This is a genomic window from Chitinophaga sp. CF118, from assembly GCF_900112615.1.
GTDB lineage: Bacteria > Bacteroidota > Bacteroidia > Chitinophagales > Chitinophagaceae > Chitinophaga.
The window spans coordinates 1-115343 of sequence record NZ_FOMK01000005.1 but is presented as its reverse complement, the minus strand read 5'-3'; the positions used below and the strand labels follow the sequence as shown (position 1 = coordinate 115343).

At 41.0% G+C, this 115343-nt stretch carries 105 protein-coding genes (1 of these 105 running past the window's edge); 28 read left to right on the top strand and 77 right to left on the bottom strand.

The features are described from left to right. The 5 genes from BM176_RS20705 to BM176_RS20685 all read right to left on the bottom strand — a co-directional run. Positions 1 to 140, bottom strand: partial view of a 3-oxoacyl-ACP synthase III family protein gene (locus tag BM176_RS20705; protein WP_090106246.1) — the 5' end (the start) only. It extends 883 nt beyond the left edge of the window; 140 of the gene's 1023 nt are visible here — the first part of the coding sequence; it begins with the start codon at positions 138 to 140; the stop codon falls past the left edge of the window. Beyond that, entirely contained in the window at positions 133 to 375 is a 243-nt protein-coding gene (locus BM176_RS20700; protein WP_177230472.1) for an acyl carrier protein, read from the bottom strand. The genes BM176_RS20705 and BM176_RS20700 overlap by 8 nt, the downstream gene beginning before the upstream one ends. Positions 376 to 519: 144 nt before the next feature. Then, positions 520 to 1563 (bottom strand): aldo/keto reductase, encoded by a 1044-nt coding sequence (locus BM176_RS20695; protein ID WP_090106516.1) that lies wholly within the window; start codon positions 1561 to 1563, stop codon positions 520 to 522. A gap of 95 nt (positions 1564 to 1658) precedes the next feature. Further along, a complete protein-coding gene (locus BM176_RS20690; protein WP_143097870.1) occupies positions 1659 to 1949 on the bottom strand; it encodes a hypothetical protein in 291 nt (96 codons plus the stop codon). A gap of 127 nt (positions 1950 to 2076) precedes the next feature. Next, a complete protein-coding gene (locus BM176_RS20685) occupies positions 2077 to 3072 on the bottom strand; it encodes an AraC family transcriptional regulator (RefSeq protein WP_090106243.1) in 996 nt (331 codons plus the stop codon). A 131-nt stretch (positions 3073 to 3203) separates the two neighbouring features. Between BM176_RS20685 and BM176_RS20680 the strand changes: the two genes are divergently transcribed. Then, positions 3204 to 3599, top strand: a complete 396-nt coding sequence (locus tag BM176_RS20680) for a nuclear transport factor 2 family protein (protein ID WP_090106242.1) — start codon at positions 3204 to 3206, stop codon at positions 3597 to 3599. A gap of 217 nt (positions 3600 to 3816) precedes the next feature. Continuing rightward, positions 3817 to 4116 carry a hypothetical protein gene (locus tag BM176_RS20675; protein WP_090106241.1) on the top strand — a complete coding sequence of 100 codons (300 nt, stop codon included), beginning with the start codon at positions 3817 to 3819 and terminating at the stop codon, positions 4114 to 4116. 114 nt (positions 4117 to 4230) lie between these two features. Here the strand turns inward: BM176_RS20675 and BM176_RS20670 are convergent, their stop codons facing one another. From BM176_RS20670 to BM176_RS20555, 22 genes are all read right to left on the bottom strand, one after another. Next, entirely contained in the window at positions 4231 to 6135 is a 1905-nt protein-coding gene (locus BM176_RS20670) for an ABC-F family ATP-binding cassette domain-containing protein (protein WP_090106240.1), read from the bottom strand. A 542-nt stretch (positions 6136 to 6677) separates the two neighbouring features. Then, positions 6678 to 8252: a hypothetical protein gene (locus BM176_RS20660; protein ID WP_090106238.1), complete on the bottom strand. Its 1575-nt coding sequence runs from the start codon at positions 8250 to 8252 to the stop codon at positions 6678 to 6680. Between the two features lie 100 nt (positions 8253 to 8352). Next, positions 8353 to 9291 carry a GDP-L-fucose synthase gene (locus BM176_RS20655; protein ID WP_090106237.1) on the bottom strand — a complete coding sequence of 313 codons (939 nt, stop codon included), beginning with the start codon at positions 9289 to 9291 and terminating at the stop codon, positions 8353 to 8355. A 6-nt stretch (positions 9292 to 9297) separates the two neighbouring features. After that, positions 9298 to 10410, bottom strand: a complete 1113-nt coding sequence (gene gmd / locus BM176_RS20650) for a GDP-mannose 4,6-dehydratase (protein ID WP_090106236.1) — start codon at positions 10408 to 10410, stop codon at positions 9298 to 9300. Positions 10411 to 10425: 15 nt separating this feature from the next. Continuing rightward, complete coding sequence (locus tag BM176_RS20645; protein ID WP_090106235.1) at positions 10426 to 11379, bottom strand: NAD-dependent epimerase/dehydratase family protein; 954 nt, start codon at positions 11377 to 11379, stop codon at positions 10426 to 10428. Next, positions 11372 to 12202 carry a glycosyltransferase family 2 protein gene (locus BM176_RS20640; protein WP_090106234.1) on the bottom strand — a complete coding sequence of 277 codons (831 nt, stop codon included), beginning with the start codon at positions 12200 to 12202 and terminating at the stop codon, positions 11372 to 11374. The genes BM176_RS20645 and BM176_RS20640 overlap by 8 nt, the downstream gene beginning before the upstream one ends. A gap of 78 nt (positions 12203 to 12280) precedes the next feature. Beyond that, positions 12281 to 13120 (bottom strand): glycosyltransferase family 2 protein, encoded by an 840-nt coding sequence (locus BM176_RS20635; protein ID WP_090106233.1) that lies wholly within the window; start codon positions 13118 to 13120, stop codon positions 12281 to 12283. A gap of 27 nt (positions 13121 to 13147) precedes the next feature. Further along, on the bottom strand, positions 13148 to 14035 hold the full coding sequence (locus tag BM176_RS20630; RefSeq protein WP_218162253.1) for a glycosyltransferase family 2 protein: 888 nt from the start codon (positions 14033 to 14035) through the stop codon (positions 13148 to 13150). 14 nt (positions 14036 to 14049) lie between these two features. Next, a complete protein-coding gene (locus BM176_RS20625) occupies positions 14050 to 14826 on the bottom strand; it encodes an alpha-1,2-fucosyltransferase (RefSeq protein WP_177230471.1) in 777 nt (258 codons plus the stop codon). A gap of 108 nt (positions 14827 to 14934) precedes the next feature. Further along, a complete protein-coding gene (locus BM176_RS20620) occupies positions 14935 to 16080 on the bottom strand; it encodes an EpsG family protein (RefSeq protein WP_177230470.1) in 1146 nt (381 codons plus the stop codon). Between the two features lie 113 nt (positions 16081 to 16193). Further along, complete coding sequence (locus BM176_RS20615) at positions 16194 to 17438, bottom strand: glycosyltransferase family 4 protein (RefSeq protein WP_090106229.1); 1245 nt, start codon at positions 17436 to 17438, stop codon at positions 16194 to 16196. Positions 17439 to 17467: 29 nt separating this feature from the next. After that, positions 17468 to 18490 (bottom strand): glycosyltransferase family 2 protein, encoded by a 1023-nt coding sequence (locus BM176_RS20610; RefSeq protein WP_090106228.1) that lies wholly within the window; start codon positions 18488 to 18490, stop codon positions 17468 to 17470. Positions 18491 to 18494: 4 nt separating this feature from the next. After that, a complete protein-coding gene (locus BM176_RS20605; RefSeq protein ID WP_090106227.1) occupies positions 18495 to 19442 on the bottom strand; it encodes a hypothetical protein in 948 nt (315 codons plus the stop codon). Further along, on the bottom strand, positions 19426 to 20715 hold the full coding sequence (locus BM176_RS20600) for a lipopolysaccharide biosynthesis protein (RefSeq protein WP_090106226.1): 1290 nt from the start codon (positions 20713 to 20715) through the stop codon (positions 19426 to 19428). The genes BM176_RS20605 and BM176_RS20600 overlap by 17 nt, the downstream gene beginning before the upstream one ends. Positions 20716 to 20782: 67 nt before the next feature. Further along, positions 20783 to 21868: a GumC domain-containing protein gene (locus BM176_RS20595; protein ID WP_090106225.1), complete on the bottom strand. Its 1086-nt coding sequence runs from the start codon at positions 21866 to 21868 to the stop codon at positions 20783 to 20785. Positions 21869 to 21914: 46 nt separating this feature from the next. Then, positions 21915 to 24428, bottom strand: a complete 2514-nt coding sequence (locus tag BM176_RS20590; protein WP_090106224.1) for an SLBB domain-containing protein — start codon at positions 24426 to 24428, stop codon at positions 21915 to 21917. A gap of 341 nt (positions 24429 to 24769) precedes the next feature. Then, a complete protein-coding gene (locus tag BM176_RS20585; RefSeq protein WP_255373553.1) occupies positions 24770 to 26044 on the bottom strand; it encodes a sterol desaturase family protein in 1275 nt (424 codons plus the stop codon). A gap of 47 nt (positions 26045 to 26091) precedes the next feature. After that, the gene (locus tag BM176_RS20580; protein WP_090106222.1) at positions 26092 to 27159 is read right to left on the bottom strand and encodes an AAA family ATPase; all 1068 of its coding nucleotides are present in this window, start codon (positions 27157 to 27159) and stop codon (positions 26092 to 26094) included. A 768-nt stretch (positions 27160 to 27927) separates the two neighbouring features. Continuing rightward, the gene (locus BM176_RS20570; RefSeq protein ID WP_090106220.1) at positions 27928 to 28542 is read right to left on the bottom strand and encodes a DinB family protein; all 615 of its coding nucleotides are present in this window, start codon (positions 28540 to 28542) and stop codon (positions 27928 to 27930) included. Between the two features lie 548 nt (positions 28543 to 29090). Next, the gene (locus BM176_RS20565; protein WP_090106219.1) at positions 29091 to 30173 is read right to left on the bottom strand and encodes a PA0069 family radical SAM protein; all 1083 of its coding nucleotides are present in this window, start codon (positions 30171 to 30173) and stop codon (positions 29091 to 29093) included. A 59-nt stretch (positions 30174 to 30232) separates the two neighbouring features. Then, positions 30233 to 32014 carry a MutS-related protein gene (locus BM176_RS20560; RefSeq protein ID WP_090106218.1) on the bottom strand — a complete coding sequence of 594 codons (1782 nt, stop codon included), beginning with the start codon at positions 32012 to 32014 and terminating at the stop codon, positions 30233 to 30235. 83 nt (positions 32015 to 32097) lie between these two features. Further along, the gene (locus BM176_RS20555; RefSeq protein WP_090106217.1) at positions 32098 to 33528 is read right to left on the bottom strand and encodes a glycoside hydrolase family 125 protein; all 1431 of its coding nucleotides are present in this window, start codon (positions 33526 to 33528) and stop codon (positions 32098 to 32100) included. Positions 33529 to 33702: 174 nt separating this feature from the next. On the opposite strand from BM176_RS20555, the gene BM176_RS20550 reads away from it, so the two are divergent. From BM176_RS20550 to BM176_RS20540, 3 genes are all read left to right on the top strand, one after another. Beyond that, a complete protein-coding gene (locus BM176_RS20550) occupies positions 33703 to 37005 on the top strand; it encodes a methylmalonyl-CoA mutase family protein (protein WP_090106515.1) in 3303 nt (1100 codons plus the stop codon). Between the two features lie 572 nt (positions 37006 to 37577). Continuing rightward, complete coding sequence (gene ligA / locus BM176_RS20545; protein WP_090106216.1) at positions 37578 to 39683, top strand: NAD-dependent DNA ligase LigA; 2106 nt, start codon at positions 37578 to 37580, stop codon at positions 39681 to 39683. Positions 39684 to 39688: 5 nt separating this feature from the next. Beyond that, positions 39689 to 40126 carry a nucleoside deaminase gene (locus BM176_RS20540; protein WP_090106215.1) on the top strand — a complete coding sequence of 146 codons (438 nt, stop codon included), beginning with the start codon at positions 39689 to 39691 and terminating at the stop codon, positions 40124 to 40126. A gap of 346 nt (positions 40127 to 40472) precedes the next feature. Here the strand turns inward: BM176_RS20540 and BM176_RS20535 are convergent, their stop codons facing one another. The 3 genes from BM176_RS20535 to BM176_RS32775 all read right to left on the bottom strand — a co-directional run bounded on the left by BM176_RS20535 (position 40473) and on the right by BM176_RS32775 (position 42617). Next, positions 40473 to 41399, bottom strand: coding sequence for an SPFH domain-containing protein (locus BM176_RS20535; protein WP_090106214.1), 927 nt, complete (start codon positions 41397 to 41399; stop codon positions 40473 to 40475). Between the two features lie 143 nt (positions 41400 to 41542). Continuing rightward, complete coding sequence (locus tag BM176_RS20530; RefSeq protein ID WP_090106213.1) at positions 41543 to 41752, bottom strand: hypothetical protein; 210 nt, start codon at positions 41750 to 41752, stop codon at positions 41543 to 41545. A 160-nt stretch (positions 41753 to 41912) separates the two neighbouring features. Continuing rightward, entirely contained in the window at positions 41913 to 42617 is a 705-nt protein-coding gene (locus tag BM176_RS32775; protein ID WP_090106212.1) for a LuxR C-terminal-related transcriptional regulator, read from the bottom strand. A 290-nt stretch (positions 42618 to 42907) separates the two neighbouring features. Here BM176_RS32775 and BM176_RS20520 point away from each other — a divergent pair, with 290 nt between their 5' ends. After that, positions 42908 to 43513, top strand: a complete 606-nt coding sequence (locus BM176_RS20520; protein ID WP_090106211.1) for a superoxide dismutase — start codon at positions 42908 to 42910, stop codon at positions 43511 to 43513. A gap of 80 nt (positions 43514 to 43593) precedes the next feature. On the opposite strand, the gene BM176_RS20515 is transcribed toward BM176_RS20520, so the two are convergent. The 23 genes from BM176_RS20515 to BM176_RS20400 form a co-directional block, all read right to left on the bottom strand. Then, positions 43594 to 44382 carry a 3-keto-disaccharide hydrolase gene (locus BM176_RS20515; RefSeq protein ID WP_090106210.1) on the bottom strand — a complete coding sequence of 263 codons (789 nt, stop codon included), beginning with the start codon at positions 44380 to 44382 and terminating at the stop codon, positions 43594 to 43596. Between the two features lie 11 nt (positions 44383 to 44393). Then, complete coding sequence (locus tag BM176_RS20510; protein WP_090106209.1) at positions 44394 to 45776, bottom strand: Gfo/Idh/MocA family protein; 1383 nt, start codon at positions 45774 to 45776, stop codon at positions 44394 to 44396. A gap of 354 nt (positions 45777 to 46130) precedes the next feature. After that, complete coding sequence (locus BM176_RS20500) at positions 46131 to 47798, bottom strand: S41 family peptidase (protein ID WP_090106207.1); 1668 nt, start codon at positions 47796 to 47798, stop codon at positions 46131 to 46133. 150 nt (positions 47799 to 47948) lie between these two features. Further along, positions 47949 to 48167, bottom strand: a complete 219-nt coding sequence (gene yidD, locus BM176_RS20495; protein ID WP_090106206.1) for a membrane protein insertion efficiency factor YidD — start codon at positions 48165 to 48167, stop codon at positions 47949 to 47951. 35 nt (positions 48168 to 48202) lie between these two features. Next, a complete protein-coding gene (locus tag BM176_RS20490; protein WP_255373571.1) occupies positions 48203 to 48616 on the bottom strand; it encodes a ribonuclease P protein component in 414 nt (137 codons plus the stop codon). A gap of 101 nt (positions 48617 to 48717) precedes the next feature. Beyond that, entirely contained in the window at positions 48718 to 48873 is a 156-nt protein-coding gene (rpmH, locus tag BM176_RS20485; RefSeq protein WP_012788729.1) for a 50S ribosomal protein L34, read from the bottom strand. 243 nt (positions 48874 to 49116) lie between these two features. Next, the gene (locus tag BM176_RS20480; protein WP_090106204.1) at positions 49117 to 49626 is read right to left on the bottom strand and encodes an OmpH/Skp family outer membrane protein; all 510 of its coding nucleotides are present in this window, start codon (positions 49624 to 49626) and stop codon (positions 49117 to 49119) included. Between the two features lie 62 nt (positions 49627 to 49688). Continuing rightward, the gene (locus BM176_RS20475; protein ID WP_090106203.1) at positions 49689 to 50204 is read right to left on the bottom strand and encodes an OmpH/Skp family outer membrane protein; all 516 of its coding nucleotides are present in this window, start codon (positions 50202 to 50204) and stop codon (positions 49689 to 49691) included. An 80-nt stretch (positions 50205 to 50284) separates the two neighbouring features. After that, a complete protein-coding gene (locus BM176_RS20470) occupies positions 50285 to 53011 on the bottom strand; it encodes a BamA/OMP85 family outer membrane protein (protein WP_090106202.1) in 2727 nt (908 codons plus the stop codon). Then, on the bottom strand, positions 52992 to 53753 hold the full coding sequence (locus BM176_RS20465) for an isoprenyl transferase (protein ID WP_090106201.1): 762 nt from the start codon (positions 53751 to 53753) through the stop codon (positions 52992 to 52994). The genes BM176_RS20470 and BM176_RS20465 overlap by 20 nt, the downstream gene beginning before the upstream one ends. Before the next feature lie 231 nt (positions 53754 to 53984). After that, positions 53985 to 54851, bottom strand: a complete 867-nt coding sequence (locus tag BM176_RS20460) for a type IX secretion system protein PorG (RefSeq protein ID WP_090106200.1) — start codon at positions 54849 to 54851, stop codon at positions 53985 to 53987. A 178-nt stretch (positions 54852 to 55029) separates the two neighbouring features. Next, positions 55030 to 55917, bottom strand: coding sequence for an NAD kinase (locus tag BM176_RS20455; RefSeq protein WP_090106199.1), 888 nt, complete (start codon positions 55915 to 55917; stop codon positions 55030 to 55032). Between the two features lie 18 nt (positions 55918 to 55935). Then, entirely contained in the window at positions 55936 to 57372 is a 1437-nt protein-coding gene (locus BM176_RS20450; RefSeq protein ID WP_177230468.1) for a BamA/TamA family outer membrane protein, read from the bottom strand. A gap of 83 nt (positions 57373 to 57455) precedes the next feature. Next, the gene (locus BM176_RS20445) at positions 57456 to 58118 is read right to left on the bottom strand and encodes a CBS domain-containing protein (protein WP_090106197.1); all 663 of its coding nucleotides are present in this window, start codon (positions 58116 to 58118) and stop codon (positions 57456 to 57458) included. A gap of 190 nt (positions 58119 to 58308) precedes the next feature. After that, the gene (locus tag BM176_RS20440; RefSeq protein ID WP_090106196.1) at positions 58309 to 59073 is read right to left on the bottom strand and encodes an alpha/beta fold hydrolase; all 765 of its coding nucleotides are present in this window, start codon (positions 59071 to 59073) and stop codon (positions 58309 to 58311) included. Between the two features lie 71 nt (positions 59074 to 59144). Next, positions 59145 to 59687: a CvpA family protein gene (locus BM176_RS20435; protein ID WP_090106195.1), complete on the bottom strand. Its 543-nt coding sequence runs from the start codon at positions 59685 to 59687 to the stop codon at positions 59145 to 59147. A 50-nt stretch (positions 59688 to 59737) separates the two neighbouring features. Further along, positions 59738 to 60190: a GatB/YqeY domain-containing protein gene (locus BM176_RS20430; RefSeq protein ID WP_090106194.1), complete on the bottom strand. Its 453-nt coding sequence runs from the start codon at positions 60188 to 60190 to the stop codon at positions 59738 to 59740. A gap of 33 nt (positions 60191 to 60223) precedes the next feature. Further along, positions 60224 to 60574 carry a gliding motility protein GldC gene (gene gldC, locus BM176_RS20425; RefSeq protein ID WP_090106193.1) on the bottom strand — a complete coding sequence of 117 codons (351 nt, stop codon included), beginning with the start codon at positions 60572 to 60574 and terminating at the stop codon, positions 60224 to 60226. A gap of 86 nt (positions 60575 to 60660) precedes the next feature. Then, positions 60661 to 61752: a glycosyltransferase family 4 protein gene (locus BM176_RS20420; RefSeq protein ID WP_090106192.1), complete on the bottom strand. Its 1092-nt coding sequence runs from the start codon at positions 61750 to 61752 to the stop codon at positions 60661 to 60663. A 165-nt stretch (positions 61753 to 61917) separates the two neighbouring features. After that, positions 61918 to 62340, bottom strand: a complete 423-nt coding sequence (locus tag BM176_RS20415) for a hypothetical protein (RefSeq protein ID WP_090106191.1) — start codon at positions 62338 to 62340, stop codon at positions 61918 to 61920. A 56-nt stretch (positions 62341 to 62396) separates the two neighbouring features. Then, a complete protein-coding gene (locus tag BM176_RS20410) occupies positions 62397 to 63506 on the bottom strand; it encodes an ABC transporter permease (protein WP_090106190.1) in 1110 nt (369 codons plus the stop codon). A gap of 3 nt (positions 63507 to 63509) precedes the next feature. Next, the gene (locus tag BM176_RS20405) at positions 63510 to 64652 is read right to left on the bottom strand and encodes a glycosyltransferase (protein ID WP_090106189.1); all 1143 of its coding nucleotides are present in this window, start codon (positions 64650 to 64652) and stop codon (positions 63510 to 63512) included. A 28-nt stretch (positions 64653 to 64680) separates the two neighbouring features. Next, on the bottom strand, positions 64681 to 65511 hold the full coding sequence (locus BM176_RS20400; protein ID WP_090106188.1) for an alpha/beta fold hydrolase: 831 nt from the start codon (positions 65509 to 65511) through the stop codon (positions 64681 to 64683). Between the two features lie 44 nt (positions 65512 to 65555). On the opposite strand from BM176_RS20400, the gene BM176_RS20395 reads away from it, so the two are divergent. The 5 genes from BM176_RS20395 (at position 65556) to BM176_RS20375 (ending at position 73667) form a co-directional block, all read left to right on the top strand. After that, complete coding sequence (locus BM176_RS20395; RefSeq protein ID WP_090106187.1) at positions 65556 to 67349, top strand: acyl-CoA dehydrogenase family protein; 1794 nt, start codon at positions 65556 to 65558, stop codon at positions 67347 to 67349. An 82-nt stretch (positions 67350 to 67431) separates the two neighbouring features. Continuing rightward, entirely contained in the window at positions 67432 to 69168 is a 1737-nt protein-coding gene (locus tag BM176_RS20390) for an N-acetylmuramoyl-L-alanine amidase (RefSeq protein ID WP_090106186.1), read from the top strand. Between the two features lie 296 nt (positions 69169 to 69464). After that, positions 69465 to 71906, top strand: a complete 2442-nt coding sequence (locus BM176_RS20385; protein ID WP_218162252.1) for a TonB-dependent receptor — start codon at positions 69465 to 69467, stop codon at positions 71904 to 71906. 293 nt (positions 71907 to 72199) lie between these two features. Continuing rightward, positions 72200 to 72547 carry a carboxymuconolactone decarboxylase family protein gene (locus BM176_RS20380; protein WP_090106185.1) on the top strand — a complete coding sequence of 116 codons (348 nt, stop codon included), beginning with the start codon at positions 72200 to 72202 and terminating at the stop codon, positions 72545 to 72547. 85 nt (positions 72548 to 72632) lie between these two features. Then, the gene (locus BM176_RS20375) at positions 72633 to 73667 is read left to right on the top strand and encodes a 2-oxoacid:ferredoxin oxidoreductase subunit beta (protein WP_090106184.1); all 1035 of its coding nucleotides are present in this window, start codon (positions 72633 to 72635) and stop codon (positions 73665 to 73667) included. 273 nt (positions 73668 to 73940) lie between these two features. Here the strand turns inward: BM176_RS20375 and BM176_RS20370 are convergent, their stop codons facing one another. Then, entirely contained in the window at positions 73941 to 74579 is a 639-nt protein-coding gene (locus tag BM176_RS20370; protein WP_090106183.1) for a LysE family translocator, read from the bottom strand. Positions 74580 to 74683: 104 nt separating this feature from the next. Then, positions 74684 to 76216: a GH3 family acyl-acid amido synthetase gene (locus BM176_RS20365; protein ID WP_090106182.1), complete on the bottom strand. Its 1533-nt coding sequence runs from the start codon at positions 76214 to 76216 to the stop codon at positions 74684 to 74686. 165 nt (positions 76217 to 76381) lie between these two features. Here BM176_RS20365 and BM176_RS20360 point away from each other — a divergent pair, with 165 nt between their 5' ends. Continuing rightward, positions 76382 to 77155 carry an inositol monophosphatase family protein gene (locus tag BM176_RS20360; RefSeq protein ID WP_177230467.1) on the top strand — a complete coding sequence of 258 codons (774 nt, stop codon included), beginning with the start codon at positions 76382 to 76384 and terminating at the stop codon, positions 77153 to 77155. 16 nt (positions 77156 to 77171) lie between these two features. Further along, on the top strand, positions 77172 to 78215 hold the full coding sequence (gene thiL, locus BM176_RS20355; protein WP_177230466.1) for a thiamine-phosphate kinase: 1044 nt from the start codon (positions 77172 to 77174) through the stop codon (positions 78213 to 78215). Between the two features lie 127 nt (positions 78216 to 78342). Here thiL and BM176_RS20350 read toward each other — a convergent pair whose 3' ends face one another. The 15 genes from BM176_RS20350 to BM176_RS20280 form a co-directional block, all read right to left on the bottom strand. Next, positions 78343 to 80019 (bottom strand): ArnT family glycosyltransferase, encoded by a 1677-nt coding sequence (locus BM176_RS20350; protein WP_090106180.1) that lies wholly within the window; start codon positions 80017 to 80019, stop codon positions 78343 to 78345. A gap of 235 nt (positions 80020 to 80254) precedes the next feature. Next, positions 80255 to 81358, bottom strand: a complete 1104-nt coding sequence (gene nagA / locus BM176_RS20345) for an N-acetylglucosamine-6-phosphate deacetylase (protein WP_090106179.1) — start codon at positions 81356 to 81358, stop codon at positions 80255 to 80257. Positions 81359 to 81424: 66 nt separating this feature from the next. After that, on the bottom strand, positions 81425 to 81808 hold the full coding sequence (locus BM176_RS20340) for an SMU1112c/YaeR family gloxylase I-like metalloprotein (RefSeq protein ID WP_090106178.1): 384 nt from the start codon (positions 81806 to 81808) through the stop codon (positions 81425 to 81427). Beyond that, complete coding sequence (locus BM176_RS20335) at positions 81808 to 82602, bottom strand: amidohydrolase (protein WP_090106177.1); 795 nt, start codon at positions 82600 to 82602, stop codon at positions 81808 to 81810. Before BM176_RS20335 ends, BM176_RS20340 begins: the two co-directional genes overlap by 1 nt. Positions 82603 to 82671: 69 nt before the next feature. Next, a complete protein-coding gene (locus tag BM176_RS20330) occupies positions 82672 to 83136 on the bottom strand; it encodes a regulatory protein RecX (protein ID WP_090106176.1) in 465 nt (154 codons plus the stop codon). Positions 83137 to 83363: 227 nt separating this feature from the next. Further along, a complete protein-coding gene (locus BM176_RS20325) occupies positions 83364 to 85715 on the bottom strand; it encodes an ATP-dependent helicase (protein ID WP_090106175.1) in 2352 nt (783 codons plus the stop codon). 81 nt (positions 85716 to 85796) lie between these two features. Beyond that, a complete protein-coding gene (locus tag BM176_RS20320; protein ID WP_090106174.1) occupies positions 85797 to 86297 on the bottom strand; it encodes an RNA polymerase sigma factor in 501 nt (166 codons plus the stop codon). Between the two features lie 642 nt (positions 86298 to 86939). Continuing rightward, on the bottom strand, positions 86940 to 87398 hold the full coding sequence (gene rpiB, locus BM176_RS20315) for a ribose 5-phosphate isomerase B (protein ID WP_090106173.1): 459 nt from the start codon (positions 87396 to 87398) through the stop codon (positions 86940 to 86942). A gap of 26 nt (positions 87399 to 87424) precedes the next feature. Then, positions 87425 to 88282, bottom strand: coding sequence for a twin-arginine translocase subunit TatC (gene tatC / locus BM176_RS20310; protein ID WP_090106172.1), 858 nt, complete (start codon positions 88280 to 88282; stop codon positions 87425 to 87427). A 665-nt stretch (positions 88283 to 88947) separates the two neighbouring features. Further along, positions 88948 to 90216, bottom strand: a complete 1269-nt coding sequence (locus BM176_RS20305) for a hemolysin family protein (protein ID WP_090106171.1) — start codon at positions 90214 to 90216, stop codon at positions 88948 to 88950. 86 nt (positions 90217 to 90302) lie between these two features. After that, positions 90303 to 90863 (bottom strand): guanylate kinase, encoded by a 561-nt coding sequence (gmk, locus tag BM176_RS20300; RefSeq protein WP_090106170.1) that lies wholly within the window; start codon positions 90861 to 90863, stop codon positions 90303 to 90305. Between the two features lie 79 nt (positions 90864 to 90942). After that, positions 90943 to 92250: a UDP-N-acetylglucosamine 1-carboxyvinyltransferase gene (gene murA / locus BM176_RS20295; protein WP_090106169.1), complete on the bottom strand. Its 1308-nt coding sequence runs from the start codon at positions 92248 to 92250 to the stop codon at positions 90943 to 90945. Then, a complete protein-coding gene (locus BM176_RS20290; protein ID WP_090106168.1) occupies positions 92247 to 92981 on the bottom strand; it encodes a DUF4290 domain-containing protein in 735 nt (244 codons plus the stop codon). Before BM176_RS20290 ends, murA begins: the two co-directional genes overlap by 4 nt. 263 nt (positions 92982 to 93244) lie before the next feature. Beyond that, the gene (locus BM176_RS20285; RefSeq protein WP_090106512.1) at positions 93245 to 94171 is read right to left on the bottom strand and encodes a tryptophan 2,3-dioxygenase family protein; all 927 of its coding nucleotides are present in this window, start codon (positions 94169 to 94171) and stop codon (positions 93245 to 93247) included. Between the two features lie 95 nt (positions 94172 to 94266). Then, entirely contained in the window at positions 94267 to 94734 is a 468-nt protein-coding gene (locus BM176_RS20280; RefSeq protein ID WP_012788686.1) for an Lrp/AsnC ligand binding domain-containing protein, read from the bottom strand. Positions 94735 to 95448: 714 nt separating this feature from the next. Here BM176_RS20280 and trmB point away from each other — a divergent pair. The 7 genes from trmB (at position 95449) to BM176_RS20250 (ending at position 100178) form a co-directional block, all read left to right on the top strand. Next, positions 95449 to 96156: a tRNA (guanosine(46)-N7)-methyltransferase TrmB gene (gene trmB, locus BM176_RS20275; protein WP_090106167.1), complete on the top strand. Its 708-nt coding sequence runs from the start codon at positions 95449 to 95451 to the stop codon at positions 96154 to 96156. Next, positions 96128 to 96322: a DUF5522 domain-containing protein gene (locus tag BM176_RS20270; RefSeq protein ID WP_090106166.1), complete on the top strand. Its 195-nt coding sequence runs from the start codon at positions 96128 to 96130 to the stop codon at positions 96320 to 96322. The genes trmB and BM176_RS20270 overlap by 29 nt, the downstream gene beginning before the upstream one ends. After that, a complete protein-coding gene (locus BM176_RS32770; RefSeq protein WP_218162264.1) occupies positions 96258 to 96428 on the top strand; it encodes an MGMT family protein in 171 nt (56 codons plus the stop codon). Before BM176_RS20270 ends, BM176_RS32770 begins: the two co-directional genes overlap by 65 nt. Positions 96429 to 96546: 118 nt before the next feature. Beyond that, positions 96547 to 96990: an IPExxxVDY family protein gene (locus BM176_RS20265; RefSeq protein WP_090106165.1), complete on the top strand. Its 444-nt coding sequence runs from the start codon at positions 96547 to 96549 to the stop codon at positions 96988 to 96990. Between the two features lie 79 nt (positions 96991 to 97069). After that, on the top strand, positions 97070 to 97300 hold the full coding sequence (locus BM176_RS20260; RefSeq protein ID WP_090106164.1) for a 4a-hydroxytetrahydrobiopterin dehydratase: 231 nt from the start codon (positions 97070 to 97072) through the stop codon (positions 97298 to 97300). Positions 97301 to 97450: 150 nt separating this feature from the next. Beyond that, a complete protein-coding gene (locus BM176_RS20255) occupies positions 97451 to 99397 on the top strand; it encodes a histidine kinase (protein WP_090106163.1) in 1947 nt (648 codons plus the stop codon). Positions 99398 to 99422: 25 nt separating this feature from the next. Beyond that, a complete protein-coding gene (locus BM176_RS20250; RefSeq protein WP_090106162.1) occupies positions 99423 to 100178 on the top strand; it encodes a LytR/AlgR family response regulator transcription factor in 756 nt (251 codons plus the stop codon). 31 nt (positions 100179 to 100209) lie between these two features. On the opposite strand, the gene rho is transcribed toward BM176_RS20250, so the two are convergent. Next, positions 100210 to 101889 carry a transcription termination factor Rho gene (gene rho, locus BM176_RS20245; protein WP_369823748.1) on the bottom strand — a complete coding sequence of 560 codons (1680 nt, stop codon included), beginning with the start codon at positions 101887 to 101889 and terminating at the stop codon, positions 100210 to 100212. Between the two features lie 504 nt (positions 101890 to 102393). Here rho and asnS point away from each other — a divergent pair. From asnS to BM176_RS20230, 3 genes are all read left to right on the top strand, one after another. After that, positions 102394 to 103833 (top strand): asparagine--tRNA ligase, encoded by a 1440-nt coding sequence (gene asnS, locus BM176_RS20240; protein ID WP_090106160.1) that lies wholly within the window; start codon positions 102394 to 102396, stop codon positions 103831 to 103833. 182 nt (positions 103834 to 104015) lie between these two features. Continuing rightward, positions 104016 to 104540, top strand: a complete 525-nt coding sequence (locus BM176_RS20235; RefSeq protein WP_090106159.1) for an ExbD/TolR family protein — start codon at positions 104016 to 104018, stop codon at positions 104538 to 104540. Between the two features lie 46 nt (positions 104541 to 104586). Then, positions 104587 to 105543, top strand: a complete 957-nt coding sequence (locus tag BM176_RS20230) for an isopenicillin N synthase family dioxygenase (RefSeq protein WP_090106158.1) — start codon at positions 104587 to 104589, stop codon at positions 105541 to 105543. A 60-nt stretch (positions 105544 to 105603) separates the two neighbouring features. Here the strand turns inward: BM176_RS20230 and BM176_RS20225 are convergent, their stop codons facing one another. Beyond that, a complete protein-coding gene (locus tag BM176_RS20225; protein WP_090106157.1) occupies positions 105604 to 106623 on the bottom strand; it encodes an alpha/beta hydrolase in 1020 nt (339 codons plus the stop codon). A gap of 234 nt (positions 106624 to 106857) precedes the next feature. Between BM176_RS20225 and chrA the strand changes: the two genes are divergently transcribed. Next, on the top strand, positions 106858 to 108012 hold the full coding sequence (gene chrA, locus BM176_RS20220; protein WP_255373552.1) for a chromate efflux transporter: 1155 nt from the start codon (positions 106858 to 106860) through the stop codon (positions 108010 to 108012). 2 nt (positions 108013 to 108014) lie between these two features. Here chrA and BM176_RS20215 read toward each other — a convergent pair whose 3' ends face one another. Then, positions 108015 to 108452 (bottom strand): hypothetical protein, encoded by a 438-nt coding sequence (locus BM176_RS20215; RefSeq protein ID WP_143097868.1) that lies wholly within the window; start codon positions 108450 to 108452, stop codon positions 108015 to 108017. Between the two features lie 46 nt (positions 108453 to 108498). Next, positions 108499 to 109275, bottom strand: coding sequence for a non-homologous end joining protein Ku (locus tag BM176_RS20210; RefSeq protein ID WP_090106154.1), 777 nt, complete (start codon positions 109273 to 109275; stop codon positions 108499 to 108501). Positions 109276 to 109363: 88 nt separating this feature from the next. On the opposite strand from BM176_RS20210, the gene BM176_RS20205 reads away from it, so the two are divergent. After that, entirely contained in the window at positions 109364 to 109711 is a 348-nt protein-coding gene (locus tag BM176_RS20205) for a hypothetical protein (protein WP_090106511.1), read from the top strand. Between the two features lie 201 nt (positions 109712 to 109912). Here the strand turns inward: BM176_RS20205 and BM176_RS20200 are convergent, their stop codons facing one another. Then, positions 109913 to 110554 (bottom strand): YciE/YciF ferroxidase family protein, encoded by a 642-nt coding sequence (locus tag BM176_RS20200; protein ID WP_090106153.1) that lies wholly within the window; start codon positions 110552 to 110554, stop codon positions 109913 to 109915. A 31-nt stretch (positions 110555 to 110585) separates the two neighbouring features. Beyond that, positions 110586 to 110873 (bottom strand): hypothetical protein, encoded by a 288-nt coding sequence (locus BM176_RS20195; protein ID WP_143097867.1) that lies wholly within the window; start codon positions 110871 to 110873, stop codon positions 110586 to 110588. Positions 110874 to 111239: 366 nt separating this feature from the next. On the opposite strand from BM176_RS20195, the gene BM176_RS20190 reads away from it, so the two are divergent. From BM176_RS20190 to BM176_RS20180, 3 genes are read left to right on the top strand one after another with little or no spacing between them, the layout of a single operon-like run. Beyond that, positions 111240 to 112679 carry a sensor histidine kinase gene (locus BM176_RS20190; RefSeq protein WP_090106151.1) on the top strand — a complete coding sequence of 480 codons (1440 nt, stop codon included), beginning with the start codon at positions 111240 to 111242 and terminating at the stop codon, positions 112677 to 112679. Then, the gene (locus tag BM176_RS20185; protein WP_090106150.1) at positions 112666 to 113130 is read left to right on the top strand and encodes a response regulator; all 465 of its coding nucleotides are present in this window, start codon (positions 112666 to 112668) and stop codon (positions 113128 to 113130) included. The genes BM176_RS20190 and BM176_RS20185 overlap by 14 nt, the downstream gene beginning before the upstream one ends. Beyond that, a complete protein-coding gene (locus tag BM176_RS20180) occupies positions 113127 to 114566 on the top strand; it encodes a hybrid sensor histidine kinase/response regulator (RefSeq protein ID WP_090106149.1) in 1440 nt (479 codons plus the stop codon). The genes BM176_RS20185 and BM176_RS20180 overlap by 4 nt, the downstream gene beginning before the upstream one ends. Before the next feature lie 76 nt (positions 114567 to 114642). On the opposite strand, the gene BM176_RS20175 is transcribed toward BM176_RS20180, so the two are convergent. Beyond that, positions 114643 to 115164, bottom strand: coding sequence for a low affinity iron permease family protein (locus BM176_RS20175; RefSeq protein ID WP_090106148.1), 522 nt, complete (start codon positions 115162 to 115164; stop codon positions 114643 to 114645). Positions 115165 to 115343: the final 179 nt, after the last annotated feature.

Here is a 115343-nt window from a genome sequence, read left to right as displayed (position 1 = left end):
GCGTAGTATCGTTTTTCAATGCCTGTTTTAGCACTTATTTTATCTACAGACCATTCCGGATGTTCTGCATTTATTCTCTCATTATCTATTAAAATTTCAGGTAAAAAGTAGGTTGTGTCTATTATATAGGCACTATGCATGTGCAATTTTTTTCTCAATAAGGTGGTATACATCAGCAACCCGGGAACAACGATTTAAATCATCTTCCTCAATATCTACATTATACCTGTACTTAATTTCTGCAAGGAGTGATATAGCCGTTAGAGAATCCCAGGAGGAAAAGGATTTAAACTCAGACTCCATCGTCATTCCTGTTGCTTCGTTATCAACATATTGTTCCTTAAATTCTTCCAGAAATTTTTGAATATTAATCATATAATAGCTAATGTTTTTGTGTGGCTGTAATCGATACATTAATGAAAAAACTATGCCATTAATATCAGTGAAATCATATACACAAATTGCTATATATGGAAAAAGACTGTCACCGTATCTATAACAACGGTGACAGCCTTTTTGTTATTGTGGATAAAGCTTTGGGGCGGCATTTAACATCGGGAATTCCCGCTGATGCCAATAAGGATATACCGGGGGCACTTCACTAACCGCATCCAGTCTTTTCACCTGTTCTAATGTTAGGTTCCACCCTACAGATGCCAGGTTCAACTTTAACTGTTCTTCATTTCTCGCACCAATTATAATATTTGATACTGTTGGACGCTGTAATAACCAATTCAGGGATACTTGTGCAACGGTCTTCCCCGTTTCAGCGGCTACCTCTTCCAGTACATCAATAATATTATAGAAGACTTCGTTTGAAACAGCGGACTCCGGAATAGGACTGCCGCCCTGTGCAACCCTTGCATTTTCCGGCAAAGGTTGATCACGCTTATACTTACCACTTAAGCGACCTGCGGCTAAAGGACTCCATACAATCGTTCCTACATGCTGGTCAATAGCCAGCGGCATTAACTCCCATTCAAAATCACGGTTCAGCAAAGAATAATACGCCTGATGGGCGATGTATTTCGCCCATCCATATCTTTCAGAAACAGATAATGACTTCATCAGGTGCCAGCCGGAGAAATTGGAACATGCTATATATCGCACCTTTCCGCTTTGTACCAGGTTGTTTAATGCACTTAATGTTTCTTCTACAGGTGTATTAGCATCAAAACCATGCAGATGATAAACATCAATATGATCCGTATTTAACCTCTTCAAGCTCTCTTCGCAAGACTTGACCAGGTTGAACCGGGAAGATCCATAATCATTAATCCCATCCCCTAAAGGGAAAGTAGCCTTTGTAGAAATTAACACCTTATTCCGGATCCCGGCCAGTGCTTTACCCAATATTTCTTCCGATGCTCCTGCCGAATAAACGTTCGCCGTATCAAACAGGTTAACACCTGCATCCAGACAAAGATTTACCAATCGTTTGGCCTCATCTGCCTGGGTAGCACCCCATGCCTTGAAGAACTCATTGCCACCACCAAAAGTAGCAGTTCCAAAGCTTAAAACAGGTACTCTTAATCCTGATCCTCCTAGTTGTCTGTACTCCATTTCAATTGTTTTATATATTATAAATATGGCCTGCATATGGTCTATAAAAAAAGCCGGTCTATTGACCGACTTCCTTTAAATATCTTCCATGCAGACTATTCCTCATCATCTTCTTCCTCTTCCTCAAACTCATCTTCTTCCAGCCATTCCATGTAAGAGTAGTACCATTCTTCCAGCTTTTCCAGCAGTATGGCCTTTTTCTCAGGAGCATCCTTGAAGAAAACATCCACATTATCTACCTCATGAACGATGTCTATGTATGCTTTCTCCTCGTCTTCTTCCACACGTTTAGCAAAGAAACGGGGTTCTTCCGTGTGAAATATATATTCATTATCGGGATCCGTAACAGGATCATCTGCGATCATAAACTTGGGTAACTTTGCCATAGTAATTAATTTGTATGAGTGATAGATCCGTTTGTTAACGGCAAAACAAAAATATTGATAAATCAACAATAGCACAAATACTGTTTTATGACTAAAAACAGTATCCCCCCAGTCCGGCATGTTAATACTAATTGTCCTTTTTAAAGCTAACCGGTGTTCTGCCGGTCCATCTTTTAAAAGCCCGGGTAAATGCACTCAACTCATTATATCCCAACATCCATGATACTTCTTTCACAGGATATTCTCCTGATTCCAGGTAATGAAGTGCGAGTGATTTTTTTACTTCGTCGGCCACTTCCTGGTATTTAATACCTTCATCTTTCAATTTTCTTTGCAAAGTGCGCGGGCTCACATTGAAATTGGCTGCTATATCCTCTAACGAACGCACTCCCAGATAGGCATTTACCAACAGATAATTATAGATTCTTGCCTGTAATGTATCCTCTTTGCTGATAGTACTATTTACCTTTTCCAATAAAACACGCTGCATTTCATAATCTGCAGTTAACAATGTTTCTTCCAGGTATTTGTTGTCAAACACAATACTATACTCTCCGATCTTCTTCATTGGCCGGCAACGTAATATCCTTTCATATTCGTTGGGTTCTGATATCGTATAAGGCAACCTGACTGCCAACGGTTTTATTTTCTGCAACAACAATCCATCCAGTTCATGTACTACAAATACCATGAACAATTCCATCGTTTGTCTGAAAGAAAAAAGAGATGTGTCAGTCGTTCCAGGAATAAACCGGATTGCAAAATTCTTTTGCTTGTATTCAATTTCTATGTGGAAAAGATCCGTTATAAGATATGCCAGTTTTGCAGCCTGCGAAATAGCATCTCCAACGGTATTGCTGCTCTTGATTATTTCACCCACTACTCCCAGAGCTGTAAGTTGTAGAGATTCCCCAAAGTGTAGCCCAAACAATGGATCATTTCCCTCATGGCATGCATTTAACCATAAATCATTTAACTGTTTCGGACTCACAGCAACCGGCCGGTCTTTCTTTAATGCAGTCAGATCAATACCTGCATGCATACAAAGCTGTTGTGGACTGATGTCCCGCTGTGCAGCATATGCCAGCATATTCAGTATAAAGCGATTTTGTTGGTGTTCCATATTACGAAGTTATTCTTCCGGATCTTACCTGCAATAACAGTGTCGTTAAATGGTAATTGATTGTCGTATAAAGGTAACAAAGTGGAGGCTCCCCGATAATAACTTTGTGAAAACAATTAAAGCCAAATAACATGGAAAATCAAGCATCAAAAATCGTTAATGAATTCTTAACAGCTGTACAAAAAGGAGATAACCAGGTATTAGGTGCGTTACTACATCCGGCAATAGAATGGGATCAACCCGGGCAAAACCGGTTTTCAGGTATTAAAAAGACAGTAATGGAAGTATTTCAGATGGTAGGAGGAATGTTCGAAGTTTCGGCCAATACCCTGGCATTAACCGCTGTAAAAGTCATTGCTGTTAACGGTAATAGTGTAGCCTGCCTGATCCATTGGGAAGCCACGAATCCTGCAGGAAAAGTATTAAATGTAGATAACATAGACGTATACACGGTAGAAAATAATCAGATCGTAAAAGCTAAGATTTATTCAGCAGACGTATTACAGGAAGATAATTTCTGGGGCTGAGAATAAATGTAAAGTCTGAGAATTGCTAATGATCAATAAACCGTGATAACCAGCTGAAGTATAATAAAGATTTACTCTAAACTCTTATCCTTAAAGATTAAGTATATGCTTCCTGTTGCGGGCATTCAAATATCAACATTTAATTAGCTGGCATCAAAATTGGATATAAGACATATACAGGCCATATTGGCTATACAACTTTAAAATATAATTGTTTATGAACTCACAAAAACTCCGTGCAGGTTTCTTTGTTGCTGCAATCACAGTTTCTGCCGTACTTGTTGGCCACAATGGTATGGCACAGGGTATTGACAGCACTGCTAAAAAAATAGGCAATAAAACAGCTTCAGTGGCTGTAAAAGGTGCGTCAAAAATAACCGACAAAACATATAAAGGTAAAGAGGGTCCGGGTGGCCAGACCGTTTATATTGACAAACATGATAAGAAATATTATGTTGACGAAAAAGGTAAGAAGATCTACCTGAAAGCGTCAGAAATACATGATAAAAAAGACTAAGTGCATAAATAAGAAATGCCCCTTATGTGATGTTACATAAGGGGCATTTCTTATTTAAATTAAAGAGTTATTTATAACCGTCGCTTTGCTCTAGCTTATATTAATTTATCCGGTTTATTCGCCTTCACTTAGTTCAAGCCAGCGCATTCCCTTTTCATCCAGCAATTTGATCACCTCGCCTACTCTGCGGGATAATGGCTCCAGTTGATCATACGGAATGGTTCCGCCTGCTAATTGGCTATCTATACCTTTCTTTTCGGTTTCAAGATCCGCTATCTCTTTTTCCAGTAATTCAAGTTCCCTCTTTTCCTTAAAAGACATTTTCCGAACCTTTTCAGCAACAGGAGCAACCATAACCTTTTCCTGCACGGGTGCCTGTTTTTCAACAGGGTTTCTGCTCTCTTCTTTTTCCCTTTCACCTCTTTCTTTATCCCATTCCCTGTATTGGGAATAGTTGCCCGGGAAATCCCTTACTTCACCGGCCCCTTCAAATACAAACAGGTGATCCACTATTTTATCCATAAAATAACGGTCATGGCTCACAATGATCACACAGCCAGGGTAACTTTGAAGAAAATCTTCCAGGATACCAAGGGTAGGCAGATCAAGGTCATTGGTTGGTTCATCCAGTACCAGGAAATTTGGATTACGGAAGAGGATGCTTAACAGGTGCAATCTCCTTTTTTCCCCACCACTCAGTTTAGAGATATAGGTATACTGTTTTTCAGGAGTGAACAGGAAAAGCTCCAGAAACTGGGCTGCGCTAACCTTGCTACCATCTGCCAGCGGGAAGTTTTCGGCAATGTTCTTTACGAACTCTATTACCCGCATATCCTCTTTCACGATCAAACCACGCTGGTCATAGTTACCAAATACAATGGTTTCTCCCACATTGATTTTACCGGAATCAGCCTGTTCCAGTCCCAGTAACATATTTACAAAAGTGGATTTACCCACCCCATTTTTACCTACGATACCTACACGTTCTCCTTTTTTAAAGGTATACTCAAATCCTTTTAGGATCACCAGCTCGCCATAGGCTTTATATACCTTCTTCAGTTCCAGTATTTTACCTCCCAGGCGCGTCATTTTCATGTTCAGTTCCAGTTGCTGGGTTTCCAGCCTGGCGGTAGCCTTTTCCTTTACATCATAGAAAGCGTCCTGTCTTGATTTTGACTTGGTAGTACGTGCTTTAGGCTGCTTACGCATCCATTCCAACTCTTTCCGGTACGTATTACGGGCTTTTTCTACGCTGGCTTTATCCATTTCGTCGCGGGTAGACTTCTTCTCCAGGTAGTTTTCGTAGTCGCCTTTATATATGAACAGCTTCTGCTGATCTATTTCCATGATTTCGTTACAAACGCTGTCCAGGAAATAACGGTCGTGCGTTACCAGCAACAGGGTCACATTTTCCTGATCCAGGTAATTCTCCAGCCATTCGATCATGGATACATCCAGGTGGTTGGTAGGCTCATCCATGATAAGGAGGGTATGCCTATGTTCGAATCCTATATCAATCAATACTTTAGCTAATGCAACACGTTTTTGCTGTCCGCCAGAGAGGGTGCTTACCTCCTGATCCAGGTGGTGAATGTTCAGTTTGCCCAGGATTTGCTTCACTTTGGTATCGAAATGCCAGGCATTTAGCTCATCCATACGCTCAATCGCCTCTGTAAATCTATCAATATCAGGCTCTTCTTCATCACTCAGCAGTTCGTATTCTTTAATCGCCTTGAGGATCGGGTGATCCTGGGCAAAGATATTCTCAAGGATGGTCTCCCCTGGTTTAAAAACTGATTGCTGCTCCAGCATTACTACTGTTACCCCTTTGTGGATCCAGACAGTACCTGAATCGGGAGATTCTTGTCCGCAAAGAATACGCAACAGGGTTGATTTACCGTGGCCATTCAATGCCACCAGGGCTATTTTATCCCCTTCTTCAATGTGAAAAGAAATATCCTTGAACAGCGGCCCTGCGCCGTAACTTTTTGTGAGTCCTTCTACCGTAACATAATGCATTGCGCGAAGTTAATAAAATGTGGGGATGGGAGGACATGGGTTATAAAAAGAGAGTGTAAAATTAATAAAGCACTTGAGAATCGTTTAATGAAGCATTACGCCTAAATAAAAAGGCTGTATCATACTTTGGATACAGCCTCTCAAATACTTTTCAATTGTGGAGATCAGATAAATTCAGATATTTCATTCTGCGTCGGGAAAGGAATCAGTATGTTCCTGATACTGGAACTTCTTGATATTTTCTCATTTTCATCTTTCATTTTCCTTTCGTGGGTAAGGAATTGTTTTAGCAGCTGAAACATGATAATAATAGTGAACATTATCATGCCATGTTGTGCAATAACTGGCATAAGAGGGAAGTAGGATTCTAATGCTACTAAAACAAATTTAATGTTTTAAAGCTTCCGGCTTCCCCACCTGTTCGTGTTAAAATTATATAACGTCACGAGGCCACACGATTTAATAACGTATTGATCTTGCTCCTCAATCCGGCTTCACTCTCAGTTATAACACCTACTTAACTACAACGAAAGAGTGATAGTTTAGAAATCATAATATAGCTGCCGGAAGCTGCTACGCAGGCCCACCTGGAAAATAAATTCATTATTTTTCCACGCACTATTCTTCTCCTGACGAACGGTGACAGAACATTCCAAACGAAGATTATATTTAGGGTTAAGTAAATAAGCGACTGTACCTTGCAAATTCGTCAGGTTAGTTTTCAAGCCCTGACCAACATGGTTACCAAAATCTTCGGCTCTTGTATAATACGATTCAAAAATATTTTTACCATAATTAATACCTGCAGAATCCAGTCCATATTGAGCAATAGTTATCTGTCCGCGCAGAAACAGCCGTTTGTACTGGTAATCGGCAATACTTAGCCATTCAACAAAATTAGCGCCCTGAGGGTGTGCTAGTGGCTGATTATAGTGCCCGTAATTATTTAATGTTGTACGCTGGGAATAGGTATAAGGTCTGGCAGCATTTCCTTCTGTTAAGAAATTAAGATGCTTTATTTTGAAGATGTTATTAGAGCGGAAACCCAACTGTCCGCCAAATTTATTTGCCCACCAACCAGTGCCACTGGTTATTTCCTTAAACACAAATTCATCCAGTATAAACTGTCCATACAGGGTACTATTGGCAGACGGGGCATATTTAAGATTAAGACCCAGCAACGCATTATCAGGAGAGCCTACAGAGAACTCTACAGGACGCAGAAATACGATGGGATTGATATAACTGGCATCAAAACCTCGTTTTCCTGAAGAATCTGAATCCTGCCAGATCACGGCTTCAAATAAACCTATTGATACCTTCTTACTGACATTCCAGTCAAGATAGTTAAATACCCCCCATTTCTTACGGTAACCGTTATCGTAAGAAGCTGCGGGATACTTCATATCTATAAATTGCGCCCACATAGTTGTATATTGAATACGTCCTACATTTGCTATAATCTTTAAGAAAGGATAGTTAAATGACGCATCTGATAAAAGCATGGAACGGTAACCATCTCCGATAAAATTCTTATCATACCCTAACTGGAAGTCAAAATATTTACCTGCCTTATAAGTAAGCAAGGCTGAAGAGTAGGCAAAATCAAAGGCTTTCCCATTGGAGTAACTCTTCCATGCACCCTGACCGGGTACTATACTATTTTCACGACCGTAAGCATCAATATATCCTGGAAACTTCCCCTGATTCTCATAAAATTCCGCCCGGAAGGTGAGATTCTTCCCTATCGTACCACCGGCAATTACTCCACGGGTATTAAGCCAGGTACCATTATTTACACTACTATGTCCCAGCTGAAGGTCCGGTAATATACTAGCATAGAACGTATAATCATCCTCGTTTACCTCCAGCAAATGTTCACGGAATAGCTTACGGTATAACCAGCTTTGTTTGCGGGTTGTATCTCCCTGTGGGAGATCGAATGTGGGTTGAATATTGTAGTCCCGCTGGGAAGAGTGATAACCGCTGGTATCCGCAGTACCATGATAAAAGCCCAGCGAATATTGCCTGCCTGCACTTTGCGCATTCGCAGACAAATTAACGGCCAGGCAACAGAATAGTAGCATGGCCGAAGGGGTAATACATTTCTTGAACATAAGTTTGAATTTGCTTGCCTGATGCAAATATATTTTCTTTCTGTTAAAAAATGTCTTTCTGAAGATTAAAACGTGCTTATAAAAAATTTCAGATTGCTTTTTAGATACTTAACGTCTTTTTTGATTTTAGATCCTCATAAACATCCTCTATTCCTTTCTTCAGTTCTGTTCTTGCCTTCCATCCAAGATTATTCAGTTTAGTAACATCCATCAATTTCCTGGGCGTACCGTCTGGCTTTGATGTGTCAAAAACCAGGTTACCTTCATAACCTACTATTTCCTTTATCAGCAGCGCAAGATCTTTTATACTGATATCTTCTCCTATACCGATGTTTACCAGCCCTTCATCATTATAATTTTGCATGAGATAAAAGCAGGCGTCTGCCATATCATCCGCATGCAGGAATTCTCTCAGCGGACTACCGGTACCCCATATTACCACTTCCGGAGACCGATTCACCTTTGCCTCATGGAACTTACGTAACAGTGCCGGCAATACGTGTGAATTATTCAGATCATAGTTATCATTAGGTCCATATAAGTTAGTAGGCATCACTGAAATGAAATTACATCCATACTGAGCTCTGTAGGCATCACACATTTTAATACCTGCTATTTTCGCGATAGCATAAGGCTCGTTGGTGGGTTCGAGCAGACCGGTAAGCAGGTATTCTTCCTTCAATGGCTGAGGTGCCATCTTAGGATATATACAAGAAGAGCCCAAGAACATCAGTTTGGTAACGTCATTCATATAGGCATAGTGGATGACATTATTTTGAATCATCAGGTTTTCATAGATAAATTCCCCCCTATAGGTATTATTGGCAACAATTCCACCAACTTTTGCTGCTGCAAGAAATACATAATCAGGTTTTTCCTTCTCAAAGAAAGTACTTGTTGCTTCCTGGCTACGGAGGTCCAATTCCTTTGATGTTCTGGTAATGATATTATTGAAACCATCTTTTTGCAGACGCCTTACAATGGCAGAACCTACCATTCCACGATGACCTGCTACATATATTTTGTCCTGCTGTTGCATTTGTTATTATTCAAATTGATTTAACACCTTATATCCTGCTTCTTTTAATAATTTTTCACGACGGAACAATTCAAGATCGGCAGCTACCATTTCCTTTACCAGCGCAGGTAAGTCATACTTCGGTTTCCAGCCAAGTTTAGTTTGAGCTTTGGAAGGATCCCCTATCAGAAGCTCTACTTCAGTAGGACGGAAATAGCGAGGATCAATAACTACTACTTCCTGACCAGGTTTACAATCTGTGACATGAGCTGCAACACTTCTGATAATTCCTCTTTCATCTATACCACTACCTTTGAACTCCAATTCAATACCTGCTTCAGCAAAGGCCATTCTGATAAAATCTCGTACAGTCGTAGTTATACCCGTAGCAATTACAAAATCTTCCGCTTTCTCCTGTTGCAGAATCAGCCACATCGCTTCCACATAATCCTTTGCATGTCCCCAGTCTCGTTTGGCATCCAGGTTACCCATAAACAGTTTATCCTGCATACCTAACGCTATTTTTGCGACCCCACGAGTAATCTTGCGCGTCACAAAAGTTTCTCCGCGTAACGGACTTTCATGATTAAATAAGATCCCGTTACAAGCAAACATATTATACGCCTCTCTGTAATTAACCGTAATCCAGTATGCATACATTTTTGCCACTGCATATGGAGAACGCGGATAGAAAGGCGTGGCTTCCGATTGTGGAACTTCCTGCACCAAACCATATAACTCTGATGTAGAAGCCTGGTAAATTTTAGTTTTTTCAATAAGGCCCAATAAACGCACTGCTTCAAGTATCCTCAGCGTTCCAATACCATCCGCATTTGCTGTGTACTCCGGGATTTCAAAACTAACCTGTACATGGCTCATCGCACCGAGATTGAAAATCTCATCAGGCTGAACCTGCTGAATAATGCGGATAAGGTTGGTCGAATCCGTCAGATCTCCGTAATGAAGTTTGAAATTTACCTGCTGTTCATGAGGATCCTGGTACAAATGATCAATACGGTCCGTATTAAAAAGAGAACTACGGCGTTTAATGCCATGTACCTCGTACCCTTTCTTTAATAATAATTCAGTCAGATATGCACCATCTTGACCAGTTATACCTGTAATAAGTGCCTTTTTCATTCTATATCATCTTGTTTAGGAAATCGTATCAATTGTTCTTTCTAATCCTTCTCTTAATGTGTAAGGAGCTTTAAAACCAATATTTATGATTTTACTTGCAGAAAACTGGGTTGTTGAACAAAACTTCTTTATTCTTACACTACTAACCGGAAACTTCCTACCCGATAATTTAGCCAAAATATCAAATGCTATGCCCCCAAGATAACCGATAAAATAAGGAATTTTAATTCCTGATTTATGTCTCCCAATCTTATCGTATACAACATTTATAAGTTCAACTGTTGAAAGGTCTGGTTTATCAGCATAGTTAAAAACATGATATCCCTTGTTTCCTTGGTCTACCCAGTATTTAATAAACGTAACTATATTCCTGACATAAGACATTGACTTCTTATTTTTCCCATCGCCTATCATCAAGAATCTACCTGTTTTAATTTGTTTTAACAGATTATATACATTCCCCCGGTTCTTCTCTCCAAAAACGACTGTAGGTCTAAGGATCATAACAGTACGTTTCTCTGGCTGTCTGCTATGCCATTCTCTCAATATTTCCTCTGCAGCCCATTTACTTTTTCCATAATGATTAAATGGATCTGCGGGACTATCCTCATCAGGTTCATCCTTATCTAATCCATAAATCGCTACAGAACTTGTAAAAATAATATTATTGATGTTCATTTCATCCATTATTTCCAACACATTCCTCGTTCCCTCTACATTAACATCATAGTATAAAGAAGTCGGTGTAACATTATCTGTATGTTCAGCCGCCAATAAAATTACAATATCCGTATCCTTGGGTATTTTTCTCAACGATTCCTTATTGCGAACATCCGCTAACACCGTAAGCTCTTTAAATGTTTCGCTTTCCTTCTTATCCAGATTGGATATTATATAGTCTGTTTTAAATTTCTCGATAAGTTCCGTTCCAATAAATCCAGAACCGCCGATGAATGTAATTTTATTCATTAGAATGTAGCTTAGTCAAAACAACCTTGTTAATTTTACGTCGTTCCATATCAAATATCCAGCCCCACTTATTGAAGTATTTAATCATATTTACTATATGAATCCGCAATAAATTGGGATTTGTATATGATTCTCCCGCGTGCTGATGTATTATAGAAACTGATGGATAAAATATGGTCCTAGCCACTTTATGTATTCGCCTAGTAAGATCAATATCCTCCGGATACATAAAAAATCGTTCATCAAACAATCCCGCCTTCTTTAAAACATCCACTCTCAACATCATAAAACAACCTGAAAGATAAGGCACATCCATTATGCGGTCATAATTAGTGAACTTAAGCTGAAATCGGTCAAAACGTTTCTTAACCAGATTATTTGGTATAAAACGTTTAAAAATAAGGTCAAAGGGAGTAGGTAAAAGTTTGCATACATACTGTACAGAGCCATCCGGATAAAATACCTTTGGCATTACATGGCCTATATCAGAGTTTGCATCCATAAACCGAAGTAACTCCTCTAACACCACTGCTTCAAAAACAATATCAGGATTCAATACCAAATGATATTTAATACCTGCCGCCATTGTTTTTCTAATACCAATATTATGGGCTGCGCCATAACCAAGATTACCGTTATTAAATATATAGTTCACCTTTTCATCAATCAGATGATTATAGGCCGCTGTCTCCTTCGGTGAATTATCAATCAGGAATATCTTTATTCTAAGCGAACTCTTTAAAAGGCAATCAACCAGATTACGGATAAGCGTTTCATCAGTATTATAAAGGACAATAGAACAACTTAACTGGTAATCAATCATAAACTTTACTTTATTAAATCAAACTCATAAATACAATAATTTATTCAGAATTCTGCCACTCGAACCTGACTTATGTAGTTAATTAAATTTTAAAAATCCTGAAATACGTCCTCTAAATGCAAGCATCCTTTTATTCGCCATCTTTAAGTCTCCCTTCAACATTTCCCCAATACTCAGAAAAAACTGATAACCGCATGATGTAATGAAAATTAAAAGAAATTGTATCAAAGGATTTTTTCTGAATGTAGCACCATAACCAAGAGCATAATAGTAGGTCTTCTCAGCAGACATAGCATTTACACCCGGTTCAGGATGCCATATATCTATATCCGGAACAAAATATACCGTCTTTTCCCTCTTCAACAGCTGCATAATATAATCCAATTCCTCTCCAACACCGTATTGCGATCCTACACCAAATCTTTCATCAAAAAATAATTCTTTATCTCTTGTAAAACAAGTTATTGCGGAATAATTCAAGTGAAAATTGAATTTATTCAATTTCAGGAACTTATCAGACCAGTTCCTCATCACGTTCTTTTTATGTTTCCTATCATAAATACGGCCATATACAACATCTGCATTTGGATACTTTTTAAACTCTCTTATAGCACTCGATATTGTATCAGTGTAATACAAACAATCATCGTCAGGAAAGGTCACTAAATCAGCTTTCGCCAGTTTAAGCCCATAATTTTTGCTATAAGCAATTCCTTTTATGCTTACCTTCTTATGCAAAAGAATCAATTTTCCTGCAAATTGTTCAATTATCGAGGATAAATCGATCAAATCATTCTGATCAACAACAATAATCTCAACACGCTTAAGATCATAATCTTGTTGTGTAAGACTTGTCAATAGATCTTCTAATTCCTTCTGACGGCCGTATGTAGGTATTACAAGGCTTATATCAAACATCTTTCTGAAATTAATTGGCTGATGACATCATATTTTACCACTAAAAATTTTCATAATTGTTAATCCAATATTCTTCTTAACAGATCTTTTTAATAAAGAAAAGAAAAGCATATCACCACAATGTTTTGTCAACAGATAAGCACACTCCAACAATAATGCATCTTCAAACAAAGACCGGCTCTTTAATGCGGCCAACTCGATCAGGGATCTATGAAGTTCATTCTTGTACTGTTTTACAAATATTCTTCTCAATACTTTCACCTCCGCATTCATCTTCTTTAGTTTTCTGAAAGTAAAAGAATCCTCATGCAGTCTATAGCTAAAAATAAACTCATCAATATTACCTAAACGACCTCCTTTGTTAAAAAAATCCTGCCATAAAGAATAATCCTCTGCCTCCTGGAACCTTTTACCATAATGCATATTATTCGCCTGCCAGAACTTCTTTTTAAACATCACAGAACCATGCGCGAATGGAGGACATATTGATAAACAGGCAATTATCGCATTTGGATCAACCGGCACAATACAAGTATCTACAATTTTATCTTCTTTATCAATAATCAAATAATGACCTCCAACAATCTCAACATCATTATCAAGAAAGTACTTTACCTGTTTTTCAAATCTCAGCGGCATAGCAAGATCATCTGCATCCATCCTTGCTATGTAATCGCCTTCTGCCATTGCAATTGCTTCATTCAAAGAATAGACCAGCCCTTTATTCTCTCTCTCAATAACCAGGATCCTTCCATCCTGTTCAGCATACGCATTAATGATATCACTGCTATTGTCAGTAGATCCATCATTAACTATTATTAATTCAAAATTAGTGTAACTCTGATTCAGAATTGAGCGGATCGCTGCATCCAGATATTCACCACCATTAAATACAGGCAAAATTACACTAACCAAGTTATTCGTCGTTTTCATATCTTCATCCAGGTGTCTGGTATGATATCACTATCATCCTTATGATTAAACCATTTTTTGGGTGCAATAACCAATTTGCCAGGATTATTATTCAGCCATGCGCCCCACCAACTGAATGTACTGTTAGCAATTATATTGTATTTACATTTACTCATTAGCATAATGTCCATAAATGCGGCATCTGCATTGTTATCCACAAAATGAGCTGTTCCCTTACTGAAAACCAGATGTTCTTTCGCCCAGGGTAGGTCATCCGAAAAAATATAATAAAAGGGTGCCTCCATTCTCTCTTCTACCAGAGCGATCGCTTTCTGATAATAGTCTATATCACAGGTTCCATGAAATTTATTAGTAACCGCATTTGTTACATAATCCCCTCTCCTTATGTGAATACTAACCGCATCGGCATTCAGAATGCTATTCAATATTTGTTTATTATGACCATCCCACTCATCTTTTGCAGTAAATTCTCTTCTGATGACATCACCATACTGTTTAAAATATTTTTCTGATTGCCAGTAACCATCTAAGTATACTGGTCTGGAATTTCCTGCCAGTAAAGAATCGACATTCCCATTTTCCATGAAATGCGACGACTTTATTCTCCAAACTTTTTCCTGTATTCCAATAAGAAGCTTATTCATAATATGGCCATGCAAATCTAGTTTTACCGCTTTCAGCTCACTGGCCTCTACAAAATCCTGAACAACATTAAAATGATGCAGCTCATAATTACGAGAAGTCGTTAACCGTCCGGATTCTAATTCAGACATATCCAATTTTAAAGGCACATTCCATTGCAAAGATAACCTTCTGCCAAAAGCATATTGAAACATTTGGTTTCCCAACCCTCCTGTAATTTTTATTACTACCATCTTTAGTTATTGTATAACAACTTTATAATTCAAATAATCAACCACATTATATATGAATAAGTTTCTCACAGAATTATCCAGATATGAATTTGCATAATTACCTGCTGCATCAGTAAAATATAAGAGATATGATATATTCGAATAAATCAAAAAAGATATAAAAACAAAATGCAGTACCATATATTCATTCTTCTTCCAATTATTAAACCCGGAAAATTTCAAATAGGCCATTCCAATAAATGGGAAATAAGAATAAATATACCGCATGAAATTATGTGCATTGCTCTTATTTATCAGCAGTATGCAGAAAGCCACCACCTGTACAATAAGAAAAGTCTTATCCCTTTCATTCTTTTTTTTGTAGTAATGCCAGGCCAAGAGACCTATTAATATAGCATAGATAAAGAATGTGATAAGCAATCTTATACTCGAAGGCACATTGTAATCTTCATAAGTGAGCAACTTGTCTGTAATTGCTGCCGGAAATATTGGCACATTGTTAACAATCAGCGCGATAAACTTATTCAAATCTATAAAAGAAGCTAAAAAACAGAATATAAATATTATTTTCAGATGCCTACGGATAAACTTACTGTTCACGCTCCAGTATATTGGTAGTAATATTATAGAGGAAATATGTACAAGAATAGCAATTACAACAAACAAACTTCCCTTTCCTTTTTTCATTATGGCTCTTGCCACTGCATATCCGAATATAGCAGCAGATGAACATTGCTTGATAGATTCCGTTGTTCTTCCAAAATAGATCACACCAACCAAAGCAATTGCGACTGCAAATACCATTCTCCTCTTTTCATCGATGTCACATATATCCAGTAAAATATAATAAGTAATAAAAGAAAAATAATAAGTAATTGTTACCCAGAAAAGAGGTAGCATCTGCGGGTTTTCCGGGAATGTTTTGGCTAGAAGGAAATTAATACTCTGAAAGAGTGGATTCACCTCTCCCTCGAGAAAAATAGCGAATACAAAATCTCTAAAAGATCCAACATTGGCGAAACTCTGATATACAAAATAATACCTGTTAATATCTGTCTCTTCCTGGCTAATAGACTTCGTTGTATAAGATATTAACCCAACGCTGAGAGCTATCAATAATAAGAAGAACTTCACGACTCCTCCATTAAGCATGAACCTGGCTATTACGCATAATATTGCTGCTATTGATAAAAATGGATTAATGCACCATATTATTAATATCAAGATTACCAAAAATATTTGCGCTTTATAATTAATAGCCAACATTATTGCGTATACAATTGCATAAATAAATCTTCATATTTACCTGTAATTTTCTCCCAGGTAAATGATTCAAGAAAGCCGCTATACCCTTTTTCTGCCATTTCCTTTCTAAGCTGCTTATTCATCCATAATGTTTCAAGTAAAGTTGCCGAATCTCGGATATTTACATAACTCATCCCATCTCTTCCTATGGAAGTTGGTAAAATCATCCCTCCGCCTGTCCATTGAATTATTTCACTTGCATTACCCACATCAGCAGTCAGAAAAGGTGTTTTGCCTGCCATAGATTCAAATAATACAATAGGGGAACACTCTATCATAGAAGGAAAAAGAAACAGATCTGCAGATTTAAATGCAGCAACAACATCACGCCTTTCCAGTTCAATTACAGTTACTGATTTACGACGTAATCTATTACGGTAATTAAGATAGTTGCTTAAAAGTGCCATAATTTTATAATACCGGATTCCCCTTGGCCGAAAGTTACTCACTCCGGAAACAAGGAGTTTTATAAAATTCGCTACCCCGGCATATATAGAGTGTTGGTGCATATCATTTCCGGCAAGTACAAGTACAGCATCTTTTATTCTAGCTTTATTGAATATCCTCATAGATTCCAACTGCCCCTTTGCCCCAGTAAAAGCACCAACCTGAAGTATCATAAACTGATGCTCTTTTATACCCAATTGTTTTCTTATGTCTTCTTCCTCAGAATTCTCAAATTCTTCAGTTGCTGCGCCATTGGGTATAATAATATAATTATCTACACTGTTATTCCTTGCAAAATTTATGTCCCTATATTTATCTGAAAGGAAAACGTTCACATCGTAACTCCGCAACCACTCACCCATTTTCTCATAATAACTTTCATACAATGGGTTATTAAGACCAGAAAAACCAGTAGGTACAAACACTTTCTTTCCCTTTATCTTTTTTATAAGAGGTAAAGCAAGATCTGTTGCCCACTGTTGAGCTGCAAAGTTTACAACAATATCAAAATCTGCATTTAACAGATACTGTCTATATGATTCAATATCTCCATTATATCCAAGAACACTGTTACCATCAATATTAAATCCCTGCACATTGACCCCATTAATTATATTGCTCTTCCTGTTACTATTACCAGAAGTCGCAATCGTTAATTCATGACCTCTTTTTACCAACCTTTCCGATAATTGCATCACTACTTCCTGCATTCCACTGCGTGCTGGTAAATATGATTCAACAGTAAACAAGATTTTCATACTACAGGATATTTTGAATTTACATTGATTCAATATTTAAAACGAGAAAAGCGATGCCCTATTCCTCTTAGAACCAAATAAGAAAAATGAAACATCCCTCTGGCATGAAATAATGGCGATTTTATAAACAAGCCTATATTCCTTAAGCTTTTATTATTGTAAATAAGCTTAGCCCACTCCACCCTGACAGCCCTGATAAATAATCGATCAGGATACACCTGCCTATCTTTATTCTGTAATATTAATAACAATAACCACCTCTCTATCTCATTCAGATTATATCCTTTATTAGTCAATACTTTGCAATATAGGGCATAATGCATTTCTATATTTGATTCCGGATTCTGCAGTTCAAACCGTCCCAACAGCTCACGGATAACCTTTTTATGTCCGCTTTTACCCTTTTCCGCTTGAGTACTGCTAACATTCTGCTGATGCAGGCGATATTTGATAATATTCTTATCAAGGATAATCACTTTATTATCCGTAATTATCCTTTGAATCAGATCATAATCTTCTGCCGGTTCATATCCTTCCCTATATTTATATTTCCTTAGGGTATCTGTTCTAATAACTAACGTTGAATTAATAAATGGATTTAAAAAAAATACTAATACAGATAACCATTCATGATCACCGGAAAACATATTTTGGGTCGAAATCATCCGACCCTCTCCATTAATAAAATCTGCCTTCCCAAAACAGGCTACATAATCCGCATGCTGTTCCAGAAATGTTAATGGTGCACTCAATCTTTCCGGATACGCAATATCATCACAATCAAGAATAGCAAAATATGTTCCCCTTGCTTCTTCTATACCCCTGTTCCTGGTTTTATATAGTCCACAGTTAGATTCATTCTTTAGTATTCTTATTCGTGGATCGCTTATAGCTTCTATTATAGACAGGCTATTATCTGTAGAACCATCATCTATTATAAGCAATTCAAAATTTGGATACGACTGATTCAAAATACTGACAACAGCATCAGATACATACTTTTCACCATTATACATAGCCATAAATACTGTAACAAGCGGTTGTGCTGTCATAAAATCAAGATTCTCTTTTTTTAAATGTTAGGACTAATTCCTGATGTACCGAATTAGTTGCAATATCATCATATAGATCTATATCAATTTCATTTCCCTTTTCCCACTCATCTAATAGGAATTCAATACTTACATTGCCAGAAGGATTATCAATTTCACTTTGCACCCGGTTGCATGGATTATTCACAATTCTCGGATATCGGTAAGTGACCCCCTTTTTTTTCATATAAAATTGCAACCCACACTGCAATTCTCTTTCCAGGGAATTGGGAGCATTAAACGATATACTTTTAATTAGGGATAATATTTCTGCAAGAGAAAATATATTTCCATCCACAGATAACGGATATTTCCAATCATATTCTCCATCAGCCCAATTCCACAAAAATAAATCCTTCCCTGTTGGTTCTAGCACAGGAACTTTTTGTACATGCTGATTAGCATAGCTGTAATTAATATTCTCTCCTAATCGTATAGACGGAATATATTTTTTGGTATCAAAGTTCTCCCAATCCTTTAAGTTCATCTGCCTGATAAAAACAATATCATCTACAAGAAAGAAAACATTTTTCGTATCAAGTAGTGATAAAAGATCTACTAGATTAGTCCGGAAATTATTTTCCCGGATGAACGTAACAGGCAAATTCCTCTCCTTCAGTATATCATTTAATTGTTCATATGATTCCAACTGCCCTACTCCATCTGCAGAATACAATACAAATATGGGGCATGGATTTTCAACATATTTAAAATAGCTTTTGATCAAAGCATGTAACTGTATAGCTCTGTTCTTTGAGAAAACAACACAGGATATCCCCTCAGCTTTCTCGCCATAATTTGAAATCATCCCTTCCAGTACTGATATATAATCACCCATACTTTTCTGTCCTTCTCTAGACAAAAGTTTGACACCCAATATTCTCTCAAATAGAAGTTTAATTGCTTTTTTCATTCTTGAGACTTGATAAATACATGTTACGGTAATATATATTTAAAATGGCCCAGATAATATTGCTTATAAGATAAGCATATGCGCACCCTATAATCCCCATCTTTCGCACCAATATATAGTTAAGTATAATATTACTAATGCCACTTATAATGATATTCTGTACCAGACACCTGATCTTCTTTAAATAGACAAGAACATTCCCAGCTAATTGTGAAATGAAATAAAAATAATACGCAATGATCAGGAACGGGATCAGTTGAACGGCCATATAATAATCCTTATTTGATATGACCATTGGTAGTAAATAGGGGACTAATAACGCAATTGGCAGAAAGATCAGAAATACCAATCCAGCTATTTTCATTAACTTTTCACTGTAATCATTTTCCGCATACTTTTTAAAAATGTAGGGGAGATAAGCATATGTAATTGGAGTAATGATTAATGGATCAACAAACGAAGAAAACTTAAATGCCAACGCATAAATACCTAACTCAGTAGTATTAAGCGCATTCAGTACAATCCATCGATCTGCTCCATTTATCAACCACTGACATAAAGAAGAAAGGATAAAAGCAAGACCTATTTTTGTATATCCGGAAAACACCTTTAAGTCAATATTAAACTTAAAGTCAATCTTATCTTTAATTACAAAAAAACCAAATACCACGGATGCGAAAAGCACTATAATGTTTCCAAGGAGAATACCATTATATCCCATATTTCCTTTAACAACAAACAATATATTCAGACCAGCATTCACAACTCCCGTAATAATTGAGAAGTACACAAATAACTTAGATCTTCCTGCTAGTCTTAAATAATTAAAGAAATTAGTTTGATAGAATGTAATATATGCTATGGCAGAAGAAAGAATAACACTTAGCATACTTGCCAGAGCCACTTTCGTGAAATATTCACTTGCAAAATGGAATATTACGCCTCCAATCGCACAGATAATTAAGCCAAAAAGAGCATACCCAAAAAAAATAACAGAAAAAAACCTCTTTCTTTCCTCTCCTTTTATCTTATAAAATTCAACGAAAATAAGTTGCGACAATCCTAAAGAACAAAATATGGTAAGTATATTAGTAAAGGTCAGGTACAAATCCAATATACCATATTCAGATGGAGACAGGTAAGAAGTATATACAGGAACTAAAAAAAAATTGATCCCTTTAACTAAGAAGGCTCCTATCGTATAATAAAATGAATCACGGAAAATTCTTTTAGAAAATAATTCTGCTATTCTATTTTTGACATTAAAACTCACAGTGGTAATTTAAAATTGATAGGCTTTCTTATTGTCTGTTTCTCACTACAAAGAATGTTTAAAATTCTCACCTCATAATTTCTCCGTAAATTTTTTTGCCAAGCAAAACTATAATACACCCCATTCCCCCCAATAAACCACCAAAAAAGAGGCCCTTCAACCATCCGATTTTTTTCCATTTTAAAGGCAGGATTGGTCGATCTATTATTTGTATCAAAGGAGTTTCCTGGGCCATAGACATCCTGCTTATTTCAAGATTTTTGATAACCTCAGCATAAACAGTCTGTAATAGCACTTTATCTCTAAGCATCACTTCTGCTCCAACCGAAGCCACTTTCTTTGCAGGATTCAGATTTAAATCCTGGGCAACCGCAGTAGAATAAACTTTTCGATTCAACAATCTTTCCAATGAATCGGCCTTTGCCTGCAAAATATCTACATTAGCCTTTGACCTTTTAGTTTTTGTTGCCACATAAAATTCTGTGGCTTCCAATACAAGCCTTTCAATAAATGCCTTCGCGAAAAGTTCATTTGCAGAACCACAACTGACAGATATAAAACTCGATTTTTTATCCGGTTTGGCTACTAAAAGGTCATTCTTTGCAATTCCCTCATATATTATATTTAAAATACTATCTTGTAAAAGAGAAAACTTACTTCTATCAGTAGTTGCGGGGAAATTTATATTTTTTAATTCGGGATTCTTTATCCATCCTTTCCTGAAATTATTTGTTGAAATGTACAATTCAGCCAGACTCATACTTTGATTTCCAACCAAAACAGGAGACAATAAAGTCTTTTCAACCATTAATCTGGATTTCAAAAAAGACAATATATTATCCCCGGAAAATACCCCTACTCCTCCACCGCCCCCTCCTCCAAGATCAATTCCAAATTGATTGGCAATTCCAGCATAGCTTCCTAGGGAACTACTTTTGCTATCTTCTAAGACAAAAGTTAATTCACCGGTATAAATAGGTTTCTGAAAAGTAGAATATACATATCCCAAACTGGCACCCACAATACCTAATATCACAATAATCAGCCACTTACTCAACAAATAATTTATCCACTCCCTTATTGTCAGTATCAAATCCCGAACAGATACTTCATCCTTGTCTTTAGCATTAATATTATCACTTGATTTTTCCATAAAATCGTCTCTTTTAACGAAGATCTCACCAGATTTGTTACTTTAATTATTTAGTTGAATTTATAATTGTTACTATCACCAATGCCACAGAAGCCAACGCACTCGCCAACCCTACAGCTTCTCCACTGCTTAAACCCGCTTTCGGCTTCTTTGCGGGCACGTATATTTCTGCTCCTGGTTTTACTTTTGGGTAACTGTTGAAAAATAGTGCTCTCTTTGTACTTCTTACCTCACCATTAGAATACACAATATAACTTCTTCGTTTCAACGCCAATCCTGTAAATCCACCAGCCCCTCTTACATAATCACGGAAAGTATAGTTCTTGTCAAACCGTACTTTTTTAGGAAAATACACCTCTCCAAACATCTGTACTGTCTGCTGTTTCTTAGGTACCTTTATAATATCTCCTTCTTCAAGTAGTAAGTCATACTTAGAACCTGGATGGTTCAGAATCTGATCCATCTGTATACCCAGTAACTGCATTTTCCTTTCTATTGTACTACGCAATCTTTCAATATCAGTACTGTCTTTCAGTTTATTATAAAAGACTTCCAGTTTATTTAAAAGCAAGGTACTATCTGCCTTTCCTGAAAACGTTCTACGCAACAATACAGCTCCTTCCGAATATGCTTCAGGACGGATACCACCAGCTCTACGAATAATATCTGAAATACGTTCTTGTTTTGTATTTATCGCATAAAATCCCGGATACACAACTTCTCCATCTATCAGAACATTCGCCTGGTCATTATAAGAAGGGGATTTACGGATCATCACTTCATCAAAAGGCTTTAAAACAAACGATGCTGCCGCAGAATTATCTGACAGATCTGCATTAATATTAAACTGATTTATAATAGCCATTCGTGCATCCGAAGAATCATAAATGCCATCAGTATGGATACGCCGTGATATTTCCACATGTTTCAGACTAGCTGCGTCTTTTAACCCTCCAGCAAGCAGGATCAAATCTTCCAGATGCATACTATCTCCGAAATTAAAGTAGCCAGGCTGAATAACTTCCCCGTCAATCTTTACCTGATATTGCTCACGTATCAGTAATTTGGAAAATATGATCACACTATCTTCACGTTGCAACGCAATTTTCTGATTACCATTAATAACATCCAGTACATTAAAGCTGATAATCGAAGGTGTGAAATCGGCTTGCAAACGACGAATAACACCTCTAGACATAACTGCTATTTCCTGTACGCCATCCGCTTTTTTAATCAGATCCCCCACCATCATCCCTTCCTCCAACGCATAATCTCCCGGATGAAAAATAGCTCCAGAAATAGTAACCCTATTAGTGTAACGGCTTAGAATAGAATCTATATAAAACTTATCCCCGGATTTTAATTTGAAAGAGGCTACTTGGTCTGATGGTATATTCACTACTTCGCGCTCTTTATTATTCACCCTTAGCGCTTTTATGATATCTTTAAAGGAATTATCGGTATAACCACCTGCAAAGTCCAAGATATTCTGCAGTGTTTCGTTCTCCTTGGCTTCAAAAATAGCAGGTCGCTTTATTTCACCCGCCAGTTCTACTCTAATTTTGTAAGCATCCACCTTCACAATATCCTGATCCTGCAATACAATATTATTTGACAGATCCCCCTGTATCAGGAAATCATATAAGTCAAAAGTGGCAACCACTTGCCCATTCCGCACTACCTTAATACTACGAAAAGAGCCATTCTCATTTGGTCCGCCGGAAACATAAAGAGCATTTGCTACAGTTGCCAGTGACGGAAGTGTGTACGTACCTGGTCGTACAATCTCCCCAATCAATAATACCCGAATACTCCGGATGTTTCCAAGAGATACCTGTACAGAGGTATTCCCCGATTTAATGCCGCTATAAATAGTTGATAATTGCTTAGTGATGCGATTGCGAGCTTCATCCATCGTAAGACCATTCACATATACGGGGCCTAAATTGGGAATTCGCACATACCCTTCAGGGGTTACTTTCAGCGTATGTTGAACTTCCGAATAACCATATACATCAATAACCAGCTCATCCTGGGCCGCAATACGGTAATTAGGAGGCGTCGCCATCCGTAAATTGGGTTCAAATGTAAGATTCTGATTACTGAACAGCTCAGTACCAAAGATCCTACGTCGTTTCAGTTCCTTTTCAAATGCTTCCTTATCCTTGAAACGCTTGTATTTTTCCTGATAGTAATAAATGGTGTCTTCCTTGGTATAATCCTCATTGTATACTCTGTCACTGGAATCCGAACTCTGAGAATATTTATTATTGGAAGAATTACTCAATTCCTTATCAAGATTTAGCTGCGTAATGCGATCCTTCAATTTTGCCACCTCAGTATCTGAAATGCCCCTTTGAGCTGCATATTGATCAATCTGAGAGTAAGAAACATTATTCTTCTTCATTTGCGCAACCATCTGACGGATCTGATCATCAGATAAATCATCTACTTTTATCTGACTTATCTGGGTATTAGACTTGGAAGGAGAAATTTGCGCCTTAACTCCATAGCCAACAACCAACAATAACAACTGCAACAATAATATTTTCTTCAACATGAATTATCTGATAATAAACTATTCGGATTAAAAAATATTATTTACCACCTTATTTTACCACGGGTCAGTCCAATCCGGAGGAAATCAGATGCAAATCTATTAAAAATAACATATAAATATTAACTGGATGGAAATCAGCGCTATAATTCTCTTTTGATCTCAATTTGTGGCCTCTAAAATCTCTTTCCTCCTTTTCTATTCCCTCATTATCTTTCTCTTGTATATAATACTGGCATTCATTCTATTACCTCCCTTCTTTCACTTGACCGCAATTAAAAAAAGGTACTGCTCTTTTAAACAGTACCTTTTTAGTAAATAAAATATTTTTGTTAATAGTTAATTCAACCGTACAACAATCGCAAATACCTCCTCTCAATAGTACTCCTACATAGAAAAAATGGCAACTGAACCACAGCAAAGGCCGACAACAAAAACGAATACGGCCAACAATAGTACAAGGCAATAAACACCACCAGCAACCGGGCATATTCCAGATAAAATACCCAGCGTCGTTGCTCCAGAATGGCGCCGGTATTGATTAAGGTCAGTAATATCACCAATGTGATACATACTTGTACAAAAGCGGGAACATAATTCTCCAGCAGCAGGAAAAAGAAGAGCACGGTAATGATCGCTCCTACCTGCCATACCACATAATGCTGTAGCCTGCCGGTGGCTCCACCTTGGCGATTCCTGGATAAAAATCTTTTCTCCAGCCTGGGGCGGATAGTGGGATCTATATAATCAGGCTTTCCAAAGATGACTTTCCATCTGGCCTGGAAGCCCTTGGTTTGCCTTACGGTATATAAGATCTCAAGGATAAAATGGAAATGCTGCCAGAGAAAGCTATAACTGTCCAATGGTTTTGTCAATCCATATTCCGGCTCTTCGTCTTCTGCTGTAAATGTGCCAAACAGCTTGTCCCAGATTATGAACACATCGCCATAGTTCTGGTCCAGGTATTTCTCATTGGAAGCATGATGAACTCTATGATGAGATGGTGTTACAAAGATATATTCAAGGATGCCCAGCTTACCGATGGTTCTTGTATGAATAAAAAACGGATAAAGACCATGTACCAGTTGCACACTGATTATCATGGCTGCAGGAAAACCGATCACGGGCAAAACTGACCAGAAAGCCATCCTGAAGAATGCCTGAAAAACAGTGATCCGTCCGGATACAGTATAATTAAAGTCCTCACTCTGATGATGTACCACATGCGCGGCCCATAAAAGATTAACCTCATGGGCCAGGCGATGGTACCAATACCAGATAAAATCAGTTAAGATCAAAAGAGTAAACCACAGTAGCACACCTGACTTAATATCAAAGATGGCAAAGTGTTGATGCAGATAATCATAGATAAAGTAAAAAATCCCAACAGTAAACGTGTCCAGCAACCGTTCAGCAATACCTATATTAATATTGCTGATAGTATTACTGAAACCAAAATAGTTCTTACCTGTTTTGCGTGCAACCAGGTATTCAATGCCCATTAACCCCAAAAACAGGGGAATGGCCCATGCCATGTGATTTAAATGCACTATAATAAATTTCGAATTACGGGTAATAGCTTCATGCCAATGCAGGCAACAAAGCAATAATCGAAACAATATTACACATTTTATTCAATAGTCCACAATTTAAGTAGACTAATTAATCAGGAACGCACCGCAGCCCTGAAACCAATTGGAATTTCCTGTTTTTCAAAGGACGGTTCATGCTGATTCATCACTTCTGCGATCGTCATAGGATGTTGAATAACTGTATTAAAGCCTTGTTTTCCAGAAAGAAACTGGGCCTTGGGGACAGACAACTTCCCAAATTCATATTTGGCAATCAGCCTTCCTTTACGTAACAACGCACTGTCTACCTGCGAAAGATCACTGTTGAAAGTACATACTACCTGCACATTCATACAGTCGGCCAATAACCCATCAGACAGATTCAGAAGATTGGATACAGATGAATTACCTGTCGTTTTCCGGTCCATGATAATGTTCTCAGCATCTTCAATAATCAGAATAGTGTTGGGATTATCGATTAACAGGTCAATAAAATCAGGTTGCATAATATTCCCCGCTACAGCAGGAGACAAGAACAACACTCGCTTTTTCAATCGTCCTATCAGGTAACGCAAATAAGTTGTTTTACCAGATCCGGGAATACCATGCAATAACACAATACCCTTATCATCATTGGTATTCAGTCTTTTGTAAATCAACTGATCTATGGCGATAAAGTCATCTTCATAATAAAGCGCCAGGTCCAGTTTTGTTTTTTTAAACTCCATACTTTTCAGAACCAGCCCCTTCTCTCCCATCGTGATGAGATTAATCTCATACTGCTTACGCTTCTGCCTTTCCCGGTATTTGCGTACAAGGATAGTCACTTCTTTAATAAAGGCATCCACCTGTCCATTATGCAGCATTTCACAGTAATCTTCTCCAAATTCAGCAATACATCCGTTCTTCAGCACTACTAATGCGAGATCATGTTTGTATTCCTTATCCTTATGGGCAATCTCTTCCCGCAGGTAAATGGCCTCTATATTATCTGCATAAGCTGCTTTAAATGCAGTCAGCGCTTTTTCTCCGTTAATAGTATATATGAAACTAATGTTAGGTAGTGCATTAAAATAATACAGGTAAAATGCTTTGCTGTCCAGCAATCCATTCCCAAAGATATTATCCCCTGATATCACCTTTTGCTGTAAAATATTATCCATGTTCGTTTTAATAAATAATCAATGTTTGTTATAAAAGTTACCATCACCAGATCCGCAGCAACGGCTGGCAATGATAACCGGGGTATTTGCAAACTAAGACAAAAACAATTCGTTCTTAAAATTAATTCAGCAGGGCAGGAATACCCCGCTAGGTTAATACTAATTGTACCTACTACTCAATATTTTTATTTCCGGGATACTGCATAAAAAAACCCAGCCTGACCAGACCGGGTTATATAACGCTAACGAATATATTACGTTAGTGCATACCCTGTCCTTCTAGTAATGAAATGATCAATACTATTACAGCCACTTCAGTATCTGTTTGTCCGTGCCTTGTCATTCAGTTCCAATGAAAAAAAAAGCCCCGGAAACTCGTTCCGGGGCTCGTTATATATAAAAGTTCTTATTTCATATAAAACTATAACATGCCCCGAACCGGCTACCCCAACCCTTTGCAAAGGGTGCTGGTGCTGTGTTCATATTTGATTTTAATATTAGCATGTTATAAATTGATTTGTTAAGGGCACAAAGATAAAATGATTATTGCTGATTTAACAAATATTTTGTAATTATTTTTTGTGTACCCCGCCTTAGGGAAACAATATGGGGCTGATTAAAAAAGTCCTCCCTATCTGGTAGGTGATAACGTTGCTTCCACTTTTACGTGGTTCCCAACGTCTACATTTTACTTTTTGATCAGCCCCATCACATAACATTATATCACAGAGGCATTAACAACAAAGGATATAAAAATGGTCGACCCGCTTATATTAGTACCATACTTTCAGTTGCTGTATCAGCCATCTTTTCCTGTTCCTTCTCTGCTTCTGTTCCTGCATATTCATTTGCAAGCCTTTGCATCTGACGAATATGCCTTTCAATATGTTTGGTCAGAAAATAGATATATTGATAGATATCCAGTTTGCCCAAATGATTCACAGACATATTGGTAAACACCAAACGTCCTTCCCCATTTTTAAGTAAACTGAGATTATACATACACTGAGCAAATTGTTGCTTCAGCAATATCCTTATATCACGCAGATCCTGCAATCCGCTGGGTTCAAGATGTTCTGGTCTTATCCATCCGAAAGAACGGCTGCCTATCACATCGATCTTACTGAATTTATCGTGATAATCGGCAGGAATAATTACCGTATTACTGGTATTTTTCCGCTCCAATGCACGACGAGTGCTCTTGTTTACGATCAACAACAGGAAATAATTGGTCAGGCTGATATGTTCCAGCACTTCACGGATATTCCATTGTCCGGCATCCGGTTTAAAGTGCAACAGATCAGGTTCTTTTTCAAACCAGGTATCCAACTCCCTGAAGTTGGTTAGCAAAGCCTCTCTTACTACTTGAATTACGTTTCTCATGGTCTGTCTGTTTGGGGTTATGTCCTTACCTGATCCACTTTCTGTACGGGTAGCACATAACAGTATTATAGAATTATTATTGCCATCTTTTATGATCCGGGTTTGTTAAATAAAAAACCCGGCTCCTTGTCACGGGCCGGGTTTGTATCACATAAGTTAATTATGTTGCTACATACCATACCCATTAGGCTTTTTAAAGGCAAAGCCATCCTTTCGCACTATCACCGCCGGTTTTACCAGGTAGTGTGTACACATTACAGTTATCGAACTTCTATCTTGCTCAATCATCATTTTGGCTCTTACAAAGCAAAAGGTCCCGCAACTCCTGCGGGACCTTTGTTTTATCATTTGATAACTTTTATCGTTAGCATTTGGTGCAACATACCCGCAATTCGCTCCTGACCTGCTTTTGCTTACAGGACATCGCTGAAATAGTATATTTTGGATTGCGTTTCATTTCTTTTTATTGCTATTGCAAAGATATTTTTTATTTTTTTTATTTACACATATTTCTTAATAAATTTTTTCTATTTGCGTATAGTCCGCAATTAGAATAATCGTAATTGCACCTGTGGACGTTGAAACAATTCCGTATTAAATTCAAAACGCTCCAGGTTCAATCCATTTTTCTTTACATGTACCTTAAACTGTTGCCGGATCAGGTCTGCAATGTTCCCCTCCCCTCTCATTCTACGCCCTGAAACACTATCATTCACCTGTCCCCCATGCATACTCTCTATAAGATGCCATACTTTATCTGCACGATCAGGGAAGTTCTTATACAGCCAGTCATTAAAGATTATTTTCACTGCATCATTCAGCCTTACCACAGTGTAACCCGCAAATTTAGCTCCGTGGGCTGCAGCCGCTTCCAGCAATCCAGGCATCTCATGATCATTTAATCCCGGTATCATAGGTGCAGTCATCACCCCTACAGGAATCCCCAATTCACTCAATTCCTTTACAATCTTAAACCGCTGTTGTGCGGTAGTAGTGCGAGGTTCCATCTTCAACCGCAGGTCTTCCTGCTGTGTGGTAACGGACACATATACACAAACCAGGTTTTGCTGCGCCAATTGCTGCAGTATATATTTATCCCGTAATACCAGTGAATTCTTTGTGATGATCCCTACGGGCTGTTTATATTCCAAGGCTATTTCAAGCAACTGCCGGGTAATGAACATTTTCCGCTCCAGCGGCTGGTAACAATCCGTATTGCCGGATAGCGAGATGGGCTTGGGTACCCAATTTTTATTATCGAGAAATTTACGCAATAGCTCTGGTGCATTCCGCTTTACAACAATTTTACGCTCAAAATCCAGTCCGGCACTCATTCCCCAGAACTGGTGTGCATTCCTCGCATAACAGTAAATACAACCATGCTCACAGCCCTGATAAGGATTCATTGAATACCACATGCCTACATCCGGACTGTCTACTTTATTCACCAGCGTTTTCGCATGCTCCTCTATCACCTGTGTAGGTACATCTGCCTGCCACCATTCATCAATGCCCTCCGCATGTTCCTGCGCATATTCCTCTTTAAGGTATCTGTTCTTAGGATTTAACTGGGCTCCACGTCCTTTGTAATAAGGGTTCTCCGGAACTCCCTCCTGAAAAGGCAAGGTCATAGCTAATATTTTTAGTAAAAATACTAAATAAATTAGCTATTTGCAAATATATGGCACTATCAGATAATCTGCATCTTCTGCATCAGAAAAGTAGCATTCTTATTCCGAGCTACGCCTTCACGAATCCGGTAATCAAAAAAGAGCTGATCCTCACGAATAGTGCTTTCAAAACAATGGTTGCTTATTTTTTGAGGATAAGTGGTTTCCAGATGCCCCAGTTCCAGGTCATGTGTGGCAATCATACCCTGGCAGTGGTATTGCAGGAAGTGCTCTATCAGCTTACGCGAGCCGGACAACTTATCTTCGGAGTTAGTCCCTTTCAATATTTCATCCAGCAGGATAAATACACGCTCCCCTGTTTTCAACACCTCCACTATCTGCTGAAGACGCAATAATTCTGCCTGGAAATAGGAAGTATGTTTGGCAATGGAATCCTTGATCCGCATAGAAGTCATGATGCGCACAGGGCTGCAAACAAATGTTTCGGCACATACCGGCATCCCACACAGAGCCAGTAGCAGATTACTGCCTACACTGCGCAGGAAAGTGCTCTTGCCGCTCATATTGGAACCTGTAATAATCAGAAAATTTTGCGGATCGCCAATGCTGATGTCATTACGTACACAGTCCTCAATAGGTATCAATGGATGTCCTATTCCCTTTGCTATTAGTTGAGGTGCATCCTCATTGACCTGCGGATAAATATATTCCGGATGATTAAATGCAAAGGTTGCCATACTGTTCAACGCTTCCATTTTGGCTATTACATCCATCCACACAGGCACTTCTTCCTGATAACTGGCCTTCCAGCGCTCTATGGCAAAAGCGCAATGTAAATCATATAATACAAAAGAATTCAGAAACACTCCTACCAACAGGTTTAACCGCTGATCCAGTGCATTGCAAATGCGGGCCAGCTGGTGCAGGGCCATATTGGCTGAAGCAGCCGTTTCTTTATGTGCGTGGAGCAATGTTGCGCCTTCTATTTTTTCGTCATTAATAATCTTCAGCAATAGGGCAAACTTGCTGAAAATCTTCTCCTTATTGGAAATCAGCTGATGCTGTGTATTCACCCTTTTTACAATACTGCCTAAGATCAGCCAGTTGATACAGAGAAAAATCGTAATGGGGTAATATTCGTTTGAGATGAAATAATAAACAATAGATAGGATCAGTAATGCGGGACTTACCCACCGTATTATATTTAACCATTTTTTATCCAGGAACTCCAATGGTAATTTCAGCCATTTATATAGAGAGGTTACATCTCCCTGTTTTTCTTTTGCCAGTGAAGCCTGCGCCGTCAATAACTGCCGAAATTTTAACCGGGGTACCAGTTTATGAATGGCTTCCTGTGTACGTAGAATATCCTGTACGTCTGTTAATGGCATCCGCAGACAATCTGCCAGTTTACGACTGCCCATCAAAGTACCGGTACGGTTCATATGTCCGTAGAGAGACGATTGCCCAAATACATCCAGATCCCCCGTATAAGGATGTTGCTCGTCAGTATAACTTTCTCCTTCTTCAAAACCAGACAACCCCGTGGCTGCCAGCCGCCACTCTTTTTCGTTTAGCTCCAGCAATGTCTTTAACAGGGTTAGGTGATCATATGAAGTCTGGTATTTAATCAGCGCATATATGAATCCACCGGCCAGCAATGCCAGTGGCAATAACCAGATGATGTCAAAACTATCCCGGAAATAAACATACCCACAAAACAAAGCTGCTAGAAAACAAAGCAACCGCAACCAGCCCAACCGGCTCAGATATTGTTGTATATGCGCAATCTCCGTCTTGTAGTCATTAATCTGCTGGTCGTAAATAGTAATAGGGGTCATGGGTCATTTATTAAAGAAAGAATGATCAGTTATCTGTAAAATACCGCATGGCATTCACTCATAACTGATCATTCAAAATGGGTTTATGCGTATTGCCTCTTCAGCAATTCCGGATGCTGCTGACTTACTTTCATTAACAATTCACCAAACAGGGTGTTTGCCCAGGAAAACCAGGGACGGGTAAATTTAGTTGGATCATTCTTATGGAATGATTCATGTATAAACCCGGTTTCTCCGTCTGTATTACGTAAGGTACGTAAACACTCTGCTATTTCTTCTTTATCACTGCTTGTCAGCGCCTTCATAATAATACTCATTGGCCAGATATAATCCGGGCCGGTGTGAGGACTGCCTACTCCATCACCATATTTGCCCTTATAAAACCAGCAATGGAAAGTGCTCCATACAAAATGACGTGAGGTCTGATATAAAGGATCATCCACTGTAGTATACCCCAGATAAGGGATAGACAACAGGCTGGGGACATTCGTATCGTCCAGGAACAGACGGTTACCATACCCATCTACTTCAAAACCAAACATCTTACCCAATTGCGGATGCTCAACAATTGCATATGCTTTAATTGCCCTGTCTACTTCCTCTGACAATTCTATACATTCCTTTGTAAATGCAGCATCTTTAAATACTACATCACTTATCTCTGCCAGTTGCCGCAGCGATACTACTGCAAACATATTTGAAGGAATCAGGAAAGGAAAAACAGTGGCATCGTCCGACGGGCGGAAAATAGATACGATCAGGCCCACTGGTTGCATAGGTGCTCCAAATCCTTTATTAGGCGCCGTATCTGACTGGATAGGTGTTTTACGCTGGAACGAGTATGGACCAGGTCCATCTTTACGCTGCTGTTCCTTAAATGTTTTAACAATCAGTTTTGCAGCCTTCCTGTAAGTTTCATCCAGCACGCTGGTATCTCCACTTTCTTTCCAGTAATGATAAGCCAGACGAACGGTATAACACAAAGAATCTATCTCCCATTTACGTTCATGCAGCTCTGGTTTCATGGTAGTAAGGTCAGAATCCCACTCACTGCCGGTTGGTCCTTCATTAAAAGCATTGGCATAAGGGTCTATCAGCACACATTTCGTTTGCCTGTTCACCACCCCGGCTATCAGCTGCTTCAGTTTATCATCTTCCTTTATCAAAGGCAGATACGGCCATACCTGCGCGGTAGAGTCTCTGAGCCACATAGCATGAATGTCTCCGGTGAGTACAAATGTATCCGGACGACCATTTTCCACTTTAAACTGAACCGTTGTATCCAGTGTGTTTGGAAAACAATTTTCAAACATCCATCCCAGCTTGGGATCAGCTATTTCTTTTTTGATAGTGCTTATAGCCTTTTCTACAGCCGGACTGGTAAATTTACGCTGGGCAGGTAATGGACGTTTGGATACATACATCGCCTGACTGAATACTGCCTTGGGGAAACCCAATGCTACAGCACCTGCCAGCAGACTGCCATTTCTGATAAAATCTCTTCTTGCCACCATTTCTGTTAAAGATTTTCTATTACGATTGCTTTTTTTATGGAAATGCAACTCATAAACGTGAATAATAGAGTGTAAAATAAAAAAATGTGGGAATATTCCACTGTCACTATTTTAGTAAATTACAACCTTTGCGGCTTCACGTTGCTGCAGAACCCGTTAAACACCAAAAACAATATGACTGATACACTGGTTCACAAGATTCGTATAGTAACTGCTGCTTCTCTCTTTGATGGCCATGACGCTGCCATTAACATCATGCGCCGCATCATGCAATCCAAAGGTGCGGAAGTGATCCACTTAGGCCATAACCGCTCTGCGGCCGAGATTGTGGAATGTGCCATTCAGGAAGATGCCCAGGGTATTGCCGTTACCTCTTACCAGGGAGGCCATGTGGAATTCTTTAAATACATGTACGACCTCCTGCAGGAAAATAACTGCAGCCACATTAAAATCTTTGGCGGTGGTGGTGGTACTATCCTCCCCTCAGAGATCAAAGAATTACATCAATACGGTATTACACGCTTATATTCTCCTGATGATGGCAGAACAATGGGACTGGAAGGCATGATCGGTGATGTGATCAGCCAATGCGACTTTCCTACTGTTAATACGCTGAACAAACAACTGGAAGCATTAACACAGCAGGATTATAAATATATCGCACAGGCTATCACCGTTGCAGAAAATGATCAGCTTCCGGATACCAGCTCCGCCAATGGCATCGTGCTGGGGATTACTGGTACCGGGGGTGCCGGTAAAAGCAGCGTGACAGACGAAATAGTGAGGCGGTTCCTCCATCATTTCAATGATAAAACCATTGCTGTTATATCAGTAGATCCCTCCAAGAAAAAGACCGGCGGGGCATTATTGGGAGACCGGATCCGCATGAATGCTATTCACCACCCAAGGGCATATATGCGCTCACTGGCTACCCGTGAAAGCGACAAAGCCATCAGCGCACATATCCGCGAAATCACAGACATCTGCCGGATAGCTGGCTTTGACATGATCATCCTGGAAACCTCCGGTATCGGACAAAGTGATACCGCTATTACAGACTATTGCGATGTTTCCCTCTATGTAATGACGCCGGAATATGGTGCTGCTACCCAGCTTGAAAAGATCAATATGCTGGACTATGCGGATGTAATTGCTATCAATAAATTTGATAAGGCAGGAGCTCTGGATGCTCTCCACGATGTACGTAAACAATACAAACGTAATCACGGTCTTTGGACGGCAAAAGATGAAGACCTGCCCGTAATAGGTACTATTGCTTCACAGTTCAATGATCATGGGATCAACCAGCTTTTTGAGAAACTGCTGGCCATTATAAAAGAAAAAAAGAACAGCACCTTCGGCAGTGTTAAACATGAAGCCAATAATGATACCGTTACAAAGTCACTGATCATTCCGCCGGCACGCAACCGCTATCTGGCAGAGATTACAGCGGCTATCAACGAATATGGAAAATGGGTGGATGAACAATGTACAGTTGCCACTAAACTCTATCAGCTAAATGGGGCCTGGGAAATGTTACCTGACCATGAAAGTGTGGACAATGCCATCAACTTACTCCAGCAGCAACTGCATCCGGATTGCGAAAAACTCGTGAAAGGCTGGCCTGCCGTACAGCAGAAATATACTGCAGAGCATTACGAATACAAGGTGAGGGACAAAGTAATAAAGCTGCCCCTGTATACAGAAAGCCTTTCCCAGTCGCGCATTCCTAAAATAAGCCTGCCACAGTATAAAGACTGGGGAGATCTGCTTCGCTGGCAGTTGACAGAGAACCTACCAGGAGAATTCCCTTATGCGGCAGGGGTATTCCCTCTTAAACGGGAAGGAGAAGATCCTACCCGCATGTTTGCAGGAGAAGGAGGACCGGAACGGACCAACAAACGCTTTCACTATGTGTCAATAGATCAGCCGGCCATACGCCTGAGTACGGCTTTCGACAGCGTAACATTGTATGGCGAAGATCCGGCTCCCCGTCCGGATATCTACGGGAAAGTGGGGAATTCCGGAGTAAGTGTTGCTACTGTAGATGATGCCAAGAAACTCTACAGTGGCTTTGACCTTTGTGATCCTAAAACGTCGGTATCCATGACTATCAACGGACCGGCCCCCATTCTGCTGGCGTTTTTCATGAATGCTGCCATAGATCAGCAATGTGAAAAATACATTGCTGAAAATGGACTTACCGAAAAGGTAACAGCCATCATCAAAGAGAAATTCAAAGATCTCCCCAGGTATAACGGGGAGCTCCCTACAGGTAATAACGGTCTCGGCTTACAATTACTGGGAATTTCGGGAGATGAGGTACTGGATAAAGAAGTATATGAAAAGATAAAAGCCCAGGCCCTCAGTACCGCCAGGGGAACTGTACAGGCAGATATCCTGAAAGAAGACCAGGCACAGAATACCTGCATATTCTCTACCGAGTTTGCACTGAAACTGATGGGCGATGTGCAGGAATACTTTATTACTCAAAAGGTACGCAACTTCTACTCTGTGAGTATTTCCGGGTACCATATAGCGGAGGCTGGTGCTAATCCCATTACCCAGCTGGCTTTCACACTGGCTAATGGCTTCACCTATGTGGAATACTACCTGAGCAGGGGAATGAATATTGATGATTTTGCTCCAAACCTCTCTTTCTTTTTCAGCAATGGAATGGATCCCGAATATGCTGTTATCGGCCGTGTGGCAAGGCGCATCTGGGCCAAGGCAATCAAATATAAATACAAGGGCAACGACCGTTCCCAAAAACTCAAATATCATATCCAGACTTCCGGCCGCAGCCTGCATGCGCAAGAGATAGACTTTAATGATATCCGAACTACACTTCAGGCATTGTATGCCATTTATGATAATTGCAATTCACTTCATACAAATGCATACGATGAAGCGATTACCACACCCACAGAAGAAAGTGTGCGCAGGGCGATGGCCATACAATTGATTATCAACCGGGAATTGGGTACGGCTAAAAACGAAAATCCAATCCAGGGTGCTTTCTTTATTGAAGAACTGACAGACCTGGTGGAAGAGGCTGTACTGACAGAATTCAACCGCCTTACAGAGAGAGGAGGTGTATTGGGAGCAATGGAAAGAATGTACCAGCGCAATAAGATCCAGGAAGAAAGCCTGCATTATGAAATGCAAAAACATACCGGCGAATACCCGATTATTGGTGTGAACACCTTCCTGAACAAAAATGGCTCTCCTACTATTACTCCTTCAGAAGTGATCCGCTCTACAACAGATGAAAAGGAATACCAGATCAATGCATTGGCAGCTTTCCATCAGAGACACCAGCACAGCAGTACTGCCGCTTTGCGCCAATTGCAGCAGGTGGCTATCAATAACGACAATCTCTTTGCCGCATTGATGGAAACAGTAAAACATTGTTCGCTGGGACAGATTACCCGTGCATTATATGAAGTAGGAGGACAATACAGAAGAAATATGTAAAATAGAAATCCTTCAAAAAAAATTCCCCTGCATAAATACTTTATGCAGGGGAAGAAGGAATCGCAAGAGCTCAGTATTACACTGTGCCCGATTTCATTGACGTGGAATTATAAAATAACTTACGTGGAACTTATTAACGTGGAATCTATAACGTGGAATTATATAAAAGCAATAATCTAACATGGAATCTATAAACGCAACTGTGGAACTTATAAAAGCAATAAAGTGGAATTTATTAAAGCAATAATGGAATTTATAAAGACAAAAAATATTTAGTATACTATCTTGATCTTGGTTCGTCGTCGTTCTAATTTCAAGGAAATCCGGGTTCCCCTTTCATTGGCACTTGCTTCCTTGTAACTTCGATTTAAATTTTGGCTTTCAGTTACTTTCGTTTCGTTACACAATCTTAATTAATATTTTGTTAATAAAAAACTTTTACAACATCTTTTTTAAAAAATAAATACGACTTTAAACCGACAGCAACCATTTTAACCTGGTTATCAATATGTTAATATATTAGATAACAAACCTGAAACAATTTGTATTTTACGCTCAGTTAGCACTTTTATATGTATACGAAAGAAATAGAAATCACTTTATCACAATTAGCAAAGGAACTGTTAGGTCATTTGCAGCAAAAAGAAAGCAAAATTGCTATTGATAAAACTATGGATGACCTTAGTCGTGTAATTATTTATAACGACTGGCGCTATTATGTACAGAGTGAACCTGTACTGAGTGATTACGAATACGATCAGCTATATGCCTGGTTGAAAAAGCTGGAACTGGAACACCCGGACCTGGTAAACCCCGATTCCCCTACCCAACGTGTAGCACAGGGGCTTACCAAAGCTTTCCCTACAGTGCAGCACCTGGTGCCCATGCTAAGCCTTGAAAACTCTTATAACGCTGATGATTTGAATGATTGGGACCGGAAAGCCCGTGAACTGAGCGGCCTGGCCGATATAGAGTATTGTATAGAACCCAAATTTGATGGGGCCAGCATCTCCCTTATATATGAAGACGACCGGCTTGTAAGAGGGGCAACCCGCGGCGATGGCGTATCCGGAGAGGATATTACGGCAAACATCCGGCAGATCCGGTCCATTCCGCTAACAGCAAAATTCGCATCCCACGGCATTCATTCTATTGAAATCCGGGGGGAAGTGCTTATTAATAAGAACACTTTTAAGGCATTCAACGAACAAAGGGCGACAGAAAACCTGCCTCCTCTGGCTAATCCCCGGAATGCAGCCTCCGGTTCCCTTCGCATGGTAGATCCCAGAGAAGTAGCCAAACGCGGACTGGAAGCCTTTCTCTATCATATGAGTTATCATACGATGGAAGACGGCAAGGCAGAACCAAAAGAAATACAAACACATAGCAATACACTGGACCTCCTCTCTTCGCTTGGGTTCCGAACACCTTCTAAAGAAAAAAAGGTAGTGAAAGGTATTCAGGCAGTGATTGACTATTGCCTCAAGTTTGAACAGGAAAGAGATAACCTCCCCTATGAAATTGATGGAATGGTGATCAAAGTGAATGACTACGCGCTGCAGGACCGGCTGGGTATGACTACTCACCACCCCCGCTGGGCCATGGCTTATAAATTCAAAGCCCGGCAGGCTACCAGCAAACTGCGTAATGTAGAATTCCAGGTAGGCCGTACCGGTTCCGTTACACCGGTAGCTAAAATAGACCCTGTACCTATCGGCGGGGTTACCGTTGGTTCCATTTCACTTTTTAATGAAGATGTAATAAAAGAAAAGGATCTGAAAATAGGTGATACCGTATTGGTAGAACGTGCCGGAGATGTAATTCCATATATCGTAAAATCAATGCCAGATCTCCGGGATGGTACCGAAACAGATATCGTATTCCCGACTAATTGCCCTGTGTGTCATGATCCGCTGTTTAAACCGGAAGGTGAAAGTGTATGGCGTTGTATTAATATTAACTGCGAGGCACAGGTAGTGGAACGCATGATCCATTTTGTAAGCAAAGATGCTATGGATATCCGCAGCCTTGGAGAAAGTAACGTACGTAAGTTCTACGGACTGCAGATCATACCCGATATTCCAGGCATTTACACTATAGACTATACGAAAATAGAAACGCTGGAAGGCTTCGGGAAGAAATCACTGACTAACCTGCAAACGGCTATTGAACAATCGAAAACACAACCTTTGCACCGCCTTATCTTTGGCCTGGGCATTCGCTATGTAGGTGAAACTACTGCAAAAACACTTGCCAATGCAGTACATCATTTGCTGGATCTCAGGGAATGGACGGAAGAACAGCTCCTGGAGCTGGAAGATATCGGTCCAAAAGTAGTTGGTAGTATCCGTCAGTTTTTCAGTAATGCCGATAACATCCACATGTTACAACGGCTGGAAGAATTAGGTGTCAACTTTAAAAGCACTAAATCAGATCATCATACAAGTGGAAACCTGGAAGGACAAACTTTCCTGTTCACTGGCACACTTAATAAACTGAAACGTAGTGATGCCGAAGCCATGGTAGAACAACAGGGAGGTAAAATTCTCAGTGGGGTAAGCAGTAAGCTGAATTACCTGGTGGTAGGGGATGATGCCGGTAGTAAACTGGAAAAAGCAAAGAAGATTAATACGGTCAGGATTCTAAGTGAAGATGACTTCATTAACCTGATCCAATAAATATTATGGACGATAAATACTATATGCAGCAGGCACTTCGTGAGGCACGCAATGCATTTGATGATGGAGAGGTTCCTGTAGGTGCTGTCGTGGTGCTGAACGATAAGATCATAGGAAGGGGCAGTAACCAGGTTGAAAAGCTAAACGATTGTACAGCCCATGCAGAAATGCTGGCGCTAACAGCTGCCTTCAATTACCTGGGGAGTAAATATCTCATGGAAGCTACATTGTACGTAACACTGGAGCCCTGTTTAATGTGCGCGGGAGCACTCTACTGGAGCAAAATAGGCCGTATCGTATATGCGGCACGTGATGAGAAGAACGGCTACAAAAGGATTACGGGAGAACAATCGCCCTTTCATCCCAAAACGAAGCTGGAACAGGGCCCCTTTGAATCAGAGAGCCTGCAACTTGTAAAAACATTTTTCGAACAAAGAAGATGATGTATCATAAATAAATGAAGAGGCCTGAGAATTGCGTGAACGACTAAATATTTCTATCAGGGATCTGAAAACAGGAAATTATATGAAGGGTTTCAGAGTCGCTTAGATAATGCATCACCTCCATTAGAAATCCAACAGCGTATCAAAAATAAATAATGGGCTTGACGATCGTTTAAACAGAGCATCATCTCCATCAGGGATTGAACAAAGAAGGGGGCAATACGCCCCCTTCTTTGTTCGAAAAATGTTCTACTATATAGGCTGGCAAAGGGTTTTCGATTAATTTCAGGATTGCTTACGCGATTCTGAGTGTATTCAAAAACTTTGTAGCCGGTTCATTTATTTATTACTTTTTCTCCATTAGTTTGTTCATACCCATCATCTGGTGCATGGTATGATCCATTCCTTCTGAAGAACCATCCAGGAAGATCACATTGCCTTTGGAGTTCTCTGCAAAATGCTTGATTGCTTCCGTCCACATAGAGAAAAGTATTACGGAAGTATCCAGGTTGGCCTGCTGCATTTCTTTGGCAGCCATAGACATACCCTTTGCCACCTCTTCACGGAACAGTGCCACACCCATACCACGCAGCTGCGCGGCCTGACGTTCTGCCTCTGCTGCAATTTTGATGGCATTACCATCTGCTTCTGCGGCTTTGGTTTTGGTGATCAGTAATGCCTGGCCTTCATTCTCAGCAGCAGCTTTCAGGTTGTTGGAAGCTACTACCTGCGCCATGGATTTCATGATTACCTCATCAAAGGTGATGTCGTTCATCTGAAGATCAAGCAGATGAAAGCCCCAGTCTTCCAGGGTTTTATCTATTTGTTCCTTCACATGTTCTGTAATGTCTTTGCGAAGTCCCAGTACTTCTGCCTGACGTTTGGTTGCCACGAAACCACGGATAGAGCCTTCAATGGTACGGACCAGCGCCTGCATAAAGCTGCGTTCATCCATGAACTTGAATGCTACATTCTTAATAGTTTCTTCATCCTGGTTCCAAACAGCATACAATAACATGGCTTTGAAATACACGTTGGCCTGATCAATTGTAATTGCCTGGAATTCAAGCTCTACAGAGCGGTTTTGAATAGAAATGCGTTTGAAGATCTTTTCAATCAGAGGAATTTTGAAATTAAGACCGGGGAACAATATGCGGTTATACTTCCCGAAAACAGTCGTAACCCCAATTGTACCCTGTTGTATTGTCACAAAACTGGAAAGTATTACCAGCGCTGCAAATACAATTAGTACAGTTAAGAATACAGTACCCATAAAAAAGGAGTTTTACAGTAAATATATGGTAAAATGTGACAATATGGAAATTACGTAAACTGAAGAGGTTAATGTTGGGATAGGAAGACAAACAATGGTGAAAGCCGAGCTAAAAACACAACGAATGAAAATAAATAGCTTAGTTATATCCTTTGTTTTCTTCTGAGATAAATATAAACATCGTCCAGTTCTATTTGCTTTAACTGGTACTCCAAGTGGATTTTTAAATCTCCTGTTTCATCCTTAATCCTTTTATACTGCCCCTTTAGTATCTCATACTGCGCAATTATCTCTTCTGCTGTGGCAGCATCATTCAATTGTAGGATGCTATATGCGCTTTCCTCATTTATCATAGCAATAGGGTTAGATCCTCGTCAAATCTTTTTCCGAAAATTGTTCTTCTAACGTTCAAAAGTGTGTACAGTAATGTTTCACTAATTTAGACGACTTTCGATTTTGAACAAATACCCAAGCTTGGGTATTTTTAGCAGAAAAGCGTTAAAAACTGTTAAATTATTGGTATCCGCCCTTTCTCGCCAGCGCGATCAGCTCTGTGGTATTACGCACCTTTAATTTCAGGCGTATATTCTTCCTGTGGGTTTCAACCGTATAGCGGCTCAGGTTAAGTTTATCTGCAATTTCTTTATTGTTTATGCCCTGTACTGTCAGTTTGAGGATCTCCAATTCGCGGGGAGTCAGTTTGCTCAGCAGGTCGTCATTATGACGGCGTAACACTTCCCTCATGGCTTCTGCCAGCTGGTCGTTGGTGTCCATGGCCATGGTCAGGTCAAGGAAGGCACAGATCACTTCTTTCACCATCCCGTCGTCATCGCGGGTAAAAGGAATGGCCATACCTACCAGCCAGCACCAATCCTGTGTATCCCGTTTACGGATACGTACTACACCACCAAAAATGTTTTTATTTTCTTTAAAGGATTGCTGGGCTATCACTGCCAGATCAAAATCTTCCGGATGCATTACCCGCTGAAAAAATTCGAGCCCAAGTTTGTTCATCTCAGCCATCGTATAGCCGGTGGCGTCTTCCATCTGGCGATTACACCAGTTTATGGTTTTAACGCTGTTCTCATGAGTGTAAAGCATGGCCGGCACGTTATTGAGTATGCTTTCCAGGCGTTCCACGCGCATCTTCAATAATTCGTTTTCCTTTTGCAAGGCGCTGAGGGAATAGTTCTGGCCCATGTCTGAGTCTGTCAACATACGTTAAGTTTTATACAAACAATAGTTGAAACTAATTGGAAGAATCATCTTCGAAAATCAGCGCAGGAAATTTCTGATAATGTAACCTTTAGGTGTATACGAATCACAATGCTCTACTAAAGTTGTTATAACAGTTAACGTAAATATAAAATAAAAAAGCATATATCCAACTCTTTTGGTACGTGAATTGGGCAGAAGTACCTATATGCGTTTTGATATTTCCCATATTAGGCAGTAAATTTGAACACTCTTTCACACTCATAATATTTAAAACAATAAAACATTAAGTTATGGCATTTACACTTCCGAGCTTACCCTACGCACACGATGCACTGGAGCCACATATCGATAAACAGACAATGGAAATTCACCATGGTAAACACCATCAGGCTTATGTAGATAACCTGAACAAGGCGGTTGCCGGTACAGAGAACGAAAGTAAATCACTGGAAGAACTCGTAGCAGCTGCTGGTAAAATAAGCCCTGCTGTAAGGAACAATGGTGGTGGTCACTGGAATCACAGTTTCTTCTGGCAGATCCTCGCTCCGAATGCAGGTGGCGAACCTAAAGGAAAGCTGGCTGATGCAATCAAGAGCACTTTCGGTTCTTTTGAAGAATTCAAAGAAAAACTGAACGCTGCAGGTACTACCCGCTTCGGTTCCGGTTGGGCGTGGCTGATTGTAAAAGATGGCAAACTGGAAGTTACTTCCACTCCTAATCAGGATAACCCACTGATGGACGTTGCTGAAGTAAAAGGCACTCCTATCTTAGGCGTAGACGTTTGGGAACATGCATACTATCTGAAATATCAGAACCGTCGTCCGGAATATCTGAAAGCATTCTGGAATGTTGTTAACTGGGATGCAGTTAGCAAACATTACGAAGCCGCTATATAATCATCTTCAACACAGGCATAAAAAAAGCATTCCGTCCTTATGACGGAATGCTTTTTTTATGCCTGTAACAACGGGGTATCCTAAAGTTGTTTGATCTTTATATTTTTAAACCATGCTTCACTACCGTGGTCCTGCAAATCCAGATGTCCTTTTTTTGTTGCTCCATACCCTTTGGCATCTTTCCATTTACCAGTTTCTTTTGCTTTCTTCCATTCAGCAGAACCAATTTCATACTCTGCTGTTTTCTGTTCATTCAGCCAGTGTTCCACATGCCCTTTATTCACAATAATTTTAGCATGATTCCACTCTCCGATTGGTTTGGCAGCAGCTACTAATGGTGCAGACATCGCATAGTTTGCTCCTGTTTTCTGCCAGCCTTCAAGTTTTTCAGGGAAGTTAATATCATCTATCAACTGGTATTCAGGTCCACTCAAATAAGCTGCATCAAACTCTTCAGATGCGAGGTAAATGATTCCGCTGTTACCCTTTGGTGCCAGCTTCCAATCAAGTTCTAATTCAAAATTATCAAAGGTATCGTTAGAGGTTAGATCTGCACGTTTATCACTCTTATCTTTTTCACTACCCAGGCAATGCAGTACACCATTTTCTACTACCCAGCCGCTTGACGTTTTGCCTTTATAGATATGCCATCCATCCAGGCTTGTTCCATTGAATAACAACTTCCATCCTGCTGCTTTTTCTGCGTCCGTTAAAGTATTCGCGGTTGTATCTGAAACAATCTCCGCAGCCTCTACAGAGTCTACCTTAACATCGGTAGAATCTGCATTACTGGCTGGAGTGCTGGAGTTACCACAAGACATTGTTACAGTATTTATTACTAATAGTGCCGGAACAAATAAATTCTTCATAATGATTCTTTTTATTTAGTAATCGTTTTCAGGTTTTTTGGGTCCCATTGTATAATACGGTTCTGGAAATAGCTGTCATTACATAACAATGCAGGTGCGGCTGCACGATAACCAAACAGGGCATCTTCATGCACCTTACCGCCTGTACGCATTGCATTAAAGAGATTATAGAAGTGATCAAAGTGTGCTCCCTTATAACCTTCTTCTGCTACATACTCCAGCTTCTCCGGAGGCAGCATGTCTTTCCTTTCATATACATATTGCTTGCCACTATCTACATCCTTTTTACTCTGTAATAAAGGATCGTCAGTAGCTGCATATGCCTTGTTACGGAACAACGTTACTTTATCCCATTCTACCGTCATCGACCCTTCGCTACCCACCATACGCAGGTAGTTGGTGCCTCCGGTACCATCCACAAAATTCACACGCAGGGATAAATTAAAAGCAGGATGTATTTCATTCTCCGGATAGTCAAACATTCCCAACATGATATCAGGTACTTCACGCCCGTCTTTCCAATAACGCAATCCGCCAGTAGCCATCACCTTTTCAGGACCGATAGAACCTGTTACAAAATGCAGGCTGGAGAACAGATGTACAAAAAGATCCCCGGATACACCGGTACCATAATCTTTGTAATTACGCCAGCGGAAAAAACGCAACGGATCAAATGCACGCTTGGGTGCATTCTTCAGGTATGCATCCCAGTCAACAGTTTGTGTAGATGCGTCTACAGGAATAGGATACTGCCACGCTCCAAATGGTGACATCCGTGCCCAGAAACCTTCTGCATAATTCAACTTGCCGATAGCTCCATCTTTCAGTAACTGCCTTGCCTTCTCATTCCCCAGGGAACTCATCCCCTGACTGCCCACCTGGTAAATCACCTTACTGTTTTTTTGCTGGGCTTCCACCACTGCCGGGCCTTCCGTAATATCATGTACCATCGGCTTCTCACAGTATACAGATTTACCTTTGTTCATGGCTGCCACTGAAATGTCTTTATGCCAGAAATCCGGTGTTGCGATGATTACCGCATCAATATCTTTCCGGTCAAGAATTTCCCGGTAATCGCGGGTGGTATAAATATCATTGCCCCACTTTTTCTTCGCATCTGCCAGCCGGCCGTCGTACAGATCACAGGCTGCTATCAGCTTTACGCCAGGTACAGTAATAGCGGTGTTGGCATCGGATGTTCCCATCCCTCCTGCCCCTATCAGCGCTATCTGGATCTGGTCATTGGCACTATATTTTTCTTTCACACGTGATAGTAAACTACGTTGCTTATCTGCTGCTGTAAGAATATTGGGCAACAAAGAGGCTCCTACTACTCCTTTGGCTAATTTCGTAATAAATCCCCTGCGGGAGTTCCGGTTAGAATTTTCGGGCATGATTTCTCTATTTAGGTTTACAATAACGTGTTGATGAGACTGAGAACTTTAATTTATAATTAAAATGCGGGAAATCATAATTTAAATAATAGTGAGTCTATATGTCCAGGGTATGAAGCAATTATAAACTCACCCCGAACACTCTCCGAAAACACTGGTAATTTGTACAAGTCTGGAATAACTATACTCTTTGTGACATAAAATGAGAGACCATTACATTCTGGCAAAAACATCATGCAAACCATTTCGTAAATAAACTGATTTACAACTATTTGTAACATACTTTCAAAAAAATAAAGCTGCAGTTCATAATGAACTACAGCTTTATTATCATGCATATCTTAGGGGTGAAAATTATTTCAGTAATTGCTGATAACGTTCGGGTTGATGTAATACAGCTACTGCTTCATTCACTTCATTATCTGTGGCGAGGGACTTTTCTATACGTCCTTTCTGCAGATAATAACGATTCACAATTTCTTCCTCAATCAGATGTTTGATCTCAGTTTTATTCTTCAGAAGATCCTGCTTCTTATCATGTTTCATTTTCTGTTGCAGTGCTTCAAATTCCTTTGCTACCGCATCGTAATATTTCTCTTTCCTTGCAGTGTTCTGAAAGCTTTCCAGTGCTTCTTCACTCCTGGTTTTGTAACTATAATTCCTTCCATCCAGGAAGTGCATAAAATCAGTAAAATCATCTTCACTCAAAGTAAAGTTACCTGCAGGAGCAATACTGGGATGTTGATAATAATATTGGGTAGCATAATCAAAGATGTATAGCTTACGAATAAGGGTGATCGCTACCTGGCTCAGCAAAGTAGGATCAACTGTATCATCGGGTTCTATTCCTCCACCATCTCTTACTTTGCGGCCTGCAAATGTGTTGAAGGACCGGCGCATCGAATCTGGTACTGCTTCTACTTCACCTTCGTCATTCCTGTGAGAATAATCAATAGCCTGAATACAGCGGCCGCTTGGCGTATAATATTTAGCTGTAGTCACTTTCAGTTTCGCATTATATGGCAATGGGCGGGTGGTTTGTACCAGCCCTTTACCAAAAGAACGCTGCCCTACAATCACACCACGGTCCAGGTCCTGTACGGCACCGGCCACGATTTCAGATGCAGAAGCAGAGGAACGGTTAGTGAGTACTACCAGTGGAACCTTCGCATCTATGGCCGGCTCTTCTGTTTTATAATCCCTGTCCCAATTCTTTACCTTTCCTTTTGTGCTTACAATGAGTTTGTTCTTATCTACAAAGATGTTAGCTACCAGCACTGCTTCATCCAGCAGGCCTCCGGGATTGCCACGCAGATCCAGAATCATACCTTTCATACCAGGATGATCTTTTTTCAGCCCTTCAAAAGCTTTTTGTACTGCCTCCGCACTATTTTCGGTGAACTGCGTCATTCTTATATAACCGATATCATTTCCTGTCATTCCTGCATAACTCACAGGACGTACATTAATTTCTTCCCTTACTATCTTCTTAGCGGTTTCTTCTCCGGTTACAGGGTTCCTTATCACCATATCCAAAGCTGTACCAGGTACGCCTTTTAACAGATGACTGATCTCATCCTGCTCCATTCCGTCTGCCTTTTTGCCGTCCAGAGATACAATAATATCTCCCGGGCGGGCACCGGCTTTATGCATGGGGCTGCCTTCATAAATGTCTGTGATAACGGTACGACCGCTGTCTGTATTTACAGAAACCCCCACTCCACCATATTTACCTGTTGCCATGAACTTCAGTTCATCCAGATTTTCTTCCGGGATAAAGTCCGTATAGGGATCTGTTTCTTCCAGCATGGCATCTATGCCTTTATGCATCAGCTTTTCCGGTGGCAGATCATCTACATAGTAAGTATTCAGCTCCCGGTAAAAGGCTGCGAAAATATCCAGGTTCTTCGCTATCTCAAAATATTTGTCCTTGTCACTATAGGCTTTGATACCTGTTACAGCTACTGTTAAGAGTAACAATAACAGCACAATCCTCCCTTTTCTTTGAAAAAATGCACGCATAGGTAAAAGTTGAGTTAAGCGCTTTTTAGCTAGTGTAAGCTACAAGATCTTTGAGAAACTGAAAAGTTAAAAAAGGGGGATTTTAAGGGGATCTGGTTTCCCAAAGGGAGGATAGAAGTAATGGACGAACCCGCTTTTACACGATTCATTTTAAGGAACCGGATCGTGCCCATGTCCACCCCAGGGGTGGCAGGAAAGAATCCTTTTGATGGTGAGGTAGCCTCCTTTAAATAACCCATATTTTTTAAGCGCTTCTACTCCATATTGAGAGCAGGTGGGGGTATATCGGCACTTGTTACCCAGCAGCGGGGAAAGCCCCCACTGGTAGATCCTGATAAGGAAGATGAAAGGGTAACTGAAAATCTTCATATTGAGTAATACTTGTTTATGGAGGTTCCAACGGTTTATAAAGCACTGCCGGGCGCCTCCAGTTTAAGCACTTCTTTTTCGAGCTTTTTCAAAATTACCGAAATTTTATCTTGCAGGGTGGCGAAGGGAGCTATCTTCTTATCTGTATAAATGAAGAATACGGCCAGCTGGCAGGAGTGTTGGGCCAGGTGGTCATAAAAGGACTGCTTTTGCAGGCGCCAGCATTCGCGGGTAAGGCGCTTTACACGGTTACGGTCTACTGCATGGGGAAACCGTTTGGTAGAAACAGTAAATCCTGCCTGTGCGGGATATTTACTGCCAGCCTGGTTTACCCGCATATAAAGTACACGGTATGGAAAAACAGAAAACGCTTTTCCTTCCCGAAAAAGCGTTTCAATGAGTTTTCTGCTTTTTAACCTTTCTTCTGTGTTAAAAGAATAAGTTTTTATGGCAAGTCTGATTTATCAACCCAATAGCGATACAATTCCATCTATCAAGATCCAGCCTCAAAGCCTGCCAGCACCGGGGCTATGCAGTAACGGGGCTGTTCTTATTTCAGCTTCCGCTCGTCAGAAACTGTTAATTTCTTACGTCCTTTAGCTCTACGGGAAGCTAATACTTTACGGCCGTTAGCAGTTTCCATTCTCTTTCTAAAACCATGAACGCTCTTTCTGCGTCTGTTGTGCGGTTGAAAAGTACGTTTCATTTTAATATTTTATTTTTACCTGTACTATACTAAACACTTTCCCGTTTTGCGGAAGCCTGTTTTTAAAACGGAAGGCAAAGGTATGGAAAAATCTGAAAAAGCAAAGGGTAATTTAAAAAAATTGCCCCGGGGCTTTTCCCGGGGCATCTTAAATATAATTATTTGCGGGATTTCCGGATTGTCAGATATCCGACTTCATCTTTATGATGCCAGCCAGATCGTCCCTGCAATGGGATTATCTTACTATTTGATACCCAGTTTGGTCTTCACCAATGGAGCCAGGTCATCAGCTGCAGGAGATACTAACAGTACGCCAGCAGAGCTGTCCAGTACATAAGCGTATCCTTTTTCCTTAGCTACATCTTCGATTGCTTTACGGGCTTTATCGTAGATTGGTTTCAGGATTTCCTGACGTTTAGCTTCGATCTTCTGCTGAGCAGATTCCTGGTAGTCCTGGATGTTTTTCTGTGCAGTCTGGATCTCTTTACCCTTGATTTCTTTCATATTTTCGGTCATACTGGCCGCTGCTCCGTCAAATTCCTTCAGTTTCTTCTGATACTCATCAATCAACCCTTTACCATCTTTATCCAGTTCTTCTGCGTAAGCCTGCAGAGATTTCTGCGCTGTTTGTGCTTCAGGCATTGTTTCTATCAGTGCCTGTGCATTAATATGTCCTACTTTGGACTGTGCCATTGCATTTACGCTGAACAATCCTGAAACTGTCACAAAAGCGATAATTACATACTTCTTCATGGTGTTGTCTGTGTTTAAAAAAATTTTAATACTAAAACTAAGATTTAAAATGGTATAAAGGTCTATTTCTTAACGCCCAGCGAACGTAATATATCATCGCTTTTATCCAGCTTGGGATCTGCAAAGATAACTGTCACTCCTCCTGATTTATCAAGTACAAAGTCATACATACGGGCGGCTGCCAGCTTCTGTACGGCATTGTATACTTTATCCTGTATTGGCTTGATTAACTCCTCACGCTTTTTAAACAGATCGCCTTCATACCCGAAACGCTTTTTCTGCAGATCTTTTGCTTCTTTTTCCTTTGCTATGATCTCTTCCTCCCGTTTATGCTTCAATTCATCTGTCAGCATCACCTGCTCTGCCTGATAAGATTTATACATCTTATCGATTTCCAGGAACTTAGCATCAATTTCCTTCTGCCACTGTTCTGCTATAGCATCCAGTTTTCCCTGTGCATCTTTATAATCAGGTACATTATCCAGAATATACTTGGTATCTATTACACAATAACGCTGTGCGTTGGCCGCAAAGGCCGAACAAAGAACAACAGCTAATATGAGACATAATTTTTTCATAATTCTCTGAGTTTAAATTATACTGCCAAACTTGAAAAACATTCGAATTTGCAATATATAATTTAAAATTAATTCTATCATTATTCTGGTTCAAAGCCCAGCATAAAGGTGAATTTAGCTGCATCCTTCAGCCCGCTGCCTTGTTTAAGACGGTCAAACCCGATACCATAGTCAAATCCAAGCAATCCAAACATAGGCAGGTAAAAACGCATACCCAAACCTGCTGAACGACGTAACCTGAACGGATTGTAATCCTGTACATCCCTGTAACCGTTAGCTGCTTCCAGGAATGCCAGACCGAAAATCGTAGAACTTGGATTCAGACTGAATGGATAACGTAACTCCATGATATACTTGTTGAAAATCGTGAAGCCCTGGTATCCAACCGGCTGACTGTTTTCTACGTTATTCTTGGGATCGGAAGTATAATATACCGGATAGCCTCTCTGGGAAATGATATCACGGTCATAGATCGCAAAGTTACTCAGACCATCACCTCCCAACTCAAAACGTCCAAACGGAGATAAGGTAGTACGATTATCATAACGGCCAATGTAACCAAATTTAGCAGCTACCTTCAATACAAACGTTTTATTGTCTGCTCCGCGAGGACGGCTCAATGGTACATACCATTCTGCATTAAAGCGGTATTTCTGATATTCTATAAAATTAAACTGGGTAGCTACTGATTCCAGTTTATAATCCTTACTTGGATTAAATACGGAATAAGGAGGTGTGAACTGTCCGGACAATAAGAAGTTCGAACCATTTCTTGGGAAGATCTGCTGATCTACTGAAGAACGGGAAAGTGTCAGTTTCAGATTCAGGTTATTGGAAGTACCGTTTGCAAAACCAATATTGAAGTAATCGTAGTTCTTCAGTTTGTACTGCTGATAGTTCACAGAGTAAATAAGGGTGAAATAGTCATCAGGCCATTTCAACTGCTTACCCAGGGAAACGGAAGCTCCCAATACTTTGAAATATGCATTGGAAGAACTGGCAGTACCATATAACTGAGCATAAGCATACGGGTTCTGGTAACTGTTATAGAAACTTACAGAGAACTGGTTTCTTTTTTTACCACCCAGCCACGGCTCAGTGAAAGAGAAGTTATAAGAACGGTATGCTTTACCATTGGAAGATACACGAACAGATAATTTCTGACCGTCTCCACTTGGTAATGGATCCCAGGTTTTCTTATTAAATATATTACGGAGCGAGAAGTTATTAAATGTTACCCCCAGGGTACCGGTTAAACCGATATAACCACCCCAACCGGCAGACAGTTCCAACTGGTCGTTCGCTTTTTCTTCTACTGTATAATCAATATCCACTGTACCATCCTGAACGTTAGGCACCGGGTTCATACCAATCTTCTCCGGGTTAAAGAAACCCAGATTGGCAATTTCACGGTTAGAACGAATCAGATCCGTACGGCTGAATTTTTCACCAGGTAATGTACGCAGCTCACGACGGATTACGTGTTCATTGGTTTTTTCATTTCCGGCAATACGTACTTCTTTAATAGTAGCCTGCGGTCCTTCAGAAATCCTCACCTCATAATCGATGGTATCTCCACGGATCCCGATTTCTACAGGGTCTGCACGGAAAAACAGGTAACCATAATCCATGTACAAACCACCTACGTCGCCACCTTCTGAAGACAGTAAACGTTTCTGTAGAATTTCCTGATTGTATACATCTCCCTTTTTGATTCCCAGTACACGACTAAGCAGGGAATCTGTATAACGGCTATTACCTTTCCAGGTAATATTACCAAAGTAGTATTTCTTACCCTCACTGATCTGCATACTTACATTCACACCACCATTGCGGGAATTGTAAGTAGTATCTCTTACCAGCACAGCATCACGGAAACCCTGTGTATTATAATAAGAGATCACCTTTTCTTTATCTTCTATATACTTGCCTTCATTGAACTTGGCAGATGTAAATAGTTTAAAACGGAAGTAAGGATCCAGTGCTTCTGCGGTACGGGAAGGATACAGGAAGCCAAAAGTAGACCAGTAATTAACCGGCTGGTCAAGAGAATCTACATACACCGGTTCTGAATCCGGGTAAATAGTAAAACGGGTACGTTCTTTTGTACCCTTCATTTTCTTCTTGATCTTCGAATCCCCGATACTCTGATTACCTACAATGTAGATATCATTCACTTTTACCTTGCCTCCTTTAGAGATAGTAAATACCACGTCAGCAGCATTTACCTGTGAGGTATCAGATCTTTCAGTGATTTTCACTGTTGCATTGCGATATCCCTTATCAGCATAATATTTGGTGATGATACTGGTAGCATTCTGTTTTAAACCTTCAGTTACTACAGTACCCTTACGCAGGGACGCTTTTTTGATCAGTTCTTCTGTTTCAGATTTTTTAACCCCTCTGAAAATGAAGTTGTTAAGACGTGGACGTTCTATCAGGTCTATTTCCAACCAGATTTTACCATCTTCTATCTTAAGTACATAAATGGCCACGTTTGCAAATAAATGCTGCCCCCAGAGTGCCTGGATAGCTTTTGCAAACTGATCTCCACCGGGGTATACCACCTTATCGCCTACATTCAGGCCAGATAGAGATATAAGCAATGATTTATCGAGGTACTGTGTACCTGACACCGTAATATCAGCTATTTCATACTGCTGCGGTTGTGCATTTCCCAATGGTAAATTCAGTCCCACCGGTTGGTCTGCTGCAGGTATCGTATCCCGCTCCTGCGCGGATACACGAATGCCGGCACTGCAACATAATACTATGGCCAGTAGGCTCTTAGGAAATAATTTCTTCATTCTGCTGTATTTGATCGCTTGTTTTACCAAAGCGCCGTTCTCTGGTCTGGTAGTTTAATATTGCTTCGTAAAGGTGTTCTTTGCGGAAATCCGGCCAGCGGGTATCTGTAAAGTATAGCTCCGCATAAGCCAACTGGTATAGTAAAAAGTTACTGATTCTGCATTCGCCGCTTGTTCTGATCATTAATTCAGGATCAGGCTGGGTAGTTGTACACAGGTATTTTTGCCACATCTCCGGCGTTACCGCCTCTGGTTCCAGCTTCCCGTCTTTCACATCCTGTGCAATGTTTTTTGCGGCATTCACTATTTCCCACCTGGCACTATAGCTGAGTGCCATTACCAGGTTCAGCCCTGTATTCTGACTGGTTAAGGCCATAGCCTCTTCCATCTCAGTTTTACATTGCCCGGGTAACATGTTCATGTCTCCGATTACATGCAATCTGATATTATTTTTTGATAACGTAGCAACTTCATTGCGGATAGTGTTCACCAGCAGCTCCATTATTCCGTTAACCTCATAAACAGGACGATCCCAGTTTTCTGTTGAAAATGCGTACAGTGTGAGATACTCTATACCCAATTCTGCACAAGCTTCCGTAATATTCCGGACACTTTCTACCCCCTCATGATGACCGAAAAGCCGGTCCTGGCCACGTTCTTTAGCCCAACGGCCATTCCCATCCATAATGATGGCAATATGTCGCGGTAACCGTTGTAAGTCTAATTTATCCTTCAAACTCATGTGTATCTGCGGCAAATTATATGTATCGAACCGATTTAAGTAAAAGTGTGCAAAGATACAAAAATAGATATATGGCTTTCCCTGCAAAGGGCGAAGGGGGGTTTTAACGTAGTTTTAACAGCGAAATCCTTTACTGTGGGCAGTTTCCTCCAAAAATAAAGTTTTATTTTTTTGATAAAATAGGCCAATTGCCCATAATATCCTGCCAACAGGCATCTATTACCTGCGAATCTAGAATTTACATCTGTAAGTAGTAAATAAAATGCTGATTGTGAGCTCAACGGTGGCAAACTGGTCCTTATCTCTGCTGTTACCCCGCTGGCGTCCCTGTGTTCCTATTGGGGTGCCGGTAGCATATGAACGATCCTGTAAAAGATAAGCTGCTGTGTTAGTGCCATTTGTATTTGGGGGAAATAAAGCAGACCCGGCATAAGTGGTGCTTACATCATCCAGGTAATCTGTATTTGTGAACCGGTATAATACCTCCAGTCCTACATTTACCTTCCTTGATAAATTATATTTGAATCCGCCTCCCACTAAATACGCAGTAGATACCAGGCTGTAAGGTTTCCGGGATGGGAACATGGCAGTGCCCTGTCCTTCAGTGCCTAATGGTTGTAAACTATATTTCTTACCATTCAGGTATGCGTAGGGGTTAAAGTAAAAGAGAGAAGCCCCTCCCGTAAAATATGGTGTAAACCGGTAACCCAGAGAACCTGGTTCAAACCGGAAGAAGTTAAAGTCGCCCTGAAGTCCCAGTTCCCATACATTGGTATTGAAACTCAGGTTACGCCGCCGCTGGAAGTCATTCTTATTATAAACATCAGAATAACCCAATTGCATAAAACGGCCATGAACCCTCACCCCTATATAATCATTCATGTATTTGCGGTAAAAGATCCCGATGGCCGGCTTGGCGGCATTAATAGCTCCACGGGTGTTAAGATCCCCAAAGTAATGTGCAGCTCCTACCGAAATACCTAATTCACCGGTATACGATAGCTCATTCTGAGCAAAAGCAGGCATCAGGAATAGGGATCCTACTGCGATGAGGCCAGAAGTGATAATTCGTTTGGAGTAAAAGAAAGCTTTGCCCATAAATCCGTTCTGCTTAAACGCGATGATTCCTTTAAACGCAATAATACCCGCTTTTGGTATTAAATAAAGTAATCAAATGTAATATTTTTTTCTAATATGCTAATTTTCAAATGTGCAGATGGCATTCCGCAATGCATTTCTTTTTGTCTCATTGGCAGGGATTTTCTAAAGAAGCATCCTATTTCAGCGTATTTCTTGCATCTACCCCCCATAACAACTTGTTCCGCAAGGTATGCAGAAAATTGCTATCATCGAGACGTAACAGGCTCAGACTGAAGCTTTCCTTTTTAATGGCCAGTTGTACCGTATTGTCAATTGTCTCCATCCTGGAATCCAGCGTGCATAAAAACTGGTCACTACGGCCTTCCACTTCGAATGAGATAATATTGTTATTAGGGACTATAATTGGTCGTACATTCAGATTATGAGGGGCTACCGGCGTAATAACAAAACTGCCGGCTTCCGGAAATACCACAGGCCCGCCACAACTAAGAGAATATCCGGTAGATCCGGTAGGGGTAGCAACAATCAGCCCATCTGCCCAGTAAGTATTCAGGAATTCCCCGTTCAGGTAAGTATGGATCTTAACCATTGCAGAAGTATCCTTCTTGTGAATAGTAAAGTCATTCAGCGCATAAGGCACTTCTCCAAACAGCCCTACATTGGAGTCCAGATGCAACAGGGAACGTTTATCTACTATATAAGTACGCTGTTTCAGTGCCTGCACAGCGGCATAAATTGCCCCTTTCCCTATACTGGCAAGGAACCCCAGTCGTCCGAAATTAATACCCAGCACCGGAATGTTCTTATCTCTTACATAACATACAGTATCCAGCAGTGTACCATCACCACCCAGGCTTACCAGAATATCCGCCTTACCATGCAGATCTTCTGCATGTGCAAAAGTACCTGGTACCTTCCCAAATTGGATATTCGGTTCCAGCGCTTGCCAGAACGGTTCATATACAATAGTGTCAATCTCCTCCCGTTGCAATTCATCCAGCAACAGTTGAATAATTGGTAAATCCTCTTTAACAAAACCCCGGCTATATATGGCAATTTGCATAATCTCTCGTTAACTCAGCTACATGTCTAATTTAGTGTGTAAAAATAGCCCTTTTTGCCCTAACTGGTTTATACTATACTCTATTCTCAGGCAGGAATCATAAAAGGAAACTATGTCGAAGCCTATACCTCCAGTATATAAAATACGATTGTTGAGCAATCCATAACGATACCGCTGACTATAAGCATACCCGGCATCCCCATAGATCTTGGCCATAACCCGGAATGGAAGCGCACTGAATTTCTTAGGCACAAGTGGCAGCTTCATCCTGAAATTCAGCATCTCTCTCCGTAAAGTAGATTTTACAATAAAATAACTGGTGCCATCCACTACATTATATTCCAATCCCCTCAGATAATCGTCCTGATAACCAATTGCTTTCTGATCTACATAGGGCTGATTGGCCGGGAACTTTACCTGCGACCTTAATCCCAGTGCTCCGTATGTTTTATAGAATAATTGCCAGTATCTGGCTACCCTTAGCCGTAATCGCACATGATCAATATCACTCAGTCCGCCTAATCCCATTTTCTCTGCCTCTGCCTGCAACATAATACCTTTTAAGGGATAAGTCCAACTGTCTGCCCGGGTATAACTTATCCGGTAAAGCAGGTTCAGATAGTGAACCATAGTTCGTCCTCCTCCAAAATAATTGGGATTATAGATTGCAACGGAATCATTAACCTTTTCATAATTATATGTAAGGAATACCTGGTGCCGTGTATTGATTGCCTTGCGGTAGCTGTAACTGACGCCCATAGTGTATACCCGGCGGATAAACTCATCCTGCCGGTAGAAGTGCTGCTTATTTTCAGCGGTACTGTCGTTGATTTCACGATTCCGGCTAAAAGAAAAGATAAAGCCTATCCCATGCCGGAAAGATTTATCAACATATGGCAAATCATAGGAAAGTGCCACCCGTTGGGTATAGCCGTACTGCAACTCGGCCCTTACTTCGTCATTACGCCCGGTGAGATTATCCTGGAACAACCGTACACCCACGTTTACCCTGTCCAGGCTACGCCCCTGTTCTACCCACCACTGGTTAAAATTACGATCTGCCAGTTTAAAGATGGGGATTGGAAAGGTGTACCATCGCTCCCATACCTCGAATACAATGTCTGCATTATTATCCTGCCAGTTCTTTACGTTTACGGTAATATTCAGGAATAGGGAAGTATTTAACAGCTGTTTGCGTTTTTGTTCCAGGGTCTCTGCCAGATGACGGAGGTGGATGGTATCGCCGGGAGCAAGTCCCAGTTCACGCAGAATCACATTGGTCCTTGTTTTTTTATTCCCCAGGATCACCACATTCCTTACTATAATATAAGCAGTATCCGACACGGAAGAAATTCCCGCCGGTGGTGACTGGCGGGCAAATCCCTTACAAAAGAAAAGGGTGTATATGATGCAGAAGAGAAAGATTTGCTTTATAAGTCCCGTTTTATAAGCCATATGGGGCATTAAAATAACAAAAAAAGCTTAATGCAAAACGCGTATGGCGTACTGCATTAAGCTTTTTCGTTTATCTTTTATTGTTACATGCTGATGTAATTCATCAGCAGATCATAATTCTTTTTAACCAGGTCTTCCTCCTGTTCTTCTGTAACAGTGTATTTGATAGCGTAGTTGAAACGTTCAAAAGTAGCCAGCAATCCCTGTAACTCCTGTCTGTTTGTTTTCAGTAATACTTCCAGTCTGCCGGAAACCGGGTTAGTGATAGTATTTACGCTAAGCAATGTTACATCATTCGACTCCGCAATACGCGCAATTTCACTCAGGCTGTAATCCCTTGGATCCATATCCAGAGCCAGGATACCACCATGCTCTTTCACTCCATTATACTGTCCCAGTACACCCAGCAAGTTATCTTTTGTGAGCACTCCCAGGTATTCGTTCTCCTGAGTGATTACCGGAAGGGCAGATAATTTGAGAGTATTGAATAGTTTCAGCGCCTCATAAAAATGTGCATTCTCCATAATAGCTGGTTTAGAGCCATTATATTCCATATTCTCCAGGTGAATCTCAGCGTCGTCCAGGTCCATAATATCATCTTCTTCCACTAATGCCAGGTACTTATTTTCGAGTACCATAGGTAATTGGGTAAGATGATATTCGTTCATAAGGCGCAACGCTCTTGATCCTGAATCCAGTGGATGCAGAATAGGAACTACTGTTGATATGAGATCACGTGCGAGCATTTTTGATTGCGCTATTGTTATACAATAATAGGAAAAGTATCGCGAACAGTCAATTGAGAATTATGAATGGACATGCCGTTGTACTTATATACGTAACGTTAGGAATTAGTGGTTTGTTACATATAGGTACGGGCAGTAGTATAATAAATGCCAGACTGATCGATGGATTATCCCTATCTGCGGGCTATCACTATTTTTTCAGTTTATCCATGAAGGCATGCAGGATCTTATTAAACTCTTCTGGTTGTTCCATCATAGGAGCATGTCCACACTTATCAATGAAATGCAGTTCAGAATTAGGAATAAGTTTCTTAAACTCTTCACCTACCATTGGAGGAGTAACAGTATCATTCAATCCCCATACTAACAGGGTAGGTATGGTAATGTCCCTTAGTTCCTCTCCCAGGTTATGCCTGATAGCAGATTTAGCTAAGGTGATGATCTTGATAACTTTTAAACGGTTAGTAGTAATCTCAAACACTTCATCTACCAGTTCTTTGGTAGCCATTGCAGGATCATAAAAAGTAAGCTCGGTCTTTTTACGGATATAGTCATAATCTCCTCTTTTAGGATAAGTTTCTCCCATACCGTTTTCAAACAATCCGGAACTACCTGTTAATGTAAGAGACTTTACCGGTGCTTCAGGATGTTTTAGCAGGTATACCATTCCCACATGGCCACCCAATGAGTTGCCAAGTAAATGTATGTTGGTATATCCCTGAGACTCAATAAACTTGTGTACGTATTTGGCCAGGCCGGATACGGAAGTATCCAGGATATTCAGGTCAAACAATGGCAACATAGGTACCACTACCTTATTAAACTGACGAAAGTACTCTATCAATCCTCCAAAATTACTCAATGCACCAAATAATCCATGCAGTAATACTAACGGCTCCCCCTCTCCTTCCTCTACGTACTTAAACTTTCCCTGTGTTTTAATTTCGTAAACCATTGCCAAAGCTTGAAAGTCAATTTTGCGCTAAAATAATTCTTTTTCTTAATTCAAATAATCTTTGAATCTAGCTAAATAGCTTGCATTTCCTTTGCTGCATTATCAAAAAAGGATTGCAAACCGGCAAACATATCCTTAAAAATTGGAATTATTTTGCCTAAGCCATTCATCACGGCAGGCCCCAGGTGCTCTATGTAGGGATATACTACGGATTGCATCTTGGTTTCCGGGCTCAACCAATATAGTTGATTGGCGATCCACAATAGGACGCTATATGCAATGATAAATATAGCACTATATAATATAATTCCGCCTAATTTGTTTAACCAGCCCATCATAGCCAGCTCTACCAATGTTTGCACAAGTGTAGCCCCCAGCCTTACCAGCAGAACAACTCCTACAAAAAGACCAATAAAACAAATTACCGGTAACCAACGGGTATGAATCTGCCAGTGCTGTTGTGCATACAATACTGCGACTGTGGTAAGTTTTAATGCAGCTGCCATCCCTAAAGTAACTGCTACAAAAGAAAATACAGCTACAATAAGACCACGGCTGTATCCTTTATAGATAGCAAAGACCAGGATAATGGCAAAAACAATGTCGATTCCCATAGATATAAAAAAATTCTCTGCCTCTTTGCTTTACCAGTACTCTTTATGCTCTATTTGGCCAGCAGCTCTTTTACCACTGCAGAAATAGCTTTTCCATCAGCTTTACCTGCCAGTTGTTTGGAAGCTACGCCCATCACTTTACCCATATCAGCTGGAGAACTGGCTCCGGTAGATGCAATAATGGCGGTAATAGCTGTTCTTAATTCGCTTTCATCCATCTGCTTAGGCAGATACCTTTCTATTACTTCCAGTTCTTCCTCTTCTTTCTTTGCAAGGTCTTCCCTGTTCTGCTGACGGAAAATATCCAGAGAGTCTTTTCTTTGTTTAGCCAGCTTTTGGAGCAACTTGCTTTCATCTGCCTCTGTTAATTCTGCACCACCACCTTCTGATGTTTTAACAATCAGTATGGCTGCTTTAATAGCACGCAGTGCACGCAAATCTGCTTCGCTTTTTGCAAGCATAGCAGTTTTGATAGCTGCGTTAATATTCAGTTCTAATGACATAAGTGGTTGTTTTTCTTTCAATGTCTGTGAAGACTATTTTTGTTCTTCTTTCTGCTTTTCTTCAAATTTCTTGTAGAAATCTTTTGCAAAAGCACGCAGATCATCAGCCTGATCTTTGTATGGTGTAGCCCGCTGGTAAGTGTCTGCCATGGTCATCATCGTCTGGTAAAAGAAATCAGCCATTTCATCCACCATCATCTGTTTTGTCCACAGATCTATACGCAATGCAGTTTTATCAGCACCATCCCAGAAAGAGATCAGCATAGCCTTTGCCTGCTGGTAACGATCAGCTTCCGAACTGTCTGTTGCACGCCATTCTATCTTCTCCGGTACCCGGTCGTTGTCCAGTCCTACCTGGACCTGTATGGTAGATAATTTTGCCATAAATGTTGTTCCGATATTTTTGAAAACGCAAAGTTAGTATTAATTGATCAATGTTAGTCTACCGCAACTATAGGATATTCCCAATATCAGCTGATTAAAGGGCCTGTCTCAATACCCGGCAATGCCCTGGCAGCAATCCTGCTCAGCTGCCGGCTGCGTAATTGTTCATCTTTATATAACAGGCACATTTTATCTGCCAGGTCTCCCAGGCTATCCGGATCTGTATATAATACAGCATCTCCCCCGGCCTCCCTGGCGGCCAGTCCATCCAGAGCAATTACCGGCACCTGGCATTGCAGGGCCGCATACACTGGCATCGCCATTCCTTCAAAACGGGAAGTATAAATCAACGCATATGCACCTGCCACCAGCTTTGACATAGTTTCCTGATCTGTTTCTTCCAGCCACACCACATCATTTCTGTATTTATAACTGGCCAGCGATGCTGAAATATCAGCACCGGCAGGAGTAGCTGCACCTGCCAGGACCAGTTTCATATTTGAATGTAATCTTCTTTTCAGCGCAGAAAATGCTTTCAGCAAAGGCAACACATTATTACGGGGATGTAAACTACCCACTGCTATAAAATATTCTACTCCACCGGCAAATTCCCTTTTCACATCCTCTCTTTCATCCCATTCAAGTGGCTTATAGCTTTTATGAATGCCAGGTGATATCTTCTGTATACGGGATGCCGCTTCCGGAGCATAGGTTATCACATCTTCCTGTACTGTTTGCGATAATACCAGTATCCGCTGCGCTTTCCGGATATATTTCACCATATTTTTTTTAAGCGACCGCTGTATGGAAGGGCGCATACCTGCTACTCCATGCATAAAACCCATATCAGGAATATACAGATTTGCGGGAATAGTACTACGTAATGGCAAAAAACCATCCATCCCCAGAAACAATTCTATCCCCTGTGCTTTCATTGCCCGGGGCAATTTCCACTCCAGCCATAAATAACGTTGCCAGGCTTTGGAACCTTTTAAGGGCAATACCACCACGGAAACATTCTCTGGCAATTCCAGGGAAACCGGTTTTTTATCAAAGAAGAAAATAAATGTATGTTCCGGGTGTAACCGGCATAGCCCTGTTAAAAGTGTTGTAACTATATTGCCTGTATCCGCGGTCGTATCCAGGGACATAGGACTCGCATTCACTCCTATACGCATAATTTACCTGCTTATTCTGCTGCATGCAAAGCTAGGAAGAAATTCAGAAGAGATTTAGTCATCCTTCGTTCATCCTCCGTTTAAAAACGAAGGATGAACGAAGGATGACTAAATCTCTTCTGATATACAGCTGGCTGGCTGCTTAATAGATATATGTAAAATTTCTTATTGCGGTTCCTTATTCGTAATCCAGAATGACTTGGTAACCACATTGTTTGATTTGCCCGCAGAAGTAATCACCACTGTTACCTTCACAATCTGCAGGGGTTTCAGACCACTAAGATTGATAGATATGGTACCATCTGTGGTAGGGGCAATCAGGTTCTGGGGAATTACAATCCCTCCCGGGTCAGTAATTGCAGTTATATCTACAGTTACACCCTTTGAAGGCATGGCAGAAGTAACTTTAACCTGAAATGTGTAAGTAGAACCAGGAGCAGCTGTGTAAGCACCCTCAGTTACATTTTCAAGGGAAATCACCAGGCCCTCTTCCTGTGGAGCAGGATCACCATTTGAGTTTTTCTTCTTGCAGGCCGTAAATGTAAGTAACAAGGCCAGAACAGGTAAAAGATATGTTTTCAAGGGCATAATTGTAAATATAGGATCAAGTAAAATTAAGAGTTTTTTTAATGCGAAGCAAGCATTTACTGCCGCACATCCATTGCATCTCTCAATCCATTGCCTAACAGGTTAAAGGCCAGCACCATTAACATAATAGCCACACCAGGGGCAAGGGCCAATAATGGATTATGGGTGATGATGAAATTATAGTTCTCCTTGATCATCAGCCCCCAGGAAGGCTGTGGGGGCTGTACGCCTACTCCCAGGAAGCTGAGACCAGCTTCCACCACAATGGCTGTGGCAAAATTACCTGCCGCGACTACCATTACCGGTCCCATAATATTGGGTAAGATATGCTTTACAATAGTACGGATGTGACCAAAACCCAGTGCCCTCGTGGCTTCTATGAACGGTAACTCCCTCAGGCTCATTACCTGCCCCCTGATAATACGGGCTACATTCACCCACATAGTAAGTCCCACTGCTATAAATACCTGCCAGAAACCTTTGCCCAGGGCTAATGTGATGGCAAATACCAGCAATAAGGTAGGCACAGACCATATCACATTTACCAGCCACATTACCATATCATCCGTACGGCCACGGAAATAACCGGCTACAGCTCCCAGCACTACCCCAATACTTAACGATATAATAACAGCAATACAACCTACACTCAGGCTTACCCGGGTACCTATCAGCAACCGGCTGAGAATATCACGGCCAAATTTATCTGTGCCCAGCCAGCAGGTATGATGAATTATATGTTTTGCAATCAGTTCACGCGCATTTCCCCTGGCTCCCTTTATTATCCGGTTCAGGCTATATTGTTCCTCCAGCGTATTTTCCTCATCGATGTACCGTTCTATTACGATGTTATTTCCGGAAATATGCCAGCTGCGAAGGGGGATATAAGTAACATCATCTTCCTGCCCGTTCAGCAACCGCTGCCACAGACTTACTTTTACCACAGGCCGCTCTTTGGGCAATGCAAGCAGATCTATGCTGAAACCCGGGCGCTGCCCGCCTATTTCCAGCATCATCCTGTTCGCATATGGTGTGCCATCCGGCGATACCAGGTAAGCAATAATGCTTACTATCACAGCCACCCCTATTAACAGCATTCCGCCTGCTGCACCTTTATTACGCCGCAGCCTTTTCCATGCCTGGCGACTAAAAGAAGATCTGATCATGTGTTATTTTACTTTTCTTCCTTTCCACTGGTAAGAACCAAACTTTCCAAGCCACCCAGCTACTACAATGTAAGGAATATGAAATAACTGCCCGGGAATAAACCAGAATAACAGATTTGTTTTATGGAAAAACCGGGCCACCGGTATCAGAAAATAATATTCTACGGTTACTTTATACAACAGGAAGATCAGCAACCACGGACGATATGCAGGTAATACCAATGCCACAATTGTCATAAACAACAATGCTACATTCCAGAAATAAACCAATGCGAGCACCCAGGTAAGCCGTTTATCATCATACTTATCTGCTTTAGACGACCAGCGGATACGCTGATGCATGAATCCGTTAAAGGTATCTACTGGCAGTGTACGCACAATCACATCTTCATTTTTGAGGTATAATACTCCGTGAGGATATAATTTATAAATCTTAAACATCAGCAGCATATCATCTCCCGATGCTATATCATCTATCCCCTTAAATCCTCCTGCTTCATAAAATACTTCCCGCTCATAAGCCAGGTTAGCACCATTACACATAGTACCGGATTTCAATGCTGCCAGCGCACCAGTAATGCCCTGCATCGTCATAAAATCCAGCGATTGTAATTTCTTAAAGAAGTTATTTTCTTTGTAGAAACTTACCGGGGCTGCAATAAATTTAGGTCTGTATGCTTCATAATACTGTACCATTGTACTGATCCATAAAGGACCCATTACACAGTCAGCATCCGTAGTCATAATGAGATCTCCCGTTGCCTGTTCCACCGCCAATTCAATCGCCTTTTTCTTATAGGAATTTAGCCGCTGTTCTGCACTCAGGTAACGGCTCAGTTGCAGCAATTTTATATTAGATGCTGGAAAGTCAGTAACAACAGTGGCTGTATTATCGGCAGAAAAATCATCTATCACAATTACCTCAAACAGATGCGCCGGATAAGTCTGATCCTTCAATGCCTGTAGCAATACCGGCAGGTTATCTTCTTCATCTCTTGCAGGAATTATCACTGTTACTTTTGTATTACCACTTACCGGTATCACAGGTGTAAATGGTAACAGGTTTTTCCATCCGGAACCATAGCGCAGCATCAGTAATCCATAAACAACCCCGGGAATAAAAAGTATTATTAAAATAAAGTACATAGTTAATTTTTACAATCACGAATCAACATCATTCGTAATTATCAAGTATTGCTTCCCCCAATTCATCAGATAATAACTGGTGTCCTTTTTCCAGCACCAGCATTTTGCAGGGAAATGTATTGTCCATAAAACGTATTCCCAGTACAGGAGGTATTACACGATCATATTTACCAAATATCAGCAGCGTAGAAATTTTATGTTTCGCCAGCAATTGCCTGCAAAGCTTTTTATCCGGCATCATTTTACGCATGCAGGTCCATACAGTATAAACCAATTCTCTTTTCTCCAGCTTATTCATGCTGTTCAGCGCAAATTTATATATGCTTTCATTGAGAAATTTTAAACGGTGCCATGTATTCAGTAATCCGAAAAATAATTGCGGATGATATGTGACATGCTTAAATAACCTGTTCCCGATAGCGGTTTGCGTTACAAACATATGCCAGGGATTATTTTTAAGTCCGTCCGGTGCCAACAGGTAAAGATTTAAAATCTGCGGGGCCATATCTTCCAGCACGCATAATGCTACCCGTCCGCCCATGCTATACCCCATCAGTGAAAAGGATTTCTTTTGTTGCCTTTCCAGCACCAGCCGGATAATGGCCTGCATATCTTCCTTTGTAAATGGCCGTGGCTCATTCCAGGACGTTTGTCCATGCAGGGGCATGTCTAGTGCCACCAGTGTAAAGATACTCCCCAGCGTACGCGAAAGCCGCCCAAAACCGGTTACCTGTTCCCCGAAGCCATGCAGACAAATGAGCAATTCTTCTCCCTCACCTTCGCAGGTGCCGTGAAAAAGACTATTCTGATATGTCAGAAAGAATGAAGACATCTCTGCAAAAGTATCAACTTTTGCCATTTGGCCTAAACTAAGTAAATTACAATAAGACTAAAAATTTCACGATGGACGCAACCGTTGATAATAAACCCGCTTTGAAAGGCGCCGAATTTCTTGTTAAAGAAAGCGCTGCAAATGAGGTATTTACCCCTGAAGATTTTACAGAAGAGCAACTGATGATCAAGGAGATGGCAGAACAGTTCATTAACAAGGAAGTGACGCCTATACTTGAACGGATAGATAAGCTGGAAGAAGGTTTAATGCCCTCCCTGCTGGAAAAAGCCGGTGAACAGGGCCTCCTGGGGGCTGCATTTCCGGAAGAATACGGTGGGCTTGGCAAAGACTTCGTTACAGCAACCCTGATTAACGAATCTCTTGGAGCGGGGCACTCCTTTTCTGTAGCCATGGCTGCACATACCGGTATTGGTTCTCTTCCCATATTGTATTTCGGTACAGAAGCTCAAAAGCAAAAATATATCCCGGCCCTGGGCAGCGGAGAAATGAAAGGCGCTTACGCCCTCACCGAGCCCAACTCAGGATCAGATGCGCTGAGTGCTAAAACTACCGCCAAACTTTCTGCCGATGGTAAATACTACCTGCTCAACGGACAAAAATGCTGGATCACCAATTCCGGCTTTGCTGATGTATTCACTGTTTTTGCTAAAATTGATGGTGATAAATTCACTGCCTTTATAGTAGACAAGGGTACTCCCGGGTTTACACTCGGCCAGGAAGAGCACAAAATGGGGATCAAAGGATCTTCTACCAGGCAGATCTACTTCCAGGATGCACAGGTACCCGCAGAAAATGTACTGGGCGAAATAGGTAAAGGCCATCTGATAGCCTTTAACATCCTGAACATCGGCCGGTTGAAATTATGTGCGGCTGCATTGGGAGCTTCTAAAAAAGTAGCCAACATTGCAATCCAGTATGCCACTACCCGTGAACAGTTTAAACAACCCATCGCCAACTTTGGGGCTATCAAACATAAACTGGCAGAAATTGCCATCCGTACCTGGACATGCGAATCCTCTCTTTATCGTACTGCTCAGTTAATAGATGAAAAAGAAAAAGAACTGGTAGCTGCCGGTAAACCATTTAGCGAAGCGGTTCTCGGTGCTGCAGAAGAGTACGCAGTTGAATGTGCCATTCTGAAAGTAAACGGTTCTGAAGTGCTGGATTATGTGGTGGACGAAGGTGTACAGATCCACGGTGGTAATGGCTTCAGTGATGAATATGTTATTTCCAAAGCATATCGCGACAGCCGCATCAACCGCATCTTTGAAGGCACCAATGAGATTAACCGACTCCTTATACTGGACATGACCCTGAAACGTGCCATGAAAGGTAAACTGGACCTCATGGCGCCTGCCATGAATGTAATGAAGGAACTCATGAGCATTCCGGATTTTGGTAGTGACGATGAATCTCTTTTCAGCGAAGAGAAGAAACTGGTGAATAACCTGAAGAAAGCCATCCTGCTGGTAGCTGGTGCTGCCGTACAAAAGCTGATGACCAAACTGGATACCGAACAGGAATTGCTGATGAACATTGCCGACATGGCTATTGAAACATTTGTGGCCGAAAGCTCCTTACTTCGCCTGCTGAAAAGAACAGCACTTGAAGGTGAAAGCGCCAATGCATTGCAGGCAGACATAGTACGTGTTTATCTTGCCGATGCGGCAGACCGGATCAACAAATATGGTAAAGATGCCATCAACTCATTTGCAGAAGGTGATGAACAACGCATGATGCTTCTGGGGATCAAACGCTTTACAAAAACAGCTCCTTTTAATACTAAAGATGCCCGCAGACGTATTGCTGATAAATTGATCGCTGAGAATAAATATATCTGGTAAAATAATTTTCTATCCTGTTAAAAATGCCATCCCTATAACAACGGATGGCATTTTTTCGTTTATTTGCCTTAGGACAAGGATTATGAGGCGATCATTACTACTACTGTTACTAAGCATCTCTGCCGGAACACAGCTGCATGCACAGGCATTATTAAAAATGCACCAACCGGTAAAAACGGAAATCAATACCAGCAGCGCCAGGCAATACCTGGTAGGGCGTACCTGTCCGCGCTGCAAAGTGTTATTGAATAACGATAACATCTACGTATATCCCACAGGGGTATTTGCATTGAAGCGCGATCTTCAACCTGGAAACACCGCATTGACGCTGACTGTGACAGACCCAGCCGGAAAAAAAATCAGCCGCACCATCAATTATTATTTCAATCCCCCTCCACCTGTACAAGCGACCAATACTTTCAGAATAGAATACGCAACCATTACTCCTAAAGGCGACCTGCAAATGATTGCCGGCGATACACTGCGTATTAAAATGAAAGGATTCCCCGGCTGTCAGGCTACCTGGATCAACAATACTCCCCTAAAGGAATTACCAGTTTCCCAAAGCGGTGGAGTAGCGGGTTTCTATGAAGGCATTTATGTGATGAAGCCGACAGACTCCTTACTGAATGAAAAGCTGAACATCTTCCTGAAAGATAATACCGGCAACACTACTGTATTTCAATCGGCCAATCGTTATACTTCCCTGCTGAATCAAATGCTGACGGGGCGGACCATTGATAACCTGACCTATCTCACCGTTTCTCCGGAAGGAGATCGCCTGGGACCGGAAAAAGCAGGTTACCTGGATAAAGATATATTGCTGCACATTACCGGCAGACAAGACGATTATTATAAAGTAAAACTGAGCAGGGGGAATTACGCTTACATTCCCGAAGCATTTGTAGATACTGCAACACTGGCGGATGCCATCCCGCTAAGCATTGTGAATGAAGCTAAAGTATGGAGCGATCAGCAGTACGATTATGTATCTGTTGGCTTGTCCGAAAAGCTGCCTTATCTCACTACTCAACAAATAAATCCTGGTAAAATAGTTGTCGATATTCATGGGGCTTATTCAGATCCGTCTGCCTTTATCCCGGAAATGCAAAGTACACCGGAGATTAGTGGGGTAAACTGGCAACAGCTGCAGCCAGATATTTTCCGCATGATCATTTCTCTCTCTCACGGTCAACCCTGGGGTTATCAACTCTATTATGATAGCACCCGGCTCACCATCAGGATCAAACGCCCTCCTGCCAGCCTGCAACTGAAAGATCTTACCATAGGACTGGATGCCGGTCATGGCGGTACTAATGTAGGGGCTCTTGGGGCAATGGGCTTATATGAAAAACAATTAACCCTCTCCATTACACTCCTGCTCAAAGAAGCACTTGAAAAAGAAGGGGTACATGTGCTGACTACACGCACCGCGGATAAATTTGTAGCAAATGAAGATAGACTGGACTATTACCGGCAGGAAAATCCAGACTTATTGCTAAGCATTCACCTGAACTCATCCGTAAACCCTGTAGATGTAAAAGGCACTGCTAATTATTATAAATACCCTTTCTGCCAGCCACTCAATCACTTTATTCATCAACGCATGATGGAAACCGGTCTTGCTGATTTCGGAAACAATGCCAACTTCAACTTTATACTGAATCAGGCTACGGAATTTCCAAATGCGCTGATAGAAACTCTGTTTCTGAGTAATCCTGAAGATGAAATGCATGTGCTTGACGAAAACTTCCGGCAGCAGATGGTAGATAAAATCATTCTTGGATTGAAAGATTTCTTACAACAGGCAGGTAAATAACCCCCGATTCTTTTGGATGAAGCCATTAGGACATAAGGTACTTATGTCCCGGAAGCTTTTTGTTGTAGATACATAATAAACAGGTAGTAAACGGGACCTAAACAGGAGGTAAACAGGTATTTAGCGAACAAACACCTGTTTACCTCCTGTTTAGGTCCCGTTTACTACCTGTTTAGAGTGCTTGTTATAGCACACTTGTTCACACAATATTTCCTTATTGCGTAAAAAGATTTCCTGATACGATCCCAACTCTTTATTACTTAGTCTCAATTTTGCGGCACGCAAAAACAGAGCTCATGATAAGGAAAGATCTACGTCAATTTATGCAATCAGTAATTCTAATATTCAGTTTATTAATTTCTTTTTGCACTACAACTATAGCAAGAGACATAGACGAAGATAACAATGGTATTATCAAGGGTAAAGTAGTTACCTCTGATGGCAAACCCGCCGCAGATGTGGCTGTTATCTTACAGGGCACCTCACATGTCACTTCTACAGATGGTTCAGGTTCCTTTACTTTCCGCAATATCCAGCCGGGCAGTTATCAGATAGTAGTATCCTTAACAGGTTATAACGACGTGGTAAAAGATATTTTAGTAGAAAGTGCTAAAACGGTTAATGTAAGCTTCCAGCTGGATGTTTCCAGTAAACAGCTGAATGAGATTGTGGTAACAGGAAACCAGAACAAACTGGTAAAAAGATCCAGCCAGTATGTATCTAAATTGCCTTTACAGAACATGGAAAACCCACAGGTATATTCTACCATCACTAAAGACCTGATAGCACAGCAGATGATTTACTCTGTGGATGATGCCATGAGAAACGCGCCTGGTATTACCAAACTATGGGATGCAACCGGCCGTAGCGGTGATGGTGGTTCTTACTTCAGTTCCCGTGGTTTTACAGTACAGAGTCAGCTCCGCAATGGTGTGGCTGGTAATGTAACTTCCACAACAGATGCATCTAATATAGAAAGTATAGAAGTGATTAAAGGACCTTCTGCTACACTCTTTGGAAGCACCTTAACTTCTTATGGTGGATTGATTAACAGGATTACTAAAAAACCTTATGATCATCTTGGTGGTGAAATTTCTTATACAGGAGGTAGTTATTCTTACAACCGTTTCTCTGCGGATATCAATACCCCGCTGGATTCTGCAAAGACGTTGTTATTCCGTTTGAACACTGCTTATACTGACCAGGGTAGCTTCACTGATAATGGTTTTAGTAAAGCACTGGCCTTTTCTCCAAGCATTTCTTATAAAGCAACTGAGAGGTTATCATTCCAGTTTGATGCTGAGTTTTATTTCATTAAAGGAGCCGGATCACCATTTTTCTTCTTGCCTTTTTCAGGAAATATAAAGGATATATTGGGTACTGACAGAGCAGATGAACTAAAGCTTGATTATACCCGCTCTTACTTCAATAAAGATCTTACACAGGTATCCAGAAACATGAACTTCTTCGCTTCGATGAATTATAAAATTTCTGACCAGTGGACCTCCCAGACCGTAATGTCTAATACAAATAGTTTTTCTGACGGAGCAGGTGTCTACTTTTATCTGATGGCTGGTGATTCTCTGGCACGCCGGGATCAGTCAACCAATAACGGTACGATAAGCATACTGGAAGTGCAGCAGAATTTCATCGGAGATTTTAAATTAGGTAACATGAGAAACCGCTTTGTAGGCGGACTGGATCTGTTTTACCTGAACTCCGATCAGAACTTTAATGATGCTGGTTTTGATATGATCCCTTCTTACGGTACTATCCCAAATTACGAAGCTTTTAACCGCAGAAATTTAGATGCTGTATATGCATCAGGAGCCTATTCCAGCTATCCTTACGAATACAAAAGATATACTTACAGCGCCTATATTTCAGATGTGCTGAACATCACAGATAACCTGCTGGTACAGGCAGCCCTGCGTATCGATAATTTTGACAACAAGGGGAATTACAGCCCTACAACCGGGAAGTATTCCGGTGGTTATACGCAGACTGCATTTTCTCCAAAGTTTGGTATCGTATACCAGTTGCTGAAAGATAAACTGTCCCTGTTTGGTAACTACCAGAACGGTTTTACAAACAAAGATGGTTACAATTATGACAATGAAAGATTAAAACCAGAACAGGCTAATCAGATGGAAGGTGGTGTTAAAATGGATCTCTTTGAAGGAAGGCTGAGTAGTACCCTGAGTTATTATAACATTAAAGTAAAAGACATCGTTCGTGCTTACACCGGAGCAAATCCAAACCCTATCACTGCCAATAACCAGCTTCAGGATGGAACACAGGTAAGTAGTGGTTTTGAAGCACAGGTGATTGCCAATCCTTTTCAGGGGTTTAGTGTAGTAGCCGGGTTTGCTTACAATGATTCTAAATTAGAGAAATCTAATACAGACCAGGGACGTCGTCCATCCACAGCTAACTCTCCAATAGCAGCTAACCTTTGGTTAAGCTATCGTTTGTCACAGGGTGCATTGAAGGGGCTTACATTCGGTGCAGGTGGTAACTACGCCAGTGATAATAAGATAGCGAACAGCGATTTTGCAGGTGTATTTATTCTGCCTGCATTCACTGTTCTCAATGCAAGTATCTCTTACGATACGCCTAAATTCAGAATCGGTGCTAAACTGGATAACCTGACCAATAAGAAATATTGGGTAGGATGGTCTTCCATGATTCCACAGTCATTAAGAAGCTTTGCCGGTAGTGTTGCATTTAAATTCTAACCATAACCAACTAATAAAAAGAAAGAGAGTATCTCTTAAACAACAAAAGCGCCTCAAAGGGCGCTTTTGTTGTTTAAACCGTGGTTTAATGTTGTGCCCTTTTAAATAACACCGGCCATCACTTCTGGTTATGAGCAATAACCTGTAGTTATACGCAATACCCTAATCATATAATAATCAACACATTAATAAGCCAGCTTCTATATAACACTAATGTATAGTCTACCTAACGGGTAGATTGATTTATATTTGCAAAGGGTTTCATAGCTTTAAGGGGCGTAAAACACAGTAAAATGGCAGATGAGATAAAAGCATTTAATGATTACCGGGCTAAAATGAATGAGGTAATCCTGGGCCAGCAGAATAAGGTAATTAACCGGCTATTCAACCTGGATACAAATACTTATGCAGAAGGTGCATTAAGTACTAAAGTAAAGGAAATGTTAGGATTAGTATCCTCAATGGTATTACGTTGCGATGATTGTATCAAATACCACCTGGGTAAATGTCATGAACAGGGTATCAATACCGAAGAAATGTATGAGATCTTTGCTGTAGCTAACATTGTTGGTGGAACTATCGTTATTCCCCATACAAGAAGAGCAGCTGAATATTGGGAGGCATTACAGCAACAGGCATAAGTATTCCCGATTGCGTAACTACCAACACCATACAATTTCGTAACTTTGCATTCCGATTATAACTTATTTATTATAAAATAAACAAATGTCCACAACAACTATAACTCCGCAAACGCTAACAGCGAAGGATTTTGCGACAGACCAGGAAGTACGCTGGTGCCCGGGGTGCGGAGATTATTCTATCTTAAAACAGGTACAAACTATCATGCCCGGACTGGGCATTCCCAAGGAAAATATTGTGATAGTATCAGGTATAGGTTGTTCTTCACGTTTCCCTTACTATATGAACACATATGGTATGCACTCCATCCATGGCCGTGCTACCGCTATTGCTTCCGGACTCAAAGCCACCCGGCCTGAACTGAGCGTATGGGTAGTGACCGGTGATGGTGACGGGCTGTCAATTGGAGGTAACCATACCATCCACCTGCTGCGCCGTAACTTTGATCTTAACATCATGCTGTTCAATAACCAGATCTATGGTTTAACAAAAGGACAGTACTCTCCTACGTCGGAACAGAATAAAGTGACCAAGTCCACTCCATTTGGTAGTATAGATCATCCGTTTAATCCGCTGGCCCTTGCCCTCGGTGCAGACGCTACCTTTATTGCCCGCAGTATGGACCGCGATCCCAAACACCTGCAGGAACTGCTGAAACGCAGTCATGCACATAAAGGAGCTTCCTTCCTTGAAATATATCAGAACTGTAACATCTTTAATGATGGTGCTTTTGAAGTATTCACGGAAAAAGGTAGCAAACCTGAACAGGCCATCTTTGTAGAGCAGGGTCAGCCGCTAATTTTCGGTACTCAGAAGAACAAAGGTATTCGCCTGGATGGCTTAAGACCTGTGGTAGTTGAATTAGGTGGAGAATACAGTGCTGATGATCTCTGGATCCATGATGAGAACGACTTCTACAAAGCACAGTTACTTACCCGTCTGTTTGATGATCCTCGTATTGAAGGTCATCTGCCCCGTCCGTTCGGTGTATTCTACCAGGCATTCCGCCCTACCTATGAAGATCAGTTGAACTTCCAGGTAGCAGAAGCGACTGCACAGAAAGGTCCGGGTAACCTGGACAAACTGCTGGCTGGCAGAGAAACATGGACTATCAAATAGTAAATACAATCTTCTTATAAAGCAAAACGCTGAGCCTGTAATAGGACTCAGCGTTTTGCTTTATAAGAAGATTGTATTATTGATATTCTGCGGTTTGCTTTACAAAGAAGTTTTGAGGATGATCTCTTGAATTTTAAATATCTATCCTCCGGTTCTTTTTATAAAAAGTTTCGTTTGAGGATGGCCTCTTGAATGTCAAGTTTCTATTCAAAAGTTTGCCTTACAAAGAAGTTTCGTTTGCGGATGTTCTGTATTTCAAATCATACCACATGTTTAATGTCCCATATTCCCAACATCAAACAGCACTTTATATAATAAGATCACACCAAACAATATCATACTGGCCCCGGCTACGCGGTTCAGCCATACGACCGTTTTTAAAGTTAGTTTATGACGGATTCTGTCGGCTACAAATACTTTAAGCACATCAGTTGAGAGTACCCAAATAAGGCCAACGGTATAAGTAATGATCCGGTGCCCCATAGGAGTAGCACTGTTTGCTACAGATAAGCCAAGCCAGAAAAGAATTACACCCGGGTTTAAGGTGTTCATCAGAAAACCTCCCAGCCAGATTTTCAGGTAATCATGCGTACGGAACATTTCCGGCCGCTCATCACCGGTACTGATTTTTACTTTCTTAAATAAGAGACCATAAAGCCCCATTCCAATCAGTAATCCACCGCCACCTATACCAATATATTCCTTGTATTCTTCAAGTCCTGTAATAAAAGAAGTGGCCAGGATACCAGTCATTACAAACATGATATCACTGAAAGATACACCCAGCGCGAAACTGATACCGGCTTTAAATCCGTTATTAATGCTATATTTTATAATGGCGAAGATGACAGGGCCAACTGATACAGAAAGGAATAATCCTAACCCGAGACCCGCTAAGATTGCTGATATCATGCGATACTAAATTCCAGTATTGTCCACAGACAACCATCCAAAAACAAAGGGTAACTTAATTACTGAAGTTACCCCTCTTTTATATTAAAATCGTTAAAGACCTCTTAAACTGACTTTACGCTCAGGAATTTTTCCCAGTCTTTCAGCTTCTCCCCCTTCATCACCCTTGGAAATTTATTCATTGCGCCCTCTTTCCCCTGACCACGCAAATAATCGATAAACACTTCGTTAGGCAGCACTTCAACAAATACTTCCTTCAACGCCGCGGTTCTCTCAACAGCATAGTCATCGTTTACTTCACATAAAGCCTGATCTATAATCTCACGCACAAGTTTACTGTCTACATTCACATTATCTGTACCAATGTACCAGCGATGAGCAAACAGACCCTGATAAGAGAACCCGGCTACAGTAAACTCACGGATAGTAATACCCAGCTTCTTCTGCACCATATCAATGGCCGTGTTCATGTTATCGATACTCATGTGCTCCCCGCATAAGCTCAGGAACTGTTTGGTACGTCCTACAATCACGATCTCATGCTCTTTCACAGATGTAAACTTCACCACATCTCCAATCAGGTAACGCCAGGCTCCTGCACAGGTAGATAACATCACCGCATATTCCACATCTTCCACCACCTCATGGATCATGTAAGATTTAGGATTAGGCTTCACTTCACCCTCAGTATCGAAATTTTCCTCATTAAAAGGAATGAATTCAAAGAAGATGCCGGCATTCAACACCAGTTTGATACCTCTTACACCCGGCCTTGCCTGGAAACCGAAAGACCCTTCTGATGCCATATAGGTTTCGATAAAATTGATGGGCTTACCCAGCAATTTCTTGAAACTATCGCGGTAGGGTTCGAAAGAAACACCCCCGTGAATGTATACAGCCAGGTTAGGCCATATTTCATGAATATCTTTTACCCCGTGGTATTTGATGATCTCTGCCAATACAATTTGTACCCAGGCAGGTACGCCACATACGGTACCCACGTCCCACTGGGGTGCCTTACGTACAATCAGTTTGATGCGCTGTTCCCAGTCTGGTTTCCGGGAAATGTTTCCACCGGGTTTATAAAACCGCCTGAACCAACGGGGAATATTTTTGGCCTGTATGCCACTCATATCTCCCTCATAATAGTCGCCCTTCTCATATAAAGCAGTAGTACCCCCTAACATGAGGATACCTTTTGTAAAAGATTTAGGCGGCACATCAAAATTTGCCATTGAGTAAAGCTGCTTGATCCCCACCTTTTTCACTGTACGTAGCATATCCCGGGTAACCGGTATATGCTTACTGGCAGATTCGGAGGTACCAGAGCTTAGTGCAAAATATTTGATCTTTTCCGGCCAGCTAACATTCGCTTGTCCTTCCAGGGCTTTGTACCACCACTCTCCATGCATTTTGTTATAATTATGCACGGGAACCGTGGCCTTATACTGAGCCATCACACTTGGGCTATCTAGTATTTCCTGGAAGTTGTAATGTTGACCAAACTGCGTATCTTTTGCTTTAGCAAGCAGACGATGTAATACCTGAAGCTGGTATTGACGAGGCGTACCTAACTTGAATGTGAATTTCTTCCTGATGCGTAGCGACCTCGATATAAGATTACCTAAAATGGCCATTAATTTACCTTCTCATTTTATGATATGAACTGCAAAAATACGCCGAATTTTGGATTGCGGCGGCCAGAAATGTAAGGTTTCCTTTGTCCCGGATGGAAATCTCCCTGCAAACATATTACTAAAAACGATATGGGCAGAAAAAAAATTCCCGCGTACCTTTGCCAAATGTTAAAGGCAACCCTACTCAAGGCTACTTATGCAGGTGGTAAGATATTACAACAATACTTCAATGGCGCTTTTCAGATCAGCAGTAAAAGCACCATTAATGACCTGGTAACGGAAGCAGATAAACAGGCCGAGACTGCCATTTTCAGTGTGATAAGGGAAAACTTCCCCCAACACTTTATTTTAAGTGAAGAGTCCGGCGAGATTGTGACAGATTCAAACATCAAATGGATCATAGATCCACTGGATGGTACAGTTAATTTTGCACATGGCATACCCATTTGCTGTGTGTCCATAGGAGTAGAACAGGATGGGGAAATCATTATGGGGGCTGTATACAACCCTTTCATGAATGAATTCTTCTTTGCAGAAAAAGGAAAAGGTGCCACACTCAACGATAAAAGAATCCAGGTATCTCAAAAACCAGAACTGGCCAGCGCCTGCCTGGTGACAGGCTTCCCATATCAGTGGGAAGATTCTGCCAATAACCCCATCCGGATCTTTGAATACTTTATCAAAAAGGGACAACCCGTACGCCGCCTGGGCTCTGCTGCGATAGACCTTTGCTGGGTAGCCTGCGGACGTTTTGATGGATTTTACGAACACAGCCTTAATGCCTGGGATGCCGCTGCCGGATTCATTATAGTTGAAGAGGCCGGAGGAAAAGTAACCGACTTTAAAGGACAACGATATTCACCCTACCAGAAAACACTGATCGCCACAAATGGTATCATACACACCCCTCTGGTAGATGTAGTAAATGGAAAATTCTGATATAATAAGCATACACATGAATGAGATAAATGAGGAAAGAACTGAGATCAACTCCCTGGGAGAATTTGGCCTTATAGAACTACTTACAAAAAATATAGAAATCCAGCAAGCAAGCACCATCCTTGGCGTTGGCGATGATGCTGCTGTGATAGATCATTTTGGCAGACAGACAGTCATCTCCACAGATATGCTGGTAGAAGGCATCCACTTCGACCTGATGTATACCCCTCTGAAACACCTGGGTTATAAATCGGTGGTAGTAAACCTGTCTGATATTTATTCCATGAATGCCACTCCTACCCAGATCACAATGAGCATTGCTTTCAGCAACCGCTTTTCCGTAGAGGCGCTCAGCGAATTCTACGAAGGAGTGTATGCTGCCTGTGAAAAATATGGGGTAGACCTGATTGGCGGAGATACCACATCCTCCAAGAAAGGTTTTGTAATTAGCGTAACTGCGCTGGGAGAAGTCGCACCGGACAAGTTTGTAAAACGTTCTACCGCTCAGAAAGGTGACCTGTTATGTGTTTCCGGCGATCTTGGAGCTGCCTTCCTGGGCCTCACCCTGCTGGAAAGAGAAAAACAGATTTATCTGGAAAGTCCTCAGTTGCAGCCCGATCTGGAAAACCAGACCTATGTAATAGGCCGGCAGCTGAAACCAGAAGCCCGCAAGGATATCATTGAATTCCTGCAGAAACAGGAAATCCATCCCACCGCTATGATGGATATCAGCGACGGCCTCAGCTCAGAAATACTGCATATCTGTAAACAGAGCAACCTGGGCTGTGTATTATATGAAGAGAAAATTCCTATTGCCGGAGAAACAAAGGAAGCCGCTCTTAAATTCAGCATGGACCCTACGGCTTGTGCTTTAAGCGGAGGCGAAGATTATGAACTGCTCTTTACCATGAAACAGGAAGACTACGACAAAATAGTACTTTCAGAACAGATCAGTGTAATAGGTTACATGGCAGATATCAGTGAAGGCGCCCACATCATTACCAAAGGCGGCAATAAATATAAAATAGTGGCCCAGGGCTGGAACGCCTTTGAGCAATAATAACAATACTCTCAAAAGTTCCGGGATTACAAAACCTCTGAGCTTTGTTTACAAAACCTTAAATAAAAAGAGAAGCCTTAAAAGCCCTTACCGGGACTTTTAAGGCTTCTCTTTTTATAAATTATTTTTATTCCACTACTACTTTCACCGCCTGGCTATTATGCGTTGGTGGTAATACTCCAGCAAATACACAGAACTTCAATTGATAAGTACCTGGTTTATCCGGCATCACTACTTCCATTCTGATAATACGACGGTCAATTGCTTTACTGAGAACCAGATCTGACTTCACTGGAGACAATTGCTCATCTTTATCCGTAAATCCATAACCCAACACTGGTTGTTGTGCAGTATCTACCGGTACTTGTTGTCCATAGCCGTTCTTCAACTGCAGGATAAAGTTCATGTGTGCACCAGTTTTTGTTTTAACATTCTTCAGCGCAGGTATTAACTGAATCAGGGAATAAGAGTAATAAGGATCTTGTATAAAGTAATCCCACATCCCTTTAGGTGTGCGAACACTGTCTGTTACCGGGAAATTGTTTCCATGCTCCACCGCAATCATCACCGGTTTACCCCATAGCTGCTTTTCTGTATTCCAGTAATTATATTGATTACGTCTTGAATAACGGCTGTTAACACTATAAGAAAGCCCGCCATTACTATAAAACATATACTTGGAGGGAAGCTGGTAGCTGTTGAGAAATACCACTGGTTTATTTACGGCTTTCTGCTGCAAGGCCGTAGCCCATTCCCTGTTATTATGAATTTCAGGACGGATCTCTACTCCCGGAGCAAAATCCCATACTAAGTATACTCTTGCAATAATGACAATCAGTAAAGTAATAGGAGCCATCCACTTCAGCAATGTGAGAGCTCTTCTCTTCCGGAAGATGGACTGATGTGCCAGTACCAGTACTGGTGTAAAGAGCATTACTGTCCAGTTGGCCTCTACCCTTCCCTTGTAAGTACTGAGCAGGAAAAAGACCAGCACACCAATAAGAGAAACTTTCAAACTCCGTTCAAAAGCACTCTGTATGGGGCATACAAAAGCATAATAGAGAATCAGCCATCCCGCCAGCGGACCGAAGAGCAATAGCTGCCCGGCAACATAATCCGTTGTATAACTAATATCATAAGATGCTGCATTCCGCTCTACCAGGTGATATTGCAGCGACGGAAATCCATGCGCATACTGCCAGTAAAGATGTGGGAAGAATAAGATAGTTGTGATGGCAACAGCTATATAAAACTTAAATACCCGTAACAGGTTCAGGTTAGAGATCACTGTAAAACCTACCAGTAAAATACCATGATATTTACTGTAGAACATCAGAGCCATACTAAGTGCCAGCAGGAAAGTATTCTTCCAGCTCTGCTGCTCCAGGAAAGAACGGTAGACTAAGAAATACAGGGCCGCAAAAAATATCAAAGGCACATCTGGCACAGCCAGCATCCCACCTACCTGCATAGCACCCATTGTACATAATAACAGGTAAAAGACCCTGTTATCCCGGCGTGCAATCAGTTTATCTGTAATAATCAGTGTGAACAGGTTCAGGATCACCATGCATACACGAACACCCAGTTCATTATGAAAAAGGGCATATCCTATCTTTATCAGCAATGCCACCATGGGCGGATGATCAAAGTATCCCCAGTCCAGATGTTGGGAGTATACCCAGTAATACGACTCATCATCCATCAGCTCGGTAAAATAAGCCTGGGCCAGTCCCAGAATTAACCAGGCCAGCAGGAAAAGACGTTTATATTGGTGTTTAGTGAAATAGCGTACTAGATCCATGAAATTACCGGTTGAAACTGCTAATATAACCCAATAAAAAATTATGCAACAGAATCGTATGCCCGGTATTGCTATATAATAGGTTATCAGCTGATTAAGATGTTGCCTGCCAATACAGGATTCATCTGTTTGTAAACATTTTTGTGGCTATAAAAAGAAGGACTTCCCTTCGCTATAGGATTCTCCTTTTTGTAAACGGCTATTAAAAGATGATCAATCTGTAAGGAATTACCGTCTATTCATTTATCAGTTGTTTTAGCTGCCACTGCTCATCCAGCACAATCATACTGGCGCGGTAACCGGGTTCAATATATCCCAGTTCCTTACCCAAACCGGCTACACGGGCAGGGTATGTGGCTCCCATACGGAGTGCTTCTTCGGGATCTATCCCTACTTTTGTAATGCAGTTCCTCACAGCCTGCAGCATAGTGAGGCGGGAACCTGCCAGTATTCCCTGTGCATTCACATAACGGTCTTCTTCCTCCACATAAATATAATCGCCTGTTTTTCCTTCTGCCACGGCATCGGTGATCAGGAATAAGCGGGAGCCCATTATTTTTTTACTTATCCGTACCGCATTAAAATCAACATGAATACCATCTACGACTATACTGGAATTTATTTCCGGATGATCATAAATGGCCCCTACAAAACCGGGAGCCCTGCTTTGCAACTGAGACATTGCATTGAACAGGTGTGTGCAGGTAGTGATCCCATTCTCAAATGCCTGGTAAGATTGTTCGTAAGTGCCGTTGCTATGTCCCGCAGAAATAAGGATGCCAGCATCCTGTAACATTTTCACTAATTCCGGATCGCAACATTCAGGTGCCAGTGTCATCATTTTGATAATACCTCTGCCATGTTCCAGTAACCAGTCGATATCTTCCTTTGTGGGTGATTTGATATACTGCGTTAAATGTGCCCCTTTCTTTTCAGGATTCATAAAAGGACCTTCAAGATGTAGTCCCAGCACGCCTTCTCCACCCTGTGCCCAGTATTGCTTTACCGCCTCTATAGATTGTAACATTACATCAAAAGACATGGTAGGAATAGTAGGCATAAAGAATGCCGCCCCCCCTGCTTTACAATAAGCATATATGGCTTCCAGTGTAGCTACATTGGGATGCAATGGAAACAGTCCGCCGTTACCTCCATAAATCTGCAGATCTATTAAAGCGGGCGCCAGGGTAGCCCCCTTCAAATCAGTAATCACGGCATGAGCAGGCACTTCCGCAACAGGTACTACGGATGTTATCAGGCCGTTCTCTGTTAGTACAGCATGTGCATGCAATATGGTTTTTCCGGTAAAGATTGTGGCATTTGTCCAGGCCTTGAGCATTGACAATGTTTTTGTGATGAGTAACAAATGATAAAGTCCTGGCCTTTATCCGCTCAGGACTAGTCTTTACAGTTCATATAATTCCAGCGGTAATCCATCCGGATCCGTAAAAAAGGTGAATCTCTTACCTGTATGAGGATCAATACGTATGGGTTCAGTAATTACTGAGTGGGTATGCAGTTTTGCCACGGCCTGTTCAATATCTGTGACCGAAAAGGCAAGATGCCGCAATCCCCGGGCTTCAGGACCACTGGATCGTGGTGGCGGATCTGGAAACGAGAAGAGTTCAATGATATATTGCCCGTTAAGCGACAGGTCCAGTTTATAAGACTGCCGCTCTAAGCGGTAAACCTCTCTGACAATTTCCAGCCCCAGTACCCTTGTATAAAATAACTTGCTACGCTCGTAATCTGAGCAGATGATAGCAATATGATGAATTTGCTTCAGCATCAAAATACCTGGAATTTATCAGCGTCCTTCAGGAAAGGAATATTCTTCCTGATCTCATCCAGTTTTGCGCGGTCTAATGTAGTAGTAAAAATATCTTCGTCATGTCCTTTGCGGTAAAGGATTTCACCCATCGGATCTATCAGGCTGCTATCTCCGCTATGGTAAATCTCATTACCATCATTCCCTACCCTGTTCACACCGATCGTGTAACACTGATTTTCAATAGCACGGGCCTGTATCAGTGTTTTCCAGGCAGTACTACGCCTTTCCGGCCAGTTGGCCACATTAATCAGGAGATCATAAGCAGGGGCACCTGTTTCGGGAACAATCACATTACGTGACCATACCGGGAAACGCAGGTCGTAACAAATGGTAAGGCATATTTTCCAACCCTTCACCTGAGCTATCAAACGGCGATCACCTGCATGGTAATGGTCATGTTCACCTGCATAAGCAAAAAGATGTCGTTTATCATAGGTTCCTGCAACTCCGTTTGGCTGCATCCAGATCAAACGGTTTAGATATTCTCCGTTTTCTTCAATGATCAGGCTGCCTGTGATGATAATATTCTTCTGGGCGGCCTTCTTCTTCATCCACTGTACAGCACTACCGTCCATTGTTTCTGCCAGTTTTTCAGGTTGCATACTGAATCCTGTGCTAAACATTTCCGGGAGTACCACTATTTCAGTACGTTCAGAAATAGCATCTATCTTCTCGTCGAACATACGCAGATTTGCCGCGATGTCTTCCCAGTGCAAGTTGGCCTGGATGAGTGTAACCTTAAGATCTGACATAAATATCTATCGATTAATAAAAAAGAAAGCCCATAAATTTACGACGACTTGGGTTAGAAACTTTTAAAATTATGATGCGTCTTTTGCGATTTGTTCAACTATTGGCTGTGCAAACTCATGTTCATACCCTTTTTGCAACAGGTACTGCACTACTTTATATTTCCTCTTAAAGGGTTCTTCCCCTCTCAGAGTCTCGTATTTTTTCTCTGCCAGTGTGGTCAATGTCTGATCATATGCGTCTTCATCAATTTCTTCCATCCCTTTCTTAATACAGTAGGAAGATACCTGCCGCTGCTTTAATTCTGCCAGGATCTTTTTACGTCCCCATTGTTTGGAACGGAACTTACCACCTGCAAAAGCTCTCGCAAAACGTTCTTCATTCAGGAAATTCTCAGATACCAGTTCCGCAATAGCCTCATCTACTTCTTCACCACGCAATCCCAGTTCCAGGCATTTATATTTCACTTCACTATGGCAGCGTTCCTGGTAGGCACAGTAATGTTGTAATTTTTGTATGGCAGAAGAATTACTCATAAAAATCCCTTCATTATTATTGGACTGGAGCTGGCTAAAAGTTAAATGAAGAACTCAAAAGGTGTGATAAAGTACGATTGCAAATGATCAATAAATACACCTTGTTTGCCATGATACTTAGGTAAAGCTTAATAAAGATCTAATCTAAAATCTTATCCCAAAGCTCAATTAAGAATCTAAACAGGCAGACACAGTGTATTTATGATCATTCGCAATCTATAAGGACCCTATTTTTTAACAATCATTAATCGTGCATAATTCAGCATGATCTTTTTCTCCCCGCCACCTTTAGGAAACACAACGGTAGCAATACGGTTATTGGGAGCTCCTTCCATTTGCATGATAGTACCAAAGCCGAATTTCTGGTGTTCTACCTGCATACCGGCTTCCATGAGGGCAGGATCATCTGGTGTAAAACCTGCCGAAGGTACATGGGTACTGGCGGGGCCTGCTCCTGCTGCCGGCTTCGGTGTTGGGCGGGCAGTTCCTGCCAAGGGTTGTGGGGTAGGCGTTTTTTTCTGCATGCGGTCAAACATGTTACCGGTTCCACCGCCACTATTGCCATTACCCCAGGCACCACCGCCGGGAGAGTTACGTACAGAACCACCACCGGCATAACTGCGGTCAACAAATTTCTCCGGCATTTCTTCCAGGAAACGGCTGGATTCATTATTTACCAACTGTCCGAAGCGGTAACGACTGTTGGCATATGTTAACCATAAGCGTGCTTTGGCACGGGTGATGGCTACATAAAACAAGCGGCGTTCCTCTTCCAGTTCTTCCCTGGTATTGATAGACATTCCGCTGGGGAACAGGCTTTCTTCCAGCCCGACGGTGAATACCACCGGGAACTCCAGTCCTTTTGCAGCGTGAATGGTCATCAAACATACCACATCGCTGTCTTCATTATTTCCCTTATCAGCATCTGTGAGCAGGGTAATCTGTTGCAGGTAGGTGCCCAGTGTTTTCTCCACCAGCTCGCCATCTTCAGTAGGTGTTTCCGTAAATTCCTTTATAGAGTTGAGCAGTTCCTGGATATTTTCATACCGGGCCAGCCCTTCTGTTGTTTTATCATTGAATAATTCCTTTACCAGGTTGGTAGATTTACCTACCTGTACAGCAATATCGTAAGCATTATGCTTACCCAGCATTGCATGGAAACTGCGGATCATCATCACAAAACTCTCTATCGCTTCCAGGGTACCAGCTTTAAAGCCGAACTCCTGTGCTCTTTCCAATACCTGCCAGAATGTGATGTTGTGATCATTGCTCAGTACAGTTACTTTCTCTACTGTAGTTTTACCAATACCACGTACGGGATAATTGATAATACGTTTCAGACTTTCTTCATCCTGTGTATTCATTGTGATACGCAGATAAGCTACAAAGTCTTTGATTTCTTTACGTTGGTAGAAAGATGTACCACCAAAAATGCGGTAAGGAATAGCTTTTCTGCGCAGGCTTTCTTCAAATGAGCGGCTCTGTGCATTTGTACGGTAAAGGATTGCGAAGTCACGGTTAGCATAGTGATTACGCAGGCGTTGTTCCGCAATGGTTTCTGCCACAAATTTCCCTTCCTCGTTATCCGTCATGGTGCGCACGAGTTTGATCTTTTCGCCTTCGCTGTTATCTGTCCACAGATTTTTCTCAATCTGGCCTTTGTTATTGCCGATCACTTCATTGGCAACATTCAGGATAGACTTTGTACTTCTGTAGTTTTGTTCCAGCTTTACCACCTTAGCATCATCATAGTCTTTTTCAAACTGCAGAATGTTTTCGATGGTAGCCCCGCGGAAGGAATAGATACTCTGTGCATCATCGCCCACCACGCAGATATTTTCATGGGCAGCACCAAGTAATTTGATGATCTCGTACTGTGCAGGATTGGTATCCTGGTACTCATCGATCATAATGTATTTGAACTTATGCTGGTATTTATGCAGTACTTCCGGAAAAGTTTTCAGCAGTACGTACATTTTGAACAACAGGTCGTCAAAATCCATCGCACCGTTTTTAAAACAGCGTTTGGCATACATGTCGTACAGCTTACCTACCATAGGTCTGTTGGCACGCATATCTTCCTGTTGTACACCATAGTCCACCTGATATTCTTCCGGCCCCATGAGGCTGTTTTTGGCAGCAGAAATGCGGTTATATACCAGGTTGGGTTTATAATGTTTATCGTCGAGATTCTGTTCATTGATGATTGTTCTCAAAACGCTCTTGGCATCATCCGAATCATAAATGGTAAAATCGTTCGGGTAACCGAGGCGATGAGCTTCTGCTCTGAGCAGGCGGGCAAAGACAGAGTGAAAGGTACCTATGTAGAGGTTACGGGCTTCGGAGCCACCGAGAATCTTCTCCACACGTTCTTTCATTTCACGGGCAGCCTTATTGGTAAAAGTAAGAGACAGAATATTAAAAGCATCCACTCCATTACGTAACAAGTGTGCAATTCTTGTAGTCAGCACTTTGGTTTTACCGGAACCGGCACCAGCTACGATCATCAGCGGTCCGTTAATATGCTCTACCGCCTGGCGTTGCCGCTCATTCAATTCATCTAAATAATTTGCCTTCATTATTATAATTAAATTCCTTACCTCCATCAGGAACTGATGGATAAAACTAAATTGGGAAGGCGTAAAAATACAAAAGATCGGTCAATATCTGGCAATCCGGGATTTCAACATCTTACGTGCAAAGTGGATACGACTCTTAACCGTACCCAGTGGCTCGTTCAACATGGCAGCTATTTCGAAGTATTTATATCCTTCAAAATAAAGCATAAAAGGCTGCTTGAAAATAACAGGCAGATTATATACTGCCATATGTACATCCTTGATGCGCAGATTTGTTTCCGCACCATTGCCAATAACTGGTTGCTGTTGGTGTAACAGGAATTCCCCCGCAGAATTATCCAGCAGGCGGAACTGTCGGTTACCACGCCGGTAATTGTTGATAAAGATATTACGCATGATGGTATATAACCATGCCCGGATATTAGTTCCAGCCAGGTATTTATCCCGGTTGGCCAATGCACGGAAAAGTGTTTCCTGGTATAAATCCTTTGCTGATTCGGAGTCCTTTGTAAGCGTAACTGCATACGGCCTCAGGAAATCAACGTTTCCCAGTAATAGTGTATTGAATTCTGTGGATGACATAACGAACAAAGTTTAAGCATCTGAAAAAAGTCTATTACTTCAGCTGATAAACCAATCTTTAAGGGAAACAATCAATTGACAGAATAAATGACGTGACAATCATATTTCAGGGTGTTATGAACATTCAAAAAGGGTATGCAAATAGAATTCATCACATATTCAGCAGCCACTATCAGTACGGGCTAAAAACTCTCGTATACGAATACACATGCAATAAATGTCACGTTACTTTATTCACTTTACTTTGAAATAACAGGCGAAGATTTCTTAAAGCATTATTTGACTTTTGAACTTGCCTACATACAGTTGTAGAAAGTATTTCCATTGTGGTTGAATTTTTTGGTTACTCAATGAAATGACCGGGGTAATAACTAAAACCTTTGTAATTCGCTTAAGTATCTGATCAATAATTCAACGATGATTTTTGATAGATTGTTATATGGTGTTTTTTTTGCTACAAAACATCAGGTACTTAAACACTCAATTCACAGACAAAGAAACATATCCAACTTAATGACTCTTAACACAATTTAGCAAAACAGATTGTATCCACCAAAAAAAGCTAGGGGTGAGACTTAAACTAAAAAGCTGATTGTCAGAGATATTCCAACAATCAGCTTTTCATTATATTAAGTTACTTTTTTATAAACAGGCTATCTTTCTGACTCTGCTTTCATGACGTCCTCCTTCAAAAGGAGTATCTATGAATACATCCACCATCTGTTTGGTAACGTTGTCATCTACAAAACGGGCGGGTACACACAATACATTTGCATTGTTATGTGAGCGCGCCAGTCTGGCCAGTTCTTCACCCCAGCAGATAGCTGCACGTATTCCCTGGTGTTTATTTGCTGTAATAGCTACCCCGTTTCCACTTCCGCATACCAGGATCCCAAAAGCAGCCTGTTCTCTTTCTACCAGTGTTGCCACAGGATGAGCAAAATCAGGATAGTCGGCAGAGTCTTTTGAATGTGCCCCTACATCTTTTACTTTCAGTCCTTTCCCTTCCAGGTAGGATATGATCTCTTCTTTATATTCGAACCCTGCATGATCGGAACCAATGGCCACCGGCAGCGTAAGATTAAATGATACTTGTGACATAACATTAATTTAAAAACGTGAAATTATCAGGACCACTCTTCTACTTCCGGCTCATTCTCTTTATCCTCCATACCTTTCAGTGCCCTCTTGGATACATAAATGCTGATTTCATACAGCAAATATAACGGAGTAAATACAATCAATTGATCTACAACATCAGGAGGAGTGATAACAGCAGCTAAAACCAGTATTACCACAATGGCATGACGACGGTAAGTGCGCAGGAACGCGGGTGTGATAAATCCAATCTTTGTGAGAAAAAATATCAGGATAGGCAATTCGAACAATATACCCATACCCAGCACTATCTGCGACATTAACCCGAAATAATCATCAATGAAGAACTGGTTAACGGCTTTATCCGTAATAGTATATCCTGCCAGGAAGTTGATGGTAAAAGGAGCCATCAGGAAATAGCTGAATGCAATACCCAGAAAGAACTGGAAAGAAACCCAGAAGATTACGCCACGTGCACCTCTTAATTCTCTTTCTTTCAATGCAGGCTTGATAAAGCTCCAGAATTCCCAGAAAATGTATGGGAATGCTACCACTATTCCGATAATGAAGGCCAGCTTAAACTGTAACATCACCTGCCCTACCAGCAAATGGTTCTGAAAAATGATGGGAACCGGTGTAATACAGAGTTTATCACCCATACCCACCAGGTGACTGATTTTACACAATAAAATATAAGAAGGGAATGTGGCATTGGTAGGCCCGAATATTACGTTATCCAGTATTTCCTTTGTATATATAAATCCAAAAATACTAACCACTATAATAGCGACAAACGAGCGAACAATATGCCAGCGCAGGTCTTCCAGGTGGTCAAAGAAAGACATCTCCGCTTTCTCTCCGTTATTTGCAAAAAGTTTCTTGAACATATCTGTTAGTCGGGCTGAGTTTAATTCATTATAAGGAGCACAAATATAGCGGAAGCATACAATAAATTACAGTGTATAACCGGATTAGTGCAAAGTTTAATGGAATTTAAAGGTTAGATGTGCTAGGAGGAAGTGGGAAGATTTGGGGGTATTAAACGATTTAGCTGCGAGAGAGGTAAAAAAAAGAGCCAGCCCGAGAAGAATCAAGAGCCGGCCTTTCATCCATTGTTTGTTAACCCCAAAAAAGTTGAATTCGAGAATGTCTTTGTTTCCAGATTCACTAGCTATCCGATTGATGGCAAGCTTTCAAAATAGTTCGTGTTTCTGGTTACTTTTAATTTTCTACCACAAAAATAGAAAGAATTATGTTATTATCAATGTTGTAACAATTTTTTTTACATCCTTTTAACAAAAATCAAACCATTGTGTTACAATAACTATAGCAAATGTATAAAATTCGTGTTAATTCCCTACTACTTTTTTTTAAATCGTTTTAGCAGTCGGATGCTTTTCAACACTGCAAATATATTAAAAAAAACTTAACAATATCAACAATTGATTTCTTTTCTTTTACAAGAATTAGTAAGTTCTCCTAAACAATTGAGATTTAAGCAAATAAAAATGCTGACTTCTCATGATTAAAACGTTAAATTCTCTGATTTTCCCTAACTAAGCACTTTCAGCTTCACCATTTCGATTCTCGTTTCTGTTACATTCAGCACATCAAACTCGTAATCATCGATAATAATACGCTCTTTTAACCGGGGAATCGTTTCATGATGATTAATAATATACCCGGATAATGTTTCACTTTCATCTTCAGGGAAATCAAATCCATACTTCTCATTCAAATAATCCAGCTCCAACCTTCCAGAAAAGATATATTCCTTCTCTGCTATCTGCTTCTCTACAAACTCTTCTACATCATGTTCATCTTTAATCTCCCCAAAAATCTCCTCCAACACATCTTCTATAGTTACAATACCCGCTGTTCCTCCAAATTCATCCACTACCCAGGCAATACTCTTTCTTTCCTTGTTAAACTTACTGAGCAGGTCTATTGCACTCATTGTTTCTGGCACTACCAGGATTGGATGTAAAATAACCTGTATATCTGCCGGACTCTTAAACATATCCAGCTGATGAATATATCCAAGAATATTATCTATTGTATTTTCATATATGATGATCTTGGACAATTTTGTTTCCATGAACTTAGTCTGTGCCATTGAAATAGGGCTCTGGATTTCCAGTGCTTCTATTTCCCTTCTCGGAATCAGACATCCCCTGATCTTTACATGAGCAAGCGATAAAGCGTTCTCAAAAAGCTCCGTATTTAACTCCTGGTTTTCGGTTACATGTTGTTGCGACTGCCGTATAAAATGTTCCACATCCACTCTTGGGAAAGTGGTGGCACTTTCTATGATCCTTACATTAAACAGATATTTCAGGATCCATTCAGATACTGATACCAGTAAACTCCCTACTACAAACAACGGCTTGGAAATAACGGAAACCGGCAAAGCAAAAAAGCTTAGCAACGCTTCCGGCCGTGAGCGGAAAATAGCACGGGGAATGAAAAATCCGAAAGAAAGGATGATCACTGTTGCCAGTAATACCTCCATAAACAACAATACAGGCTGATAATAGATGTTTTCCTGCGGAGACAGTACTCTATCCCACATGGGCTGAAAAAAGCCTACAAACAGAATCCCATATATTACTATTACGATTGTAAGTCCTAACAGACTGGTAGCCAGAAAGCGGGAGGGGTTATCATTGAAACTGGCCAGAATTTTACCTGTAGCACGGCCCTGTTTCTTTTTTAGTTCAATGCTTAACTTATTGACATTAGCAAATGCCGTTTCAAGACCGGCAAAAAAACCTGCCAGCAATACAAGTATAGCAAGGATAACGAGTGTATAAGTATCCATAAATAAATGACAAAAGTAAAGGAATTTCAAATCCACACAATAAGTTCCGCCAACCTTATGCAAAGATTGGTCCGAACCACTATATGTTACTTCAGAAACGCCTGCACAAGCGCTTTTACCTCCACGTATGCCCTTTCAAGTTCGTCGTTTACTACGATTTCGTCAAATTCATGGGAAAAAGACAGTTCGTAACGGGCTTTCCCCAAACGTTCTTCAAGAGAGGCCTGTGTTTCTGTTCCACGTTCGCTGAGGCGTACACGTAATGTATCTAAAGTGGGGGGGGCTATGAAAATGGCCAATGCGGCATCGTGATATTTCTCCTTGATGGACAATGCGCCTTTTACGTCAATATCAACCATTGGTACCTGGTTATTATCCCAGATACGTTGTAATTCAGTTTTCAGGGTTCCGTAATACTTATGGGCGTATACCATTTCGTATTCGGCAAAAGCGTTATTATCTATTTTCTGGTGAAAATCTTCTTGTGTAAGAAAGTAATAATCCTGCCCGTCTACCTCCGTATCTCTTGCAATCCGTGTAGTGGCAGAAATAGAAAAAGCGAGTTGCGGCATCTCTGCCAGCAACTTTTTAACAATAGTAGTTTTACCTGCTCCGGATGGTGCTGTAATAATAATAATCTTGTTCATACTGTAAATAGTTGCAGGCTACAAACCGGAAGAATCACTTAAACATTACTTCTGCAGTCCGTAGCCTGCGGCTATTAAACTATATTCTTTTAATATCGGCTCCCAGTTTCCTCAACCGTTCGTCGATATACTGATAACCGCGGTCTATCTGTTCAATATTCTGGATAGTGCTCTTCCCTTCTGCACTCAGCGCTGCTATCAGCAATGATACACCTGCACGTATATCCGGAGAAGACATGGTAATACCACGTAAAGAATGCTGACGCCCCATACCTATCACAACTGCACGGTGCGGATCGCACAAAACGATCTGTGCGCCCATATCAATCAGCTTGTCCACAAAGAATAAGCGGCTTTCAAACATTTTCTGATGGATCATCACACTGCCTCTTGCCTGCGTGGCCACTACCAGTACAATACTGAGCAGATCGGGTGTAAAGCCCGGCCACGGATGATCCGAAATAGTTAAGATAGAACCATCCAGGAAGGTCTGAATTTCGTAGAAATCCTGAGAAGGAATATAAATATCATTCCCTTTGATTTCCAGCTGAATTCCCAGCTGACGGAATTTCTCAGGTATAATACCCAGATGCTCCACACCAGCATTCTTGATGGTGATTTCGCTCTGCGTCATTGCTGCCAGCCCGATGAAAGATCCTATTTCGATCATATCAGGCAACATAGTATGACTGCATCCTTTTAAAGAACTAACTCCTTCAATGGTCAACAGGTTAGAACCTACTCCATTGATCTTTGCCCCCATACTGTTGAGCATCTTACACAACTGTTGCAGGTAAGGCTCACAGGCGGCATTGTATATTGTAGTAATACCTTCCGCCATTACAGCTGCCATTACTATATTGGCAGTGCCGGTAACAGATGGTTCATCCAGCAGCATATATGCTCCTTTCAGTCCTTTTGTTTCCAGCCGGAAGTAGTTATCGTCAGTATCATATACAAACTGTACACCCAGTTTCTCAAAACCGATAATGTGGGTATCCAGCCTGCGACGGCCGATTTTATCACCACCGGGCTTTGGGATATATGCTTTTCCAAAGCGCGCCAGTAATGGTCCGGCTATCATTACAGATCCTCTTAAACGACCTGATTTCTTTTTAAAGTCAGCACTTTCAATATAAGGAAGATCAATCTCATCTGCCTGGAACTCACAGATATCCCGGCTGATCCTCTTTATCTTAACACCCATATCTCCCAGCAGTTCTATCAGCAGGTTTACATCCAGAATATCCGGAATATTACTGATAGTCACCTTTTCCGGGGTTAGTAAAACAGCACTAACAATCTGTAAAGCTTCGTTTTTGGCTCCCTGGGGCACAATTTCTCCCTTAAGGCGGTTGCCTCCTCTTACTTCAAAAGCACTACTCACTTGTTCCTGTTTTTATTGTATTTGTTGTTATTGTTACTGCTGTGCTTATTGCTGTTACTCTTGCCGCTATTGCTCTTGAATTTATTCTGCTGGAAGCTTTTGCGTTTGGGAGTGCTGCTGCTTGCTGCACCGGTAAGGCGCTGGTACTCACTGTTTGTATTGAAGTTAGGACCAGGTACTTCTACCGCGAGACTTTTAGCGTGAGGATTATAGACAGGGTGAAATTCCAGTTGTCCGTTTGTAATAGAACTCAGTTCTGTTTTGATAGCATCGTCATGTACACTTTCCTTGTGCCAGTTGCTATAAGCCAGCTTCATGTAATTACCTACGCACTGGGTAAACCCTTCTTTTTTCTCAGGATTCTGCTCACTGATCGCTTTGTCTATCACCATTTCCAGGTTCTTGCCAAAGTGACGGTTACGTGGATATTTCTTAGGATAAGGCAGCTTATCCGGCTTAGCTCTTAATGTTTCAGCTGTAGGAATAGGATAAGGGGAATCCACATCCAGTTTAAAGTCGGATACTAAAAAAAGGTGATCCCATAGTTTATGTCTGAAGTCCTCCACATTGCGCAGGTGAGGATTCAGCGTACCCATCAGTTCTATCAGTGACATTGCATGACCCTGACGAACATCTCTATCCTCTATAGTCAGCACATATTCGATCATCTTCTGGATATTTCTTCCATACTCCTTCATGATCAGATGGTTACGGGTGGTATTGTATTCCATATCGCAATTTAAAAAAATAGTATTAATGTAATTTTGAAAGGTAAGTCATGCTCGCGCATTCACAAAGCAAAACAGCTAAAGAAGAACATCTATTGTATCTAGGGTAAGTTAATCTTAATATGTGAAAGCAACCGTTCCATGCAAACTTATGAAAAATAGTTTAATTATATAAATAGTTAAGCATCCCCAAAAGGAGTTTTCACAAAACTTTATAGCCTTTCCCAGCCTTATTTACAATACTTTACCTAAAATCCTTTCCGGCCTTACTCAAAAGCCATTTTGCCCCAGTTACTCATTTCTTCTTCCGTCCAGATTTCAGGGAAGAACACAATCCGTTTATGCTTTGGAGGAAGGTATTGCTGCCAGTTGGTACCACCGGTAGCCGCAATATCTTCAGGTTTCCTGTTCAGGTATCTCACGGCAGACTTATAATGCATTAACGGCCATCTCACATTGATATTCAGATCATACTCTTTCAGTAAAGGAATCAGTTCTTCCTGCTCTGCTGCCGGCAGCTGTTTGTAGCGCAACTGCATATTGCAGGGTTTGTAACGGGTAGCAAGTAACAGGAATTCGTCCATATACTTCTGTTCAAACTGCCGGAGGGTAAGTGTTTTCTTTCCTGTTGCCAGTTCGGTAGCTCCGCTGCGCCAGTAGATGTTTTCAAGTATTGTACCTGTTTCGGAACCCTTCAGTGCTTCCCGCTGTGATTCATATACCAGATTCACCAATTGGGTAGAGCAGATCTCTATTTTACGGAATTGTCCGCTCTGAAACCCACTGGCCGGTAATAAAGCCATCCGGAATTGCAGGAACTGATCTTTATCCATCCCATCTACCATGATCTCAAAAGAATTGATCAGGTTGCGGAAATAATTATTGATTCGCCTGATCTGCGTTTTAAAGATGGTGGCAGTTAGTTCGGGAGCAGAACAGATCTGGTCAATAGCCTGTAAAGTGAGCTTAAAGTAGAGTTCTGTGATCTGGTGATAAATGATAAAGATGTTCTCATCGGGAATAGGCGTACGGGGATGTTGCAGATTTAATAATACATCCAGTTGGATATAATCCCAGTAGGTAAGGAAATCAGCGTAGATAAGTCCGTCCAGGTAGGATGACATATCCTGACCCATAGCGGCATACTTTTCTTCCAGCCGCTTAATTTTCTCGGCAATTTCAGTTGTAACCATGCAGTAAATTAATGAATTGTCTACTTCCGGCATTCCTGGTTTGAGAAAAAACCGGGAATGCCAACAGCAGGTAAAAGATGGGTAACCTGTAATCCTTATTCTACAACATTAATAGTTCTGTAGAAACTTTCTTCCAGGGAAATCAGGGTTTCGGTTCTTTCAATACCTTTTATTTTCTGCAACTCATCATGCAGGATCCTCCTTAACTGGGTTATATCTTTACAAATAATCTCGGCAAACATACTGTAGCTGCCCGTGGTATAGTTAAGCCGGACCATTTCCGGAATTTTACGCAGTTCTTTAGCCACCGTATCGTACATAGAGCTCTTTTCGAGATAAATACCAATAAAGGCAATTACATCATAGCCGATCATTTTCAGATCTACATGTAATTTTGTACCTTTAACGATACCCAGCTCTTGTAGCTTCTTCATTCTAACGTGGATCGTACCACCGGAAACGAAAAGTTTCTTCCCGAGGTCAGCGTAGGAGATTTCTGCATTATGCATCATTTCACTGATGATCTGCAAATCTAGTTTGTCAATATTCAAATTGTGGCTCATTTTTACAATTTGTTTTTGAATGTATTAAAACTACATGCAAATATTTGAAAAATTTCGAAATTTCAAAAATTTTTCTTGAAAAATTTGCAAAAAAATAGTTATGTCTTTAGATTTGCATCATAATAGTTGTTCAAAAGGCGCTTTTATCTAAAGGAAACGGCACTGAATAACATGTTCTTTAAAATTGTGGGGTGATGGAACTGGCAGACATGCCCTCTTGTCTCGAGGGTGGGGAGTTCAGGATAAACATAGCATAATGGGTTGACCACTAATCTTATTTGTGCTACGGCTAACTGCCTCGTGAAGGTTCGACTCCTTCCCCTACAGCTTAATGAACAGCCTGTAAGTTAATAACTTACAGGCTGTTTTGTTTATATATCTTTTCAATCCCTCCTATTCTCCCTCTTTTTTTACTGTTTAATGATCTGTTCAGAGTACTGATACTCTCTGGTAAATGCTATGTTGTACGTGAAAAGTATAGCTAAAGTGTATATGAAGCATATACATTGCATATCTCTATAAGTATGGTTTATTTATGCTTTATATATGCTTCACATATGCTTTATATATGCTTTATCTCTCTGTATCTGAACATGGCAAAGACTTTCCACGGATTCATTTTTTCCGTTTTAAAGGTTTCCAGAGCTATAATGGAATACTTTTGCTTTTTTTCACCATCCACAGGAAATAAAGAAATAATTTACTTTTGCGCCAATGGGACATAAGAAATTAATACGATTCGCAGAGATTGAAACATTCCCGAATGTGCTCATCTACCCGGAAAACATGCCGGGACAATGGCCTGCATTCTTTAAAAACAACCATCCGCTTACGCTTGAACTGGCCTGCGGAAAGGGAGATTATACTGTAGGTCTTGCCCGCAGGTACCCTGAAAGAAACTTTCTTGGTGTAGACCTTAAAGGAAACCGTATATGGCGCGGAGCCAAAACGGCGCTGGACGAATCAATCAACAATGCTGCTTTTCTCCGTACACAGATAGATAAACTGAACAATTATTTTGCCCCGGGCGAAATAGCAGAGATCTGGATCACCTTCCCGGACCCCTTTCTGCGCAATTCAAAAGCAAAAAAAAGGCTTACACACCCTAAGTTTCTGCAATTATACCAGCCATTACTGGCACCTGGAGGAACTATCAACCTGAAAACGGACTCACCGGAACTGTATGAATTCACAAAAGAAGTGATCGAGGCTAGTGGTTGTACGCTGATAGAAAACATTCCGGATGTATATGCACTCACTGAAATACCACCCCTGCTACAGATAAAAACCTATTATGAAGGTATGCACCTGGAAGACGGACGTACCATCAGGTTTCTTAAATTTGCACTGCCAGGAACCCCGCTGGACTGGCGTACAATAAAATTACCATCTGATGAAGCAACCGTTGGTGGAGGGGATTGACTTCTATTATAATGAAGACGGATATGTGGTACTGACAGAAGTTTATCACCTTAAACGGGGCCATTGTTGCGGAAATGGCTGCAAACATTGTCCATACGCATATGAAAATGTACCAACACCCAAAAGAGAAGAACTCCTTGCCCGCCGGCAAAACAAAAAAGAGTAATGCAGCCAGGCAGCTCCCCAAAGGCAAGGTGATCACATATGGCGCTATTGCAGAAGCTGCCGGTATCATGCCCTTCCCGGGTGGTAGGCTGGGCAATGAACAGTGAGAAAATTACCGGAACAGGAAGGTATCAATGTAAAGGATGATAAAATATTAAATTTTAAAGACGTACTTTGGCTACCTGCCATTCCACGAAGTAAGACCACCAAAAAATAAGATAATATATGTCAGTACTAAAACTAAAGCTGGATCAGGATCAGTTGCTGGAAGATTTCTTTGAGTCTACATTCCTCATAGGCATTGTTTCTTCTGCTCGTGATTACCAGCTATGCTGGCAGATAAATAATCATATGCATTATAATTTCCGGGTTAATAATTCCCTGGAAATAAATTTGTCCAAACACCAGAGGGCCTTCTATTTCAGTGTATTTGAATATGAAGAACCTACCAAATCTGTAGCACATTACTTTTATAACAATCATTGTAAAGCAGAATTTCTGCTTCCGGAATTAAAGAATATAGATTATCTCTGGCTCATAAAAGGGGACTATTATCAGCAACAGGACGTAAAAACATTAATAGATCAATTGCGCCATGTAGAGCTGGTGCAATTAGTATCTTTATTGGATATCAAAGACATCAAGAATAAGATGAACCTCATCTTCTAAAGTGGGCCCGCGCTCAATCTTCCTCACCGAATCACGCTCATGAACAGTAACTTTTGTTTCATGTATAAATTCTTTTGTTATGTGGCAAGAAAAAAACAACCAATTACAACGCACTTTTGAGTTTATAGATTTTAAAGACGCATTTGCATTTATGACTAAAGTTGCGATGGTGGCAGAAAAAATGGATCATCATCCTTATTGGGTAAATGTTTACAATAAGGTGGAAATATATTTAAATACACATGATGCCGGTAATCAGGTCACTGAAAAAGATCATAAACTGGCAAGGGCAATAGATAGTTTGTTATAAAATTTTTATTCGTAAACAGTGATTCGTATCTACATACTATTACTGTTGTTTTGTTACTCCGTCAATATTTTTGGGGCAATACCGGCAAAAGATACATTAAGGGCAGATTTTGATAATCTTCCCTCCAGTATTGATTTACACCCGTATTTAATGAGCCTTGAAGATAAAGGAGGACATCTAACATTACAACAGGTATTATCATCATCATTTACCTACAACAGCCAACTTTTTCATACTCAGAAAAAGAACAACGGGAGAGTACATAACTGCTGGATGAAGCTGCATGTGCAAAATACCGGTACAAAAGATTCCATACTTACGCTTTTTGCGGGATGGCATGATTACATGTACTGGTATGCACAGGATGCCACCGGCAACTATCAGCTACTTATGGAAACCGGCCTTATGCTGGATAACAATAATGTGGAAAGATGGGAACACTACGGCTTTAAAGTGAAAGTCCTTCCGGGACAATCACGCAGCTTCCTGCTTCATATCACCAATAAATTCTATAACGAAAATCCACTGATGCCCGTATTATATAATGCACTGCAATACGGGCAATTCCGCAACAGCCAACTGGAATACTTCCGCAAAGAAACAGTGCTGATTCAGGTATTGCTTGGTATGTTGCTGGTATGTCTCTCCATTGCTATCATCAATTATATCCAATTACCGGATCGCTCCTACCTCTATTTTGCAGCCTATATGCTGGGGTTGATCCTGTTCTTTGCCCTCAGACTGGAAAGCAAACCCTACCAGCTATCTATATTTTATCGCTGGCCCATGCTTAAATATTACTGGGACATTCCGGCACTGCTGTTCTGCTTTTATCTCATATATCTCTCCTTTGGGAGTGCATATCTGAATTTACAGGAGCGGTATCCCTTCATGGACAAGCTATTTACCACAGTGGCTACTTTCATAGGCGGGATCATCATCGTCTGCTTTTACTGTATTGCCCGGGAACAATACCAGGTACCCGGTATGATTTACAGTTATGTATATCTTGCTACTTTGCTTCCGTTGCTGGCAGTATTTACAGCTCTGGCAAAACGTTCCCGCCACCATCCGCTGGTACGCTTTTTCCTCTTCGGCTCACTCTGTTTTTACATGGCCTGCCTTGGCTCCTTCCTGATGCTAATACGCCCTCTGGGCCTCATTAGCGCATTAGGAGAAATATCTGCCCCTTCACTGCTGGTTATATTGGGCGTATTACTGCAATCCATGTTCTTTCTTGCAGGACTGAGCTACCGGAATAAACTGGTACACCACGAAAGGACCCGCACCCAGGAGCTGCTTATAAAACAACTAAACAAAAACAAAGAACTACAGCATACATTGAATGAACAACTGGAAGAACTGGTAAAAGAACAGACCACGGAAATTCTGCGTAAAAAACAGGAACTGGACGAACAACGTAAAATACAGCTGGAAACCGAATATGATAAAAAACTGACGGAGATTGAACTGAAAGCCATCCGTGCGCAGATTAATCCTCACTTTATCTTTAATTGTCTTAATTCCATTCAGCTCTTCGTGATGCAACGGGATTTTGAATATGCACAGAAATACCTGTCAGATTTCTCTTATCTCATCCGCAAAACGCTGGACTTCTCCCGCCGCAACTTCATTTCCTTATCGGACGAAATTGCTTATCTCAGCACTTACCTGGGACTGGAAAAAATGCGTTTCGAGAATAAAATGGAATACGAAATAATTATAGATCCAGCTATTGCCACTGCTGAACTGGAAATCCCTGCAATGCTGCTACAACCTTATGTAGAAAATGCTGTAAAATACGGGATGACCAATACAGACCATCCTATCGGCAAACTGCTGATCCGTTTTAACCAGATAGAATCCGATATGCTGGAATGCCTGGTAGATGATAATGGAATAGGGATCAAGCGCTCCAAAACAATGCGTACTCTACCCAAACATCATCAGTCTTCCGGGATGGAAATCAGTTCCAACAGAGCAGAACTGCTCAATAAGATGTACAATACGGGGATTCATATAAACATCATAGATAAATCAGAAAATAATACTGGGGAAAGTGGTACTATTGTGAGGATTCTTATCCCCCAACTTTAAAGCGCCACCCCTACTCACTTTATATATGATAAAGGCCGTTATTATAGATGATGAACGCAACAGCAGGGATATCATTGCCCTGATGCTGGAGAAATATTGTCCGGAAGTACAGATAGCAGCAACTGCCAGCGACTGTGCGGATGGCATTGCCACCATCAAACAACATCAGCCCCAATTAGTTTTTCTTGATCTTGAAATGCCGGATGGAACAGGGTTCGATGTGTTAATGGGCACACAGGAAGAAACACCTTTTGAAGCTGTGTTTGTAACTGCTTTTGAAAAGAAATTCCTCCATACTATCCGTTTTAGTGAGGTAGAAATTATCCTGAAACCGATAGACAGGGAAAGCCTTACTTCTGCCGTTCATATCATTAAAACCCGCATCCAGACGCAGGCCAGTAAGAATCGCTATAAAGTATTGCTCAATAATTTCATCAATGGACTTAGTGTTTCCCTGAATATACTGGTACCATTGGTAAATGGAGAAGATTGCACTGTTCCTGTAAACGAGATCACTTACCTGGAAGCCGGTATAGAGAAATGTATCATTAATCTCGCAGATGGACAGCAGTTTCAAGCGGAAAGATCCTTCCGTTATTATGCAGACCTTTTTAGCTCATTACGTTTTTACCAGGTAAATAACCTGCAGATGGTACAGTTGTCGCAGATCAGCCAAATCATTCCCAATACAAATAAGCTGTTGTTAAAGAATGGGGAGAAACTGGAAATAGCGGAAAGGAGGAAGAAAGATTTAATAGCCAACTGGAAACAATACAAATAAAAAAACCGGCTTAGCCGGTTTTTTTATTTCTTTATCCATTCATCGAAATAAGGAATTCTTCATTATTCTTTGTGCCTCTCATGTGTTGCAACATAAAATGCATGGATTCTTCTGTATTCATATCTGCCAGGTGATTCCTGAGGATATGTAAACGTTTCAGAATATCTTTTTCAAGTAACAGATCATCACGACGGGTAGAAGAAGCTGACACATCGATAGCCGGGAATACACGTCTGTTGGCCAGTTTACGGTCAAGCTGTAATTCCATGTTACCGGTACCCTTGAACTCTTCAAAGATCACCTCATCCATTTTAGAACCGGTATCGATCAATGCAGTAGCAAGGATAGTGAGGGAACCACCGTTTTCAATTTTACGGGCAGCACCAAAGAATTGTTTTGGTTTCTGCATCGCATTAGCTTCCACACCACCACTCAATACTTTGCCGGATGCAGGAGCCACGGTATTATGCGCACGGGCAAGACGGGTAATGGAATCCAGCAGGATTACTACGTCATGACCGCATTCTACCAGGCGTTTTGCTTTCTGTAAAGCGATGGCAGATACTTTCACGTGTTTTTCTGCAGGTTCATCAAAGGTAGAAGCAATTACTTCGGCCTTTACACTACGCTCCATATCTGTTACCTCTTCCGGACGTTCATCTATCAGCACTACCATCAGGTATACTTCCGGATGGTTGGTAGCAATAGCATTAGCCACTTCTTTCAGCAACATGGTTTTACCAACCTTGGGCTGTGCTACTATCAATCCGCGCTGGCCTTTACCTATAGGGGTAAACATATCCATGATACGGGTAGAATAGTTATTGGAAGTTGTGGTTAATCTTAATTTCTCGAAGGGAAATAACGGTGTTAGATAATCAAAAGGCACACGGTCGCGAACTTCTTCCGGTGATTTATTATTGATTGTTTCTACTTTCAGCAGGGCAAAATATTTTTCCCCTTCTTTTGGAGGTCTTACGGAACCTTTAACAGTATCACCTGTTTTAAGGCCGAATAACTTGATCTGGGAAGGAGAAACATAAATATCGTCTGGGGAACTCAAATAGTTATAATCGGAGGAGCGCAGGAAACCGTAACCATCCGGCATCATTTCCAATACGCCTTCACTTATAATAATACCGTCAAATTCTATATTGAATGCTGGTTCTTTCTTCTGGAAACGCTGTTTCTGTACAGCTATAACAGGTTCTTCAAGTTCTGGCATCACAAAATCATCATCATCCTCTTCTTCCTCGTCGTCATCGTCCTGTGAAGGTAAAGATGTAATTACTTCTTCCTCTTCGTCGTTTTCATCTTCTGTGAACTGAGGAATGATCTCATCATCGTCATCATCAAATGTTAAAGAAGGAATGCTATCAAGATCTATATCGAATTCTTTTTTCTTTGCTTTAGGCTGTTCCTGCACTTTTTTCTCTTCCTGCTCTTCTTCCTTTGTTTTCACTCCGGCAGCTGGTTTTCTGCCACGTTTAGGTTTTTCGTCTGATGACGCGGCTTCTGCTACTGCTGCTGCTTCTTCCTTCGCTGATTTCCGTTTACGTGTCTTTTTTTCTTCTCCGTTGGCCGGGTTACTTTCTGAGGCCATTACTGCCTGCTTGTCGAGAATTTTGTAGATAAGATCCTGTTTGCTCAATTTTTTGGCGTTTGGCACATCCAGTTTCTCTGCAATATCAAGCAGCTCAGGAACGAGCATGTCGTTCAATTGTAAGATGTCGTACATCATCGTGTGTTGTCAAATTTTAGAAGTGTTGTGAGGTGGGTACCACTACATACCAACATACACCAATTACAAATAATTGTTTTTTGAGTCCAATAAATTTAATCTGGTTATTAAATCTGATAGGGAATGTTGAGTTTAGGACTGCTGATGAAGATGGAAATTAAAACTTAATCAGGCAGATTGTAACGCAAGATTAAAACAAGTTTCGCTATTATCCAAAAAAAAAGCACGCCCCCAGCCAGTTCTGCCCTAGTCCATAATAGCTATCATCTCCAATCCCATCGCATAAAACAGCCTCCCATAGCATCTTTCGGGTTCTCATCCCAAATCATACATCAACATTCCTGCCAATCAGGTGTTTGCAACCCGGTATTATTTAACATTTTCTTTAGAGCACGTCCTGCGTCTCCCATCGTTTTAATCCCTATGCAGTTTCCTCTATATCACTTAAATTTGCAGTCCAAAATTGAAACAGTTATGAGCCAAAGGGTGAAAGTCAGGCAAATATTGCTGGACGAAAACACAAACTATGATGTAGTAGTAAAAGGTTGGATCCGGTCTTTCCGCAACAACCAGTTTATAGCCCTGAACGATGGCTCTACTAATAATAACCTGCAAATTGTACTGGAACCGGGCTCTGTAACACCCGAAGTGCTGAAACGACTCACCACCGGCGCCGCTATCAGCGTGAGAGGTACCGTAATCCCTTCTCTGGGTAAAGGTCAGCGCGTAGAAGTAAAAGCGGTGGAACTTGAAATACTGGGAGACTGTGATCCGGAGAAATATCCGCTGCAGCTGAAAAACCGCCCCAGCCTGGAGTATCTGCGCGAAATAGCACATCTTCGCTTCCGTACCAACACCTTCGGTGCCATCTTCCGCATACGCCACACACTGGCCTTTGCCGTACATAAATTCTTTAATGAAAGAGGATTTGTATACCTCCATACTCCTATTATTACAGCTTCTGATGCAGAAGGTGCCGGCGAAATGTTCCGTGTAAGCACACTGGACCCTAAAAATCCGCCACTGACTGAAAACGGTGAAATAGACTATAAAGAAGACTTCTTTGGCAAAGCCACCAACCTTACCGTTTCCGGGCAACTGGAAGGAGAACTGGGAGCTATGGCATTTGGCGATGTTTATACTTTCGGCCCTACCTTCAGAGCGGAAAACTCCAATACAGCCCGCCACCTGGCTGAATTCTGGATGATTGAACCTGAAATGGCCTTCTACGATCTGGAAGATAATATGAACCTGGCTGAAGCCTTTATCAAATCCGTAATAGGTTATGCGCTGGAAAACAACCGGGAAGATCTCGAATTCCTCGCACAACGCCTGGAAGAAGAAGACAAACAGAAACCTCAGCAGGAACGCAGCGAATTAGGCCTGATCCAGAAACTGGAATTTGTACTGAATAATGAATTCATGCGCCTTACCTACACAGAGGCTATTGATATTCTGAAGAACAGCAAACCAAACAAAAGCAAGAAATTCGATTATATTATTGAAGAATGGGGTGCAGACCTCCAGAGTGAACACGAACGTTACCTTGTAGAAAAACATTTCAAAAAACCAGTCATTCTAACAGATTATCCCAAAGCGATCAAAGCCTTCTATATGAAGCAGAACGATGACGGAAAAACCGTACGCGCAATGGATATTCTCTTCCCTGGTATCGGTGAAATTGTAGGCGGCTCCCAGAGAGAAGAAAACTACGATAAACTGGTAACCCGTATGGAAGAAATGCACCTGCCTGTAAATGAAATGAGCTGGTACCTGGATACCCGCCGCTATGGCGCTTGTCCACATGCCGGTTTTGGTCTTGGATTTGAAAGACTGGTACTCTTCGTAACAGGAATGGGCAACATCCGCGATGTAATTCCTTTCCCACGCACACCAAAGAGCGCAGAATTCTAGAATCAAACCTGATTATATTATGGCTCCCCATAAGACTCCTCCGGGAACTTATGGGGAGTTTCGTTTATAGTGACTAACATATAAGAACCTCCCTTTTATGGAATAATTCTCCCCCTGCATCTATACTATTGAAAGCGCTTTCATTTCACTATCCATATTTCGTATATTTTAAACAGTTAGTTATGGCTGAAATGAATACCGGCACACAAAGTGGCCACAGGGGCGGCATCCGCTCTAAAAAGTTAAGTACCCGCGTAGATATGACACCTATGGTAGATCTGGGTTTTCTGCTCATTACCTTCTTTATGCTCACTACCACCTTATCACAGCCTAAAACAATGGATCTGATCATGCCTCGTAATGATGGCGATGCCTCCTCACTGGCTGATAGTAAAGCATTGACCATCCTTATCGGTGCTCATGATAAGATCACCTATTATGCCGGTATGGGCAACGATCTGCAACATCCTCCAAAGATCCTTCACACCAGTTATGCGAACACAAACGGCATTCGCGATGTGATCCTCTCAAAACGAAGCGAAGTATTTAAACGCTTTGGTAAAAATGACCTGATGGTACTTATCAAAGCAGACAATTCCGCTAATTACAAAAATATAGTGGACATCATGGATGAAATGCTGATCAATGATGTGGCCAGATATGCTATGGTGGATATTACGCCAGAAGAAAAGGCTTTCCTCAAATAAGATTTTCTTCTTTTTAATCTACCTTAGTAAAGTAAAACCTTTTACTATGGCAATAACTCATTCCATTCCAGTTGTGGACCTTGCCGCCTTTACCTCAGGCGACGCCACCAGCAAAGCTGCCTTTGTGCAGGCGCTGGGAAAAGCTTACGAAGAAGTAGGTTTTGTAGCGGTAAAAAATCATGGTATTCCGGATGAACTGATCGCAGATCTTTACAAGTATGTACAACTTTTCTTTACATTACCATCCGATGTAAAACGTACATATGAATTGCCTGAACTGGCCGGCCAGCGCGGATATACATCTTTTGGTAAAGAACATGCCAAAGGCTTTGATGCGCCTGACCTTAAAGAATTCTTCCAGTTTGGACAAACAGTTGAAGACAACGATCCTGTTAGTAGCGAATACCCGGATAATCTTGTAGTGAAAGAGATACCGCCATTCACGCCTACTTTCTTTAATGCCTACAAGGCTTTTGAAAAGTCAGGAACCTCCCTGCTACAGGCTATTGCATTATATCTGGGATTAGATGAGCATTTTTTTGATCCACAGGTACATAATGGTAATTCAATATTGAGAGCGATCCATTATCCGCCTATTACAAAGGAACCTGCTTCTGCCATTCGTGCGGAACAGCATGAAGATATTAACCTGATAACCTTGCTGGTAGGCGCTTCTGCAGATGGGTTGCAAATCCTGGATAAACAAAATAACTGGGTGCCAGTTACCTCCCTTCCGGAACAGATAGTGGTGAATGTAGGAGATATGTTGCAGCGCTTAACGAATAACCGGTTAAAATCCACTACCCATCGTGTAGTAAATCCTCCCCGCGAAATGTGGAATACCAGCCGTTATTCAATTCCGTTCTTCCTGCATCCGAGATCGGTTATGCCACTTGATTGCCTTGAGAGCTGTATCTCAGATACAAATCCCAAAGAATATGCGCCTATCACTGCCGGCGAATACCTTGACGAAAGGCTGAGGGAAATAGGACTAAAGAAATAACAAATGGGTTCCTGGTGGATGATAATTACATCAGGAGCCCATTCATTATAACCTTGTGGCCTAATTACTTATCAGTAAAGGCGATTTATCATCCTTCAGTTTTGCTGTATTTCCTGTAAATAAACTGCCAAAGTATTCCTTCATAGCGTCCGTCATCCTGTAGTCATTCTGGGGAAAGTTGAGAAAATAGCTATGTTGTCGCTCTCCCTGTCCGTGAAAATTAACATACGTCGCATTGGCAGCCCGCTGTCTTCTCACCTTTTCGCCCAGCTGGGCCTTGAAAGTAAGGATGTGTGCAGCTTTCAGTTGCCAGTCGGTCCGGTTATAATGTATATACACCTTACTGGCAAACTGAATATGTTCCACCCATTCTTTATGTTTTTTCTGTGGCACACAGGCCGCATTTATTACCAGGTTATCAATGAATGGCTGGCTGTTTAAATCCTGATAGGGCTGATGTTGCATCATTTCCATGAGGATAATGTTACCCATACTATGGTAAAAGGTAGAGATTTTTACATCCTGTACCCAGTCTTCTTTATCCAGGCGTGCCTTCTGTAAAGTTTTTAATAACTGGAAATAATCAGGAGCCGATAACCGGGCATTTTTCTTTGCAAAGTTGAAGTTCCTGGTAGGCTTGTAGGTAGTATTAATACTGGAATAATCGAACATTACTACGTTTACATGATACTGTGACCGCATCAGCAAGGCCCTTTCTACATTGGTAGTAAAGATCTTACCCATTCCTTCGGTATATACCACAATGTCTCTTTTTTCTGGTAACAGGAGCATGGCCTCCTTTAAGCTGGATGCCTGGTAAACATTCCATTTACCGGCACGTTTTCGTAAAAAGAAATATTTAAGACCAGTAGTATCCACATATTCATCCACAAAACGTAGATTATCCGGATGAAGGTGACGGTTACTTACAAATACCAGGCAGGTATCCGTAACAGAGGCTTCCACACAGGAGGTCTGCAGGCAGAAGTTAGACCAGTAAGCGTCACTATTGTAAAAAGATAACTGTGCATAAGCAACTGAAGATAAAGCCAGAAGCAGTAGAATCAATAATCTCTTCATATATTTTATAGTTTTGGAGTAATTCAGGCCGGAGGGGTCGCTTACACACGGCTTGCTGTATAAAACAATAATTACAAGTATTATGCCCGTATATTTGTTTTTTTATGAATGGAACAAAATCAAGCTGTTAGCATTCTAATACTTTGCTATCTTTAATTTTTTATTGAAATTCGGGCACCGAATAATCTCTCATCTGTGTTTCTACGTCATATTCCTTTTTTGAAAGCAGTCTTTATGCACAGCATAACGGCATATGGAGGCCCTCAGGGCCACCTGGCCATGATGTTGAAAACGTTTGTGCATCAGCGCAGGGATATAACGGAGCAGGAACTGATGGAATACAATGCCTTCTGCCAGTTGCTCCCCGGGGCATCCTCTTCCCAAACACTAACGCTGATTGGGTATAAACGTGGTGGTGTGCCGCTGGCTGTTGTTACACTGCTTATATGGATTTCACCTGCCTGCCTGTTAATGGGTTCATTAAGCTTCCTGTTACAATACTTTGATCAGAAAGCATTAAACACCGATATCTTTAAATACGTTCAACCTATGGCGGTAGGTTTCCTGGTATACGGCAGTATCCGCGCTTACCGCATCAGTGTACGCAGCAAGGCCACTACCGCAATTATGGTGGTAGCCCTCCTAGCAGCGTTTTTCCTGAAATCGCCCTGGACTTTCCCCGCATTGATCATATTGGGGGGAATTGTATCCAACTTCAGCGACAAGCGTATCCCGAATATTGCAGATAAGCCAAAAAAAATCCAGTGGACCAATATCTGGCTGTTTGCCCTGTTGTTTATACTCGCGGGTGTATTTTCTGAGGTAGCCCGTACTAATGACTGGATTACCCGTCGTCCCTTTAACCTGTTTGAGAACTTTTACCGTTTCGGTAGTCTCGTATTTGGAGGAGGAGATATTCTGATTGCAATGATGCTGGAACAATATGTAACCCGTGCAAAATCGCAGTTCATGAGTGCAGAAGAACTGCTTACCGGAGCAGGTATAATGAGAGCAATGCCCGGTCCAACATTTTCTATTACAGCTTATGCCGGAGGTATGGTAATGCGTAACCTGGGCACCGGCTATCAATTTCTGGGCTGCATACTGGCACCAATAGCCATTTTCTTACCCAGTCTGTTGCTGGTCTTATTCTTCTTCCCGATATGGCATAATCTGAAAAAATATGTAATCATTTATCGTGCATTGGAAGGAATCAATGCTGCTGTAGTAGGTGTTATGTGGGCAGCCACCATAATGCTCTTTATGGCAATACCTACCACATGGTACAATATTCTGATCATGTTGTCCACACTCACAGTACTCTGGTTCACGCGGCTGCCCTCTCCTTTTATTGTACTGGCCTGTCTTTTATTAGGCTGGCTGATTTAACATCAGCTACCGGGGTTTGTTGTTTTCTGGTTTCTCTTAAATACCATTGAGCTAATTAAAGAAGCCAGCACTCCCAATACAAATGGGACGAACAATACATTCCCCAATAATGAGATCCAGAAATTGGAGTCTTCTACTTTATCAGATACCAGCAGGTGAAATGCAATGGAGAATAATGAAATGATCACTACTGCCCATAAGGTAGTTCTGAATCCCATACTGAATAAAGCCAGCGCAGATGTTTTTTCATGATGCTGACTGTTATAATGAATAACAGAGAACAACACTCCCAGGAAAACCAGCAACGCAGCGAAGTAGCCTGTCCACAGGTTATCTGCAGTTTTCGTTACATTGAAAATTATGTTGAATACAATTGACATAACGGCAATGACAATACCATATCTTGGTGCGAGATTAACCATGCGATGAGCTGTTTCCATAACTTTCCGGTTTAAGACTAACAATACTTTATAGTGTGTAAAACGATTAAGATGCCCGTTTTTTATTGCCTCCCAGACTTGCTTTCAACTGACTGAAAAGGTCTGTGCTCTTGGTATGTGCTACTGTTAATTTCTTTACTGTACGACGCTTGCCGGAGGCCTTTGCTTTGATGATTTTCATCAGTTCCGCTGTATACTCATCTTTGAATGCAGTAATATCAAACTCAGTAGAATATTGTTCTACCAGTTGTGCTGCCATATCCAGTTCCTGTTTACTGATCTTTATGCCAGAGGGTAATGTAAGATCTTTAGGAGAGCGTATCTCCTGTTCAAACCGTAATTGATGCAATAGTAAATAATTATCCCGCGGACGAATCACAACAAGATGTTCACTTGTACGAAGAACAAAACGCCCAAGGCCTGCTTTCCCCGTTTTCTGCAATGTTTTCAGCAATAATTCATATGCTTTTTCACCCGCCTTTTGTGGTTCAATGTAGTAAGGAGATTCGAAATAGATATTATCTATCTCCGCCACTTTCACAAAGGATTCTATTGTGATAATTTTGTTTTTTTTCGGACTGGCTTCCTCAAAATCTTCGTCCTGCAGAATCACATATTCATCATTGTATAAATATCCTTTCACAATCTGTTCCCAGGGAACTTCTTTTCCCGTATCCTCATTTACCCGCTGAAATCTGATATGTGCATGATTTTTCTTATCAAGCATATCAAGGTCCAGTCTGCTGTCCTGCGAAGCACTGTATAGCTTTATGGGAATATTTACCAGACCGAATCCTATTGTTCCTGACCAAACTGCTCTCATAATAGTAGGATTTAATAATCAGTTGAATCCAAACTATATGCCATGGCATGGCTTTTGGACTTACGCTCTTACAAAAAACCTTCTTTTTATGGAAAAGCCAGGTGAAATGACAACCCTAAGCAGGGTATTAGAAAAATTGCATCTAAAAGGCCTTGATCACGAATTAAAAATGAGTGACCACGGCAGGATGCAGAATACTGAAAAGCAAAAGATTTACAATCCTGATGAGTTGAAAATTATTAAAACCTACCGGTTTGAAGGAGAGTCCGATCCGGGCGACATGTCCATATTATATCTCATGGAAGATAAAGATGGAGAAATAGGCTATGTCCTGGATGCCTATGGTATGTACAGCACCCATGAAGAGGCAGGATTTGATGAATTTATCCAGAAAATACCGGTAGAAGACAGAGAGGATCAGTTGATCTTTGCGTAATTAAATTATTATAATAGGCGGTGGCAATTTCTCCTGCCACCGCCTATTTATATTTACTCCTTTTGATTCTCAATCATGCTGTAATTCCCCAGTTTGTCCGCCACACCACTAACCGTACTGAACTGTAGAGGGGTATTTCAAAAAGAAGGCCTCATACACTTTTAAAATGCAGAGGCCCGGGGGTTCTCATAAGTAGTAATATTATTCTGCAGAAGCCTCTTCATTTACAGAAGACTCTGCTATCATTGTAAGCAGATTATCAGCTTCTTTTTCTTCGCTTAAACTCTCTGCCAAAAAATCTGCGGCTTCGGTATGTCCCATAACATTTGCGAGTGTACGCAGACTCCCATAAGCAGCAATTTGGTAATGTGCTATCTTCTGGGAACAGATGATAATAGCTACATCCCTTACAGCAGAATCTTCGTCTGTATCATCCACTACTTCCTGGCTTTCTGTGATCAATCCGGCCATTGCTTCACATTTCTTGGTTTTAGGTTCCTGGTCAATGCTTTCAAATACCTGCTCCAGTCTTGTAATCTGTTCTCTTGTAACTTCCTGGTGATCGCTGATTGCCTTTGTCAGTTCGTCAGATGTAGCAGCCTTTTGCATTTTACCTAATGTTTTTACCAGTGCTTTCGCAGCCCAGTAAATGTCTTTAAGTTCATCCACAAATAGTTTATGGAACCTGGAGTTGGGCATATCCTGTTTTTTACTGCCGGGCTTAGCCCTGGAAGCAGAACGGGTAACAACTACAGTATTCTTTGCAGCCACACTTTTTGGACTACCGTTTTGTTTGGTGGCTGTACCGTTTGTTCCGGTTTTTGCCTGGATTTTAGTCGCCATTTTTATTTGGAGTTTATAATTGGTAAATAATTTATTTATTCAAGAGATCAGGAGATCTTTCCTGTACATCTTCCCGGTCCTGTTCTGCTATCAGTGCATCATTCTCTGCATTGCTCTGTTTACCTGCTTTAGGATTCGGTGGTGTACGGTGGATATCATGATCCGGCACTTCGTTCGGTATCGGAGGTGGCGGGCCCTGCGGTGAAGGCGGAGGTGTTATTTCCGGCCCTGGATTTGGCGGTTGTTCTCTCACAGGAACCCCGATAGGTTCGGGCTTCCCTCCCGGTTTATCTCCCGCAGACATATTATAATATTGCATGATTATTCTTTTTGTGTGAGTAAACAAATCTTCTGTTTTGCTGCTATTTAGATCTGTATCATTCAGCATTCCCGTAATTGAAAAAACAAAGTTCATTCCAGCAAACAATCAGTAAGAATAAGGGCTAAGTATATTTCTCTGCAAACAACCTACAGTATGGGATCTGATCAATTAATAATTCACGTTTAGGACTATATGAAAACATGCAGCGATCACGACCTTTACGTGCTTTCATTGTGTAGAAATTGTTGCATACTTCATCAGTTATTCCCCACATATTCCAAGAGAAACAATTAATAATTTATGCTGATTATTAATAATATAGTAAATTCGAATGCTCAGTTATATACATAATAGTTCAGCCAAATGCACATTCCAGTACAGAAAAAAGTAAGGTTCGGCTTCTTTATAGCATGCACAGTTGTAATCGCCGCATCTATATGTTCCTACCTTGTCACAAAAAATCTGCTAGATAATGCCAAATGGCTGAATCATACTATTGAAGTTTCTAAAAGGCTTGAAGTGATAACCCGGCAGCTGAAAGATGCGGAAGCTGCCATTCGTGGTTATAATATCACAAAAGACGCCTCTTTCCTGCAACCAGATATGCAGCAACGCAGTATTAAAATTGCCGAAGAATATCTGATACTACGGCGGATAACTGCTGATAATCCACAACAGCAATTACACCTGGACACTCTTAAATTATTGCTTGATAATAAGTACCGGCAGCTAATGGAAGGAGAACAGCCCAAAACTTCACTCCAGAGGGATACCTCTGCAGTACAGCAGGGAGAGAAATCAATGTCTAAAATAGACCGGAAAGTGCAGGACATGATGCTGATAGAGGAAGCTCATTTGCATGAGAAATCCGAACTGTACAAATTCTTTTCTGCCATCTGGGTACCTGTAATATTCATTTCTTCGCTGGTGGCTATTCTTATCGGGATTTATTCCTATGTTACACTCACCAGGGAATTCCGTTTACAATTACATATAGAAACCCGGTTAAAATCTTACCAGCGCAATCTGCAGCAGAATATTATCCTGCTGAATAAATCGAACGAAGAACTGGAACAATTCGCCTATGTAGCTTCTCATGACCTGCAGGAGCCATTACGAAAAATATCCACTTTCAGTGATCGCCTCCAGATGAAATACGGAGAACAACTCCCGCCGGAAGCCAGCGAAATGATAAACCGGATGGTTGGTGCAGTATCCAGGATGCGGGTACTTATCAACGACCTTCTTCTTTTTTCCCGGGCAGGACGTATTACACCGGAAAGTATTACCAAAGTAGATATGAGCAGTCTGCTACAGGAAGTGACCAGTGATCTCGAAGTTAGTTTGCAGGAGCATAATGCCAGCATAACAGCTGGCCCCCTCCCGGTTATAGAAGGCAGTGCCACTTCCTTTCATCAACTTTTTCAGAACATGCTGGCCAATGCTATCAAATTTGCCCACCCCGACCGCCAGTTGGTGATTAATATTACCAACCAGGTATTGAAAGGAAAAGAAATTGATCTCATTATAGAAGAAAACCGGGCAGAAGACACTTTTTGCCGCATTTATATAGAAGATAATGGAATCGGGTTTGACCCAGTTCATGCTGAACGCATCTTCCAGCTGTTTCAAAGACTCCATGGCATGAGCGAATATTCGGGAACCGGAATAGGGCTTGCTATCTGCAAAAAGATAGTAGACAGTCATCATGGGCAGATCATGGCTTACGGCTACCCGGGTAAGGGGGCAACTTTTGTAGTTATACTACCTCTCATTCAAACCCATCAAAATGATTCCAATTAAAACTGCCGAAAAGATTAGCATCCTTATTGCAGATGATGATGCAGATGACAGGGAGCTAATTAAGGCAGCTTTTGATCAAAACAGTACACAGCACAACATCAGCTTTGTGGAAAACGGCGAAGAACTGTTGCATTACCTCAAACGCAACGGTCATTATGCGGATGAAACGCTACACCCGTTTCCACAGATTATCCTGCTGGATTTGAATATGCCTAAAAAAGACGGACGGGAAGCCTTACGCGAACTGAAAACCGACCTGATTCTAAAAAGTATTCCTGTTATTGTATTTACCACTTCAATGGAAGAAAAAGATGTTGTAAATAGCTATGAGCTGGGAGTAAACAGCTTTATCATTAAACCGGTTACTTATTCCGGACTGGTTGAATTTACCCGGATAGTGGGAAAATACTGGTTTGAAATTGCAGAACTGCCAAATGTATTAATGAAATGACGGATTTACCTGTTCACATCCTGATGATTGACGATGATGAGGATGATTTTTACCTGGTGAGCCAATTATTACAGGATATTTCACCAGGACAATATCTGCTCGACTGGGCTCCCACCTATTCAAAAGCACTGGAGGAAATAGACAGGAAAAAACATGATGTTTATCTCGTAGATTATCGCCTGGGACCCTATACGGGGATTGATATATTGCATCACTTCCAGCAATTACAATTTAATGCACCGGTAATTATGCTTACCGGTAAAGGTGATTATACTATAGATAAAGAGGCCATGCAGGCTGGAGCCTCCGATTACCTTGTAAAAGGAGAGATCAGCGCAGACCTGCTGGAACGTTCTATACGTTATGCACTGGACGAAGCACACCATCTACGTGTAATTGAAGAGAAAGAAAAGAAATACTTCAGCGTATTCGAAAAAGCACATGATCTCATCATCCTCGCAGACTGCCATAAGAATATAATAGATGCCAATCCTTCGGCTATCAGAACACTGCAGTATAGTAAAGAAGAGATCCTTCAGCTGAATCTGAAACAACTTTTTTTCTATGAAGAGCAAAGCAAATACTTCTTCGATCATATTTGCGGAGAAGATTCCAGCCTTCAAAAAGAATATAACTTCCTAACCAAAGAAGGCAAAAAGCTGGATGTATTGGTAAGTGCTGTAACATTGGATGAAGCAGAACAGGTGTTCCTTTGTGTGGTACAGGATATTACAGAAAGAAAGCGGGAGGAACTGGAAAAACAGCAACAGCAAAAGTTTGTAATCACCGGCCGTATAGCCCGTGTAATTGCACATGAGGTAAGAAATCCCCTGACGAACATCCTCCTGGCGGTAAGCCAGTTTAAAGGAGAACCAGTAAGTGTGGAAGAAAGTCAGGTATACGTTGATATCATTGAACGGAACTGTACCCGTATCAATCAGCTGATTACGGAACTACTGCATTCTACCCGGATGATAGAATTAAATATTCGTCCTCACGGTATCAACGAATTAACAGAAAAAGCATTGGTACTTGCTCAGGATCGTTTGCAGCTGAATGAGATAAAAGTTCAGAAGGAGTATATGAAACCAGATGTAATGGTTCCTGCAGATGATGAGAAAATTGTTATTGCGCTTTTGAACATTATCATTAATGGCATAGAGGCTATGACACCATCCAAAGGCTTATTAACCATACATACAGAACGCCTGAAAGACAAAGCGATCATTATGATATCTGACAACGGTCCCGGTATTCCTGAAGAAACGAGAGCCCGTCTCTTTGATCCGTTCTTTACTAATAAACCCAAAGGAACCGGGCTGGGACTTACCAGTACACAGAACATCATTATGAATCATAAAGGGACAGTGCATGCAGAAAGTCAGCTTAATAACGGGAGTACATTTACAATTGTATTACCTGTAAGCTTATCTTAGTAACACATATTTTGAAAACTCCTGACAATACCCTGTTTGCACAAAGCTGGTACCGTCAGGAGTTTTTTATTCAATATTAGTTCAATGGATTTGTTCCCTTTTTATCTTTTCTGTTTATTGGTTCCATGCTTAATTTCTGATCTGTATTATCAATCGCTTCTTCTATAGAATGGGATTCTTTCATATTGATCCTCTTCTTGGTTTCTTCGGCCAGTTTGGAATAATAATTATGTAATACATCTAATTCTTCTTCAGATAAATCCTCTACTACAATCAGACGATTACTCGCAAATTTGTTCGCAGCAATCAGTTCATTCAATTTCAGTTGCACCGATTTAGAATCCTTGTTCTGCGATTTCTGGATTACAAATAGCATCAGAAAAGTAATAATAGTGGTACCGGTATTAATAACAAGCTGCCAGGTATCTGAATAATTGAATATCGGGCCTGTTATACCCCATGCAATGATAGTAAACAATGCTATTATAAACGCTAAAGGAGAACCAGTGACATGACTTACTTTACTTGAAAAATGTTCGAATATATTTACTTTTCTATGTTCCTCTTTATGGTTGTTCTGACCTTTTTCGGCTTGCATAACGTTATGTATTTTATACCATAGGGAATACAAATTATATACCGGCAAAGAAAACCGACTATCTGTTTAGATCATGGATTGCCAAATCGAGTAGGAAGTGAGGGATTATTTCCCTCACTGTCCTCTCACACCACCGTACGTGCCGTTCGGCATACGGCGGTTTGTTAGAATAATTTCAT

Bases quoted from the DNA above. Each gene is read 5' to 3' on its own strand.
- BM176_RS20450 (WP_177230468.1), bottom strand. From the start codon at position 57,372: ATGGCTTATAAAACGGGACTTATAAAGCAAATCTTTCTCTTCTGCATC.
- BM176_RS20500 (WP_090106207.1), bottom strand. From the start codon at position 47,798: ATGCGTGCATTTTTTCAAAGAAAAGGGAGGATTGTGCTGTTATTGTTA.
- BM176_RS20190 (WP_090106151.1), top strand. From the start codon at position 111,240: ATGCACATTCCAGTACAGAAAAAAGTAAGGTTCGGCTTCTTTATAGCA.
- BM176_RS20510 (WP_090106209.1), bottom strand. From the start codon at position 45,776: ATGCCCGAAAATTCTAACCGGAACTCCCGCAGGGGATTTATTACGAAA.
- BM176_RS20230 (WP_090106158.1), top strand. From the start codon at position 104,587: ATGGCAATAACTCATTCCATTCCAGTTGTGGACCTTGCCGCCTTTACC.
- BM176_RS20570 (WP_090106220.1), bottom strand. From the start codon at position 28,542: ATGAGAAACGTAATTCAAGTAGTAAGAGAGGCTTTGCTAACCAACTTC.
- BM176_RS20405 (WP_090106189.1), bottom strand. From the start codon at position 64,652: ATGTACTTTATTTTAATAATACTTTTTATTCCCGGGGTTGTTTATGGA.
- BM176_RS20375 (WP_090106184.1), top strand. From the start codon at position 72,633: ATGTCCACAACAACTATAACTCCGCAAACGCTAACAGCGAAGGATTTT.
- rho (WP_369823748.1), bottom strand. From the start codon at position 101,889: ATGCTCGTTCCTGAGCTGCTTGATATTGCAGAGAAACTGGATGTGCCA.
- BM176_RS20480 (WP_090106204.1), bottom strand. From the start codon at position 49,626: ATGAAGAAGTATGTAATTATCGCTTTTGTGACAGTTTCAGGATTGTTC.
- rpiB (WP_090106173.1), bottom strand. From the start codon at position 87,398: ATGTCACAAGTATCATTTAATCTTACGCTGCCGGTGGCCATTGGTTCC.
- BM176_RS20685 (WP_090106243.1), bottom strand. From the start codon at position 3,072: ATGGAACACCAACAAAATCGCTTTATACTGAATATGCTGGCATATGCT.
- BM176_RS20565 (WP_090106219.1), bottom strand. From the start codon at position 30,173: ATGACCTTGCCTTTTCAGGAGGGAGTTCCGGAGAACCCTTATTACAAA.
- BM176_RS20620 (WP_177230470.1), bottom strand. From the start codon at position 16,080: ATGCTTAATGGAGGAGTCGTGAAGTTCTTCTTATTATTGATAGCTCTC.
- BM176_RS20645 (WP_090106235.1), bottom strand. From the start codon at position 11,379: ATGAATAAAATTACATTCATCGGCGGTTCTGGATTTATTGGAACGGAA.
- BM176_RS20460 (WP_090106200.1), bottom strand. From the start codon at position 54,851: ATGGGCAAAGCTTTCTTTTACTCCAAACGAATTATCACTTCTGGCCTC.
- BM176_RS20380 (WP_090106185.1), top strand. From the start codon at position 72,200: ATGGCAGATGAGATAAAAGCATTTAATGATTACCGGGCTAAAATGAAT.
- BM176_RS20210 (WP_090106154.1), bottom strand. From the start codon at position 109,275: ATGAGAGCAGTTTGGTCAGGAACAATAGGATTCGGTCTGGTAAATATT.
- BM176_RS20690 (WP_143097870.1), bottom strand. From the start codon at position 1,949: ATGGCAAAGTTACCCAAGTTTATGATCGCAGATGATCCTGTTACGGAT.
- nagA (WP_090106179.1), bottom strand. From the start codon at position 81,358: ATGCTCAAGGCCTGGACAAATGCCACAATCTTTACCGGAAAAACCATA.
- BM176_RS20535 (WP_090106214.1), bottom strand. From the start codon at position 41,399: ATGGGTACTGTATTCTTAACTGTACTAATTGTATTTGCAGCGCTGGTA.
- BM176_RS20330 (WP_090106176.1), bottom strand. From the start codon at position 83,136: ATGAGTAATTCTTCTGCCATACAAAAATTACAACATTACTGTGCCTAC.
- BM176_RS20370 (WP_090106183.1), bottom strand. From the start codon at position 74,579: ATGATATCAGCAATCTTAGCGGGTCTCGGGTTAGGATTATTCCTTTCT.
- BM176_RS20365 (WP_090106182.1), bottom strand. From the start codon at position 76,216: ATGGCCATTTTAGGTAATCTTATATCGAGGTCGCTACGCATCAGGAAG.
- trmB (WP_090106167.1), top strand. From the start codon at position 95,449: ATGGGACATAAGAAATTAATACGATTCGCAGAGATTGAAACATTCCCG.
- tatC (WP_090106172.1), bottom strand. From the start codon at position 88,282: ATGTTCAAGAAACTTTTTGCAAATAACGGAGAGAAAGCGGAGATGTCT.
- gldC (WP_090106193.1), bottom strand. From the start codon at position 60,574: ATGGCAAAATTATCTACCATACAGGTCCAGGTAGGACTGGACAACGAC.
- BM176_RS20435 (WP_090106195.1), bottom strand. From the start codon at position 59,687: ATGGGAATCGACATTGTTTTTGCCATTATCCTGGTCTTTGCTATCTAT.
- BM176_RS20325 (WP_090106175.1), bottom strand. From the start codon at position 85,715: ATGAAGGCAAATTATTTAGATGAATTGAATGAGCGGCAACGCCAGGCG.
- BM176_RS20280 (WP_012788686.1), bottom strand. From the start codon at position 94,734: ATGAGCCACAATTTGAATATTGACAAACTAGATTTGCAGATCATCAGT.
- asnS (WP_090106160.1), top strand. From the start codon at position 102,394: ATGAGCCAAAGGGTGAAAGTCAGGCAAATATTGCTGGACGAAAACACA.
- BM176_RS20655 (WP_090106237.1), bottom strand. From the start codon at position 9,291: ATGCAACAGCAGGACAAAATATATGTAGCAGGTCATCGTGGAATGGTA.
- BM176_RS20445 (WP_090106197.1), bottom strand. From the start codon at position 58,118: ATGCTCGCACGTGATCTCATATCAACAGTAGTTCCTATTCTGCATCCA.
- thiL (WP_177230466.1), top strand. From the start codon at position 77,172: ATGAATGAGATAAATGAGGAAAGAACTGAGATCAACTCCCTGGGAGAA.
- yidD (WP_090106206.1), bottom strand. From the start codon at position 48,167: ATGAAGATTTTCAGTTACCCTTTCATCTTCCTTATCAGGATCTACCAG.
- BM176_RS20625 (WP_177230471.1), bottom strand. From the start codon at position 14,826: ATGTCTGAATTAGAATCCGGACGGTTAACGACTTCTCGTAATTATGAG.
- BM176_RS20175 (WP_090106148.1), bottom strand. From the start codon at position 115,164: ATGCAAGCCGAAAAAGGTCAGAACAACCATAAAGAGGAACATAGAAAA.
- BM176_RS20320 (WP_090106174.1), bottom strand. From the start codon at position 86,297: ATGTCATCCACAGAATTCAATACACTATTACTGGGAAACGTTGATTTC.
- BM176_RS20215 (WP_143097868.1), bottom strand. From the start codon at position 108,452: ATGGAAACAGCTCATCGCATGGTTAATCTCGCACCAAGATATGGTATT.
- BM176_RS20400 (WP_090106188.1), bottom strand. From the start codon at position 65,511: ATGGCAAAAGTTGATACTTTTGCAGAGATGTCTTCATTCTTTCTGACA.
- BM176_RS20635 (WP_090106233.1), bottom strand. From the start codon at position 13,120: ATGTTTGATATAAGCCTTGTAATACCTACATACGGCCGTCAGAAGGAA.
- BM176_RS20605 (WP_090106227.1), bottom strand. From the start codon at position 19,442: ATGAAAAAAGCAATTAAACTTCTATTTGAGAGAATATTGGGTGTCAAA.
- rpmH (WP_012788729.1), bottom strand. From the start codon at position 48,873: ATGAAACGTACTTTTCAACCGCACAACAGACGCAGAAAGAGCGTTCAT.
- BM176_RS32770 (WP_218162264.1), top strand. From the start codon at position 96,258: ATGAAAATGTACCAACACCCAAAAGAGAAGAACTCCTTGCCCGCCGGC.
- BM176_RS20670 (WP_090106240.1), bottom strand. From the start codon at position 6,135: ATGCATTATGTTACGGTAGAAGGACTCACAAAAAGTTACGGCGCAGGG.
- BM176_RS20560 (WP_090106218.1), bottom strand. From the start codon at position 32,014: ATGACCCCTATTACTATTTACGACCAGCAGATTAATGACTACAAGACG.
- BM176_RS20590 (WP_090106224.1), bottom strand. From the start codon at position 24,428: ATGTTGAAGAAAATATTATTGTTGCAGTTGTTATTGTTGGTTGTTGGC.
- BM176_RS20475 (WP_090106203.1), bottom strand. From the start codon at position 50,204: ATGAAAAAATTATGTCTCATATTAGCTGTTGTTCTTTGTTCGGCCTTT.
- BM176_RS20410 (WP_090106190.1), bottom strand. From the start codon at position 63,506: ATGATCAGATCTTCTTTTAGTCGCCAGGCATGGAAAAGGCTGCGGCGT.
- BM176_RS20395 (WP_090106187.1), top strand. From the start codon at position 65,556: ATGGACGCAACCGTTGATAATAAACCCGCTTTGAAAGGCGCCGAATTT.
- BM176_RS20390 (WP_090106186.1), top strand. From the start codon at position 67,432: ATGAGGCGATCATTACTACTACTGTTACTAAGCATCTCTGCCGGAACA.
- BM176_RS20550 (WP_090106515.1), top strand. From the start codon at position 33,703: ATGACTGATACACTGGTTCACAAGATTCGTATAGTAACTGCTGCTTCT.
- BM176_RS20200 (WP_090106153.1), bottom strand. From the start codon at position 110,554: ATGGCGACTAAAATCCAGGCAAAAACCGGAACAAACGGTACAGCCACC.
- gmd (WP_090106236.1), bottom strand. From the start codon at position 10,410: ATGAAAAAGGCACTTATTACAGGTATAACTGGTCAAGATGGTGCATAT.
- BM176_RS20465 (WP_090106201.1), bottom strand. From the start codon at position 53,753: ATGAGTTTGAAGGATAAATTAGACTTACAACGGTTACCGCGACATATT.
- BM176_RS20700 (WP_177230472.1), bottom strand. From the start codon at position 375: ATGATTAATATTCAAAAATTTCTGGAAGAATTTAAGGAACAATATGTT.
- BM176_RS20205 (WP_090106511.1), top strand. From the start codon at position 109,364: ATGGAAAAGCCAGGTGAAATGACAACCCTAAGCAGGGTATTAGAAAAA.
- BM176_RS20555 (WP_090106217.1), bottom strand. From the start codon at position 33,528: ATGGTGGCAAGAAGAGATTTTATCAGAAATGGCAGTCTGCTGGCAGGT.
- BM176_RS20285 (WP_090106512.1), bottom strand. From the start codon at position 94,171: ATGGTTACAACTGAAATTGCCGAGAAAATTAAGCGGCTGGAAGAAAAG.
- BM176_RS20260 (WP_090106164.1), top strand. From the start codon at position 97,070: ATGTGGCAAGAAAAAAACAACCAATTACAACGCACTTTTGAGTTTATA.
- BM176_RS20530 (WP_090106213.1), bottom strand. From the start codon at position 41,752: ATGATAAATGAGGAAAGCGCATATAGCATCCTACAATTGAATGATGCT.
- BM176_RS20695 (WP_090106516.1), bottom strand. From the start codon at position 1,563: ATGGAGTACAGACAACTAGGAGGATCAGGATTAAGAGTACCTGTTTTA.
- BM176_RS20640 (WP_090106234.1), bottom strand. From the start codon at position 12,202: ATGATTGATTACCAGTTAAGTTGTTCTATTGTCCTTTATAATACTGAT.
- BM176_RS20335 (WP_090106177.1), bottom strand. From the start codon at position 82,602: ATGTCAGATCTTAAGGTTACACTCATCCAGGCCAACTTGCACTGGGAA.
- BM176_RS20515 (WP_090106210.1), bottom strand. From the start codon at position 44,382: ATGAAGAATTTATTTGTTCCGGCACTATTAGTAATAAATACTGTAACA.
- BM176_RS20675 (WP_090106241.1), top strand. From the start codon at position 3,817: ATGAACTCACAAAAACTCCGTGCAGGTTTCTTTGTTGCTGCAATCACA.
- BM176_RS20660 (WP_090106238.1), bottom strand. From the start codon at position 8,252: ATGTTCAAGAAATGTATTACCCCTTCGGCCATGCTACTATTCTGTTGC.
- BM176_RS20455 (WP_090106199.1), bottom strand. From the start codon at position 55,917: ATGCAAATTGCCATATATAGCCGGGGTTTTGTTAAAGAGGATTTACCA.
- BM176_RS20595 (WP_090106225.1), bottom strand. From the start codon at position 21,868: ATGGAAAAATCAAGTGATAATATTAATGCTAAAGACAAGGATGAAGTA.
- BM176_RS20360 (WP_177230467.1), top strand. From the start codon at position 76,382: ATGTTAAAGGCAACCCTACTCAAGGCTACTTATGCAGGTGGTAAGATA.
- BM176_RS20255 (WP_090106163.1), top strand. From the start codon at position 97,451: ATGAGCCTTGAAGATAAAGGAGGACATCTAACATTACAACAGGTATTA.
- BM176_RS20305 (WP_090106171.1), bottom strand. From the start codon at position 90,216: ATGGATACTTATACACTCGTTATCCTTGCTATACTTGTATTGCTGGCA.
- BM176_RS20185 (WP_090106150.1), top strand. From the start codon at position 112,666: ATGATTCCAATTAAAACTGCCGAAAAGATTAGCATCCTTATTGCAGAT.
- BM176_RS20580 (WP_090106222.1), bottom strand. From the start codon at position 27,159: ATGGATAATATTTTACAGCAAAAGGTGATATCAGGGGATAATATCTTT.
- chrA (WP_255373552.1), top strand. From the start codon at position 106,858: ATGCACAGCATAACGGCATATGGAGGCCCTCAGGGCCACCTGGCCATG.
- BM176_RS20350 (WP_090106180.1), bottom strand. From the start codon at position 80,019: ATGGATCTAGTACGCTATTTCACTAAACACCAATATAAACGTCTTTTC.
- BM176_RS20180 (WP_090106149.1), top strand. From the start codon at position 113,127: ATGACGGATTTACCTGTTCACATCCTGATGATTGACGATGATGAGGAT.
- BM176_RS20680 (WP_090106242.1), top strand. From the start codon at position 3,204: ATGGAAAATCAAGCATCAAAAATCGTTAATGAATTCTTAACAGCTGTA.
- BM176_RS20385 (WP_218162252.1), top strand. From the start codon at position 69,465: ATGATAAGGAAAGATCTACGTCAATTTATGCAATCAGTAATTCTAATA.
- BM176_RS20195 (WP_143097867.1), bottom strand. From the start codon at position 110,873: ATGCAATATTATAATATGTCTGCGGGAGATAAACCGGGAGGGAAGCCC.
- BM176_RS20250 (WP_090106162.1), top strand. From the start codon at position 99,423: ATGATAAAGGCCGTTATTATAGATGATGAACGCAACAGCAGGGATATC.
- BM176_RS20430 (WP_090106194.1), bottom strand. From the start codon at position 60,190: ATGTCATTAGAACTGAATATTAACGCAGCTATCAAAACTGCTATGCTT.
- BM176_RS20540 (WP_090106215.1), top strand. From the start codon at position 39,689: ATGGACGATAAATACTATATGCAGCAGGCACTTCGTGAGGCACGCAAT.
- BM176_RS20420 (WP_090106192.1), bottom strand. From the start codon at position 61,752: ATGCGTATAGGAGTGAATGCGAGTCCTATGTCCCTGGATACGACCGCG.
- BM176_RS20290 (WP_090106168.1), bottom strand. From the start codon at position 92,981: ATGGAATACAATACCACCCGTAACCATCTGATCATGAAGGAGTATGGA.
- ligA (WP_090106216.1), top strand. From the start codon at position 37,578: ATGTATACGAAAGAAATAGAAATCACTTTATCACAATTAGCAAAGGAA.
- BM176_RS20270 (WP_090106166.1), top strand. From the start codon at position 96,128: ATGAAGCAACCGTTGGTGGAGGGGATTGACTTCTATTATAATGAAGAC.
- BM176_RS20520 (WP_090106211.1), top strand. From the start codon at position 42,908: ATGGCATTTACACTTCCGAGCTTACCCTACGCACACGATGCACTGGAG.
- BM176_RS20615 (WP_090106229.1), bottom strand. From the start codon at position 17,438: ATGAAAATCTTGTTTACTGTTGAATCATATTTACCAGCACGCAGTGGA.
- BM176_RS20265 (WP_090106165.1), top strand. From the start codon at position 96,547: ATGTCAGTACTAAAACTAAAGCTGGATCAGGATCAGTTGCTGGAAGAT.
- BM176_RS20415 (WP_090106191.1), bottom strand. From the start codon at position 62,340: ATGCCCTTGAAAACATATCTTTTACCTGTTCTGGCCTTGTTACTTACA.
- BM176_RS32775 (WP_090106212.1), bottom strand. From the start codon at position 42,617: ATGTTGACAGACTCAGACATGGGCCAGAACTATTCCCTCAGCGCCTTG.
- BM176_RS20235 (WP_090106159.1), top strand. From the start codon at position 104,016: ATGGCTGAAATGAATACCGGCACACAAAGTGGCCACAGGGGCGGCATC.
- BM176_RS20470 (WP_090106202.1), bottom strand. From the start codon at position 53,011: ATGAAGAAATTATTTCCTAAGAGCCTACTGGCCATAGTATTATGTTGC.
- BM176_RS20440 (WP_090106196.1), bottom strand. From the start codon at position 59,073: ATGGTTTACGAAATTAAAACACAGGGAAAGTTTAAGTACGTAGAGGAA.
- BM176_RS20610 (WP_090106228.1), bottom strand. From the start codon at position 18,490: ATGACAGCACAACCGCTTGTTACAGTATTTATGGCTATGTATAATGGT.
- gmk (WP_090106170.1), bottom strand. From the start codon at position 90,863: ATGAACAAGATTATTATTATTACAGCACCATCCGGAGCAGGTAAAACT.
- BM176_RS20340 (WP_090106178.1), bottom strand. From the start codon at position 81,808: ATGCTGAAGCAAATTCATCATATTGCTATCATCTGCTCAGATTACGAG.
- BM176_RS20225 (WP_090106157.1), bottom strand. From the start codon at position 106,623: ATGAAGAGATTATTGATTCTACTGCTTCTGGCTTTATCTTCAGTTGCT.